This is a genomic window from Amycolatopsis sp. WAC 01376, from assembly GCF_003947415.1.
In the GTDB taxonomy this organism is placed as follows: Bacteria; Actinomycetota; Actinomycetes; order Mycobacteriales; family Pseudonocardiaceae; genus Amycolatopsis.
On record NZ_QHKL01000009.1, the window covers coordinates 1 to 112,204 of the forward strand.

Here is a 112,204-nt window from a genome sequence, read left to right on the forward strand (position 1 = left end):
ACTGCGTTCATTACGACCTCGCCAACCCCGAAGAACTCAGCGCCCGCCTGGACGATCTCACCCGCAGGCTGACCGAGCAGACCTGACCACCTCCCCGGTTGACAACAACCATAGGGACACCCCCCCGTGGCCCCACCGCAACTCCGTGGCGCACGGCAAGGCCATGCTCTCGGACCTGCGCGAGTCCGGCGGCATCGAGCAGGACGCCGACGCCGTGCTCCTTGCACGCGGGTACGACGAAATCGGCGACCCAACGGGATGCTCAACCTCAACATCGGGAAGAACCGCTTCGGCCGCATGGGCGAACTCGAACTCGCCTGGCTGCTTTATCTGTCACGGATCGGCTGACCGAAATTGTGAAGAGCGCGAGATTTACCATTCAATCTCTGTTGCTTGCGGTCTACTTCTCTTCGGGTTTCCACCGTTCGGCGGTAGTTGGGGGTGGGCAGCTCTGACTTACTTGGCTATGTCGTTGATTGATAATGTATCAATTCTTAGGGGGAATGATGCAGAACTCACGTTTCGGATTTCGTAGGCGAGTGCTGGTTGGAGTGTTTGCCGCTGGCGCCATGTTCTCGCTCGCTCCGGCCGCGCTTGCCGCACCAAGCGAGGTAAACGCACCGGTCGATGTCAGCGAGGCTCCGGTGAGCGCTGGTGGCCTGCGTATCGCTCAAGAATGCAGCCCTATTCCGGCCCTGAACAACTCACTGGTCTGTGTTAGCACGGGCCCTGGGGTCCCGACTACGGTGTGGTTCGATAATCGTAGTGGTTCGAGGTTCGGACCGTCGCAACTCAAGGTTCACGGGCTCAATACGGGCCTGGTTCGTTTCTCGGAGACCTTCACTGCAGAGCCGGGGACAATCAAAGGAGCCCAATGGTCCGGGTTCGCGAATGATTGTTACTACGGTGCGGTCAAGGTGCCCGGTCGTGACACCTTTTGGCGCACCGCCAAGCCCGCCTGTGTCTAGGGGGCGTGGTTGTCAAGTACGGTGAAGCCATGGAAACCCTGCGGTCAGGTGACTCTGAAGAGGAACCGGGAAGCTCGCATGAGGTGAACGGGATCGACATCGCCGTGGATGGTGGGGCGATGCGACCCGTTGCCTGCCCTCAATGCGGCGCGACGGCTCCGCTGACCGTTTTGGCGGACGCGACACTCGTGTGCTCGGACCAGCACATTTTCACACACGCCGCGATCGTGCCTGAGACGACACCGGCCGCCCTGCGCAGGCTCGGCGCTGTCGGTCCCCCGGCAGTAGAGGAAGAAGGCACTGCGCCATAGGCGGGGCTCCGAGCGCTCGCGAGCGCTGGTGTGGAACTACGAAGAGGCCAGGCAGTCCCGGCATAGTCGGGGCTGCCTGGCTTTACTTATGCCGGGGTCTTCGACGTGGGATCGGCCGGCATCTGCGCGGGCTCCGCGAGGAGACCGGCCTGCCGCAGACCGAAACCGCGCACCGGTCCGGCCTGTCCCTCGAAGCGCCATGCCATACGCCGACCACCCGGAGTATCACGAGAGGTGGCGCTTGTAGCTGCTGCCGAAGCTCGCGTAACGGTCCGCTCATCGGGCACCCCTCGGGGCCTCTCGGAGCAGGTGCTCCGTCCCACGCTTGTCCCATGATCATGGTCGGCCAGCTGGTCTAGAGGAACGTCCCTGAGGTTTCCCCCAGCGGGAAGAGTCAGGGGTTTCCCCGATGGATCAGTGCGGCACTCCGTGTGACCATGGAGTACGTGCAGGAATCCGCCCCCAACGACCTCGCCGGACAGGTGAAGCCGACGATCATCGAGCGCCCGCTGGTGCCCGTCGCCGGCAGCCTGTCCCCGGCACCGTTCGAGCCGCCCAAGATGTACCGCCGCCGCTCCGGCCGCGCCATCGCGGGTGTCGCCGGCGGTCTCGCCGACCACCTCGGCGTCAAGGTGCTCTGGGTCCGGACCGCGTTCGCGTTGCTCGCCGCGCTGAACGGCGTCGGTCTTCTCGCGTACGGCCTGCTGTGGGTTTTCGTCCAGCAGCAATCCGGTGAGGTCGAGCCGGAGAAATCCGCGCCGAAGGACAAGCAGCAGGCTTTCGGCCTGATGGCGCTGGGTGTCGGCCTCGCCGTCGCCAGCGGCACGCTGACCGGCTTCATCAGCGGCTGGGTCGCCATTCCGCTGGCGCTCGCGATGATCGGCGCGGCCGTCGTCTGGCGGGAGGCCGACGAGTCGCAACGACGGCGCTGGCGCCTCGGCGCCAAGGGCGGTGTCGCCACGGCGTTCCTCGGCGGCGGAGGCTGGTCGGCCGCGATCCGCGTGGTCGCCGGCGTCGCGCTGGTGATGGCGGGCATCGGCGTCGTCGTCCTGCAGAGCGGCAGCATCGACCAGGTCAAGTTCGCGCTGGTCGCGGTGATCGCGACGCTGTTCGGGGTGGCCGTGCTGACCGTCCCGTTCTGGCTGCGCCTGGTTCGCGATCTGTCCGACGAGCGCACCGCCCGCATCCGCACCGACGAACGCGCCGAGATCGCCGCGCATCTGCACGACTCGGTCCTCCAGACCCTCGCGCTGATCCAGAAGCAGGCGGATTCGCCGCGTGAGGTCGCCCGGCTCGCGCGCGGTCAGGAACGCGAGCTGCGCGGCTGGCTGTACGGGCCGTCGGGGTACGGCAAGAACAAGAAGACCGAGGAAGAGGCCATCAGCGGTCAGCTGTCCGAAGTACTCGCGGCCGCATGCGGCGAGGTCGAGGACGCGTTCGCGATCTCGGTGCAGCAGGTAGTCGTGGGGGAGGCCACCCTGAACGAGCCGCTGACCGCGCTGGTCCAGGCGGCGCGCGAAGCGATCGTCAACGCCGCCAAGCACGCGGGCGTCGACGAGGTCAGTGTGTACGCCGAGGTCGAGCCGACGGCGGTGACGGTTTTCGTGCGGGACAGGGGCAAGGGGTTCGACCCCGATGTCGTGCCGGGCGATCGGCACGGTCTCGCCGATTCCATCCGGGGGCGGATGGAACGGCACGGGGGCAAGTGCAAACTTCGTACCGCACCGGGTGAAGGAACCGAGGTCCAGCTGGAGATGCCGGTCAAGGCGGGGAAGGGTGCGGCGTGAGGTCGCTATGCTCACGGGACAGGGCGAGCGAGGGAGCATCGTGACGGAGAACCAGCAAACGCGGGAGCCGGTCAAGGTCTTCCTCGTCGACGACCACGCGCTCTTCCGTGCCGGAGTGCGCACCGAACTGGATTCGATCACCGACGACGTCCGCGTGGTCGGGGAGGCGGGCTCGGTGGCCGAGGCGGTCGCGGGCATCGCCCGGACCAAACCGCAGGTCGTCCTGCTCGACGTGCACATGCCCGACGGTGGCGGCGCCGAAGTCCTGCGCCGGATCCGGCCGGAACTGCCGGACGTCGTGTTCCTCGCGCTGTCGGTCTCCGACGCCGCGGAGGACGTGATCGCCGTGATCCGCGCGGGGGCGCGGGGCTACGTCACGAAGACGATCTCGTCGAAGGAGCTCGTGCGGGCCGTCGTGCGGGTCTCGGACGGCGACGCGGTGTTCTCGCCGCGGCTGGCGGGATTCGTGCTCGACGCCTTCGCCGACCGGCCGGGTTCCGCGCCGATCAGCGACCCGGACCTCGACCTGCTGACGCCGCGGGAGCGCGACGTGCTGCGGCTGCTCGCACGCGGGTACGCGTACAAGGAGATCGCGTCGGAGCTGTTCATCTCGGTGAAGACCGTCGAGACGCACGTGTCGAGCGTGCTGCGGAAGACGCAGCTTTCGAACCGGTACGAGCTTTCGCGCTGGGCTTCCGACCGGCGTCTCGTCTAGGTGGCGCCTGTCCTCATCGGCCTGGTGGCCGTGTTCTTCCTCGGTATGGGGCTGCTCGGGCTCGCCGCGCCGGGGCGGCTCATCCGGCCGTTCGGCATCACGCTGGAGTCGGCGACGGCGCGGACCGAGGTGCGCGCGGTGTACGGCGGCTTCGGGGTGGCTGTCGCGGTGCTGCTCGGGTTCGCGGCTTTCGACGTCGGCGGGATCCAGCGGGGTGCCGCGATCGCGGTGGCCGTCGCACTCGTCGGGATGGCCTTCGGGCGGCTGGTCGCGCGGTTCGCGGAACGACCGGAGCGGTTCTATCCGAGCTGGCTCTATTTCTGGGTGGAGCTGGGCATGGCCGCCCTGCTCGTCGTCGCGGTCGTGTCGCCTTTAGCGGGCTAAACGCGATCCGGCGAGCCCCCAGGCCCCGCCGCACCGCATCGCGTTTAGCCCGCTAAACGCAGGTCAGCGGAATTCGTGGGTGACGTCGATCTTCCCCACGATGTGCGTGTTGAACTCGGCGAGGTCCTCGGCCGGGACCCACAGCTCGAGGATGGTCTTCCCGCCGGCCTGCTGGACGGGATACCGCTCGACGAACGAGGCCTCGACCTCGAACCGCGTCACGAAGCCCGCGCCGTCGTATCGCACGTTCCAGTCGCGGGCGATCTTGATCGCGTAGTCCTCGTTCAGCACCGGGTAGAAGATCGGCTGCTCCGGCAGCCGCGGTGGCCACTCGCGCCAGCCCGACTCGCGGACGAGGTCGAGCTCGACGGGCCCGGTCGGGCGCCACAGGGTCGTCGTGTCCGTCATGGCGCGACCTTATCGGCGGAGAGAGGGCGCTCGACCTGCGGAGTGATAGCAAAGGTCCCTTGCTCCTTCGGCCGGAGCCGGGTCAGCGCGACCCCGCCCAGCACGACGACCATCCCGGCGATCACCCGGAAGTTCAGCGACTCGGCCAGGAACACCGCCCCCAGCAGCACCGACACCACGGGCAGCAGGTATCCGACGATCGACGCCGCGACGGCACCCTCGCTCGCGAGGAGCTGGTAGTTCAGCGCGAACGCGATCCCCGTCGATCCGATGCCCAGGATCACGACCGCGACGATCGCGCCGGTGCTCAGGTGCATCGGTTCGAAACCGCCCATCGGCATCGCGAACAGCATGAACCCGGTCGCCAGCAGCATCTGCCCGCCGGCCAGCGCGAGCGGCGAGTCGCCGGTGCCGGTGAGGTACTTGCCCTCGTAGACGAACGCGAACCCATAGCTCGCGGCCGCCGCGAGGCACGCCAGCGCGCCCCAGCTGACCAGGCCGGAGGCCTCCCACGGCGCGAAGATCAGCAGGATGCCGGCGAGGCCGACGACCAGCCCGGCGACCCGCAGCGCGGTCATCTTCGTCCGCGCGCCCATCATCGGCGCGGCCAGCAGCACCCACAGGGGCGTCGTCGAGTTCAGCACCCCGGTGATCCCGGAGTCGACGGTCAGCTCACCCCACGCGAACAGCAGGAACGGCAGCGCGTTGTGGAAGAACGCCGCGACGGCCAGATGTCCCCAGATCCGCCGTCCCGACGGCAGCCGGTCCCGGCCGAGGTAGCAGAGCCCGATCAGCACCGCCGCGCCGAGCGCCACCCGCGCCAGCACGAGCTGCACCGGCGAGAACGCGCCGAGCCCCAGTTTGATCCAGAAGAAACTCGATCCCCACATGAGCGCCAGCGCGCCGATTCTCAGCAGGGTCTTCGTCTCGCCCACCCCAGTCCTCCTTAGTGCCTGGCTCAGCTTCGCCGCGCCGACGCGTAAGGACAAGCGAAAATAACTGCAGGGAGCCTTAAGAAGAACTGTAAGATCGGACCATGCTGGACGTCCGCCGCATGCAGGTCCTCCGAGCCGTGATCAGCAGTGGTTCGATCACCGCCGCCGCCAGGAACCTCGGCTACACACCATCCGCGATCAGCCAGCAGTTGTCCACCCTGGAACGGGAAGCGGGGGTCGAGCTGCTCGAACGCGTCGGCCGCGGCGTGCGCCCGACGCCCGCCGGTTCGCTGCTGTCCGAACACGCGGAAACGCTGAGCACGCAGCTCGCCAAGGCCGAAGCCGCGCTCAGCGAACTGAAGGAAGGCCGCACGGGCAGGCTCGCGATCCGCTACTTCGCCACGGCGGGCGCGTCACTGGTGCCGTTGGCCGTCGCCGCGCTGCGCCGGGACTTCCCGGGCGTGCGCCTGGACCTGAAACTGGTCGAGCCCGACGATTCGATGCCCGAGATCGAGTCGGGCAAGGCCGACGTCGCGATGATCGTGCTCCCCAGCAGCACTCCCCGGGTCAAGGGTGTCGAGTACATCCATCTCCTCGACGACCCGTATCGCGCGATCCTGCCGAAGAACCACCGGCTCGCCCGGAAACGCGTCCTCGATCTCGGCGAACTCGCGGAGGATCCGTGGGTCGGCGTCGACGGTCTCCCCGGCGCCTGCCGAGACATCCTGCTCGACGCCTGCGGCGCGGCCGGATTCGCCCCGAACCACGTCGTCGAATCCGAGGATTACCAGACGGCACAAGGGTTCGTGGCCGCCGGGCTCGGTGTCGCGCTGATCCCGGAGCTCGGCCTCGGCGCCCCGCACCCCGGCGTCGCCATCCGCAAGGTCCGCCGTCCGGATCCGGTCCGGTCCATCCACGCGGCCGTGGCCGCGCACGCCAGGGAACACCCCGCGGTGCGACGGTTCCTCAGCGCGATCCGCGAAGGGGCCGGACAGGTAACCGTGACTGGTCGAGTGGGCACGAAAACCGGCTGAGCTTGAACAGCCGCGTCGGCGGTCGACAACCTGGCAGGGAACCCGCCAGCGAAAGGATCCCGGTGCGCCCCCTGATCGTCCTGCACGGCTCTTGGCACCAGCCCGCCCATTTCGACGACGTCGTCGAACGCCTGCGCCGGGAAGGCGCCGACGTCACCGTCCCCGACCTCGGCGGGCGTCCGATCACCGAAACCACCCGGACCGTCCAGGAACTCGTCGACCGGGCGGCCGAGCCGCCGGTGGTGCTCGCGCACTCCTTCGGCGCGCTCACCGCGAGCGGGCTTCAGGGGGTCTCACACCTGATCTTCCTGGCCGCGATCGTCAGCGAGCCGGGGGAAACCGCTCGGTACTGGGACGAGCGGCTCAAGGAGGAGACCGGCCGCGAACCCGGCCAGGTGCCCTTGACCTTCGACGACGCGGGCCTGACCCACCTCGACCTCGCGGCCGTCCGCGAGGCCATGTACGCCGACTGCACGGACGCGGTCGCCGAGCGCGCCACGGCGTTGCTGCGTCCCGAGCCCGTCACGATCTTCGACGAGTCGCCGGAGGGCGCGGCGTGGAAGGACACCCCGAGCACGTACATCGCCTGCACCGAAGACCGGTCGCTCGCGCCGGAACTGGTGGCTCACTGCGCCGCGCGCTGCGAAACGACGGTGACCTGGCGGGCGAGTCACAGCCCGTATCTCAGCCGTCCGGTGGAATTGGCGACGCTGGTCCGAGAGCGGCTCTAGATCAGGAACAGTTCCGCGAACAGCACACCGATGAGGATCGCCGCCACGACGGCACCCGCGACGATCAGCCACTTCCGGGTGTCGGGCGACTTCGCCGCGGCCGACGCGGCGGGTGCGTACTGCTGCGCCGGCGGCGCGTACTGCGGCTGCGGCGGCTGATACTGCTGCGGCTGGTGCTGGGGGAACTGCGGAACCGGCTGCTGCTGCGGGGTCTGGTTCATCGGCATCGGCATCGAGGCCGGAACCGTCGGCATGGCCGGCGCGGTCGGCGGGATGAACGCCGTCTGCCTGCCCTCGGTGATCGCGCTCAGCGAGCGGACCGTGTCGGCCATCGTCGGCCGCGAATCCGGCTCGGGCCGCAGCATCTTGCGCAGCGCGCCTGCCAGCGGGCCGGCGGTCTGGGGCGGCCGTTCCGAGGATTCGCCGTCCTCACCGAACGGCGGCACCCCCTCGACGGCCGTGTACAGCGTCGCGCCCAGCGAGAACACGTCGGACGCCGAAGTCGCCGGTTCGCCGCGCGCCACCTCGGGCGCCCGGTACGCCGGGCTCGGCCCGCCACCGGTGATCCCGATGTCCGTGAGCTTCACGCCGCCGTCGTCGGCCAGCAGGACCGTGCCCGGTTCGACGGTCCGGTGCACCACCCCGGCCTCGTGCATCGCGCCCAGCGCGCGGCCGAGCACGATGCCGAGCCCGGCGGCCTGTTCCGCGGTCAGCCTGCCGTGCTCGGCGAGGAAGGTCGCCATCCCGCGCGACGGAATGTACTCCATCACCAGCCACACGTCCGCCCCGTCGGGCAGCACGTCGTACACCTTGATGGCGGTCGCGTGCTCGAACTTGGCCGCGTCCTTGCCTTCTTGGATGACGACGGCCTTCGCCTGCTCCGCCCGGTCCGGCGGCAGGCCGACGGGCAGGTACATGCGCTTCATCGCGACCGTGCGCAGCAGACGCGTGTCGAACGCCAGCCACACGATGCCCGCCCGGCCACGCCCGATGGGCTGGTCCAGGCGGTACCGGCCGCCGACGATGGAACCTTCAGAACTCAATGGATCACGTTCCGGCTGGAGGCGGGGTGGTTGTCTGGCTCTGCTGACTGCTCGGAGGAGGCTCCTCGGAAGAAGTCGGCGGCTTCGGTGTGGTCTTCGGGCTCGACTTCGTGCTGGTCGGCCGATCCGGCTCGTCCGTCTGGCTCGCCTTGCTCGACGTCTTCTTCGAGGAGGTCGGCGTCTCCTTGGGCGGCTCGGCCGATTGCGTCTCCGAAGGCGTTTCCGTCGTCTCGGGAGCCGATGACGTCGCCGAAGGGGTCGGTTTCGTCGACGAGTTCCCCACCTGGGCGGGCGTCTCCGGGTTGTTCGGGCTCAGCAGCCAGAAGCCCAGCGCGGCCAGCGCCACGACCACGACACCGCCGATGATCGCGGGTTTCTTCCACGCGCCCGGCTTCTCGTCGTCCTCGTCCACCGGGCTGGTCTGCGCGCGGGTGGGCGGCGGCGGCGGAGGCGGGGTGTCGTAGTCGTCGTCGTAGGGATCGTCGTCGTATTCGCCCGCGGGGATCGGGACGGCGCGGGTGGGCGCCGGGCCGCCGCCGGGGTGGCCGCGTTCGGCGAGCAGCGCCGTCTCGTCGTAGTTGTCGTACCCGTCGTAGTCGCTTTCCGGGTAACCCGACGCGGGCGGCTGGTGATAGTCGTCTTCGTCGTAGTACGAACCCGCCGCGGCCTGCTCGTCGAGGAGCGAGCCCGAGTGACCGGCCGCTTCGCTGTCGAGCGCCTGGGTCGCGCCCGCGCCGGCGAGTGCCCCCGCGACCGGGGCGGCGAGCACGGTCTCGTCCGCGGGACCGCCCAGCGGCGTTTCACCCCGCGCGACAGCATCGAGGAGTTCTTCGCACTCTTCGGCGGTGGGCCGGTGCCGCACCTCCGGGTGCAGCAGCACGGCGAGCACGCTGGCGAGCGGGCCGGACTGACGCGGCGGGATGATCTGCCCGGCCGCGACCGCGTGCAGCAGGCTCAGCGTGTTCTCGCTGAGGCCGAACGGCGGCTGGCCTTCGCAGGCCGCGTAGAGCGTCGAGCCGAGGGAGAAGACGTCGGACTCCGGGCCGGGGTCGCCGCCGATGGCCACCTCGGGCGCCAGGTAGGCGGGGGTTCCGGCGATCATCCCGGTCTTCGTGACCGTGACGTCGTCCTTGGCCCGCGAGATGCCGAAGTCGGTGATCTTCACGGTGCCGTTGGGCGCCAGCAGGATGTTGCCGGGCTTGATGTCCCGGTGCACGATGCCGACCGCGTGCGCCTCGGTCAGCGCCGCCGCGACCTGCGCGCCGATCCGGGCCACCTCCGTCGGCGGCAGCGTCCGCTCCTCCTGCAGCACCTGGGCGAGGCTGGTGGAGTTCAGGTACTCCATGATCAGGCACGGCTGGCCGTTGTCGTCGGTGACGACGTCGAACACCGAGATGGCGTTCGGGTGGTGCAGCCTGGCGGCGATCCGTCCCTCGCGCATCGTCCGCTGGCGGGCGTCTTCGGCGTCGTGAGCCTCAAGACCGGGTTGCAGCAGCAACTGCTTGATCGCCACCGTGCGGCCGAGTACCTCGTCGTGCGCTTGCCACACGGCCCCCATAGCGCCCGTGCCAATCCGCCCGGCGATGCGATATCGACCGGCGACCAGGCGACCCTCGTCGCTCACGCGACCTCCCTTTGGGCTCCGTCTTCACGTCGCGGAGTCGTCCGCGCACGCGGTGCGGCCTTCAGCACGCCACAGCGTTGGAGCGTATGCACATGTAGTGGTCTGTGTGCCGGCTTTTCCGAGACCGACTCGTGACAAGGCTAGGCGCTCACTCTGCGCACACACACGCGGCACACTCTGATCGCACTGGGTGGAGAGCCGTTACACGCGGGGTGTCCGTCACATGTGCTGCGCGGACAACAGCCGCGCGTCGGTGATCAGACCGGTCGTTTCGTCGGCGAATTCCAGCACCTGCGTGACCCGGACCATGCCGCCGTCCGCGTTCCGCATGGTCACCACGGCGAGGATGGTGCCGTCGGCCTGCTCGCGGAGATCCTGGATCTGGATGGCGTCCATGGCGCTCCACGCCTCGACCAGCCTGCCCATTTCGGACTCGGCCAATACCGGCGTGAGCAGCGACATCGCACCGTAGGGATCGGCGTCGACGGTCTGGTAGAACTTCCGGACCGCGTCGAGCTTGCCCTCGGCCGTGGTGACCGCGGCCGGTTTGGAGACCGGCTGCGAACTGGCGCTGCTGGACGTCGAACCCTGCTGCGTGAGCGAACCCGAGGCGGTACCCGAAGACGGCTGCGGCGTCGTGCTGGTGCCCGCGGACGTCGGCGTGTCCTGCTTCCGCTGCGGCTCCGTGGAGTCCGGCACGGCGAGCCCGCCGAGCGCGGCGGCCCCGCTCATCACCTCCGGTGCGGCGGCGCCCGGCGCCGTGCCTTGAGGCTGGCCGCCCGCGAGCACGCCCGCGGTGACGACGGCGCCCGCGACCAGCAGTCCGGCGGCCACCAGCCCGGCCAGCTTTGCCCGCCGGGCGGCGCGGCTTTCCGGCTCGTCCTCTTCGGGCTCGGGCCGCGGCGACGGCTCTTCCCGGGTGCGCGCGGGAACGAACTTCTGCGGCTCGCGGAAGACCTGCTCGAGGTACTCGCGGTCCACACGGGTGTCGTTCAGGATCTCTTCCGGGATGACGTCCTCGACACGTACGGCGTCCTCACGCCGTATGCGCTGTCGATCAAGCACGAAATTCCTCGCTCTGGTCCGGGGCAGGCGCTGGGCCGTTCGGCCGACGCCTCTGGTCCGCGCGGCCGTCTTCTGAACGGTGCGGACCCTGCAGTCGCCAGGTAACCCTGTGCGGACGGTTCGCGGCCAGGCTCTATCGCCGGAATGCCGTCGCCATACGACGAACGGCAGCTTAGGTCACCCACCCGGACCAGGGACGACCGCTCGCCGCACCGCACGTGCAGAGGAACAGGACACCTGCACGTGCGCGGACGATTACATGCCGTCGTCGACGATCTTGTCGTCGTCACCGAAGGTCAGTGTGCGCTGCTCCATGGTCTTCGTGCCGTCTTTGTGGGTGACCTCGACGGTGTTGACCGTGACGCCGCGGCGCTGGTCGATGCTGACCTTCTTCACCTCGAAGTAGGCGACGTCCGCGTAGCGCTCACGGAGGCCCTGCGCGCCTTCTTCGCTCAGGCTTCCCGAGGTCACCGAAGAGGCCTCGTGGGGATCGGTGGTGACGTTGTTGAGGAAGATTTCGGTGTTGTCGCCCATCGTCTCCGCGTCCGGCTGCGACGCGTACCAGGGGGATGTCGTGGTGGTGCGGTCCGCGGGCGTGACCGGCGGCTTCTGCGGCCGGTCGCTCGACGACGGCGCGGGCCGCCCGGACGTGACCGGCCCGCCCGAATCCGGCTGGGATTCGCTGCTGCCGGAGCCGTCGTTGTCCGACGAGGTGCCGGAGTTGGCGGAACTGCGGTCGTCCCTGGTGGAGGAATCGGTCTCCGAGCTCGACGGGTTGCCCGCCGCACCGCCCTGCGGCGGCGTGGCCGGGTTGCCGGCGAGACCTTCCTGCGTCAGCGGGCTGCCGCCGCGGTATCCGGGCCAGCCGCCTTGGCTCTGCTGCTCCGGAAGGGGTTTGCCGACCAGGAACGAACCGGCGAAGAGCAGGCCGACGACGACCAGCGCGGACGCCGCCGCCGCGAACCAGGCGGCCTTGCGCCAGGTCTTGGGCGGGGTCGCCGAGGCGGGCACCGAGCCGAGGTCGAAGGTGCTGAGGCCGTCGACGGGCGGGGCGGGATAGACGCGGACGTCATCGGCGTCACCGTCGATCTCCACCGGTTCGGGACGGCGGGGAGCGGGGGCGGTCAGCGTCACCTTCGTGCGCTGGGCGGCCTTCGCGCGCCGTTCCTCGGCGGAGGGCCGGACCGGTTCGGTGAACGAGACCTCGACGCGGGCCGGGCGTTCCACGGGTACCTCGCGAGCGGGCTGGGGGAGCGGCAGACGGCCGCTCGATGGGGCGTAGCCGGGACTCGGCGCCCTCCTGTTCCGCGGTGGCGGCAGCGGCAGGGAACCGATGGAGGGCGGGGCGAACTCACGCTGGGCGTGATGGCCGTGCCCGCCTGCGCGCTGCCGCCTCGGCGGCACGGGCGGGGTCCAGCTCTCGGTACCGCCCGCCCGGTGGCGGCCCGCGTGCGTGGCGCCGTCCCGTCCTTGGTGTTCCGCCCAGCCGTTCATGTCCGAGCGACCCCCTCGCGGGCCGTCCCTGACGGCGATGTGACACCGGTTAAGCCGAACGGACCAGTGCTTTCACGGGATCCCTCGCTTGCAGACTCCCGGGCACTCTCGTGAGCAAATGCACGCGCATGCGACTGTGGACGCGCGGGGCCATCGCCCCCGCGCGTCATACGGGCATCGCCCGATCCAGACGCAAGGGTCCTCACGGGATCCACACTAAAAGTTCGACACGCGCAAGTCTTCACCCACTCTGCAAGTTGCAGATGTTTCACTCGGTCGGGCGCGGCCGAACGGGCCTTGGTGACGTTACGCAGTGCTATCGGTGCTGGTGGAGCCGCTCAGTTGCCGCTGCGGTACTTCTGCTGGGTCGATTGCAGGGCTTTGGTGGCGGTGATCCCGCTACCCGCTGCAAGCAAAATGGCGATGATGTCGAGCGTCGTTCCCCCACTGGTGAGCAACCAGGCGAAAAGCGAGGCCGCGGTGGTACCCGCTGCGATCGGCCAGCGTGTCTTGACGTACTGGGCGATGGGCGTGCCGCCCGCGCGCTTACCCGCCGCGTTGTTCAGCATGGCGAGGTAACCGAGATGGCCCAATGTCGCCAGGACACCGGCGATCGCGATGATCACGGCGATGAGGTTAATCATGTGTCCAGTTTGCCCTGTCCCGCGTCGTCGTGGCTCGGGGAACACCCTGAGTTTCGCCTCACGGCACGAGATCGTGACGTGAGGCCGTGGTCACGTGCGCGAAACAGACCGTTCCGAGGTTCGTATCACTCACGACCACCTGGACTGAACCGGCGGTTTCGCGTGGCTGGATGGACGACACGCGTGATCAGGCGGACGACGCGTGTGACTGGATGGACGGCACGCGTGCGGGGGCCGGGTTCCGCGCCGAGTCGTCCATCCAGTCACGTGTGTCGTCCATCCAGTCACACGCAACCGACACTCGCGCAGGGCGTTCACAGCCTGCCCTCACCGACTGCCCCGCGAAGGACGCCTTCGCGGCGTGCCATGCGGCGAAGGGCGCTTTCACCACGTGAGACGCGGGGAAAGTCCCCTTCAGCGCCCCAGCCTGCCCCGGCCCAGATTCAGCAGCGCCATCGCCAGCTGCCGTCCCTCCGGCCCGAGTTCCCGGTAGCGCGCCAGCACGTCCATTTCACGGTTGTAGACGATCCTGGTGCCGCCTGCGGCCATCCTGGCCGCACCGATCGTCTTGGAGACTTCGACGCGGCGTTTGACCAGCCGCAGGATCTCGCCGTCGAGCCAGTCGATCTCCTTGCGGAGCTCACCGATCTCTTCGGCCGTGGCGGTGGGTTCTTCGGCGTCCGGCTTCTGTGTGGTGTTCATCGGGACCTTTCTTCGGTCCGGATTCCCTGCTGGCCCCCGGAACAGCGTAAAGCCCCGGGGTCCGTGGACTCCGGGGCTTCGGGTGATGGCATTTCGGCACTATGCGATCACGGGAGCCGGAGTCCGGGTCCCGTAAAAAAATCGCGTCGCGTGCCGCATACCGATCATTATGCCACAGCGAAACCGTCCTCCGGCTTGACGCGGCGGCGTGCTCCGCGGACGCGGGCGTGCACGAGGACGCTCATGGCCAGCCAGAACATCGGCATCGCCGGCCAGAAGAACGGCACCCCCGAAGCCGTCCAGCGGACGATCAAGAGCACCGAAAGCACGACGGCGACCGCGAGGTGGACTCGCACCGCCGGATGCCCGAAGGCGACAGGCCGCCGCTTCGGCACGGGTTTCGGCAGATCGGCCGTGAGCGCGGAGAGTTCGTCTGTGTACTTGGTGGAATACACAGTGCCGAGCCGCTCTTCTACTTCTTCGAGGGTGAGACGGCCTTCGCCGCCGGCGGCCTGGATGAGCGAGACGACCCGCTCCCGGTCGGTGTCGGCGGCCCTGAGCCGGGAGGGAATTCCGTTGGTGTCCATGGCATCCGATCCTCCGCCGCGAACACCGTCCGCGCGTCGGACGGCAGGCGGCAACACCGCCTACGCCCGGCGCTGTAGCGTGGACCGGCGATGAACACCCTCTTCGATCTCCCAGCGGACGGTCCGGCCAAGCCCCGGCACGCGGACCTGCTCGACGACCTGAACCCGGCACAGCGCGAAGCCGTGACCCACGCGGGCTCGCCGCTGCTGGTCGTCGCGGGCGCGGGTTCCGGCAAGACCCGGGTGCTGACCCGCCGGATCGCGTACCTCCTGGCCGAACGGGACGTGCACCCCGGCCAGGTCATGGCGATCACGTTCACCAACAAGGCGGCCGCGGAGATGCGGGAGCGCGTGAGCGACCTCGTCGGCCGCCGCGCGAACGCCATGTGGGTGTCGACGTTCCACTCCATGTGCGTGCGGATCCTGCGGCGTGAGGCCAAAACGCTGGAGATGTCGTCGAGTTTCTCGATCTACGACTCGGACGACACGAAGCGGCTCATCACCCTTGTCGCCCGCGATCTCGACATCGACCCGAAGCGGTACGCGGCGCGCACGCTGGCCGTGCACATCTCGAACCTGAAGAACGAACTGATCGTTCCGGAGACGGCGGTCGCCGACGCGGGCAACGACCTCGAACGCCGCGTCGCCGAGGTCTACGTCGAGTACCAGCGGCGGCTGAACCAGGCCAACGCCTTCGACTTCGACGACCTCATCATGCGGACGGTCGAACTCCTGCAGACGTATCCGGACGTCGCCGAGTACTACCGGCGGCGGTTCCGGCACGTGCTGGTCGACGAGTACCAGGACACGAACCACGCGCAGTACACGCTGATCCGCGAACTGGTCGGCACCGAGGCGAACGAGGCCGGGATCGAGCCCGCCGAACTGTGCGTCGTGGGTGACGCGGACCAGTCGATCTACGCCTTCCGCGGGGCGACGATCCGCAACATCGAGGAATTCGAACGTGACTTCCCGAACGCGCGGACGGTGTTGCTGGAGCAGAACTACCGCTCGACCCAGACGATCCTGAACGCGGCGAACGCGGTCATCGCGCGAAACCCGAACAGGCGCGCGAAGCGGCTGTGGACCGATTCCGGTGACGGCGAGAAGATCGTCGGCTACGTCGCGGACAACGAGCACGACGAAGCGGCGTTCGTCGCGGGCGAGATCGACGCGCTGGCGGACAAGGGCGAAGCGGACTACTCCGACGTCGCGGTCTTCTATCGCACCAACAACCAGTCGCGGGTCTTCGAAGAGATCTTCATCCGCCTCGGCCTGCCGTACAAGGTCGTCGGCGGCGTGCGGTTCTACGAACGGCGCGAGGTCCGCGACATGCTCGCGTACCTGAGGGTGCTGGCGAATCCGGAGGACACGGTCAGCCTGCGGCGGATCCTCAACGTCCCCAAACGCGGCATCGGCGACCGCGCCGAAGCGGTCATCGCGACGTACGCCGAGCGCGAGCGCATCTCGTTCGCGCAGGCGTTGCGCGGCGCCGTCAACGGCGAGGTGCCGACGCTGAACCCGCGCTCCGCCAAGGCGATCACCGGTTTCGTCGAGTTGATGGACGAACTCGGCGAGGTCGTCGAGAGCGGCGCCGAAGTCGCCGACATCCTCGAAGCGGTCCTGGAACGCACGGGCTACCGCGCGGAACTCGAGGAGTCCGACGACCCGCAGGACGCCTCGCGGGTGGAGAACCTGACGGAACTCGTCACCGTCGCGCGGGAATTCACCGAATTCACCGCCGAGGTCGCCGGTCCGGACGGTGAACTCCCCGAACTCGAGGCCGTGGACCCCGGAGTGCCGGAGCCGGGCTCGCTGCCCGCGTTCCTGGAGCGCGTTTCGCTGGTGGCCGACGCGGACTCGATCCCCGCGGCCGACGGTGGCGATGACGGTGACGGGCACGACGCGGGCGTGGTCACGCTGATGACCGTGCACACCGCGAAGGGGCTTGAGTACCCCGTCGTCTTCGGCACGGGCTGGGAAGACGGGATCTTCCCGCATATGCGTGCGCTCGGTGACCCGACGGAACTGGCCGAGGAACGCCGGCTCGCGTACGTCGCGATCACGCGGGCGAGGAAGAGGCTGTACGTCTCCCGTTCGATGGTGCGCTCCGCGTGGGGCCAGCCGCAGATGAACCCGGCTTCGCGGTTCCTCGACGAGCTTCCCGCCGAGCTGGTCGATTGGCGCAGGCTCGCGCCTTCCTCGTCCTCCGGTGGTTTCGGTTCGTCGGGCGGTTCGCCGCGTGCCGCGACGACCTGGGGCAGCCGCGGTGGCGGTGGCGCCTCGCCGTCGAGGTCGGCGGGCACGAGTCCGTTCGGCAAGGGCTGGAAGGAAACCGTCGCGCTCAAACTCGACATCGGCGACCGGGTCAGTCACGACAAGTACGGACTCGGGACCGTCATCGCCTGTGACGGTGTGGGCCCGCGTGCCACGGCGACGATCGACTTCGGCGCCGCGGGCAAGGTCCGGCTGATGCTCATCGGCAGCGTCCCGATGGTCAAACTCTAGCCCCGACCTGCGGTTTCTCCGCCGCGCTCCAAAACTGTCGGACCCCTCCCGTATACCTGTGCCATCGAACACGAGTTCGATGCGCTGGGGTAGGCTGGACGAGCCGGTGTGCCCCGATCAGGAGGAGGGGGCGCACGGTGTGGACGGGGTCTTGTTTGGGGTTCTCTCGAGTGGGGTACTCGAATACCTGCGGGGTGTTGAAGAAGGGGCGGGGCCGGATCGGGGTCCGGAACCGCCGGAAGTGCTCAGGCTGGTCGCGGCCTGGCGCGCGTTACTGCGGACGCACGAACCGGACGGGGCCGGACGGTGTGTCGTATGCGGGCACGCGCGGCGATGGCTGTTCGGGCCGCGGCCAGCCGGGTGCCGAATTCGTTCCCGGGGACTTTTCGCCGGATGGCGGCCGAGCGCACGGCGCCCGGCCGGTCTCTGCACGGTATGGCAGATCGCCGTGGGGTATTTCGTCCGCAAGCTGCCCGACGGCGTCGTGTGAGGGCTTTGAGAGCCCGAAAGACCACATACGCTCCGGGCCGGATGGCCTGCGACGCTTCCCAGTGTCCTTGAAGCCGGCGTTCTTGAAGCCGGTGTCCTCGAAGGGGGAAGCGGAGACCCTGAAGGCGCGCCAGAGCGTCGTTGCCCGGCGCGCCCTTGTCGCGGGCGGTGTCACCGGTGTGGTGAAGGGGAAAGAATTCCGATCAGCCGACGCTCACGCCACGGGCGGCGAGCCACGGGCGCGGGTCGATCTTCTTCGTGCCGTTCTGCCAGACCTCGAAGTGCAGGTGCGGGCCGGTGCTCTGGCCACGGTTGCCGACCTCGGCGATCTCCTCGCCGCACTTGACCTTCTGGCCTTCGCGGACGGAGAACGAGTTCATGTGGCCGTAGACGTGGACGGTGCCGTCGGCGAGCTGGACCTTGACCCAGAGGCCGAAACCGCTGGCGGGGCCCGCTTCGATGACCGTGCCGTCGGAGGCCGCGACGATCGGCGTGCCGATCGGGGCCGCGAGGTCGATGCCGAGGTGGCTCGTACCCCACCGGGCACCGAAGCCCGAGGTGAAGGTGCCCTTGGTCGGCATGCAGGTCTTGGGCCGCTTGGCCTCTTCTTCGGCCTTGCGGGCCGCTTCGGCCTCACGCTTGACGCGGGCCTGGGTGATGCTGTTGTTCTCCGAGAGCTTCTGGGCTTCGGCGGAGGCGTTCGTCGACTGGCTCGTCGGCAGCAGCTCGGGAGCGCCACCACCGGCTCCGCCGCCGAGCGCGAACGAGGCGCTCGCGTCCTGGGTGCTGGCCAGGGGGGTGACGGCGGCGTCGGAGGATTCCGAAACGGACTTCAGGGTCTGCCCGGCAGCGGCGGCCGCGAAGGCGCCGGCAGCGACGGCTGCGACCACGACACGACCGCGAAGGGCCGAGGACGGGGGCGACAGGCGGTGCGAGCCCCGGACGCGAACGACCGCACCATCGAGTGCGTTCTCGAGCGCCGGGGAAGGAGCTTGGCCGCCGGGGGAGCGGTGTGAAGCCAAGACGGGGCCTTCCGTGTTCGGGGAGTCGGATCAAGAGCCCGGGCGGGGGAACCCGGTGAACGACCTCGGGGGTGGTTCGTTCGGTGCTCTCATTCGTGATCTGACTGTAATGGGGACCCCGGGACAGTAACGAAGCGGCACCCCGAACAGCAAGATCTGACGGCGCTCTCGGCCGATCGGGCGACGGCGATGTGGCCGTTGTCCAGTGGGGATTACCCAAAGTTAAACCAGGTTTACTCACAACCGTGTGACTTGCGTTACAAGATCAGAGGGCCGTTCGGGGGTACCGAAGGGCCGGAAAGGGGACAAATGAGGGAAATAAGCGGTTGCCCGACGGTGTTGAAGGAGGTTTACCCGGACTAGGCCGCTTCCACGCCTAGCTCGCGCCTGGTCAGCTCGTCTTCAGCTGTCTTCCGTGGGCTGGCTGAGCGCCGGTGAGACGTGCGGTGCCCCTGCTGCCGGGCCCGGCCGGCCCCGGCTTGCTAGCGTCGCCGTCGATGACTTCGCGCTCACGGCACCCTGGCGGCGACTCCGCCGGGCAAGCCGTCCCCGGTACCGCGTCCGCCGAACTTCTCCGGAGCGAACCGGGCTCCCGCCCGCGAGCGCTCCTGCTGTCGGCGGGGCTGGTGTCGGCCGGTGCGGTCGCGCTGGCCGCCGGCGCGCTGCTGCCCGTCATCCAGGGTGGTTCGCCCGGTTTCACCGCCGGTCCGCTGCTGGTCGTGCTGGCTTTGGCGCCCGCGGTGGCCGTGCTCTACGCGCTGTTCACCGGGCGCGCCGGGCTCGCGGCCGGGCTGGTGCTCGGGCTCACCGCGCTCGCGCCCGGGCGGCTGCTGCTGGACCTGCAGCTGCTCGCGGACGGATCCCTCGCCGCGCGTCCGGAACTGTTCCTCGCGGACAGGCTGACCGCGCCGCGACCGACCGGGCCGGGGCTGTGGCCGCTGGTGGTGGGCCACCTGCTCACGCTCGCCGCCGGGGCGTTCGCCGCCGGGACCGCACGTGACGAGGCGGAACTGGCGGGTGAACTCGACGGACGGCGTCGCTGGCGGCTGCTCGGGCCCGTGCTCGGTGTGGCCGGCGGGATCGGCCTGCTGCTCGCGCCCCTCGGTTCGGGCAACGCGTATCTGCTGGCCAAGAACGCCTTCGAGGGTCCGACGGTCGCGATGGCCGGGTACCTGCTGCTCGCGGCGATGCTTCCGTTGACCGTGCTCGTGGCCGTGAGTTCGCCTTCGGCCGGAGTCGGCAAGGGCGGGTTCGCCGGAGCCGGGCTGGCGTCGCTCGCGGTCGGGGTCCCGGCGGTGGTCGCGGGGCTGGTCGTGGACCGGCTCTCGGTCGCGCCGGGTTCGGTGGTGGTGACCGTCGCGGGGCTGGCGCTGGCCGGGCTGGCCTTTACTCGGTTCGACGTCGCGGAAGCAGGCGATGCCGCCACCGGTGACCTCGCCGGCGAGGCAAGGCTGCCTGGGCTGTTCTGGTGGCGGCTGGCCACCGGCGGCCTGGCACTGCTCGCCGCCGCCGCGGCGGTCGCGGGTGCGCTGGCCCCGGTTCTGAAGGCCAACGGTCCGGCGCCCGTCCCCGAGACGCCGGCGCGCTGGCTGCTGCTCGGCGCCGCCGTCGTGCTCGCCGTACCCGCGCTGTTCGTCTTCGTGCCCCGGCTCTCGGCGTTCGCCAGGGGAGTCGTCGCGGCGACGTGGACGGGGGTCGTCCTCGCGGGCGCGGCCGTGCTGAGCGCGGCCTTGTCCGTGACCGAGGACAAGGCGGTGGACCCGGCGCTGTTCGGGGTCGACCTCCCGGTGCCGTCGCCGGACGAGGTCGGCTTCTCGGCGGGCCCCGGCGTCACGTGGACGTTCGTCGCGCTCGTGCTGGCGGCCGTGGCCGCGCTCGCCGCGGTGGTCACCGGCGTCGTGGAACGCGATGTCGCCGATGACGCCGATGACGCCGCCGATGCCTCGACCGACAGCGGGCTGGACGGTTCGCGGGCGAACGGCGCCGTGCTGACCCCGGTCGTCGCGGCGGCGATCCTGGCGATCGCCGCGTTCGGCACCCCGGTGTTCACCGCGCCGGGCTACACCGCCCCCGGTCTGTGGTCGAACTTCGGCGCGGCGTCGTGGGGTCTGCTCGGCGCGCTCGCGGTCTTGCTCGGCCTGTACGCGCTCGTCGTGCGCTCACGGCCGGTCGCGGCGGCGTCCGCCCTGGCCGGTGCCGCGCTGCTACTCGGGCTGCGCGCGGCGGAACTGCCGCTCGTCGGCTCGGAGTACGACGGTTCGTCGGCGGGGGTCGGGTTCTGGCTCGCCCTGGGCGGCGCGCTCGTCTCCCTCGTCGCGGCCGGGATGGCCGTCGCGGGTGCGCGGCGGACCGGATGACGCGCCGCCTCCTCCGGGTCGTGCTGGCCGAGTTCGATGTCCCGGACGGTTCGGCGGCCGAGGCCGAGCGGGCGCTGCGCGACGACGGGGTGGAGGTCGTCTACGCCGGGCGTCTCGACACCGTCGAACAAATGGTCCGGACGGTCGAACAGGAGGATCCGGACATCCTCGGCGTCCTGCGCGGCGAGAGTGAACCGGAAGGACTCGCCGAAACGCTTCCCGGCGTTCTCCTCTTCGCGGTCGGTAACGGCCCGAGCGGGTTCGACAACGCCTTCGAAAGCCTGGAAGAGGCGGCGATCTGGGTCTCCGGTGTGCGGTCTCACACCGTGGAAACACCGTCTGACCGCGTACGGTGACCGACTTCACCAGGTGCGGAGTGCCCTGCTTCTGCGCAGGTCGCTAACCTCGACTGGTCCGACAGCGCGGTCCGGGAACGGACCACCACAGTGGCGTGTCGTCAGGAGACTGGAGTAGTGGACCTCTACGAATACCAGGCGAGGGATCTCTTCGCCGCCCACGGAGTACCGGTTCTGCCGGGTGCCGTGGCAAACACCCCCGAAGAAGCCAAGGCCACCGCCGAGAAGATCGGCAACCAGGTCGTCATCAAGGCGCAGGTCAAGACCGGCGGCCGCGGCAAGGCCGGCGGCGTCAAGCTGGCCCAGACGCCGGACGAGGCCGCGGAAAAGGCCGAGGCGATCCTCGGTCTCGACATCAAGGGCCACATCACGCGTCGCGTGCTGGTGGCCGAAGCCTCGGACATCGCCGAGGAGTACTACTTCTCCTTCCTGCTGGACCGTGCGAACCGCACCTTCCTCGCGATGGCTTCGGCCGAAGGCGGCGTGGAGATCGAGCAGCTGGCCGTCGAGCGTCCCGAAGCGCTCGCGAAGATCCCGGTCGACGCGATCATCGGTGTCGACAAGGCGAAGGCCGTCGAGATCCTGACCGCGGGCAAGTTCCCGGAGAAGGTCGTCGACGAAGCCGCCGACGTCGTCGTGAAGCTCTGGGAGACCTTCGTCTCCGAGGACGCGACGCTGGTCGAGGTCAACCCGCTGGTCCGTGACCCGCAGGACAAGATCATCGCCCTCGACGGCAAGGTCACCCTCGACGAGAACGCCTCCTTCCGTCAGCCGGGCCACGAGGCACTGGTCGACAAGGACGCGGAGAACCCGCTCGAGGCGAAGGCCAAGGCCAAGGACCTCAACTACGTCAAGCTCGACGGCGAGGTCGGCATCATCGGCAACGGCGCGGGCCTCGTGATGTCCACGCTGGACGTCGTGGCGTACGCGGGCGAGAAGCACGGCGGCGTCAAGCCCGCCAACTTCCTCGACATCGGCGGCGGCGCGTCGGCCGAGGTCATGGCGGCCGGTCTGGACGTCATCCTCAACGACACCGACGTGAAGAGCGTCTTCGTCAACGTCTTCGGTGGCATCACCGCTTGCGACGCGGTCGCGAACGGCATCGTCGAGGCGCTGAAGATCCTGGGTGACGAGGCCACCAAGCCGCTCGTCGTGCGGCTGGACGGCAACAACGTCGTCGAGGGTCGCCAGATCCTCGCCGACGCGAACCACCCGCTGGTCACCGTGGTGGACACAATGGACAACGCGGCCGACAAGGCCGCCGAGCTCGCCGCGGCAGGTGCGTGAGATGTCGATCTTCATCAACGAGAACAGCAAGGTCATCGTCCAGGGGCTCACCGGCTCCGAGGGCATGAAGCACGCGACCAAGATGCTGAAGTCCGGCACGAACATCGTGGGTGGCGTCAACTCCCGCAAGGCCGGTCAGACCGTCTCCATCGAGGGCAAGGACCTCACCGTGTTCGGCACGGTCGAGGAAGCCATCAAGGAGACCGGCGCCGACGTGTCGGTCATCTTCGTGCCGCCGAAGTTCGCCAAGGACGCGGTCATCGAGGCGATCGACGCCGAGATCCCGCTCGCCGTGGTGATCACCGAGGGCATCCCGGTGCACGACTCGGCCTACTTCTGGGCGCACGCGGTCGCGACGGGCAACAAGACCCGCATCATCGGGCCGAACTGCCCCGGCGTGATCAGCCCCGGCAAGTCGAACGCGGGCATCATCCCGGCCGACATCACCGGTGCCGGCCCGATCGGCCTGGTGTCGAAGTCCGGCACGCTGACCTACCAGATGATGTACGAGCTGCGTGACATCGGTTTCTCGACCGGTGTCGGCATCGGCGGCGACCCGATCATCGGAACGACGCACATCGACGCCCTCGAGGCGTTCGAGGCCGACCCCGAGACCAAGGTCATCGTGATGATCGGCGAGATCGGCGGCGACGCCGAAGAGCGTGCCGCGGCCTACATCAAGGACAACGTGACGAAGCCGGTCGTCGGCTACGTCGCGGGCTTCACCGCGCCCGAGGGCAAGACCATGGGCCACGCCGGCGCCATCGTCTCCGGCTCCTCCGGCACGGCCGCCGCCAAGAAGGAGGCCCTCGAGGCCGCCGGTGTCAAGGTCGGGAAGACCCCGAGCGAGACCGCCGTCCTGGCGCGCGAGCTGTACAACAGCCTCTGATTCCTTCGGAGACTGACGCTTTCCCCGGCGGGCCGGGCACCTCACCGGTGCCCGGCCCGCCTCTTTGCGCGCGGATCGCGTTTAGCCCGCTAAAGGCGCTCCGGGCGCGCGTCGCCTTTAGCGGGCTAATCGCGATCCGGCGGCGGGGTCGCCTTTAGCGGGCTAATCGCGATCCGGCGGCCGGGTCGCCTTTAGCCCCCTAATCGCGATCCGGTCGTCGCGGAGGGGTTCCGCACGGAACCTGATCGGGTGTACAGACGTCTCAGAGCCCGAGGCGTGGGGTGACCGCGTGTGCGCTAGCGTTCGAGCATCACAGCCGCCTCGTTTGTCCCGGGAGTCCCGTGCGCCCCGGGGTGCCGGTCGAACGACAGGAGAGCATTCGGATGTCCTATCCCAGCGGTGGGCCCGGCTACCCCCAGCAGGGTGGCGGCCAGCAACCCCCTCAGTCCCACCCCGGCTCGGGAGCCTTTCCGCAGCAGCAGGCGCCGTCACAGGCTCCCCCGCTGAACCTGGCGCTGCTGCTCGCGCTCGCCGTCGCCGTCCTCGGCCTGGTGCAGTTCTTCATCGGTTTCTCCGACGAGGCCGACGCCGCCGGACAGGTCTCGGTCTTCCTCCTGGTCAGCGGTCTGCTCGCGGGTTTGCACGCGTTGCCGCGTGGCCCGAAGACGCTGCCGTTCGCCGCGTTGTTCAGCGTCCTCGGCGCGTTCGGCGCGCTGGACCTGATCATCGGCTACGGGAGCGGTCGCGAGGAGGTCTCGGTCCCCGGCATCCTCACCGTGGTGCTGATCCTCGGCATCCTGCAGATGCTGGTCGCGGTCGCCGCGCTGCTGTTCGAGCACGACGTCATCAAGCTGCCCGCCGCGAAGCCGCAGCAGCAGGCGCAGCAGGCCCCGTACAGCCAGCAGTTCCCGCAGCAGGGCCCGCAGGGTCCGTTCGGCCAGCAGGGTCAGCAGGGCCCGGCCGCCACCCAGGTCCAGCCGTTCCCCGGCGCGGGCCAGCAGGGGCAGCAGCAGGGCGAGCCGTCCGGCCCGTTCTCGCAGCCGGGCGGGTTCCAGCCGCCGGTCACGCAGCCGCCGGGGCAGCAGGCCACGACGTACGCGCCGCAGCAGGGCCAGTTCTTCCAGCAGCCGCCGTCCTCCTCGTCGTCGGAGTCGGGCCAGAACCCGGGCACGCCGCCCGGTGGTTTCGGCAAGCAGAGCTGACCTTCCGAACGCGAAACACCCGCTGTGACTCTCCGTGTCACAGCGGGTGTTTTCGTTTTTCCGGGTTACCCGACCGGGTGGGTTGGGCCACGTGCGCTGTCCGGTGGCGGCGTGCCTCACCCGGACGGCCCAGTCCGGATGTCATGGTGCGGATCATGAAGCTGCTCACCCGCGACGAACGCCCGCCGGGCGAAGAGCCGGTGAGCGACCTCGTCCCCGAGCCGGAGGTGTCCAGGGCGAAGCGGGTTCGTGTGTTGCTCGCCGCGGCCTGCGCACCCCTGCTTTCCTCCTATACCGCCGTCGCGGCCGTCCTCGCCGTGGTGTCGTTCGCCGCCGACCGGTCCCGGTTCTCCGCCACCGGAGCACTGCTCGCCGCCGGCCCGGGCTGGCTCGCTTCGTGGCAGGTGGAACTCGAACTCGGCGGTCATCCGCTCGGCGTGCTGCCGCTGCTGCCGACGCTCGTCGTCGGATGGCTCGCGGCCAGGACGGCCAAGCGCGCCGCCCGTCGCCTCGGCGGACGGACTCCGGCGGACGCCGTCCCGGTGGTGACGGTGATAGCCGGGGCGCACGCGTTGTTCGGTGTGCTCATCGCCCTGATGGCGGGCGGATCGCCGATCGGGGTGAACCCGCTGACCGCGTTCTGCGTGCCGGGGCTCCTCGCCGGACTCGCCGCCGTCGCGGGAATCGCCAGGGTCTGCGGGCTTCCGGCCTCGGTGCGGGACCGGTTCGACCCGGTCGCCGTCCACGGCCTGCGGGCGGGTGCGCTCGGCCTCGCCGCGCTGATCGCCTGTGGCGCGGTGGTGTTCACCGCGGCCACCGCGCTTTCTTGGTCCACTGTGGACAGTCTGTTCGAGCCGGGCTTCGGCGTGAGCCTCGGCATGTTCGTGCTCTCCGCGGCCTATCTGCCGAACGCGGTCGTCGCCGCGCTGTCGTTCACCACCGGACCGGGCTTCTCGATCGGCTCGGTGACCGTCGGCATGTTCGGCTACCAGGAAGGCAAGCTGCCAGGGGTGCCGGTGCTGGCGGGGATCCCGTCGCATCACGCGGTCTGGTGGCCGGCGTTGCTGCTCCTGCCCGCGCTGGTCGGTGCGCTGGTCGGCTGGCGGATCCGCGCGATCGACGAAGACCCGATGCTGCGGATGCGGGCGATCGCCGTCGCGGGCGCACTCGTCGCGTTCGGCTGCGTCATCCTCGGGACCCTGTCCGGCGGAAGGCTCGGCGACGGGCCGTTCGATCCGGTCAGCGTGCCGGTCGGGGTCGCGTCGGTGATCGCGTTCTGCTGGATCGTCGTCCCCGGCGGGTTCGTCGCGTTCTTCGCCGGACCGCACGAGGCTCCCGAACCACCGGGTGAACCCGAAGACATCGCCGAAGTCGAAGAAGAAGCCGTCGAGCCCGAAGACGACGAACTCGCAGAGGAAGCCGAAGCCGAAGAGGCCGAAGAAGCGGCGGAGGACGTCGACGAGACCCCGGCGGAACCCGAGCCCGAAACCGAGCCTGAACCAGAGCCCGAAACCGAGCCCGAGCAGGACGGTGCCGTCGACGACGCTGTGACCGAGTCCACCGACGGGTCCGGCGGCGAAAGCGCCCCCGGCGACGACCGTTAGGGTTGTCGCGACCAGGTGAAGCGCCGTACGCCCGAGTGCGTACCGCCGTGGCAAGGAGCCCGTTCTGGCTAGTCGGTTGGACCTGCCCACTCCGGTGAAGCTCGTCGTCCTCGCGTCCGGTTCCGGCACGCTGCTGCAGGCCGTGCTCGACGCGGTCGAAAAACCGAACTTCCCGGCGAAGGTGGTCGCCGTCGGAGCGGACCGCGCCGGGATCGCGGCGCTCACCCGGGCCGAACACGCGGGCGTGCCGTCGTTCACCGTGCGGATGGCCGACCATCCGGACCGCGCGGCGTGGGACAAGGCGATCACCGAAGCCGTCGCCGCCTACCGGCCGGACCTGGTCGTCTCGGCGGGGTTCATGAAGATCCTCGGCGCCGAATTCCTCGCGCGGTTCCCCGGCCGCGTGATCAACACGCATCCGGCGTTGCTGCCGTCGTTCCCCGGCGCGCACGCCGTGGCCGACGCGCTGGCGATGGCCGTCAAGGTCACCGGGTCGACGGTGCATTTCGTCGACGCCGGAGTCGACACCGGGCCGATCATCGCGCAGGAGCCGGTGATCGTGGAGCCCGACGACGACGAAGACGTCCTGCACGAGCGGATCAAGGCCGTGGAACGCAGGCTCCTGGTGGAAACGATCGAAAAGCTCGGCCGGAGCGGGTGCGCGGTCGAGGGACGAAAGGTGAGGTTTTCGTGAGTACCGCACAGGGACAGCGTCCCGTCCGGCGCGCGCTGATCGGCGTCTCCGACAAGGCAGGCCTGCTCGAACTCGCCACCGGGCTGCACGCGGCCGGTGTCGAGATCGTGTCGACCGGCGGAACGGCGAAGGTCATCGCGAACGCCGGGGTGCCGGTGACGCCGGTCGAGCAGGTCACCGGGTTCCCGGAGTCCCTCGACGGCCGGGTCAAGACGCTGCACCCGCGCGTGCACGCGGGCCTGCTCGCCGACCGCGACCGCCCGGAGCACGTCGAGCAGCTCAAGCAGCTCGACATCGCGCCGTTCGACCTGCTCGTGGTCAACCTGTACCCGTTCACGCAGACCGTCGCCTCGGGCGCGAGCCCGGAGGACTGTGTCGAGAACATCGACATCGGCGGCCCGGCGATGGTGCGTGCCGCGGCGAAGAACCACAACAGCGTCGCCGTCGTGGTCGACCCTTCACGCTACGAGTGGGTGCTGGACCGCGTCGCCGCCGGTGGTTTCGAGCTGGCCGATCGCAAGCGGCTCGCCGCGCAGGCCTACGCGCACACCGCGGCGTATGACACCGCCGTCGCCTCGTGGTTCGCCAACGTCTACGCGCCCGCGGACGACTCCGGCTTCCCGGACTTCACCGGCGCTTCGTGGGAACGCGGCGACGTGCTGCGCTACGGCGAGAACCCGCACCAGAAGGCCGCGCTGTACAAGCACTGGCGGCCGGGCCTCGCGCACGCGGAACAGCTGCACGGCAAGGCCATGTCGTACAACAACTACGTCGACACCGACGCCGCGCGCCGCGCCGCCTACGACTTCGAAGCCCCGGCCGTCGCGATCATCAAGCACGCCAACCCGTGCGGGATCGCCGTCGGTGAGGACATCGCCGAGGCCCACCGGAAGGCGCACGCGTGCGACCCGGTTTCGGCCTACGGCGGGGTGATCGCGACCAACCGGCCGGTGAGCCGCGAGGCCGCCGAGCAGATCTCCGAGGTGTTCACCGAGGTCGTCCTGGCGCCGGACTTCGACGCCGAGGCGCTGGAGATCCTGCAGCGCAAGAAGAACGTGCGGCTGCTGAAGCTGCCCGCGATCACGTCGCCGGATCCGATCGAGTTCCGGCCGATCTCCGGCGGCATGCTGGTGCAGACCGTCGACACGATCGCCGCCGAGGGCGATGACCCGGCGAACTGGACGCTGGCCACCGGCGCGCCCGCCGACGAGCGGACGCTGGCCGACCTCGAGTTCGCGTGGCGTTCGCTGCGCGCGGTGAAGTCGAACGCGATCCTGCTGGCGAACGACGGCGCGACCGTCGGCGTCGGCATGGGCCAGGTCAACCGGGTCGACTCATCGAGGCTCGCGGTCTCGCGTGCGGGCGACCGGGCGAAGGGCTCCGTCGCCGCTTCGGACGCCTTCTTCCCGTTCCCGGACGGGCTCGAAGTCCTGCTCGAGGCCGGCGTCCGCGCCGTCGTCCAGCCGGGCGGCTCGATCCGCGACGCCGAGGTCATCGCCGCCGCCGAGGCCGCCGGGGTCACCCTGTACCTGACCGGCACGCGCCACTTCGCCCACTGACGCCGACTCGCCTTTAGCGGGCTAAACGCGATCCGGTCCCGGACTTGCGTTTAGCCCCCTAATCGCGATCCGCGGGCGTTCCCGGTGCCCGGCCGCGGCCGTCGTGCCATGCTGGCCGCGGATCGCGATTAGCCCGCTAAACGCGATCCGGACGTACGTGAATCGGGAGGGGGAGGATCGGTGCACCAGCCACCGCAGGGGTACGGCCAGGGGCCGGGTTTCGGCCCGCCACCTGGGCAGGGCTACGGACAGCAGCCGGGTTACGGCCCGCCCCAGCCCGGCTACGGCCCGCCTCCCGGTTACGGCCCGCCCGGCTACGGGCAGCCGCCCAAGAAGAAAAAGACCGGGCTGATCGTCGGCCTGATCGTGGGCGGCGTCGTCCTGCTCGGGCTCGGCATCCCCGGCGGGATCTTCGCGTCGGAGTACTACTCGTCGGTCGGCAAGGCGCCGGTCTCGCAGCAGCCGCCCGCCGAGTGCCAGGTCTCCCCGGAGCTCCTGAACAAGACGTTCACCACCAGCTACCAAGGCGTCCGCGAGAACGAGATCAAAGCGGGCAAGACCGTCATCAAGCAGTACGGCTGCTCCTGGCTGCCGCCGGAGAGCGACAACGTCCACGACCGGTCCCTCCAGATCACGGTGTACCGCCACGAGGGGCCGGACGCCGAGAAACGCGCGGCGGAGTCTTCCGTCGGATCGGCCGCGCCGTCCGAACGTCAGCAGCAGGTGCAGGGCATCGGGAAGAAGGCGGTCCTCGTCACCCTGGACACCGACAGCGCCTTCAGTGGCGCCGAGCTGCGGTACTCCCAGGGTGTGTACGTCGTCATCGTCACCTACAAGGGCTGGGACAAGGGGTTCTTCACGAACTCGCCGATCCCGCCGGCGGAGTCCGCCGAAGCGGCGAAGTCCGTCGGCACCGAGATCGCGAAGAAACTGCCCCGTTAGCCGTACAGGCCGTTCAGCCAGGCTGTCCACGCCTTCTCGGCCTTGTCCGCGTCGGCGTCTTCGGCGAACAGGTGGTGCCCGATGCCGACAGGCCAGCCCCAGACGTTCCGGCCGTAGAAGCGGTACAGCGCGTCTTCGGTCCGGACACCGATGAAGGCCGGCGTCAGGTAGTCGACGACGCCTTCGACGCCAGGGACTTCCAGGTACACCCGGTCGCCGACGGCCGTCGCGCCGAGGGCCGCCCGCACGGCCTCGAACGCTTCCGGAGCCTTGGACGCTTCGGGCGCGTCGGTCTTGAAGTACTTCGCCTGGCGTCGGTTGAAGTGCGTCAGGTACTCGCCCAGCGAGTGGTAGTAGAACGACGTGTGCTGCTCGCACGCGTCGTATTCGACGTCCCAGTCGTCGAGGACCGTGGTGTGCTCGTAGCGCAGGTACGTGCCGCCGTCCTTCGGTTCGAGGACGTACTCGAGCGTGTTGAACCAGCCGTTCTCGTCTTCGGCGTAGGTGACGAAGTGCTGTGACGGCTTCCAGACGGTCACCATGCCGCCGTTCGGGGTGAGGCCGGATTCGGCGCCGCCGTCGCGGGGTTCGTACCGGATCGGCCAGAGCCAGCCGCCGCTGCCCGTGGTGATCGCGGCCCAGGTGTCGGCGGGCGTGGTGGGCAGGAAACCCTCGAAGCGGACCTTGGATTCCTTCGTCATGGCTGTTCCTCTCTCGTATGCCTCAAGAGAGCGACGCCTGGCCGGGGGCCGTTTCGACAAACGGATCGCGATTAGCCCGCTAAAGTCGACGTGACTCAGGTCACATTCGAGAGGTGTCGAGGTCTGGGGGGTGGCGGCGTCCCTGGGGGTGTCCGCGAAGGCAGCGACCCGAGGAGAGCGACATGCAGCAGAGCACGATCGACGAGATCCTGAACCGCCCGCTCAGCCAGGAGCTCCTGGCCCGCGACCTGGCCCGGCTGGCCTACACCGCGCTCGACGGCACGCCGCGGTCGATTCCGATCGGCATCCACTGGAACGGTAAGGAGATCGTCCTGTGCACCCCGACGAACGCGCAGAAGTTGCCGGCGCTTCGCCGTAATCCCGCTGTCGCGCTGACGATCGACACCGAATCCCACCCGCCGAAGATCCTGCTCATCCGCGGCACCGTCGAACTGGACTACGTCGACGGCATCCCCGACGAGTACATGCAGTGGAACGGCACCTACGAGATGACGCCCGAGCAGCGGGTCGAGTGGGAGGCGAACGTGCGGTCGCTCTACGACGGCATGGTCCGCGTCGTGGTGACGCCGACCTGGGTCAAGCTCATCGACTTCGAGACCACTCTTCCCTCCGCCGTCGAAGAGCTCCTGCGCCGGCAGACAGCGCGTCAGAGCGCATGAAAGGAACTGTCATGGCCCTCAAGAAACTGGAACACGTCGGCGTCGTCGTCCACGATCTCGAAGCGGCGAAGGCGTTCTTCATCGCACTCGGTCTCGAACTGGAAGGCGAAGCGTCGCTCAAGGGTGACACGGTCGATCGCCTCACCGGGCTGAACGGCGTGCGGACGGACATCGCGGTGCTGCGGCCGCCGGACGGTCACGGAGGGCTGGAGCTGATCAAGTATCGGACGCCTGAGGGCCAGGCCGATTCGCGCCTGCCGATGAACACGCCGGGTATCCGCCATTTCGTGTTCTCGGTGGAGGACATCGACGACGTCCTCGGGCGGCTGCGGCGGCACGGCGGCGAACTGGCGGAGGAGCTTGTACGCCAGGAAGCGTAGGCGAGAAGCCGCGTCTCGACGGATTCCCGCGAAGCCTCGCACTGTCAGCATTTCGCCATGACGTTGACAGGAATCCTGGCCGCCGCGCTGACCGTCACCGGCGCGCCCGCCATCGCCGCGGACGACGTCCGTGTGCACACCGGAGTGCTCGAGGGCGCCCGGTACCGGGTCGAGGTGCCGCCGAACTGGAACGGCAAGTTGTTGCTGTACAACCACGGGATCTATCCGCCGGGCCATGTTCCCGAGGAGATCGAACTCGCCAACCGGGCGGAGGCGAAACCCGTTCTCCTCGGCGAGGGGTACGCGCTGGCCGCGTCGCTCTACAGCAAGCCGATCGGCTTTTCGGCCCGCGAAGCCGTGCACGATCAGACCGCGCTGCTGTCCTGGTTCGACCGCACCATCGGCCGCCCGGCGCAGGTGCTCACCTGGGGCGCCTCCGGCGGCGGGCTCAACTCGGTCCTGCTGGCCGAGCGGCTCCCGCACCGGATCGACGGCACGCTGGCGATGTGCGGTCCCCTCGCGGGCGGTTCCGCGTTGTTCGCCCAGGCACTCGATCTGGGGTTCACGGTCCGGACGCTGCTGGCGCCGGAACTGGAGGTCGTCCGCATCGCCGACCCGGGAGCGAACCTCTCGAAAGCTCGTCAAGTGGTCGCGAAGGCGTTGGAATCACCCGATGGACGGGCGCGGCTCGCCCTCGCCAACGCGTTCGCCGACGTCCCCGGCTGGTCGACGGCACACCGTCCCCGCTCTACCGACGTCGCCGCGCAGATCCGTCAGCAGACGGAGTTCGTCTTGGCGGTCTACGACCAGTTCTCCTGGGGTGCTCACCGGGCCGATGTGGAGACGCAGGCCGGCGGGAACCCGACCGGGAACACCGGAGTGGATTACCGCGACCTGCTCGCCCGGTCCAGTGAACGTGACCTCGTCACCAAGGCCTACCGCGACGCAGGCCTGGATCTCGGCGCCGATCTGGCCGCGCTCGCCACCGCGTCCCGCGTGAAGGCGGACAACGCCGCCGCCCGGTGGCTCGACCGCGTCGGCACGCCGACCGGGCACGGTCACCGGCCCGTCGTCACACTGCACCCGATCGGCGACGGCGTCGCCCCCGAACACGAGCGGACCTATGGCGACCGCGTCGATTCCGGGCGGATCCGGCAGCTGTTCGTGAACCGGGGCGGTCACTGCCAGCACACCGCCGCGGAGGAACTGACGGCGTTGCGTGTGCTGCGGGACCGCGTCGAGAGCGGCCGCTGGCCGTCGACGTCGCCGGAACGGCTGAACGCCGAGGCGAACCGGTTCGGCCCGGAGTTCCGTTTCCTCTATGACTGGCTGCACGGTGAAGGCGGCACCGCCGCGCCTGGTTTCCGGCGGTACCACCCGGCGCCGCTTCCTCGCGTGGCCTGACGGTCCGGTGTCGTGAGTGGCGTTTGGGGTCGTTGAGCCGAAAGTCAAAGGTGTCGTGTCAGGTGGTCGGTCCGTGAAGGCCTCCTTGAGGGACCCTGGATCCCTCAAGGAGGCCTTCACGGACTGGTGAGCGTCTCCACGGCCGACCCGACGCACGTTCTCCTTACCCCTCAAACACCACTCACGAGGCTCTCACTCCCCGTGGTAGCGCAGACCGGTGCGCTTCAGGACGACCCAGCGCTCGCCGGGCCGGTCCGCGACGACCGGATACCACCGCGGAGCGACCGCGGCGGTCAGTTCGTCCCCTCGTTCGATGAGGGAGCTCACCGCGGGTTCCCCCACCACGATGAGCGCGGACCAGTCGACATGCGCCAGCAGGTTGTCCTCGGTGACCCCGAACCGGTCATCCAGCAGGGTGACCAGGTCGTGCCCGGTGTCCGGGCCGGAGTGGACTTCGCCGACCTCGGGCACCTCTTCGACAACGGGCTCGTCGTCATCGAAGTCCTCGTCGTCAAAGTCGTCCTCGTCTTCATCTTCTTCGTCGTCTTCGCGTTCTTCGGACCACACGTAGTGGTCGAGCCTCGAGATGGCGTTGCTCAGGTCGAAGGCCTGCTCGTCGGTCATGCACAGGGTCACGGTGTGCCCTTCGGTCAGCGTGAACGTCAGTTCCGCTTCCGGGTATCCGCTGGTGCCGGGTTCCGCTTCGACCATGCCTGCCACGGTCCCGGCCAGCGCCGTGTCCGCCGGGCTCGTGCCCCAGCCCAGCGACGGCAGGTTCGCGGCCATCTCCAGCACGCAGGTCGCGGCGGTCCAGAACGCGTCCTTGTCCCGGAAGTCCTTGCGGCTGCTGGTCAGGGTCCGTCCGCCGCCCAGCGGCTCGGTGCGGGCGTCGATCTGGCCCCGCCTGGTCCCGTTCTCCCAGATCGCGGTGACCGTGACCTGGTTGGCCAGGCGTTTGCGGTAGTTCTCGATATGGCCCTCCCTGGCGAGTTCCCAGCCGTTCACCGTCTCGGGCCAAGCGTCGTCCACTGCGGGTTTCCTTTCCTGACAAGGGGATTCCCGGTATCGGACGTGACAGGTCCGGTGATCGTTCCCGGTTCGCTTGACAACCGCTGCGCCACCCGGTCTACTGGAGTCATCGAACAAGCGTTCGAAGTGCTGCCTTCCCCGCGGCGTGTCCAGTGCCGTCCACAAAGGACGGTTCAGATGTCGTGGGGAGGCGGGTCCGTTGACAGCGGAGGTGGTCGAGGCACGGGCCTTGCCGTTGGCGAGGCTGGCGGCTTTGCCAGGAGTGAGCACGGCCAGTGGCGTGGCTTCCGCGGCCGAACACGCGAGGACGACGGGAAGGGTGCTCCCGGTGTCCCCGGCGTTGTCCGGTCTGCTGCCCGCCGCGGGGCTCCGGCGCGGGAGCACCGTTTCGGTGCTGGGGTCCACGTCACTGATGCTCACCCTGCTGGCCGCCGCGACCGCCGGCGGTGCGTGGGCGGTCGCGGTCGGCCTGCCCGCGCTCGGGGTGGTCGCCGCCGCGGAACTCGGGGTCGAGGTGGGCAGGCTGGCGCTGGTCCCCCGCCCCGGTGCCGAGTTCCCGGCGGTGACCGCGGCCCTGCTCGACGGCTTCGATCTCGTGGTCGTCGGTCCGGGGCTGGCCCGGCCCGACGTGGCGAGGCGGCTGTCCGCCCGCGCGCGCAACCGTGGTTCGGTCCTGCTTTCGCTGGGGTCCTGGCCCGGTGCGGAGGTCGAGCTGAGCTGCCGTCGTTCGAGCTGGACGGGCTTCGACGGCGGGGGTGCGGGTCATCTGCGCGCCCGTGAGGTCGAGGTGCGGGCCGGTGGCCGGGGTGCGGCCGCCCGGCCGATGTCGGCCTTGCTGCGGTTCACCGGCGAGGGCGAAGTCGAGCGCGCCGACTTCCCCGCGACCAGGTGGGGGACGGCATGAACCCGCCTGTGCGCATGCTGGTGCTGTGGTGCCCGGACTGGCCGGCGGTCGCCGCCGCGGCCGTCGCCGGTGAACCTGTCGGCCGCCCGGCCGCGGTCTTCTCGGCGAACCGCGTGGTCGCGTGCACCGCGGTGGCCAGGGGATACGGGGTCCGCCGCGGGATGCGGCGGCGCGAGGCCCAGTCCTGCTGCCCGGAGCTGGCGGTCTTCGGTGAGGACGACGGCCGTGACGCCCGGCTCTTCGAGTCCGTCGCACGGGCGGTGGAGGAGCTGGCCGTCGGTGTCGAGGTGGTGCGCCCCGGGATCGTCGCGGTTCCGGTCGACGGCGCGGCCGGGTACTTCGGCGGTGAGCACGGCCTCCTGGAACGGCTGGTGGACGAGGTGTCCGTGGCGGCGGGGGTGGAAAGCCAGGTCGGCGTCGCCGACGGCCTGTTCGCCGCGACGCTCGCCGCCCGTCGGTCGACGCTGGTCGAGCCCGGTGGGACGGCGGAGTTCCTGGCTCCGCTGCCCATCCGCGAACTCGACCAGCCCGAGGCCGGCCGGACCGAGCTGGTCACCTTGCTCAAGCAGCTCGGCCTTCGCACGCTGGGCGCCTTCGCGGCGCTCGAAGAAAGCGACGTCTCCGCGCGCTTCGGGACAGAGGGCGTGCTCGCGCACCGGCTGGCACGAGGACGGTCCGAACGTCCGCCGTCGCGCCGCCGTCCGCCGCCGGAGCTCTCGCTGGCGAAGGCGTTCGACCCGCCGATCGACCGGGTCGACGCCGCCGCGTTCGTGGCGAAAGGGCTCGGCGAACGGTTCCACGCCGGGCTCGCCGCGCACGGGCTGGCCTGCACCAGGCTCGGCATCTACGCGACCACCGAGACCGGTGAGCAACTCGGCCGGGTGTGGCGGTGCGCCGAACCGCTGACCCCGCTCGGGGTCGCGGACAGGGTGCGCTGGCAGTTCGAAGGCTGGCTGAAAGCCAAGGACCGCCCCCATTCCGGCATCGTGCGGCTGCGGCTGGAGCCGGAGGAGACCGTCGAAGGACGGTCGCTGCAGCTCGGGTTGTGGCAGGCCGGCGCGTCGGGCGTGCTGCGTCCGTCCACAGAGGACGAAGGCGTGTCCGGTGAGCGGGCAGGCCGGGCGCTGGTGCGGGTGCAGGGCCTGCTCGGCCCGGAGAGCGTCTTCACCGCGGTGCTCGACGGCGGCCGCGATCCCGCCGAGCGGGTCCGGCTGGTGCCGTGGGGCGACAGGCGGGAGAAATCGGCGCAGGCGGAGGCGAACTGGGCCGGGAGGCTCCCGTCGCCTTCCCCGGCCACGGTGTTCGTACCGCCGGTTCCCGCTCAGGTGCTGGACGAGAACGGGCACGCCGTGGAGATCACCGCGCGGCGCCGGGTCAGCGCCGCGCCGTTCCTCGTGAGCTTCGAGGGCGGTGAGCCGCGCGAGGTCCTCGCCTGGGCGGGGCCGTGGTTCGTCGGCGTCCGGGCCGGGGCGGGGCACGCGCGGTCGGGGACCCGGATGCGATTGCAGGTGCTGCTGGCCGACGGGGCCGACGCCGAGGAAGCGGTGCTGCTCCGCTTCGAACATCACAAGAATCCGATGTGGACACTGGAAGGGAAGTACGACTGAACATGGACGAGGAGTACACGCGGCTGGTGCGACGCTGGCTGGAGGAACCGGCCATTCCGGTACAGCGTGCCGAGTTGGACACCGCATGGGCGGCGTGCGTTCCGCGCGCGGAAGTGTTCGTGCCCGCGCCGAGAAGCTCGACCGAGAACCGGTGACCGATGGGCTGGAACAACCCTCCGCGGCCGTGGAAGGACCTCGCCCGCGAGCTCGCCGGCGAGGTCCCGCCCGGTGACGGCGGCGACAGCCCCGCGTGGAGTGCCAAACGTGAGGGCTATCAGCCGCCCGCGGATCTGTCCGGGCTGATCGGTGACGACGACGGGGCCACCGCGCGCCGGGTGCCGTACGCCGAACTGCACTGCCATTCGAACTTCAGCTTCCTCGACGGGGCGAGCCATCCCGAGGAACTGGTGGAGGAGGCCGCGCGGCTGGGCCTGGACGCGATCGCGCTCACCGATCACGACGGCATGTACGGCGTGGTGCGGTTCGCCGAAGCGGCTCGGGAGCTGGGTGTGCACACCGTCTTCGGCACGGAGCTCAGTTTCGGCCTGTCCGGGCCGCAGAACGGGTTCGCCGATCCCGAGGGCGAGCACCTGCTCTTGCTGGCCAAACAACAGGACGGCTACCTGAGCCTGAACCGGGCGATCACCGCCGGTCAGCTGTACGGCTTCGACAGGCAGTCGTTGTCCCCGAAGGAAAGGGCGGAGAAGGGCAGGCCGGTCTACGACCTGCGCGCGGTCGCCGAAGAGGTGCGCGGGAAGTGCGTCGTGCTCACCGGGTGCCGCAAGGGCGCGGTGCGCAAGGCGCTCGTCACCGAAGGTCCCGCGGCGGCCGTCGTGCGGCTGAAGGAACTCATCGACTGCTTCGGCCGCGAAAACGTCTATGTCGAGCTCATCGACCACAGTCTTCCCTTGGACAGCACGCACAACGACCTGTTGAGCGAAATGGCCAAGGAGTTCGGGCTCCCGACGGTGGCGACCACGGCCGCGCATTACGCCCGGCCGGAGCGGGCCCCGCTCGCCGACGCGCTCAGCGCCATCCGCGCCCGGCGGGGCCTGGAGGACATGGAGGGCTGGCTGCCCGCCGCGGGGACGGCGTTCCTGCGCTCGGGGGAGGAGATGGCCGAGATCTTCGCACGGTATCCGGGCGCGGTGCAGGCGGTGCTGCTGCTCGGCCGGGAGTGCGCGTTCGAACTCCACCACATCGAGCCGAAGCTGCCGCCGTTCGTCGTGCCGAAGGGACACACCGAAGCTTCCTACCTTCGGGAGCTCACGTACGAGGGTGCGAAGGAACATGAGAAGAACAAAGACGCCGAGTACCGCGAGAAAGCCCGGAAGCTGATCGAGCACGAACTGGAGGTCATCGAAGAACTGGGTTTTCCCGGCTACTTCCTGATCGTCTGGGACATCGTGCGGTTCTGCCGGGAGAAGGACATCCTCTGCCAGGGCCGGGGATCGGCCGCGAACTCGGCGGTCTGCTACGCGCTCGGCATCACCAAGGTCGACGCCGTGCGCTACGGCCTGCTCTTCGAACGGTTCCTCGCCCCGGATCGCGACGGTTACCCGGATATCGACCTCGACATCGAATCCGACCGCCGTGAGGAGGCGATCCAGTACGTCTACGAGAAATACGGGCGGCTGAACACCGCGCAGGTGGCGAACGTGATCACCTACCGGGCCCGGTCCGCGGTCCGCGACGCGGCGCGGGCGCTGGGGTACTCGCCCGGCCAGCAGGACGCGTGGAGCAAGCAGATCGACCGCTGGGGTGCGTTGCGCGCCACGGAAAAGGACCACGATCACGATATTCCCGAGGAGGTCGTGGAACTCGCCAGCGCGCTCGAAGACTTCCCGCGGCATCTGGGTATCCATTCCGGCGGGATGGTGATCTGCGAGCAGCCGGTGAGCGAGGTCGTCCCGATCGAATGGGCCCGGATGGAGAATCGCAGTGTCGTGCAGTGGGAGAAGGAGGACTGCGCCGCGGCGGGGCTGGTCAAATTCGATCTGCTCGGCCTCGGAATGTTGTCGGCCCTGCATTATATGATCGACCTTGTCCATGACCACAAAGGGGAAGAGGTCGACATCTCCGAATTGGATCTCAAGGATCAGAACGTCTACGAAATGCTCTGCCGCGCCGACGCGATCGGCGTCTTCCAGGTGGAGAGCCGCGCGCAGCTGGCCACCCTGCCTCGCTTGCGTCCCAAGAAGTTCTACGATCTTGCCGTCGAGGTCGCGCTCATCCGGCCCGGCCCGATCCAGGGTGGTTCGGTGCATCCCTACATCCGGCGCAAGAACGGCCAGGAGAAATGGGATTTCGACCATCCGAAGCTGGTCAACGCGCTGGAAAAGACCCTCGGCGTGCCGTTGTTCCAGGAACAGATGATGCAGATCGCCCTCGACGTCGCCGATTTCACCCCGGCGGAGGCGGATCGGCTGCGGCACGCCATGGGGTCCAAACGTTCCGAGCAGAAGATGGAACGGCTCAAACGGCGTTTCCTCGAAGGTGCCGCGAAGAACGACATCGGGGGAGAGCTCGCCGAGAAGATCTTCGGCAAGCTCAAGGCGTTCGCGAACTTCGGTTTCCCCGAGAGTCACGCGCTGAGTTTCGCCTTGCTGGTGTTCGCTAGCGCGTACTTCAAGTACTACCACCCGGACGCGTTCCTGGCGGGTTTGCTGCGCGCGCAGCCGATGGGGTTCTATTCCCCGCAGTCGCTGGTCGCCGACGCGCGGCGGCACGGGGTGCGGGTGCTCGGCCCGGACATCAACGCGAGCCTCCCGCACGCGACGCTGGAACCCTTGCCGGAAGGGGAAAAGCTGCTCGCCGTGCGGGGTGGCCTGTCCACCGTGCGGATGATCGGCGAGAAGCTGGCGAAGAAGATCGTCGAGGAACGGGAACGCGACGGCCCGTTCGCGGACCTGGCCGAGGTCGCCCGGCGGGTACGGCTGACCAAACCGCAGGTCGAGGCGCTGGCGGCGGCAGGCGCGTTCGGTTGTTTCGGCGAGACCAGGCGAAGCGCGCTCTGGGCGGCGGGTGCGGTCGCCGACGAAAGCCTGGAGAAACTGCCTGGGCTCACCACCGGGGTCAAGGCGCCGATGTTGCCCGGCATGGACGAAATCGACGTCGCGGCCGCGGACGTCTGGGCCACCGGGGTGTCGCCGGACAGCTTCCCGACCCAGTTCATCCGGGAGCACCTCGACGAGCTCGGCGTCGTCACGGCGGCGGGCCTGCGCGAGGTCCCGCACGGCACCCGGGTGCTGACCGGGGGCGCGGTGACCCATCGCCAGCGGCCGGCGACCGCGGGCGGCGTCACCTTCCTGAACCTCGAAGACGAGACGGGGATGATCAACATCATCTGCACGATGGGGGTGTGGCAGCGCTATCACCGGGTCGCCCGCGGCAGTCCCGCGCTGCTGATCCGGGGCGTGGTCGAGCGCACCGGCGAGGTGGTGAACGTCCTCGCCGAACAGATCCGGCATCTGCCGCTGCGGATCACCGCCAAGTCCCGTGACTTCCACTGAACCCTCTTGACGATCATCGGAGGGTCATGCTGAAGTTGATCCAGCGTCGCAGTGCACCCGGCAAAGAGACCGTCGCGGGCATGGAGGCGCCGGACCATGGGAAATCATGGAAACCCCTTCTCGGAAGAACGGCCGGTTGACGGCGTTCGGAAATCAACTTGTTCAGGTTCACGACTGGCTGCGTAAAGAGCTGGCCGCGTTGCACGACGACCTCGGGTCGGTCGCGGAGGGGCGTGCCGAGCGGCTGCGCGATCTCCGGGCGCATTGCCTCACCTTCTGCTCGGCACTGACCAGGCATCACACCGGGGAAGACGGCGGCGCTTTCCTTGTACTGGCGGAGAAATTTCCCGAATTGCGGCCGTCGCTCGAAGAGCTCGCGCACGACCACGAGGTCATGACCGGGATCATCGAACGGCTCGAAGAGCTGGTCGCCGGGGTCGGCCCCGGGTCGAGTCAGGACGAGATCCTGCACGTCCAACGGGAACTGGACGGCCTCACGGCGATCATGGAGACGCATTTCCGCTACGAAGAGAAGCGGATCGTCGAGGTGCTCAACTCGCTGGACATGCCCGCGTGGCAGGAGTCGAAGCCGCCTTTCCTCCTGAAATCCCATTAGGACATGATCTGTCCTATACGGGCTCTAGCGTTCTTCTCATCGCACCACGACGACTGAGGAGAACCCGATGAGCAACCCGATCCCCGATGGCTACCACTCGGTCACCCCGTGGATCATCTCGCGCGACACCGCGGGCGTGATCGACTTCTTGAAGCGGGTCTTCGATGCGGAGCCGATCGGTGAACCGGTGTACGTCGAGGGCGGGAAGATCGGGCACGCCGAGGTCCGGATCGGCGACTCGGTCGTCATGCTGTTCGACTCGCGGGACGACTGGGTCGACACCCCGGCGTACCTGCGGCTCTACGTCGAGGACAGCGTGGAGACGCAGCGCCGGGCCGTCGAGGCGGGCGCCGAAGAGGTGACGAGGCAGACCGAACTCTTCTTCGGCGACCGTGTCGGCCGGGTCCGCGACCCGTTCGGCAACCTGTGGTGGATCCAGACCCGGCTGGTCGACCTCGACTACCCGGAGATGGAGCGCCGGATGAACGACCCGAAGTTCATCGAGGCCATGCGCTACGTCTCCGGAACGGAGATCATTCCCAGTCGCTGAAGTCGGTAGGGTGGCGATAGCGACGCGGAGGTGAGCCGGTGGATCGCCACCCACTCCGGGGCAACCCCGGGGAGTACGAAGACAGCGAGACAAGGCGCCCCGCGCGAGCGCGGCATGCTCCGCGTGCGAGTCCGCGCGGATGACAGGAGAAAGAGTCACCTCCGCGTCGCTCCTCGAACCCATGCCGGTCTGGCGATTCCAGGTGGCCCGTTGGGCGACCTTCGACGACTGCGCCGCAGCCCTCGATCTGACGCCCGGCGAACTCTCGTGGTTCGCCGACGCGAAGGGCTGGAACAGGCGTGCGGACGAGCCGGTCCGGCACTACACCTACCGCTGGATCCCGACCGCTTCGGGCGGTGTGCGGCTCATCGAGCGGCCGAAGCCGCGGATCGCCGAACTGCAACGCCGGATCGTGCGGCACGTCGTCGAGGCGCTGCCGGTGCACGAGGCGGCGCACGGGTTCCGGCGCGGACGTTCGGCGATGTCCTGCGCCGCGCCGCACGCCGGGCGGGAAACCGTGGTCAGGATGGACCTCGAAGGGTTCTTCCCGACGGTGTCCGCGCGCCGGATCTCGGCGCTGCTCGGCCTCGCGGGGTATCCGCCCGCCGTGGCGGAGGCGCTGGCGGGCGTGCTCACCACAGCCGTTCCGCCCGATGTCCTCGCCACCGCGCCCGAGGGGCGGCGGGATCCGGCGCGCCTGCGGCTGCTGAACAACCTCGCGGCCACCCATCTGCCGCAGGGCGCGCCGTCGTCGCCTTCGGTCGCGAACGCGGTCACGCACCATCTCGACCGCCGGCTCGACGGTCTCGCGCGTGCACTGGGCGCCGCCTACACGCGGTACGCCGACGATCTGGCGTTCTCCGGGGATTCCCTGCCGCTGCACCGGTTGCTGCCCGGTGTCCGGCGGATCGTGACCGGCGAGGGCTTCCGGCTGCGAGACGACAAGACCTCGGTCGCCGGAGCGCACCAGCGGCAACGTGTCGCGGGCCTGGTGGTCAACAGCGCGCCCGCCGCGACGCGCGCCGACTACGACGCCCTGCGCGCACTGCTGCACAACTGCGTCCGAACCGGCCCGGAGGAGCAGAACCGGACCGCGCATCCGGACTTCCGCGCCCATCTGCTCGGCCGGATCGGCTGGATCGCCGCGTCGTCCCCGGCGCGGGCGGCGAAGCTGCGCGCGATGTTCGGCGGAATCACCTGGCCCTGAGCGGGTATGCGATCCTGGACGAGTGATCGAGACCGCGGAGGACTACCGAGAAGCCGTTCTTTCCGAGCAGTGGTGGGAAAAACGCAGTTTCGTCGGCTGTGATTTCACCGAAGCCGACCTGCGCGGGCTGCGCACCCAGGGCTGCACCTTCGACCAGTGCGACTTCACCAAGGTCGACTTCGAGGGCTCGCGCCACGAGGCGTCGGCGTTCCGGTCGTGCACCTTCGACCGCAGTGTGCTCGCGAGCACGCGGTGGAGCTCCTGTTCGATGCTCGGATCGTCCTTTGTGGACTGCCGATTCCAGAAGGTCGCCTTCACCGAATGCGATCTCTCGCTGGTCTCGCTCAGCAAGGCCCGTCTGTCCAAAGTGGACCTGGGCGGCCTGCGCCTGCGTGAGGCGAACCTGCTCGAAGCGGATCTGACCGGTGCCGACCTGCGAGGTGCGGATCTCACCGGTGCCCGGCTGGCCGGCGCGAAACTCGAAGGCGCCGACCTGCGTGGCGCGCGGCTCGACGCCAACGGGCTGGTGCAGGCGAACCTCGCCGGTGTCCACGTGGACACCGAGACCGCGGTCGCCTACGCCGCCGCACACGGCCTCGTCATCCACTGACCCCGCGTGCTATGAACGGACCGTTCCTTGCAAATTTTGCAAGGAACGGTCCGTTCATAGCGCTTGCGGACTAGTCGATCGGCGGTTCGCCCGGGTCCAGCTCGATGAGGTCACCCTCGGCGAGCAGCTCCTCGATGGACGCCGGCAGCAGATACGCCGAACCGCCACCGGGCTGGTTGAACCACGGGATCGCGACCCCGGCGAGCGCTTCGAGCGGCCGCTGCACGCGGTACACGTGGTACGGCCGGTTCACCCACTCCGGCACGAGCGAGCGCTCCTCGAACGGCGTCCCGGCCGCGTAGGTCAGGTTGCCGTTCGGGCCACCGAAGCGGTCCAGCTCGCTGCCCGCGGGCAGCTCGCGCAGCTCCTTGCCGCGGAACAGCGTCAGCGGCGGCTCGCCGTTGAGCGGCGAGATCGGCCAGTTCTGCTTGGCGTCGGGCGCCCCGGCGGCGTTCGCCGCGACCGGCGGACGGGCCGGTTCCTCGCGCCGCATCGGCGGCGGAGGCGGCGTCACCGGTGGTTCACGCCGCGGCGGCGCGGGCGGCGGGCTCGCCAGCACCGGGTTCGGCCGCGCCGGGGGCGCGGGCGGGACCGGCGCGGGGGCGGGCTCGTCGTCCATGTCGTCGCCGAGCAGCTCCTCGGCCGTCGTGAACGCCGTCTGTTCCTGTGCCGGGATCGACTCCCGCGGCGGCACCGGATGCGAACCGGTCGCGATCTCGGGGGACAGCGTCGCCAGCACGGGCGGCGGCGGAGCCTGCTCCTCGACCGGCCGCTCTTCGACAGCGGGCTGTTCCTCGGGCGGCGGAGCGCCGTTCGGGTTCAGCAGGACCTTGCCGAGCATGAACGCGGCGGCGTCCTCGGCGTCGCCGAACACCGCCGGATTGGCCAGCTTCCCGTCGTACCAGCCGACCCGCCAGCCGCCGCCGTCGACCTGCTCGACACTCCAGCCGTGGTCGGTGGGGGAGCCGATGCGGTAGACGTCCTCGGGCACGTCGAGGTCGTCGAACTTCGCCTGCAGCTCGTTCAGCACCGGCACGGGGTGCTCGGCGCGACGCGGTCGCTCCGGTGCCGCGCGGCGCGGGGCGTCCTCGCGCCGCGGCTCGGGCTCGGGGCGGGACACGGGCACGGGGACCGGCGGCGAGGCGTCGACCTGCGTGACCTCGTTGTCCGACGGCGGGGGTAGGTCCGGCTCCGCGTCGTGCGTGAGGAGGGGCAGTTCAGGACCGGCGTCGGCCTGCTCGACCGGCGTGTAACCGGTGGTCGTCTCCTCCTCGGGCGGCGCGTACGGCTGGTCCTCTTCCTGCCGGGCGTACGCGTCCTGCTCTTCCACGAGGGGCGGCGGCTCGTAGGCGTCGACCTGCGCGGGCCGCGCGTACGTGGTGGCCTCCGGGTCGGCGACCTGCGGTTCCGGCGCGGGTTCGGCACGCTGATGCGACGCCTCGTCCTGCCGTTCCTCGTCGGCGTACGCGTCCTGTTCGGACTCGTGGAACTGCGCCTCGTCGTGCGCGTACGGGTCTTCGTAGCGGCCTTCGTACTGCTGCTCGGCGGCGGCCTCGTGGAAGTCCTGTGCCTGGTAGTCCTGGGTGTCGTAGTCCTCTTCGTACCGCTGGGCCTGCTCGGCCTGATCGGGAACGGTGGACTCGGCGGCGGGGACGGCCGCGGCAGCCGCGACCGGTGCCGCGGCAGCCGCAGCGGCGGCCGACTGGTCCGGGCCCTGCTGATGCGGCGGGACGGGCGGCTGAGCGGGCTGGTTCGGGCCGGGCTGCCCGGGAGCGCCCTGGTTGGCCTGCTGAGGCGGCACGGGGCCGTTCTGCGGCGGTCCCTGCGGAGGCGGGCCCGCGGGCATGCCGTTGGGGCCACCCGGTCCACCCGGGCCGTTGGGGCGCTGTTGCGGGGGCTGATTCCCCCGGGTGAGGTACCCCGCGGCGGCCTGCAGCGTCGGGGCGTCGACCTCGGGCAGCGTGAAATCGTTCTGCCGGACGTGGTCGATCAGGTCGAGTTCCGGTGAGACGCCGTACTCGCGCAGGTAGAAGTTCACGGCGGCGGGCCAGATCCACTGCCCGTCACTGTGGAAGGCGACCGGGACGGTGGCCTCGGGGGTCTGCGCGAGCCTGTCGATGTCGTAGCCGCGTTCGGTGACCACCAGCGGTGCGCGGTCGAGGTACTCGAGCAGCCTGTCCTGCTCCTCGATCTCCAGGTCGGGCCGGTTGATCACCGGACGCCCGGCCGGGCCGATGGTGTCGAAGATGCGGGCGATGCGGAAATGCGGCCCTGGCTGCTCGGGGCCGAGGCCGGACATACGCCGGATCAGCCATTCGGGCACGTTCTCCTCGGAGCGGGGGAACATGCGCAGTTCGTCGGACAGCGCCTGCGGAGGCGGCGCGAGGCGCCACTGGGGCTCGTCGCGGTTGTACTCGAGGTTGTAGCTGGACGGGTGATCCAGCTGGTAACGGGCGTTGAACCAGGTGCCGCGGCCGTCGCGATACATCCCGGCGCGGAGCCTGCCGAACAGCGTCGCGATGTCATGCGTCGCGACCCACTCGTGCGCGGTGCCGTCCTCGGTGATGATCTCGCCGGTCATCTCGTGGTACCTGCCGACGGCTCGGTACTCGGCGGTCACCTTTCGCCAATCGCGCGGCGCGGCCCGCAGCAGGGCGAGGCCGATCTGTTTGACCAGGGTGTCCTGCTCGGTCGCGTTCAGCTGAGTCGTCGGTTGTGCCACGGTCACATTTTGACCGTATCCGCGCTCGCGTGCACCCCGCATGTGGGTTTTGCCGCTATTGACAGTCCAGAAGACGCCCTGACCTGGTGTCGGCTCACTCACCCGGGATACTGACGGCGTGAACCGATCTGCCCGCGAGACCCTGAAGGACGAGGACTGATGGCGGTGGCCGGACAGCGGCGTGACCGTGGGGCACTGCTCCATCACCTGCCGTTCCTGGTGGTGATGCTGGTGGTGGCCGTCGCCGCCCTGCGGATCGGCCAGTACCACTGGCGGCAGGGTGCCGCGCTGATCGGCGCCGCGCTGCTGCTCGCCGGCCTGCTCCGGGCGGCGCTGCCCGAGGCGAAGGCCGGGCTGCTGGCCATCCGGGGCAAGCCGGTCGACGTCCTGACCTACGGCGCGCTCTCCGTCTTGATCCTGTTCATCGCGTTCACGATCACCGGCGGGCCCCTGTCCTGAGTCGGCTCAGGAGGCCATGGCGGGGCTGAGCCGGGCTTCGCGGCGGTCCAGGCTGCCGGACACCACGGCCAGCGAGAGCCCCAGGACGGCCAGCGACGCGCCGACCCAGTTGGGTGCGACCAGGCCGAGGCCACCCGCGATGACCAGGCCGCCGAGGTAGGCGCCGATGGAGTTCGCGATGTTGAACGCCGACTGCACGGCCGCGGAGACCAGCGACGGCGTCCCGCCCGCCTTCTCCATGATCCTGGCCTGCATCATCGGGCCGATCATGAACCCGGCGAGGCCGACGAAGAAGATCGTCACCGCCGCGCCGACCTTGCCGTTCGCGGTGAAGGTGAAGATCGCCAGTACCGAAGCGAGCGCGATCAGCGAGACGTAGAGGCTCGGCATCAGCGCCTTGTCGGCGAGCCTGCCGCCGAGGTAGTTGCCGATCGTCATGCCGACCCCGGCCAGCGAGAGCAGCAGGGTGACGTGCGATGGCGAATAGCCGGTGACGTCGGTCAGCATCGGCGCGATGTAGGACAGGCAGGCGAACACGCCGCCGAGACCGAAGGTGACGATCGCGAGCGCGAGCCACACCTGCGGGCGGCGGAAGGCGCCGAGTTCGCCGCGCAGCGACGGCTCGACCGGTTTGCCCTGGTGGGGGACCAGTTTCGCGATCGCGGCCATGGCGAACAGGCCGATCACGGCCACGACACCGAAGGTCGCGCGCCAGCCGACCTTCTGGCCGAGCAGCGTCCCGAGCGGCACGCCGACGACGTTGGCCAGCGTCAGGCCCATGAACATCATCGAGACGGCCTTCGCGCGTTCGCCCTGCTTGGCCAGGCTGGACGCGACGACCGCGCCGGCGCCGAAGAACGCGCCGTGCGGCAGGCCGGCGAGGAAGCGGAAGGCGACACCGAACTCCTGGTTCGGCGAGAGCGCGAAGAGGGCGTTGCCGAGTGTGAACAGGCCCATCATCGCCAGCAGCATCGTCTTGCGCGGCAGCCGGACCGCGGCGGCGGTGAGCAGCGGGGCGCCGACGACGACACCGAGGGCGTAGCCGGAGATGAGGTAGCCGGCGGACGGGATCGACACGCCGAAATCGGCGGCGGCTTCGGGCAGCACGCCCATCATCACGAATTCGGTGGTCCCGATGCCGAAGGCACCGATGGCGAGCGCGAGCAGCGCGACGGGCACGGCTCTCCTTCCGGGGGTCGTACTTGAGGTAAACGATTACTCGCCCAGCGTCGCGAAGGGAGAGCTGAATCGATTTAGGTCTCGGACACAAAAGAAGACAGCGAGTGCGGCACCGCTGTCCTTCGTCCAGTTCAACCGATCGAGGGGGCCTTTGTCATCCCGGTTTCGGGTGAGGCTGCCCACCCTCAGCGGCGCGCGGCGAGCACTCCCTGGAGCAGTCCGGGGAAGAGCTCGTCGAGATCGTTGCGGCGCAAGGAGTTGTAGCGGGCGGTGCCCTGCTGGCGGCCCATGATGATGCCCGCTTCGCGGAGGGTGCGCAGGTGATGGGTGAGTGTGGACTTGGTCACGGCGACGTCGAAACCGCTGCACGAGATCTCGGTGCCGGATTCGGCCAGCTGGCGGACCATGTCGAGCCGGACCGGGTCCGCGAGCGCGGCGAGGACCGCCTCGATCCGGATCTCGTCCTGTCCGGGATAGACGTACTGGTTGGTCGTCGTGGCCATCCGTCCATAGTACGACGCCTCTCGAACTTTCGGCGAGTTCGTAGTACGGTCACCATCGAACTACGACAACCATCGAACAACGACCCCAAGTCGACTTTCGCGGGCTAACCGCGATCTGGCACCGGCCAGGCGCCCCCGGGTCCGGATCGCCTTTAGCGGGCTAAACGCGATCCGGTGCCGGAGCGGGAGGCGACGGAAAAAGGGGTCTGGAGCTGGGGAGTCATGACCTTCGCACCACCCAGGACCGCGGTGCTGGCGCTCGGCACCTTCGCGGTCGGCACCAGTGGCTACGTAGTCGCCGGGCTGCTGCCCGCGCTGACCGGCGAGCTCGGGGTCTCCGAGACGGCCGCCGCGCAGCTGGTCACCGCCTTCGCCATCGCGTACGCGGTCGGCTCGCCGCTGTTCGCCGCGGTCACGGGCCGCTGGGAACGGCGCACGCTCCTGGTCGCCGCGCTCGTCGTCACGGCCATCGGCAACGCGCTCGCCGCCCTCGCGCCCGGCTACGTGACCCTGCTCCTCGCGCGCGTGGTCACCGCGATCGGCGCGGCGGTCTTCACGCCGGCCGCGAGTGCCGTCGCCGCCGACCTCACCTGGCCGGAACGCCGGGGCCGCGCGGTCGCGCTCGTCTTCGGCGGGCTGACCGTCGCGACGATCCTGGGTGTTCCGCTCGGCAGTGTCCTTTCGCAGAGCGTCGGCTACCAGGCAGTCTTCGCGCTTGTCGCGGTCTTCTCGCTCCTCGGCGCCTTCGCGGTCCGGCTGGTCTTACCCGCGGTCCCGGCGCCGCCACCGGTCCGGCTGGCCGAACGGTTCACCGTCGCGAAGGACCCGCGCGTCCTCGCCATGCTCGGCGCGACCGTGCTCGGCTGCCTCGCCGCGTTCTCCGTCTACACCTTCATCTCGCCGGTCCTGTCCGCCACGGCGGGCGTCCACGGCACGACGGTCAGCCTGCTGCTGTTCGTCTACGGCGCGGGCGGCGCGCTCGGCAACGTCCTCGGCGGCCGCGCGGCCGACCGGTGGGGCGCCAGGGGACCGCTACTGGTCGTGTTCGGCGGGATCACCGTCGTGCTCGCGCTGTTGCCGCTGGTGGCGACCACCGTCGCGGGCGCGGCCGTCGTCCTCTTCCTCTGGGGACTGGCCACCTGGTCGGTCAACCCGCCGATCCAGCACCGGCTGATCGAGCTCTCCCGCCAGAACGCCGGGCTCGTCCTCTCGCTCAACGCGTCCGCGATCTATCTCGGCGTCGGCCTCTCCGGCCTGGTCGGGGGAGCCGTGCTCAGCGGCGGCGGACCCCTCCTGCTGCCCGAGATCGCGGCGATACTGACCGCGATCGGCGCGGTCGTGGTCGTGGCGGGCTGGCGGAGCCGCGTGAAGCAGCCCGCGCTGGCCGAGTGACGCCTATTCGGCGCGAGTCTGGACTTCGCAGTCGGGGCCGGGGAAGACCAGCCCTTCGTGCCCGTCCGCGAACCGGACGAGATACGGCGGAGCACCGTGTTCTCCGCGTACCTCGAGGATTTCACCGTGTCGCTCGGCCGAGCCGACCGTGCGTCCGTGCACGTGGATCTCGTCTCCGACGGTCGCCTGCATGAGAAATCACCTCCGACACTTCAAGGTTAGGAGTGTCGGCGGGGTTCGTACAGGTGCCCGCCACGATCGGTCGAGTGCGAAAGGGAAATCCGCGGGTCCGCCGTGATCGTCGTCGATAGGCTGGCCGGATGACCGACGTACTCGACAAGGTGGCCGGGAAGAGCGGCGAGCTGGTGCTCCGCCGGGCCGGAGAAGATTTCGAGGTCATCGCCAACGGCGTCTTCCTGATGGACACCCGGAACGGTGAATCCGAACGGTTGCTCGTCTCGGTGGCGGCCGATCTGGTGCCGGGCAAGGCACGGATGCTGATCGGCGGCCTCGGTGTCGGCTATTCGCTGCGCGCCGCGCTCGACCACCCCGGTGTCGGCGAGATCGTGGTCGTCGAGCGCGAGCCTGCCGTGATCAAGTGGAACCGCGAGGGCCCGCTCAAAGACGTCCATGGCGACGCGCTGTCCGACGGACGGGTCACCGTCGTCGAGGCCGATCTGGTGAAGTGGTTGCGCCGCACGGAAGAGCGGTTCGACGCGCTGTGCCTCGACATCGACAACGGTCCTGAGTGGACGGTCACCGACGGCAACGCGAAGCTGTATCTGGACGACGGACTCGACATGCTCGCCGCGCGGCTGCGGCCTGGCGGCGTGCTCGGGGTGTGGAGCGCCGAGTCGGTGCCGTCGTTCGCGAAGCGGCTGCGGGCGCGGTTCGGCGAGGTGCGGGAGCTGAAGATCCCGGTGCCGCAAGGAGAACCGGACGTGCTGTGGTTCGCGCGGGTATAGCGGACGCGGTGCGACGTGGTGTGCCGAACGGGTATTTTCACGGCCCACGTCTGGAAGTCGGCACACCGGACGCCGCCGCTGTACCCGGACGCGGTGACCTTGACGCCGGAGGCGACCGTGTCGGAGGTGCTGGCCGGGATCGACACCTCGCCGGGCTGTTCGGTCAAGGACAGCTTCGCCTGCCTGGATCTTTCGCAAGCGGGTTTCGAGGTGCTCTTCGAGGCCACGTGGATCACCCGTACGGCTCAGGTGCCGCTCGAGCCGGGCTGGTCCCGCGTCGACGACCGGTTCGACGATCCGTCCGTCGCGGTGTGGTCCGACGGCGTCTCCGGCGTGACCGCCAACCGGGACGGCGACTTCGCCGGACTGTCCAATTTGTACACTCAAGGCGACCCCGACGACGCGTGGCGCGGCGCGACCGCGGCCGTCGCGGCGAGCTTCCCCGGGTTGCCGATCACCGGCTACGAACGCGGTGACGATCTCGACGCCGCTCTCCGCAACGGCTACACGGCACTAGGGCCGCTGCGCATCTGGCTGAAATGATCGCCGCATGGAGATCACCACCTGGCACCTCGAACAGACCTCGCCGGACGACCTGAGCGCGGCGAAACCGCCTGCCGTCCCGGTGACGGTCACCCGCTCCGAGCTGGTCAGCCCGGAGCTGAACCGCTATCTCTACACCGCCGTCGGCGGCGACTGGTTCTGGATCGACAGGCTCGGCTGGACGTGGACGCGGTGGGCCGAGTGGCTGGACAGGCCGGGCGTCGAGACCTGGGTGGCGTACGCGCAGGGGACGCCGTGCGGCTACTTCGAACTCGACGGCAGCGCAGACGACGAAGTGGAACTCGCGTACTTCGGCCTGACGTCGTCCTTCGTCGGGAAGGGCATCGGCGGGCACTTGCTGACCGTCGCGCTGCGGGAGGCATGGGCGCTCGCGGAGCGCTGGCCGGGCAAGACGGCGACACGCCGCGTCACGGTCCACACCTGCACGACGGACGGCCCGGCCGCGCTCAAGAACTACCAGGCACGCGGCTTCCGGCTGTTCCGCACCGAAGTCGAGCAGGCCGAACCCCCGACCGAGACGCCGGGACCGTGGCCGGGAGCCGCGAAGGGGTCGTGAGTGGCGATTCGGGTTAGAGCCAAGGGTGTCTTAGGTACCTACGTGGTTGAGGCTGCGGTTGATACCAGGTCGCGGTCGTGGGGACATAGGAGTTCGACGCCGGGCCGTTGGAAGCGCTGAAGAGTAGGGAGGGGGCCTTCATGTACTTCAACCCGGCATCACGCAAGAAGCGCCACAGGTCACGCAGTAGGTACCCAAGGGGAAGCTCGCCAGAACGACCATTGCCACTCGCGACCCCCGGCACCGCCATGCCACCTTTGCCTCACCCCTCGCTACTTCGCGGGAGCCTTGGCAGCGGCCTTCGCCGCCTTCTTGAACGCTCGCACCTCGCCGAGGGTTTTGGCGTCCACGACGTCGGCGATCGAACGCCGTGAGCCGCGGTCGCCGTACGAGCCGGTGGCCGCGCGCCAGCCCTTGGGCTGCACGCCGAGCTGCTTACCGAGCAACGCGAGGAAGATCGAGGCCTTCTGGTCGCCGAAGCCGGGCAACGCCTTGAGTCGCTTGAGGACCTCGGGGCCGTCCGGCTTGGGGCGGCCGGCGGTCCAGATCCCGGCGGCGTCGCCGTCGTAGTGTTCGACGACGTGCTCCGCGAGGTCCTTCACCCGCCGGGCCATCGAACCGCCGTAGCGGTGGATCGCGGGCGGGACGACACAGAGCTCGACGAAGGTTTCGGTGTCCATCGCGTGGATCTTCTTGATGTCGAAACCGTCCATCCGGTCCGCGATCTTCTGCGGGCCCCGGAACGCGTGTTCCATCGGGAACTGCTGGTCGAGGAGCATCCCGACGAGCAGGGCGAACGGGTCTTCGGTCAGCAGCCGGTCCGCTTCCTCGTCCCCGACCAGGTGCAATGCGCGCGTCATGCGCCCAGGATCTCACGACCGGGCCGTCGCCCGCGCCCGCATCCGTGCGGATCGACCAGCAGGTCCGCGGCCGCGGTGGTGATGGCGGCCGACACCGCCGCCAGCGCGGGCGAGTCGAGTTTCCACTGCTGCCAGAACAGCGGCACGTCGATCGGGTGATCCGGGTCGAGGCAGGCGAACGTGCCGTCCCGCAGCCGGTCGCCGATCTGCGCGAGCGGCACCATGCCCCAGCCCATCCCGGCCGCGACGGCGTCGAAGAATCCTTCGGACGAGGGAACGTAGTGCCGCAGCGGGCTCGCGATCGTGCCGCGCTCGCGGGCGAAGCGGTCCTGGAGGTCGTCACGACGGTCGAAGACGACGACAGGTGCTTCGGCGAGGTCGAGGTCCGTGCCGAGGGCCGGGCTCACCACGGCCAGATAGCGCATGTGCCCGAGCCGGTGCACCGAACACCCGGCGACCGGATCGGGTGACGACGTCACCGCGGCCATCACCAGTCCCTCCCGCAGCAGGGTCGTGGTGTGGTCCTGATCCTCGCGGTGCAGTTCGAAGCAGATCTTCTGCTCGGGCGGCACCCGGGTGAGCGCCGGCAGGAACCACGTCGCCAGCGAATCGGCGTTCACCGCGATCGGCAGCCGGACCGGTTCGTCGCCCGCGGTCAGGCCGAGTTCGGCCCGGGTGTCGGCCTCCAGCAGCGCCAGCTGACGGCCGAACCGCACCACCGCCTGCCCGGATTCGGTCAGGCGAACCGGTTTCGTGCGGATCAACAGGACCCGGCCGGTGCGCTGTTCGAGGGCCTTGACGCGCTGGCTGATCGCCGACGGCGTCACGTGCAGTGCCGAGGCCGCCGCGTCGAACGTGCCTTCGTCGGCGACGGCCAGCAGCGTGCGGACCAGGTCGAGGGGCAGATCTGTCATCATGAGCGCTAATGTTACGTAAGAATCTTTAGCTGTACTGTTGACGCTGGGATTTCTACTGTGGTCGGCATGGGAGACGTTCTGTTCAGCGCGGTCGCCGGGTTCGGCGCGACCATGGCCCTCATCGTCGCGATCGGCGCGCAGAACGCCTTTGTGCTGCGTCAGGGCATCCGGCGCGAAGCAGTACTCGTCGTGGTGCTGATCTGCATCTTCTCGGACGCCATCCTGGTGAGTCTCGGCGTCGGTGGGGTCGGCGCGCTGGTGGGGACGTCACCTGAAGCGTTGACGATCGTCGCCCTGGTCGGCGGCGCCTTCCTGCTTTGTTACGGCGCTCTCGCGGCCCGTCGCGCGTTCAAGCCGGCGGCGCTGGAAACCGGTGGTCCGGAGACCGGCGGATCGCTGCGCCGCATCGTGCTGACCACGCTGGCGATCACCTGGCTGAATCCGCATGTCTACCTCGACACGCTCCTCCTGCTCGGCGCGATCGCGGCCGGGCACGGCAGCGACCGGTGGGCGTTCGGCGTGGGTGCGGTGTCGGCCAGCGTGCTCTGGTTCCTCGCGCTCGGTTTCGGCGCGCGGCTGCTCAGCGGGTTCTTCCGCAAGCCGTCGTCGTGGCGGGTGCTGGATGGCCTGGTCGCCGCGACGATGATCGCCCTCGGCGTGACGCTGATGGTCAGCGCCTGATCACGGCAGCCGGGCGAGATCTTCGGCGGTCAGCACGAGATCGGCCGCGGCCGCCGAGTCGCGGATCGTCGCCGGCCTGGTCGAGCCGGGGATCGCGACCATCGACGGCGACTTCGCGAGCAGCCAGGCGAGGCACACCTGTTGCGGGCTGACCCCGAGCTCTTCGGCCACGGAAAGGAACTCTCCGCCGATCCCGCGGAGCGGGCCCCACGGCAGATAGGCGAGTCCGAGTTCGGTGCACAGGGCCAGTTCCGGTTCATGCGACAGCTGCGCGGGCGCATGCTCGTTCTGCACCGAAACCAGTGTCTCGCCGAGGATTTCCCGCGCTTCCAGTATCTGCGCACTGGACACATTGGACAGTCCGGCGAGCCGGATCTTGCCTTCGTCGGCCAGCTCCTTGAGCGCGCCGACGGATTCCGCCCATGGCACGTTCTCGTCGGGTTTGTGCAGCTGGTAGAGCCCGATCGCGTCGACGCCGAGCCGTTTCAGCGAGCCTTCGCAGGCGTTCTTGAGGTGCGTGGGGGTCCCGGTGACGGTCCACGAGCCGTCACCGGGACGGCCGCGGCCGCCCTTGGTCGCGACGAGCACCGCGTCCGAGCCGCTGCGGGCTGCCAGCGCTTCGGCGATGAGCACCTCGTTGTGCCCGGTTTCGCTCGCGCGCCAGTGGTAGGAGTCGGCCGTGTCGATCAGCGTGACACCGGCGTCGAGCGCGGCGTGGATCGTGGCGATCGCGCGGTCGCGGTCCGGCCGGCCCTCGATCGACAGCGGCATCGCGCCCAGCCCGATCGCGCTCACCTCGACGTCTCCGATGCCGCGGTAGCGCATGCTCAAGCCGCCTTTCGGGTTTCTTCGACGGCTTCGCCGAGCCAATCGGTGGTGGTGGAGAAGGAGAAACCGAGACCGGTCGCGCGCGAGGTGTCCAGGACGGCGTACCGGTCGAAGGAGAACGGCGAAGCGTCCCGCTCGACGGTCCGGAACCGGGGCTCGGCCGAAATCGCACGGGCGATGTCCACGGCGGAAAGCTCGCCGTGCGAACCGGCGTTGATCGGTCCGGTGAAGTCCGCACACGTGGCCCAGGCCAGGAAGTCCGCGATCTCGCTCTCGTGGATGAACGTCGACGGACGCGGCTCCGCGTGGATTTCGACGGCCTGTCCCGCGTCCAGCAGCTCGACGTAATGCCGGAGCCGCCCGGTGAAATCGCCGCCGCCGAGGACGTGCGCGACCCGCACCGAAGCGAACGACGCGTCCCCGGCCGCGAAGACCGCTTCGGCCTGACGCTTGCCTTCGCCGTACTGCGTTTCGAGGAAATCCGTGTTGTGCCATGGAAGACCGAAGTCGGCAGGGGACCGGGTCACCAGCGATTCGGCCATCGGCGCGTTCGCCCGGATCTGGTCGTAGACCTCGATCGTGGACGTCATCACGTACCGGTCCGCGCGGAGGACACGACGCGAGATGTCCGCCTGGACCGGGGTGTAGCAGACCTGGTCGAGCACGACGTCGAAGGAACGGGAGCCCAATACGGCCTTCAGGCCGGCTTCGTCGTCTCGGTCGGCGATCAGATGGGCGACGCCGGACGGCGCCGGCGCGGAGCCGCGGTTGAGCACGGTGACGTCCAATCCGGCGTCGCGCAGCCGCTCGACCACCCCCCGGCCGAAGTACCGGCTTCCGCCCAGAACGAGCACTCTCTTCATGACGACCAGTGTTACGGTGGCGATCCTGGTGAATGAAGGGGAGAACATGGGCGTATCGGCGGAATCGCTGAAAGATTCACGGCCAAATCGTGATTTCACTGAAAGCTCACTGGACGTGATCGACCGGCGACTCCTTGAACTCCTTCAGGAGGAAGGCCGCATCACCCTGAGCGAACTCGGACGCCGGGTTTCACTGAGCCCCGCCGCCGTCGGCGAACGCGTCAAACGGCTCGAAGCCGACGGCACGATCACGGGCTACGCGGCGCTCGTCTCGCCCGCCGGGATCGGCCTCGGGCTGCGGGCGTTCGTCCGGGTGGCGCCGCACAGCGGGTTCACCGTGCGGCATTCGCGCACCCGGAAGATCATGGACCGCCCGGAGATCCTCGAACTGCACCACGTGGTCGGCGAGGACTGCTGGATCCTCAAGATCGCCGTCCGCGACACCACCCACCTGGAAGACCTCCTCGAAGACCTCTCCACGCTGGGCGCCACGACGACGTCGATCGTCATGTCCAGCCCGATCGAGCGGCGCGTCCTGCTGCCCTTGTGACCCGTCACAAGAGGCGGCGCGTAAGTCTGGTCGTTCTCCCGGTTCGGCTCGCCGGTTTGTGACGCATGATGACTCGCATCACACATACTGACGAGTAACCGGAGGCAGGGATGCGGGCCAGAAGGATCCTCACCACGCTTGTCGCGGCCTTGACGTTCACAATCGCCGTCCCGGCGGTGGCGAGCGCGGCGCCGTCGAGCGGCTGGAACGACTGGTCGTGCAAGCCCAGCGCGAGCCATCCCGAGCCCGTCGTGCTGGCGCACGGCCTCGGCGGCAACGCGACGACCAACTGGTTCCATCACGCGCCGAAACTCAAGGACGCCGGCTATTGCGTCTATTCGCTGACCTACGGCGCCACCGTTCTGGGCGGACAGTTGTTCGGCGGACTCGGCTCCATGCGGAAGAGCGCCGTCGAATTCGGCGCGTTCGTGGACCGGGTGCGAGCGAGCACCGGCGCCGACAAGGTCGACATCGTCGGGCATTCCGAGGGTACGACGATGCCCGCGTACTACCTCAAATTCGAGGGCGGCGCGGAGAAGGTGAAGCATTTCGTCGGGTTCGGCTCGAACTTCAAGGGCACGACGCTGAACGGCCTTTCCGGACTGGCCAGGACCGTCCTTTCGCTGCCCGGCCTCGATCTGCTCGCCGACGGCGTCTGCGGGGCGTGCCGTGAATACCTCGCGCCGTCGGACTTCCTCGACGACCTCGCCCGCGGCGGCGTGAGCGTGCCGGGGCCGACGTACACGAGCATCGTGAGCCGACACGATCGAGTGGTCACGCCGTACACCAGCGGGGTGCTCGGCGAGCCGGGCACGACCGACATCGTGCTGCAGGACCACTGCGGCGCGGACGTTTCCGGGCATCTGAGCCAGGCGATCGACCCGAACGTGACGAGCCTGATCCTCAAGGCGCTCGACCCGGAAGGCGCCCCCGCGCCGAAGTGCGTGCCGTTCTTCGCGCCGCTGTAGGTATCAGGGCCTGGTCGCGTGCACCACGAACACCGACCGGATCCGGTCCGGCGTTGCGACGTCGACGCGTTTCACGGTCACCGCGGTGAAACCCGCTTCAGAGGCCAGTTCCGCCGCCTCGTCCTCGGTTTCCGGCAGCTTCAGGTCGGTGGGGACGATGGCGGCGAACGCCTCCGACGGCCGGAACGCCGACGCGAGCGGCAGGCTGAAAGCCACTCTGCCGCCCGGGCGCAGCACCCGCAGCCAGTCGCGGAGCGCGGCCGCGCCGAGGAAATGCAGCGAAGACGCGCACAGGACGGCGTCCGCGCCTTCGTCCTCCACCGGCGACGGAACCGCCGAGGCGACCTGCCAGGTGATGAGCCTGCCGGGATCGTGCGTCGCCGCCTTCTTCTCGGCCTGGGCGATCATGCCCGGCGAGATGTCGATCGCGAGCACTTCGCCCGGCTCCAGGCGCAGCGCGGCGAACGCGGCCACACCCGTACCGGTCGCGACGTCGAGAACGCGTCCGGGCGCCCTGAGGCCGAGGCCGTCGACGAGCGCGTCGGCGACCAGGCCGTGAAAAGTGTCTTCGTCGTAGTGCGCGGCGATGCCGTCGAACAGCCCGGCCGCGATCTCCTCGCTCACGACGGCGACCTTATCCGGGAGGCGGCGCCTGCCGGCGAAACCCAGGTCGACGCGGTGATACCAGCACAACTCCGAGTCGCCTTCGAGCCAGCACAGCAGGACGTCGACGCCGTCGAGATCGGCCGGGAAGTCGATCAGGAGCGGGGCGAACCCCTTCAGCTCCGCACCCGTCCGCTGGACGGTCGTCATCAGGTCGTCCAACCGGGCCTGCGCGGCCTTCCACTCCGGCATCCCGCCGAGCGTGGTCGCCCGGCCGCCGGGGCGCAGGGACGCGGCGAGTTCGGCCGCGTCGGCGCGAAGACGGACAAGCTCGTCGAGCACGGGACGTAGCCGGGCGAGCTCGGCGCGGGCTTCGGGAACGGTGAACAAACCCATACGCCGATGGTCCCAGCCCGCTCAGCGGCGCCGCCGGGCGACTCTCGACGCGAGGCCCGCGCCGATCAGGAGGAAGCCCGTCGCGAGCAGACCGCCGATGAAGAGCCAGCTCGTGACGCCGTAGGTGACGTCGTTCTGCGGCAGGTACTTCACCAGGCGGAAGCCCCATTCCGGGACGGCGATGGTCGCCACGCCCGGCGCGACGCCCCAGACGAGACCGCCGAGGATCGGGCCGGTCGCCGAGAGCGCGCCGAGCAGCCCGACCGCCAGCAACAGGAGTCCGCCGCCCACGAGCAGGCCGATGCTCAAGACGTCACGCTGGGTGCTGAGCGTGGCCTGGACGAGCATCTGCTGCCGCAGGCCGCCCCAAGACAACAGGCCGAGGGCGACCGGCGTCAGGATCAGACCGCCCGCGCCACTGAGAACGCGACGCACGCCTCGGCCCGCGCGCGGGTCTTCGACGCCCAGGTCGTCGTCGAAGGGCGGCTCGTACGGTTCATACGACTCGACGTCCTCGTACGGCCTCCGCGGGTCTTTCGGTTCCTGCTCGTACTCGCCGTACTCCTGGTAGTCCTCGTCGTCGTACTCCGCGACGTACCGGTGCGATGACATGGGCGGGTCACCTCCCTTAACCGGACTACGGACGTCAGCCCCCTTCGGTTCACTTCGATCTCCGCGGATCGCGTTTAGCCCGCTAAACGCGATTCGGGCGGCGCCGCGCGAGGGTGCCGGCCAGGCCTGCCCCGACGAGCAGGAATCCGCTCGCGAACAGGGCGCCCATCACCAGCCAGGTCACCAGGCCGACGCCGAGTTCGCGGCCGCCGAGGTCGTACATGGTGCTCATGACGCTCGGCCCGCCCAGGAAGGTGGTCAGTCCTGGCACCACTCCCCAGACCAGACCGCCGATCACCGGCCCCAGTCCGGACAGCGCGCCGAGAAGTGCGACGCCGAGCAGCAGAAGGCCGCCGACGATAAGCATGACCAAGCCGAGCGGGTCTTCGCCGACGGTGTAGGCCTGGGCGTACATCCGCTGCAGTCGTGAGCCGCCGTAGATCACCAGGCCGAGAGCGACAGGTGTCAGCAGCACTCCGCCGAGCGCGCTGAGCACGCGCGGCACGGCCCGGCTCGTTTGCCTAGGCTGGGCGCCGTAAGGCTCCGGGGCCTGAGGCTGCTCGTACGGCGGCACAGCGTAGGGGTTGTTCGTCATGGGAGCGCCCTTTCCGGTGGGCCGGCAGAGGAGTTTTGTTCGATGATGTCGCGGCCCGCGCGGTTCCGTGACGGCCGGATGGCCGTCGTCCGACCGGGTGACGTCGGTCACAACGGCCTCGTGGAGACTTGATACCGACCACTACTGGAACCATCCAGGACCGTTAAGCAGTACGCTTGTACCGCTACCGGAGAGACTGAAGAAGAACGCGAAGATCCGCGGAAGGAGCACCGCTGCTCATGGCCAAGATCAAGGTCCAGGGCACCGTCGTCGAGCTCGACGGCGATGAGATGACCCGCATCATTTGGCAGTTCATCAAGGACAGGCTGATCCACCCGTACCTTGACGTGAACCTGGAGTACTACGACCTGGGTATCGAGGAGCGGGATCGCACCGACGACCAGGTCACCGTCGACTCGGCCAACGCGATCAAGAAGCACGGCGTCGGCGTCAAGTGCGCCACGATCACGCCGGACGAGGCGCGCGTCGAAGAGTTCGGCCTCAAGAAGATGTGGCTCTCGCCCAACGGCACGATCCGCAACATCCTCGGCGGCGTGATCTTCCGCGAGCCGATCGTCATCCAGAACATCCCGCGCCTGGTGCCCGGCTGGACCAAGCCGATCATCATCGGCCGTCACGCGCACGGTGACCAGTACAAGGCGACCAACTTCAAGGTCCCCGGTCCCGGCACGCTGACCATCAGCTACACCCCGGACGACGGCTCCGAGCCGATGGAGTTCGAGGTCGCGAAGTTCCCCGAGGGCGGCGGCGTCGCCATGGGCATGTACAACTACCGCAAGTCCATCGAGGACTTCGCGCGCGCCTCGCTGCAGTACGGCCTCGACCGTGAGTACCCGGTCTACATGTCGACCAAGAACACCATCCTGAAGGCCTACGACGGCATGTTCAAGGACGTGTTCGAGGAGATCTACCAGGCCGAGTTCAAGGCCGACTTCGACGCCAAGGGCATCTCCTACGAGCACCGCCTGATCGACGACATGGTCGCCGCGGCGATGAAGTGGGAGGGCGGCTACGTCTGGGCCTGCAAGAACTACGACGGTGACGTCCAGTCCGACACGGTCGCGCAGGGCTTCGGCTCGCTGGGCCTGATGACGTCGGTGCTGCGCACCCCGGACGGCAAGACCGTCGAGGCCGAGGCAGCGCACGGCACGGTGACCCGGCACTACCGCCAGCACCAGCAGGGCAAGCCGACCTCGACCAACCCGATCGCGTCCATCTACGCGTGGACCCGGGGCCTCGAGCACCGCGGCAAGCTGGACTCGAACCCGGAACTGATCGGGTTCGCGAACAAGCTGGAGCAGGTCGTCGTCGAGACCGTCGAGAGCGGCAAGATGACCAAGGACCTCGCGCTGCTGATCAGCAAGGACCAGGCCTTCCAGACCACCGAGGAGTTCCTCGCGACGCTGGACGCCAACCTGGCCAAGAAGATCGCCCAGGGCTGAGTTCTTCAGCCAAGTACGTGAAGGCCCCCTTCCCTCGCCGGAAGGGGGCCTTCGCGCACTTGTGACGGTGGGTAGCACGCCCGCCGACCGGTTGGCGCCTCCGGGTGGTTGGCAATCCGGGATCTGGGCGACCGCCCCGGCTTCTGCCACTCTGGACCGGACAGAAAACGATTCCCTTGTTCGAGGAGTGACCATCATGGCCATCTCGAAACCGGTCTTGTTCATCGGCGGCGGACTGGCGCTCATCGTCGTCGTCGCCATCTCGGGACAGGACAGGGAGTCCAGCGCGTCCAGCCCGACCGGATGCCAGGTCGTGGTGACGGCCGACGTGCTCAACGCACGCGACGCCCCCGGCGGGCAGAAGATCGTCGGCAAGTACGTCAAGGACGCGAAGATCGACGCGCAGCCGGTGGTCGAGAACGGCTTCCGCAAGATCGCCGAGGGCAAATGGGTCTCCGCCGAGTTCGCGCCCCCGGTCGACGCCGCCAAATGCGGCCCGTGACCTGGGGCTTCGCGTTTAGCCCGCTAAAGGCGACAGGTCGGTGACCTGCGGCTTCGCGTTTAGCCCGCTAAAGGCGACAGGCCGGTGACCTGCGGCTTCGCGTTTAGCCCGCTAAAGGCGACTGGGCGCCCTGACCTGGGGGATCGCGATTAGCCCGCTAAACGCAAGTGGGCGCCTTCCTCGGCCGCCAGTACCTCGCCGCTGAACTCCTTCCGCGCTTCGGCGACCGAGACGTCGCGGTCGGAACCCGGCCAGAAGTGGGTCAGCAGCAGTCGCCGGGCACCCGCGCGCTCGGCCCAGTACCCGGCCTCGCCCGCCGTCGACACAAGGCGCGGCGTCTCGTCGGGAGAAGGGCCCTGCAGCGTGGCGTCCGCGATGAGCAGGTCGGCGTCGCGCGCCAGTTCCGCCAGGATCGGGCTCGGCCCGCTGTCCCCGGTGTAGGCGACGGTGAGCCCGGGCGCGGTCAGCCGGACGCCGTGGTTCGGCACATGGTGCGGCAGCAGGAACGTGGTCATCCGGAACGGCCCGACCTCGCGTGGCCGGCCGAGTTCGAACACGTCGAAGATCGTCGTCGGATGCGGTCGCGGTTCCATCGCTTCGAGCCGCCGCACCGTGCCCGGCGTGCAGTGCAGCGGGATCCTCGGTTCGTCCGGCAGCCCATAGGCGCGGGCACGTCCGAGCGCGCTCACGTCGGCGCAGTGATCGGGATGTTCGTGCGTCACCACCACCGCGTCGACCCGGCCGCCAGGGCAGTGTTCGAACAGCCGTGACGCGGCGCCGTAACCGAGGTCGAGTACGACCTTGAAACCCTCGTGGACCAGGAGGAAGCCGGCGCAGGCCCGACCCGGTTCCGGCCAGGCGCCGCAGCTGCCCAGCACGGTCAGCTCGCTCATGCGGGCAGTCTCGCAGAGCGCACGCCGTGCCGGTTCTGTCGGACCCCCCGGGTAGCGTGCGACGAGTGCTGACCGTCTCCACTGTGAATGTCAACGGCCTCCGTGCCGCCGCTAAAAAGGGCTTCGTCGAGTGGCTGGGCTCGACGAAGGCCGACGTCGTCGCCTGCCAGGAGGTCCGGGCCGAGCTCAAGGAGCTTCCGGCCGGTGCCGCCGCGCCCGAAGGCTGGCACGTGGTGCACGCGCCGTCGGTGCAGAAGGGGCGCAACGGCGTCATGCTCTTCAGCCGGGCCGAGCCGGAAGAGGTCCGCATCGGGTTCGGCGAGCCTGAATTCGAGGACAGCGGCCGGTACGCCGAGATCCACCTGCCGAACGTCGTGGTCGCGAGCCTGTACCTGCCCAGCGGCGACGTCGGAACCCCGCGCCAGGACGAGAAGGAACGCTTCATGGCGGCGTTCCTGCCGTACCTCGTCGACCTGCGCGCCAAGGCGGCGGCAGGCGGCCGTGAGGTCGTCGTCGTGGGCGACTGGAACATCGCCTACGACAAGACCGACCTGAAGAACTGGCGCGGCAACCAGAAGAGCTCGGGCTTCCTGCCGGAGGAGCGGGAGTGGCTCGGCCGCGTGTTCACCGAGGCCGGGTATGTCGACGTGCAGCGCAAGCTCGATCCGGAAGGCCCCGGCCCGTACACCTGGTGGTCGTACCGCGGGAAGGCGTTCGACAACGACTCGGGCTGGCGCATCGACTGCCAGATCGCCACCCCCGGCCTTGCCGAGCGGTGTACTTCCGTCGTGGTCGAACGCGCCGAGTCCTACGACCAGCGCTGGTCCGACCACGCGCCGGTGACGGCGACGTACAGGGACTGAGCGGACGGCCGGATCCGTACTTCAAACAGCAGGTGCTGGAGACACGGGAGCTTCTCTATGCAGCGTGACGCTCACGCTTACCTCGGATAATCTGCGCGCGGGAGATCCGGGGGTTGCGATGGAAACGAACGAGGCCAGGCGTATCGAGGCGACGAACGCCGAGCGCTACGCCATGTCCGGCCAGTACGGGTGGGAGTTCAGCCCGGACGCGCCGAACCTCCTGGAGCGGTGGACGGTGCTGCCGTTCAACCAGCGCGGGGACAAGCGGATGGCGTTCGGCGCGCTGAGCGGCGCGTATCAAGGGCTGCGGTTCAGCGTCTTCGACTACCATCGCCGCCCGACGGTCACGAGCGTGCACACGCGGTGGACCAACAAGAAGGTCAACGAGCTCGACACGCTCTCGATCGACACGGTCTGGGTGGTCACGCTTCCCGCGCCGATGCCGAACTTCCAGATCGTGTCGAGTATCGAGTCCGCCTGGGACGTCGAGCAGTACCCCGAGCCCGCCACGGCGGACCGGAAGTTCAACCGCTGGTACAAGCTGATCGACACCGACCCGAACGTCGCGATCGGTGTGCTGACGCCGCAAGTGGCCGCCACGATGCGGTCCTCGAAGTTGCACACCTGGTCGCTCGTCGGCGCGGAATTGGTCTACGTCGAGAATCCGACGTTCGGCCGGACCAAGCCGGACGAGATCCTCGCGACGCTCGGCAAGCTCGCGCAACTGGTGTCGCTGCTGCCGTTCCACCTCGGCGGCGGACAGGCCGCCGCCCCGCCGCCACCACAACCCCAATACCCACCACTACCCCAGTACCCGCAACAGCCGTATCCGCCGCAGAATCCCGGGTATCCGCAGCAGTATCCGCCCCCGCAGCAGTACGGCCAGCCGCCGTATCCGCCGCAGCATCCGGGATATCCGCCGCCGCAATACCCGCCGCCGCAGTACCCGCAACCCGGGTATCCGCCGCCGGGTTATCCGCCGCGCGGCTACTGACGGGCCTTCGCGCTCTCCGTCCACACTGGACTTTCGACGAAGTGGTTGTCGAACTTTTCCTGACTGTCCAAGAGATCCTGGACGGTCGCTTCGCCGTGCCCGACTTTTTCCAGTAGACGGAAGTAGCCGAACCGTTCCACGCCGGGGATGAACACGATCAGTACGTCCGCCGACGAGTCCGCGGCCGCACGGAAAGCGTGTGTGGTCAGTGGTGGGACGACGAGCATGTCGCCCTCGGCAACGGTGACGATCTCTTCTCCCACAAGGACTTCGAGCTTTCCGCCGAGCATGAAGAACATCTCGGAGGAGCCGGTGTGATAGTGCGGCGCCGCTCCATCGGCGCCGACACCCAGCTGTGTTCTCGCGCTGCTCATGACTCCGCCTGTGGTCGAGACATCGGCGAGCAGGGTGACGAGAGTGGGGGCCGCGCCGACGGTCTCGGCTTCGGCGGCGCGGACGAGGACGGGTTCACGGGTTTCCACGCGTTGAGTCATGCCAATGATAGTTCCACCGCTGATAGTTCGCTGTCAAACTATCTCCCGTCGAATAGACTGCGTCCGTGAGTGAAGAGCGAAACGCGGACGCGATCGACGCGGTGGTCGGCGCATGGCGGCGCGAGCGGCCGGAACTGGATTTGACCGCGATCGGGGTCGCCGGGCGCCTCGGCCGGGTGGCGATGCTGACCACGCCGATGGTGGAAGCCGTGTTCGCGAAACACGGCCTGAAGCAGGGGGAGTTCGACGTGCTCGCGGCGCTCAGGCGGTCCGGGAAGCCGTACACGCTGATCCCGTCCGAGCTGTCCGCGACGCTGATGATGTCCAGGGCCGGGATGACCAGCCGCATCGACCGGCTAGAGGCGGCGGGGCTGGTCGAACGGGCGCTGGACCCCGAAGACCGGCGCAGCTTCCGGGTCACGCTCACCGAGCGCGGATTCGAAGTCGTCGACGCCGCGATGACCGAGCACACGGCGAACGTCGCGAAGCTCCTGTCGCCGCTGGGTGAGGACCTCGATGTCCTGGACGCCGCGCTGCGCCGCCTGCTGGTGTCCCTCGACGAGAACTGAAGGGGCCCTTCGCCGCGTCAGATGCGGCGAAAGGCCCCTTCGGTTCCCTGGACGGATCAGCAGTACAGGTTGCTCCCGGGAGTGACGCCGAGGATGCCGGTGAACTGCTGGTACTTGTTCACGCGGCTCTGCACCTGGGCCGGGTTGCCGCCGTTGCACTCGATGCTTCCGTTGATGCTGCGGATGGTCTCACCGAAACCGCGGCTGTTGACCATCGCGTTGTGCGGGGTCATCGTGCCAGGGCCGTTCTGGGTCATCCAGTACCAGATGCCGGTCTTCCAGGCGACCGCCGCGTCGTTCTGCACCAGCCACGGGTTGGTCAGCAACGGCAGGCCCAGCGCGTCGCCGGCGGCCTTGTAGTTGAAGTTCCAGCTCAGCTGGATCGGGCCGCGGCCGTAGTACGCGGCGTTGCCCGCGGGGCAGCCATAGGACTGGCTCGTGTCGCAGTAGTGCGGGTAGTTGGCCTCGTTCTGTTCGACGATGTGGACGAGGCCGCCGGTCTCGTGGCTGACGTTCGCCAGGAAGGCGGCCGCTTCCTGCTTCTTCACGGTGTCGCTGCCCGTGCCGGCGAAGGCCGGGTACGCGCTGAGGGCGGTGACCAAGCCGTTGTAGGTGTAGAAGGGGTTCCGGCTCGGGAACATCTGGTTGAACTGGGCCTCGCTGACCACGAAGCCGGACGGGTTCGGCGGGTTGGTCGTGCCGCCGCCGCAGGCGCCTTGATCGGCCCAGACCTGCGCGCTGCCAGGCGTTTCGTTCTGTGTCCACCACTTCGCGGACCAGTTGTGCCCGTTGTGGGAGGCGGTGTTGCCGCCCCAGTAGACCGAGCTCGCGTTCCACGGCGCCACGCAGTCCGCGGCGGAGGCGGACTGGGCCGGGACGACCACGGCGACCGTGGTGGCGGCGAAGGTGCCGGCGACCGCCGCGAGGATACGTCGAAGAGACATCGGTGGCTCCTTCGTACGAGGGGACCATGCAGGGGAGATTGGTCTATACCTTTTAAGGGGTATGGCCAACAGGTATAGACCATTGCGCACAAGAAACCAACCGGGGAAAGTCGGATCGTGCCTGTTCGGCCCCGTCGCGACAGCCGAATGGCGTAACGCTGTCCGTTTTTGTCAGAAACCGGCTCCGGCGGTGACAACTCTGAGAAGAGGGGTGCTCGAAAGATCCCCCCTGTGAGGGGCTAGTCTCGTGCCCCGAGTTGATCAGAACCCACAGGTCTTGACACGCTCGGTAGTTTTTTGACCAGCAGCCTGGAAATGCGCACTCGTTCGGGTTAGCGTTCCGGTCCGGCAAAGTCACGTCACGGGAGGCACTCCGGTGCGGAACCCAGTTCATCTCCTGATGCGATCGGCCCTGCCCGCGGCCAGGGCCGCGGCGGTCATCGCGATCCCGGTCGCCCTGCTCGTCGCGGGCGCCGGTCCGGCGTCGGCCGCGGAGTCGGCGTCGCGCTCGGAGATGGCGTTCGGTCTTCTCGGCCCGGTCGGCTTGATCGCCGTCGCGCTCGGCATCGTCGGTATGGCCTTCGGTGTGTTCCGTCAGCGCCGGAAGGCGCGCGCGGCCGCCGTCGCCCCCGCTCCCGTCGCCCCGGCCCAGCCCGCCGCCCCGCACGTCTCCGCGATGGCCGAGGCCGTGCTCGCGGACGACGGCCTCACCCGCCAACAGCGCCCCTGACCTGCGCCTTCCCGGTCCAGATCGCGATTAGCCCGCTAAAGGCGACACGCCCCCGGATCGCGTTTAGCCCGCTAAAGGCGCCAGGGCGTCAGGTCGGCCCGGATCGCGATTAGCCCGCTAAACGCAGGTCGGCGGCGGGGCCGGGCGGATCGCGTTTAGCCCGCTAAAGGCGACGCGGCGGATTTCTTGGGTAGGTACACCTAGTCCCGCCCGGATTGTTTAGCCGCCCGCTGATCGCCACCCTCAGGTCCATGACGGTGACGCGGCGTCGCAGCCGGCCCGGTGACCCCTTCCCGCTCGCTCTGGACCGGGCGATCACGGACAGCGGTCTCGGCCTCGACCGGATCCGGCATCGGCTCGCCCGGCAGGGCGTCCGGGTCAGTGTCGCGACCTTGAGCTACTGGCGGACCGGAAGAAGCCGCCCCGAGCGGTGCGACTCCCTGAAGGCGGTCGCGCTGCTGGAGCGGCTGTTCGAACTTCCGCACGGTTCGTTGCTGAACCGGCTGGGCCCGCGTCGCCCCCGGGGACGGTGGGGCGACGCGGGAACCGGATCAGACTCCGGAGTTGGTGCGGATCCAGCTGCGGAAGTAGGGGACGTCCACGTAGATCGACGGCCCGGTCGCGCAGGTGCTGCTGTTGTTCCCGGCGCGGCTGGTGGCGCCGACCAGCTGCCAGACACCGCTGACCTGCTTCACCTGCGGGCCGCCGGAGTCGCCGTAGCAGGCGCCCGAGTTGCCGTTGGGGTTGTTGGTGCAGATCTCGCTGGCGGCCCTGATGCCACTGCACCGGGTGTCGGCGACGATCGAGGTGTTCAGCTCCTGGAGGTTGATCGGAGCGCCACAGCCGCCGCGGACGGGGCAGGTCTGGCCCCAGCCGATGATCCGCGTCGCGGTGCCAACGGCCCCGGACGCGTCGGCGATCGTGACCGGCGCCTGCGACACCGCCGTCGAGAGACGCAGCAGCGCCAGGTCGGCGGTCGGGTGGGCGATGCGCTGGGCCACGCGGGCGACGGTGCCGCCGCTGGTGCGGTTCGTGGTGCCGACGCGTACCTGGTACGGCGTGCCACAGTGGGCCGCGGTGACCACCCAGGTCGAGCTGATCAGTGAGCCACCGCACTGGTGGCCACCGGAGCTCGACTGCTGGGACACCATGAACGAGTAGACCTGCGTCGCGTTTCCGCCGCCGACGATGTTCGGCTGGAAGCCTCCGGTGGGCTCGGCGGCCGCCGCGACGCCGGAAAGCGAGAAGACGGCCGCAGCCGCCATGGCCAAGCCCATCAGTAGGGATCGTGCCTTCATCTGGGTTCTCCTTCGGTGTGGCCGGAAGATCCGGTGCCATGAACGCTAGGAATCGGGCACCGCGCTCAGAACCGTCGGAAGTATGTGGCGTTTAACCGTTTAGACCGTTCGGCCGGGGCGAGGCCGGATGACCCGCCGGGAGGTGGCCTGAGAGAATCCGGGCGTGTCCGACGAACTGAAGCGCCCGCGGGTGCTCTCCGGGATCCAGCCGACCGCCGACTCGTTCCACCTTGGCAACTACCTGGGTGCGCTGCGGCAATGGGTGCGGCTGCAGGACACCCACGACACCTTCTACATGGTCGTCGATCTGCACGCGATCACCGTCGAGCAGGATCCGAAGGTGCTGCGCGACCGCACGCGCCGCTCGGCCGCGCAGCTGCTCGCGCTCGGCGTCGACCCGGCGCGCAGCGCGCTGTTCGTCCAGAGCCAGGTGCCGGAGCACGCCCAGCTGGGGTGGGTGCTGGAGTGCCAGACCGGGTTCGGCGAAGCGAGCCGGATGACGCAGTTCAAGGACAAGGCAGCGAAGCAGGGCACGGATCGCGCCAGCGTCGGCCTGTTCACGTACCCGGTTCTGCAGGCCGCGGACATCCTGCTGTACCAGGCGAACGAGGTCCCCGTCGGCGAGGACCAGCGGCAGCACCTGGAGCTGACGCGCAACCTCGCGCAGCGGTTCAACAACCGCTACGGCAAGACGTTCACCGTGCCGGAGCCGCATATCGTCAAGGACACGGCGAAGATCTACGACCTGCAGGACCCGACCGCGAAGATGAGCAAGTCCTCGTCGACCGGCAACGGCCTCATCGAGTTGCTCGAAGACCCGAAGAAGTCGGCGAAGAAGGTGCGTTCGGCGGTCACCGACACCGGGCGCGAGATCGTCTTCGACACCGAGAACAAGCCGGGCGTCTCGAACCTGCTGACGATCCTTTCCGCGCTGACCGACCAGCCGGTCGCCGAACTCCAGAACTCCTACGAGGGCAAGGGGTACGGCGATCTGAAGAAGGGCGTCGCGGAGGCGTTCGTCGAGTGGGTGACGCCGGTGCAGGAGCGCGTCCAGTCCTACTTGGACGACGTCACCGAGCTCGACAAGGCGTTGGCCCTCGGCGCGCAACGGGCACGGGAAGTCGCTTCGGTGACTTTGCGGAACGTCTACGAGAACATCGGTTTCCTTCCCCCGGCGGGCTAGTTCGCGTTGCGGGCCGCCCTGGGCGTGGTTAGCGTCTACTGGTGGCGAAAGATGACGGCGCGAAGCCGGAAGAGGACAAGCTGTTACCGCGCTTGAGGCGGAAGTACGGCTGGCTCGATCACCTCATCCGGGCGAACGACGCGTTCACCGAGCGCTACGGCAACCACTACGCCGCCGCCATCACCTACTTCAGCGTGCTTTCGGTGATCCCGATCTTGATGGTCGCGTTCGCGATCATCAAGATCGTGCTCGCGGGCGATCAGGTGGTGACGAACCAGCTCGTCGACGGCATCAAGAAGTCGGTCCCGGAGGGGCTCAGCGATCTGGTCGGCAGCATCATCAAGGCGGCGCTGGACTCCGGCGGCGGTATCGGCGTGTTCGGTCTGCTGCTCGCGCTGTACTCCGGCGTCGGCTGGATGTCGAACCTGCGTGACGCGCTGACCGCTCAGTGGGGCCAGGAAAAGCAGAAGCTCCCGCTGGTTTCGACCACCATCAAGGATCTGCTGTCCCTCGTCGGCCTCGGCCTCGCGCTGGTGGTCTCGTTCGGTCTCACCGCGGCCGGCAGCGGCGTCGGGCGGTTCCTGCTCGAACTGGTCGGTCTCGAGAACCAGGGCTGGGCCGTGTTCCTGTTGAAGGTCGCGACGATCGTGCTCGGCCTGCTCGCGAACACCCTGGTCTTCCTGTGGGTCATCGCGAGGCTGCCTCGTGAGCACGTCGCGCTGCGCAGCGCGGTCAAGGGTGCGATCTTCGCCGCGGTCGGGTTCGTCGTGCTCCAGCAGGCCGCGACCCTTTACCTCGGCAGTGTCACGAAATCACCGGCGTTCACGTTGTTCGGCCCGGTGATCGGTCTGCTCGTGTTCGCGAACCTCGTCTCGCGGTTCCTGCTGTTCGTCACCGCGTGGACGGCGACGGCGAAGGAGAACTTGAAGACGGTCATCGAGCCGCCGGCCCCGGTGCTGATCCACCCGCGGGTGACCGTTCAGCAGGGGCCGGGGCTCGGCGCCGTCGGCGGGGCTTTCGCGACCGGCGCGCTCTTGGGCTGGTTCGGCCGCCGAAAGTCCTGAAGTTCCGGCTACTCGCCCGCCATGGCCTTCCGGCGCTGGTGACCGACGACGAACGACGCCACGATGATCAGGAAGACGACCAGCGTGATGATCCAGCCCGTCACCCCGAACGGGTCTTCGGCCGCGGCCGCGGCGCCACTGTTCGAAGCGCCGTCGGCGTTCGGCACGGCGTTGGCCGGATCCGCTTCCACCGCGGCCGCCGGCCGGTATTCGATGCGCCCCACCGATTCGGCCTTGGCCTCGCGCAGCGCGATGCCGTAATCGAGGAGCTTCGCGGCCTGTTCGGTGACCCGCGTCGGGCGTTGCTCGGCGCGAAGCATCACGACCCCGACCCGGTGACCGTTCCGGACCGCGCTGCCGGCGTAGGTGTGGCGCGCGTCGTCGGTGAATCCGGTCTTTCCGCCGGTGAATCCGGGATAGCTACCGAGGAGTTTGTTGTCGTTGTAAATCGTGATGACCGGTTTTCCCGCGGTGGGCGGGATTTCGAAACTCTTCGTCTTGACCACCTTGGCGAATTCGGGGTTCTTCATCGCGTGGTGGAAGATCAGGCTCATGTCGTAGGCGGAGGTCGACATGCCGGGGCCGTCGAGTCCGGACGGTGTCGCGGCCCGGGTGTCCGTGGCGCCGATGCGGGTGGCCAGCGCGTTCATCTTCGCGAGGGTCGCGTCCACGCCGCCGAGCACGGTGGAGAGCGCGTGCGCCGCGTCGTTCCCCGAGTGCATCAGCAGTCCGTGCAGCAGCTGGTCCACTGTGTACTGACCGGCCGCGGCGATGCCCATGCAGGTGCACTCCTGCTCGGCGTCCTCCTTGGTCGGCACGACGACCTTGTTCGGCGGCAGTTCGGTGACCACCACGAGCCCGAGCAGGACCTTGATCAGCGACGCCGGCCGCTGACGGGCGTGCGGGTCCTTCGCGGCGATGACGTCGCCGGTTTCGAGGTCCTGCAGCACCCAGGACGCGGCGGTGCTTCCCTCGGGCGGGTTCAGCGCGCGCTTCGGCAGCACGACCCCGCATTCGGCCATCCGGTCGCCCCCCACCGGGACCGGCGGGACCGGCAACGGCTCCGGCGCGGCCTCCCCGGGGCGCGGTTTCTCGGAGGTGTCGATCGGCGCGGGAGGCGTCGTCTTGTTCGCGCACGGCTGCGCCTGGGCTGGTGGCTTCGGAGCCGCAGTGGCCACCGGCGTCACCGCGAGGGCGAGCACACCGGAAACGAGGACCATGAGCGACCGGGAGATAGCGCTGTGCACCCGAGCAATGTAGCGTCGCCGGGCTCGCTGCATACTCAGGGGCATGCGCATTTCGCGAGGTACTTCGATGTTCCTGCTGGGTTTCGGCGTGTGGTCGTGGATCATCTGGATCACGTTCGCCAAGAATCTCTGGGACAGCGACCGCGCCTGGGCCGCAGACGGCTCGCCGACCGCCTACTTCATCGTGCACGCGGTGCTGACGGTCGTCTCGTTCGTGCTCGGCACCATCATCGGCCTGATCGGTCTGCGCACGCTTCGTGGCGCCAAGTCACGGGACGCGGAAAAGGCTGACGCCTGATCGGGTTTGTCGTCCTTTTGACGGTGGTGGGCCCGGCGTCGGCTCCCTAACGTTCACCTCACCGAATCATGGAGGCTGAATGTCCCGGATCAGACGTCTGCTCGTCCCCGCGCTCGTCGCGGCGGCGGCCGGAAGCGTGTTCGCGGCCCCGTCGGCGAGTGCCGCGCCCGCGCCGCAGTGCGACACCGCGAGCGCGCCGTTCAACTACGTGGTGCTCTACGACCCGCGCACCCCGGAGCGCAAGGTCGACGCCGAGCTGCGCGCCAAATGTGGCGAGAAGGTCGCGTACTACCCGGAGATCGGGGTCGCGGTCGCGACCTCGCGCAACGCCGACTTCCAGGCGAAGATCGGCGTCTTCCGCGCCTACTCGGGCGGCCGTGACGTGGCGTTCCCGCCGGCGGCCTCGGCCAGGTCGACCCGCTCCGCCGTGGTCGACACCAAGGAGAACGAAGAGACCACCAGCGTCGCCGTCGAAGAGGACCTGTCGGCCCAGCAGTGGGACATGCGGGCGATCCAGGCTCCCGAAGCGAACAAGGTCTCCGGTGGCAGCCGCTCGGTGACCGTCGGCGTGCTGGACTCGGGCATCGAGCCCACCCACCCCGGGCTGAAGGACGCTCTGGACCCGAAGACGTCCGCGGGTTGCAACTCCGGCGCGCCCGACACCACTCCCGCCGCCTGGGCCCCGACGAACTCCGACCACGGCACGCACGTCGCCGGGACGATCGCGGGCAAGGACACCGCGCGCGGCTTCACGGGCGTCGCGCCCGGCGTCAAGCTGGCGTCGGTGAAGGTCGTGAACGACGACGGCCTGATCCTTCCCGAGGCCGCGGTGTGCGGGTTCATGTGGGCCGCGAAGCACCGCTTCCCGGTGACGAACAACAGCTACTACATCGACCCGGGCATGTTCTACTGCACGAAGGAGCCGGGCGACGCGGCCGCGTTCGAGGCCGTCCGCCGCGCGGTGACCTACTCGACCGGTCGTGGCGTGCTGAACGTCGCCGCCGCCGGAAACAGCGGCTTCGACCCGGACAAGCAGACCACCGACCCGAACCGCCCCCACCCGATCGACGAGAGCTGCGGCATCCTGCCCAAGGCCATCGACGGCGTCGTCAACGTCTCGGCCATCGGCTACGCGGGCACGAAGTCGTCGTACAGCAACTACGGTGACGACGTTTCGGTCACCGCCCCCGCCGCCGGGCTCGCCCTGCTGCCGCCCGCCGGCCAGGGTGTGGGCTGCCCGCTGTCGACGATCTTCAACGGTGCCTACGGCGCCAAGTGCGGCACGTCGATGGCGTCTCCGCACGCCGCCGGTGTCGCCGCGCTGCTGGCGTCCCGCTACCGCCACGCTCCGCCGCGGCTGCTGACCTGGCTGCTGGAGCACCAGGCCGACGCGGTCGAGTGCGGCACCGCCGCACCGGTCTGTGAAGGCCCGGCGAAGGACAACTCGTACTACGGGCACGGCCGCGTCAACGCTCTGGACGCGGTGAAGTAGATCTTTTCGTTCGCCGGGGCCCGTCCGCGTTTCGCGGGCGGGCCCCGGTCATTCAGTCCCTCGTACGTCAGCGACGAATCCGAAGCGCTGGCCGTTCTGTGGTGCCGTTCCCTTCAACCGCAGGACGGTGTCTCTGCCTTCACGCGAGCGTTCTATCTCTGTCGTGGGCAGAGGCTTCACCTTCAGCGCCGCATCGTCTTTGAAGTTGCGGAAAGTCACCTTGAATTCGAACTCGGCGACCGTAGTGGTGAACGAGGTGTCGAAAGCCTCGGGCCGGAGCCCCTTCATGAGGTCGGCCGAGTATTTCGGCCAATGCCATTCCGCGGTGACCATGTCCCCTTCCTCGACGGTGCGGCCGAGATGGACGTAGACCGTTAGTTTCGGTTCACCTAGTTCGGTGTCCGACCACCTCGAAGTCGTGGGAACGCGTATTCCCGATTGCGGGTCGGAAGCGGTGGCGTGGACGAAGTCATACGTCACCCTTCGCTTCTCGCGGTTGGTGTACTTGGTGGCGCCGTAACAAACCGAGGTGAAGGTGAGGTACCGGAGGTGATGACCAGCCGACTTGGCCATCGTCACTTCTCGGCGAATCCAGGTGTCGCCGTTTTCGTCGATCCATGTGTCCTGCTCCCAGCGGCGAATGCCCACCGGCGTCGTTTTGGGTAAGTCCGGCAGGTAGGAATGAAGAAGCTGCTCAGTTCTGGTCAAGCGATCGCGCAGATTGCGGGTGGCGGAGAACGAAACCAGCGCGGCCGTAACGAACAGGACGGCGGCCGCTGTAGCGAAGGTCGTGCGCAACCAGGCGAGCCCAAGGACCTGGCCGAGTATCCCGATCGTGCTCAAGGCCGCGACCGCGCCTGCGACGACACGGAGGTAGCCGTGGCGGTAGACGAGATCTTCGAGATCTGACAGCAGTGGCAGGAGCCGACGAGACAGGGTTCTGCGCAGTTCGGTCGTCGCTTCCATGGGATCCCCTCGGATGGACCAGCCGATGACCTCTCAGGCTAGCTCGGTCAGGCATTCACCGGGGTTCGGCACTTTCGCAGGATTCGCGATCGGGTCCCACTGGTTACGTTGTGAACACCTTCGACAGTGGGGAGTTCACGATGTCGGTGTTCGGTCGGTTGGTTCCCGTGGTGGTGGGGCTGGCGATGCTCCCGCTTGTCAGTGCGCCCGCGGCGGTCGCGGCTCCGGTGGCGCCCTGCAGCGACGAGCCACGGGAGCTGCCCATCAACGAGTTCACCGACTATCGCGAGATGGTCCGCGAACTCGGCAGGCTCGAGCGCGTGAGCAAGGGGCGGGTGGCCGTCAAGGAGGTCGGGCGGTCCAACCGCGGGCGGGTGATCCACCAGGCGACCGTCGGGACCGGCCCGAAGGTCTTCGTGGTCTCCAGTGAGATCCACGGGAACGAGAAGACCGGCACCGACGCGCTGTTGCGCATCCTCGACTACCTCGGCACGTCGGAATCGCGGGACGCCGAGCGGCTGAGGAAGACCATCACCTTCGTCGCGGTCCCGAAACTGAACCCGGACGGCGCCGAACTCGACCGGCGTGGCAACGACCTGTCGTGGGCAGAAGTCCAGCGGAAGTTCCCGCAACTCAAGGACCGGCCGCCCGCCTGGAACTACCTCAACGACGTCCTCCAGGGCGACGACTACCGGAAACGGCCGGGATTCGACGTCAACCGCGACTTCAACCCGGACCTGAACTACGTCCCGCGCGCGGAGGACTTCCCCGGCGCGCCGGATCAGCCTGGCTGGTTCATCACGCCCGAGGCGCGGGCGCTGCGTTCGGTGTACACCGGGTTGACCGCTCAGCGGGGGAAGGTCCCCGACGTCTACGTCGACCTGCACCACCAGGGCGCGTGCGTCCGGCAGGAAGGCAGCAACCGGCTCCTCGACGTCGGCATCGACTACCCGCCGCTGCCCGACAAGTTCTTCGAGCCTGGCCAGAAGTACGCGAAGTACCGCAATGTGTACACAAAGGACGAATCGCGGCAGCTGGCGATCAGCGCGTTCAACGGGATGACGTCGCGCGGGTTCGTCGGGGCGCGGTATCCGCACGGCGCCGACCGCGACCTGCCGGGGCAGGCACGGTGCTCGTTCGCCTTGAACGGGACTGGAACGGTGCTGTTCGAGGTGCGCGGGCAGACGCAGACGCTGGGGCAGCAGCACCGGGAGCACTTCACGCGTGCCGTGATGGCGGGGCTGTACAACATGTTGCGGGACGTGAGCACGGGCGCTGTCGACTACATCGACCCGGAGGCTTTCGACCTGCTGCCCGGGACCGCAGACTCCTCCGCCGGCCACTCGCTGGACGCGCGCGTGCTTGAGTAGCTCGCTTTCTGTGAAGTACATGATGGCCCCCTTCCTGTACCTAGGCGCAAGGAAGGGGGCCTTCATGTACTTCAGGCTGCTGTCGCCAGGTGGATGTCGGGTCCGGGTCTGGCCACGGCCACGTCGTGCGCGGCAGTGAGGGAAGCGAGGACACCGTCGGGGTCGTCTCGAAGCCGGGAGGGCAGAGTTTGCACGACGACGAGGCCCGCCGCCGCATACCGCGTATTGCGCTCGACGGTTCGTGCATAGTCCGACTTGCGGAAATGAAACTCGAAGGAGTCGATCTCCCAAACGAGACCGACGTCCTTCCACAACGCGTCGGGACGTCCGATGTAGTTGCCTTGCCGGTCATAGATCGCCGCATTCCAGTGGCTCGGTGGTATCGGCATGCGCCGGCTGAGGATCCTGGCGCGCGATTCCGCCATGGACCGGAGATCTACCCAGTTCGCGAGCAGGCGCCTCGGTACAGCGGTACCTCGAAGTGAGCCGTGATCGAGTTCGCGAAGCAGGACCTTCGGAAGGCATCCGCCTTTCTGGACCGCTTCGATCAAAATCGCCTCGACCTGCTCGGCGTCCCCGAGCCGCCGCGCCGCGTCCGTTGTGGCCCGGATCAGCGGGGCAAGGGGAACGCCGTTTCGGACGACAGGGGACGGCAAGTGGATCGTCCGTTCCATCGTCACGAAACCGGTGCTGCGGATCTTCCGATCATGCGGGATCAGCAGATGCAGACCGGTGTCCGAGGGCAACGCGGATGTACGCAGTCCGTGCCGCCGACAGGCTTCGATTCCGGTGAGAACCGCGTCCGCTCCGCCGTGCAGTAGCCCCGCGATCACGAGCTGCTTGCTCGTGGGTTCGTTGTTGTGCAGCAGGATGATGCCCGGCAGTAAGCGTTGCCAGGGGCCGCCGGGCAGGCAGCGGGTGTAGATCGTCCGGCTGCTCATCTCGAGGCTTTCCAGATCGGAGGCCCGGACGACGCCGTTGCGACTCCGTTCGTGCAGCAGTTCGGGATGCTGAGCCCATTTCCCCCTCTTGGTCATGAAGCTCAGCGTGGGCCGGAGCAGCCTGTCCCGCCAGAGCCGATTTGCCGACCTGTGGATAACTGCACCGTTGTGGATAACTCAGCTCCAAGTACATGAAGGCCCCCTTCCTTGCGCCTAGCGCAAGGAAGGGGGCCTTCATGTACTTGGAGCCAGAAGCGTCAGACGCGCTTGAAGAGCAAAGCGCGCTTCACTTCCTGAATGGCCTTCGTCACCTGGATGCCGCGCGGGCAAGCGTCGGTGCAGTTGAACGTCGTCCGGCAGCGCCAGACACCCTCGGAGTCGTTCAGGATGTCGAGCCGCTCTTCGGCGCCTTCGTCACGCGAGTCGAAGATGAACCGGTGCGCGTTGACGATCGCGGCCGGGCCGAAGTACGAGCCGTCGTTCCAGTACACCGGGCACGAGGACGTGCAGCAGGCGCACAGGATGCACTTGGTCGTGTCGTCGAACCGGTCGCGGTCGGCCTGCGACTGGATCCGCTCGCGCGTGGGCTCGTTCCCGTAGGCGATGAGGTACGGCTTCACGGCCTTGTACGCCTCGAAGAACGGGTCCATGTCGACGTAAAGGTCCTTGAGCGTGGTCAGACCCTTGATCGGCGCGATGGTGATGGTGGTCTTCTTGCCACCGGTCTCCAGCAGGTCCTTCATCAGGACCTTGCACGCCAGCCGGTTGATGCCGTTGATCTGCATCGCGTCGGAACCGCAGACGCCGTGCGCGCACGAGCGCCGGAACGAGAACGTCCCGTCGATGTAGTCCTTCACGTAGAAGAGCAGGTTCAGCAGCCGGTCGGTGCGCTGCGCGGGGACGTCGTAGGACTCCCAGTGCGGCTCGGTGTCGACTTCGGGGTTGAACCGGAGGATCTTCAGTGTGACGGTGATCGGCGTGTGGTCGGAGGACACGGCCTCCGACTTCTCGGGGGTGGCCGTGGTCATCAGTACTTCCGCTCCATCGGTTCGTAGCGGGTGAAGGTCACCGGCTTGTAGTCCAGTCGGATGTCCGCGGTCAGCTCGGAACCCTGCTTGTAGGCCATGGTGTGCCGCATGAAGTTCGTGTCGTCACGGTTCGGGTAGTCCTCGCGGGCGTGTCCGCCGCGGGATTCCTTGCGCGCCAGGGCGCCGACGACCAGGACTTCGGCGAGTTCGAGCAGGAAGCCCAGCTCGACGGCCTCGAGGACGTCGGTGTTGTACCGCTTCCCCTTGTCCGACACGGTGATCCGGTTGTACCGCTCCTTCAGCGCCTGCACGTCGGTCAGCGCCTGCTTGAGCGTGTCCTCCGTGCGGTACACCGAGGCGTGCGAGTCCATCGTCCGCTGCAGCTCGGTGCGGATGTCGGCGACGCGCTCGTCACCGTGCTCCGACAGCAGCAGCGACAGCTGGTCCTCGACGACCTTTGTCGGGTTCTCCGGCAGCTCGATGTGCTCGTGCGCCAGCGCGTACTCGGCGGCGGCGATGCCGGCGCGACGGCCGAAGACGTTGATGTCCAGCAGCGAGTTGGTGCCCAGCCGGTTCGAGCCGTGCACGGAAACGCACGCGACCTCGCCCGCGGCGTACAGGCCGGGGATGACGTTCTCGTTGTCCCGCAACGCCTCGCCGTGGATGTTGGTCGGGATGCCGCCCATCACGTAGTGGCAGGTCGGGAACACCGGCACCGGCTCGGTGACCGGGTCGACACCCAGGTACGTCCGCGAGAATTCCATGATGTCCGGGAGTTTCGCGTTCAGCGTCTCTTCCGGGATGTGCGTGACGTCGAGGACGACGTAGTCCTTGTTCGGCCCGCAGCCGCGGCCCTGCAGCACTTCCTGCACCATCGACCGGGCGACGATGTCACGCGGTGCGAGGTCCTTGATGGTGGGGGCGTAGCGCTCCATGAACCGCTCGCCGTCGGCGTTGCGGAGGATGCCGCCCTCACCGCGCACGGCCTCGGAGATGAGGATGCCGAGCCCGGCGAGACCTGTCGGGTGGAACTGGAAGAACTCCATGTCCTCCAGCGGCAGGCCCTTGCGGAAGATGATGCCGAGGCCGTCACCGGTGAGGGTGTGCGCGTTCGACGTCGTCTTGAAGATCTTGCCCGCGCCGCCGGTGGCGAACACGATCGACTTCGCCTGGAAGACGTGCAGCTCGCCGGTCGCCAGCTCGTAGGCGACGACGCCGGAAGCGGCCGGGTTGCCGTCCTCGTCCGGCGTCAGCACCAGGTCGAGCACGTAGAACTCGTTGAAGAACTCGGTGCCGTGCTTGACGCAGTTTTGGTACAGCGTCTGCAGGATCATGTGCCCGGTGCGGTCCGCGGCGTAGCAGGCGCGGCGCACCGCGGCCTTGCCGTGGTCACGGGTGTGCCCGCCGAAGCGGCGCTGGTCGATCTTGCCTTCGGGCGTCCGGTTGAACGGCAGGCCCATCTTCTCGAGGTCGAGGACCGCGTCGATGGCTTCCTTCGCCATGATCTCGGCGGCGTCCTGGTCGACCAGGTAGTCGCCACCCTTGATCGTGTCGAAGGTGTGCCACTCCCAGTTGTCCTCTTCGACGTTCGCCAGCGCGGCGCACATGCCACCCTGGGCGGCGCCGGTGTGCGAACGCGTCGGGTAGAGCTTGGTGAGGACCGCGGTGCGGGCACGCTGGCCGGATTCGATGGCCGCGCGCATGCCGGCGCCACCGGCGCCGACGATCACCACGTCGTACTTGTGGAACTGCATGAGGACTCCGCTTACCTGTGGTGGGGCGTCAGTTGGCCGAGATGCCGGGATCGAAGGTGAAGATCACCATCGTGCCGACGGCGAGGATCAGCACCATCGAGACGTAGAGCACGATCTTCAGCCAGAACCGGGTGCTGTCCTTGCGGGCGTAGTCGTCGATGATCGTGCGCAGCCCGTTGCCGCCGTGGATCTCGGCGAGCCACAGCATCGACAGGTCCCAGAACTGCCAGAACGGCGAGGCCCAGCGGCCGGCGACGAAACCCCAGTTGATGCGGTGCACGCCGCCGTCGAGGATGTTCATGATGAACAGGTGGCCGAGCACCAGCACGACCAGGGCGAGGCCCGAGATGCGCATGAACAGCCAGCTGTAGAGCTCGAAGTTGCTGCGGCGGGCAGCGGGGCGCTTCGGCGATCGCGGCTTGTCGAGTGCGAGAACTTCGGATGCCATGGTCAGTGCCCCCCGAACATAACTTCGACGGTGCGCTTCATCATGAAGAAGGCACCGGGAATCATCACCACGACCCAGATGGCCAGGATGGTCCAGAGCATCGGCTTCTGGAACTTCGGTCCCTTCTCCCAGAAGTCGACCAGCATGACCCGGATGCCGTTGAGCGCGTGGAACAGGACCGCGCCGACGAGGCCGACCTCGAGGAGGTTGACCAGCGGGGTCTTGTAGGTCTCGATGACTTCGTTGTACGTGTCGGGCGACACGCGCACGAGCGCGGTGTCGAGCACGTGCACGAAGAGGAAGAAGAATGTCAGCACGCCGGTGATGCGGTGCAGCACCCAGGACCACATACCGGGGTCGCCCCGGTAGAAGGTCCCTTGCCGGCGTGAGGCACCCGCCCGATCGCTCGCTGCCGCCTCGGTGGCGGTGCTAGCCGTGGTGGACATCGGTGAACGGCCTCCAACGTCATGGCTTGGGCCCGCTGACCGCTGGTTTCCGCGCCTGCCGCCGGGACGTCCACCTGGGGACGGCTCCGGCGACGGTGCCGAGATCATGGTCATCGAGCGTGGATGAAAAGGATGCTAGACCCGCACCTCACGGTGGGCTCACCTCCGGGTTCCTCTGTGTGATGGACCAGACATCGAGGCCCCTGCCCGATCGGGTGACGCGGGCCGGTAACTCACCGGTTCGTCCACTGTGGACGGGAGGGGGTGTCGCGGGGCGCTCTGAACGGTGCGTGACGATCTTGGGTCGTTCTCGCGGCCAGTGGGCCGGGTGCTGCCTGCGATTACTCCGTTGTGGTCACCGTGCGTACTCCGTTCGTCGCGCGTACGACTCATGAGTAAACGTTTGTGTTACGTAGCGTGCCTTTCCTATGGCGGCTAAGCAGCCGTTAGGTACCGTCTCTCGGTCGAACCCGGCACTGTCGCCGGGTCGTTTCTTCGGACCATCCGCTGGATCAGCGGGGAGGGAGACACACGTTGCGTCGCATGCGTGGAACCGCGCTGGCCGCCGCCGCCATGGCCGGTGCTCTGGTACTGGCCGGATGCGCGAAGGATTCAGGTGCGGGGAACAACAACAACGCGGGCTCTGGGGATCAGTCCGCCAGCTGCGTGACGGCGCCGAAGCCGCCCGCCGCGGCGGCCGCCTCGACCAGCACCAGCCAGTCCAGTGAGAAGGTCGACGGCAGCAAGCTGAAGGTCGCGCTGGCCTTCGACGTCGGCGGTCGTGGCGACGCGTCCTTCAACGACTCCGCCGCCGCCGGTACGGACAAGGCGAAGGCCGAACTCGGCGTCACCACGGTCACCGAGAGCACCGCCGCGGCGACCGAAGACGAGGCCGCCAAGTCGCAGCGTCTCGACCAGCTCGCTTCGCAGGGCTTCAGCCCGATCATCGCGGTCGGCTTCGCCTACGCCAACGCTGTCAAGGCTGTCGCGCCGAAGTACCCGAACACGAAGTTCGCGATCGTCGACGAGTCCGTCGAGGCTCCGAACGTCACCTCGCTCGTCTTCGCCGAGGAGCAGGGCTCGTTCCTGGCCGGTGTCGCCGCCGCCTACAAGTCGAAGAAGTGCCACGTCGGCTTCGTCGGTGGCGTGAACACGCCGCTGATCCAGAAGTTCGAGGCCGGCTTCCTCCAGGGTGTGAAGGCCGCTTCGTCCAAGGCCAAGATCGAGGACGAGTACCTCACCCCGGCCGGTGACTTCTCCGGGTTCCAGGACCCGGCGAAGGGCAACGTGAAGGCCGCCGCGCAGATCGCCAAGGGCGCGGATGTGCTCTACCACGCCGCCGGTGCCTCCGGTAAGGGCGTTTTCGAGGCCGCGAAGTCGAACAACGCGCTCGCCATCGGCGTCGACTCCGACCAGTACAACCAGAAGACGGTCGAGGCGTCGAAGGACGTCATCATCACCTCGATGCTCAAGCGCGTCGACGTGGCGGTGTTCGACTACCTGCGCGCGCTCGCGAAGGGCGACCTGACGTCGCTGCCGAAGCGGTTCGACCTCAAGGTCGACGGCATCGGCTACGCCACCTCCGGTGGCAAGGTCGACGACATCAAGGACGTCCTCGAGGGCTACAAGGCGCAGATCGTCTCCGGGGCGATCACCGTCTCGGACAAGCCGCAGAAGTAAGCTCCACCAGGCAGCGGGGCTCGGGAGGGTGACCCCTTCCGAGCCCCAACCTGTTTACCCAGAACTGGATGGCTTTTCCATGAGCGCTCCCCAGGCCGAGGTCACCGACGCCCCCGACCGGGGTGAACCGGCCGTGCAGCTGACCGGGATCACGAAGCGGTTCCCCGGTGTCGTTGCCAACTCCGACGTCAACCTCACCGTCACCAAGGGCGAGGTGCACGCTGTCTGCGGCGAGAACGGCGCGGGCAAATCGACCCTGATGAAGATCCTCTACGGCATGCAGCAGCCGGACGAGGGCGACATCGCGATCAACGGCGAACCGGTGCGGCTGCGCAACCCGCAGGACGCCATCAAGGCCGGGATCGGGATGGTCCACCAGCACTTCATGCTGGCCGACAACCTGACCGTGGGGGAGAACGTCTTCCTCGGCGCGGAGAACCTGCACGGCATCGGCCGCGCGGCCAGGGCGAAACTGGCGGAGCTGGCCGAACGGGTCGGCCTGCACGCCCGGCCGGACGCGCTGCTCGAAGAACTCGGCGTCGCCGACCGCCAGCGCGTGGAGATCGTGAAGGTGCTCTACCGCGGCGCCCGGATCATCATCCTCGACGAGCCCACCGCGGTGCTCGTGCCGCAGGAGGTCGACGCGCTGTTCGAGACCGTCCGCGCGATGAAGGAGGACGGCTTCACCTTCCTCTTCATCTCGCACAAGCTTGACGAGGTGCGCGCGATCGCCGACACGGTCACCGTGATCCGCCGCGGCACCACCGTCGGCACGGCCGATCCGAAGACGATCACCTCACGTCAGCTGGCCGAGATGATGGTCGGCTCAGAGCTCCCCAGCCCGGAGACCCGTGAGTCCACCGTGACCGATCGGCCCGTCCTCCGCCTGGACGACGTCTGCTTGAGCGTCGAGGGTTCCGAGCGGAACGTTCTCGACCACATCTCCTTCACGGTGCACGCGGGCGAGGTGCTCGGGATCGCCGGCGTCGAGGGCAACGGCCAGACCGAACTCGTCGAGACGATCATGGGCATGCGCAAGGGCGGCGGCCGGATCGAACTGACCGAGGTCGACGGCCAGGTCGTCGAACTGCACAAACTGGGGACGCTCGCCCGCCGCGAGGCCGGGATCGGCTACATCGCCGAAGACCGTACGCGGCACAGCCTCCTGCTCACGCAACCCTTGTGGGTCAACCGGATCCTCGGCTACCAGACCCGCGAGCCGGTCGCGAAAGGACAGTTGCTCGACATCGCCGGCGCGCGTGAGGACACCCGCCGCATCGTCGAGCAGTACGACGTCCGCACGCCGGGCATCGACGTCCCGGCCGCCGCGCTTTCCGGTGGTAACCAGCAGAAGCTGATCGTCGGGCGTGAGCTTTCCGGCGATCCGGTGCTGCTGATCGCGTCGCATCCGACGCGTGGTGTCGACGTCGGCGCGCAGGCGCTGATCTGGGAGCAGATCCGCCAGGCCCGTGCGGCCGGGCTCGCCGTGCTCCTGGTTTCGGCCGACCTCGACGAGCTGATCGGGCTTTCCGACACCATTCAGGTCATGCTGCGCGGACGACTGGTCGGCGAGGCCGACCCCGCGACCGTGACCCCGCAGCAACTGGGCTCCGCGATGACGGGTGCCTCCGAAGACTCCGAAGAGGGTGCATCGTGAGTTCCTGGCGTACGAGGCTGCTGCCGCCTCTGCTCGCGATCGTGTTCGCCGTCATCCTGACGGCCATCGCGCTGATCATCTCGGGCGCCGACCCACTCCAGGCCTACGGCACGATGATCGGCCAGCTCTTCAAGGGCTCGACCGCCGTCGACACGGTGAACCTCGCGACGGTCTACTACCTGTCCGGGCTCGCGGTGGCCATCGGCTTCCAGATGAACCTCTTCAACATCGGTGTCGAGGGCCAGTACCGGTTCGCCGCCATCGTCACCGCCATCATCGGCGGGGCACTGCAGCTGCCGCCGGTGATCCACGTGCTGGCGATCCTGGTCGTCGCGGTGGCCAGCGGCATGCTGTACGCGGCCATCCCGGCCGTGCTGAAGGTGACCCGAGGCGTTTCCGAGGTCATCTCGACGATCATGCTGAACGCGATCGTCGGCGGCATCGTGGCGTTCCTGGTCAACGCGGACCAGTTCGGCGTGCAGACCGGCAACAACATCGCCACCCGGCAGATCGACGGCACCGGCCGGATCCCGGGTATCCCGATCCTTTCCGGTGAGCTGTTCGGCTTCGTGTTCATCGCGGCGCTGATCGGCGCGGCCTACTGGTTCATGCTCAACCGGACCCGGTTCGGGTTCGAGCTCAAGGCCTCCGGTGAGTCGACGACGGCGGCGGCCGCCGGTGGTGTCAACGCCAAGAAGATGACGCTGATCGCGATGCTGCTTTCCGGTGGCGTCGCCGGTCTGGTCGCGATGCCGGAACTGCTCGGCCGCGACTTCAGCTACGGCATCACCTCGACCCAGATGTACGGCTTCACCGGTATCGCGGTCGCTCTGCTCGGCCGCAACCACCCGGCGGGCATCGCGCTGGGCGCCCTGCTGTGGGCGTTCCTCGACCGGTCCGCGGTGTCGCTCGAACAGATCAACGTGTCCAAAGAGATCGCCACGATCATGCAGGGCGTGATCGTGCTGTCGGTCGTCATCGCGTACGAGATCGTGCGCCGCGCGGACCTGGCCGCCGAACAGCGTCGCGTCGGTCGCGCGCTGGCGGGCAACGGCCGCAAGGGGTCGAGCGTTTCCGAGGGAGGTGCGGTGTGACCACCGCGGACGTTCTGTCGCCCAACACGGGCGGGACCACCATGCCGGTGAAGCCGCCGAAGCGCCGCGTTCCCGGCTGGCTCAAGGGCGCGATCTGGGGGCTGCTGGCCGTCGGCGTGCTCGCGATCGCGTCGTACGCCACCGGCGTCAACACGCTGACCTCGACCAACACCGCGCACACCGCGCTGAGGCTGGCGCTGCCGATCCTGCTCTGCGCGCTCGGCGGCCTCTGGGCCGAACGCGCGGGCGTGATCAACATCGGCCTCGAAGGCATGATGATCCTCGGCACTTGGGGTGCCGCCTGGGGCGCGTTCTACGGCGGTGTCTGGGCCGGATTGCTCGCGGCGGTGGTGTTCGGCGCGCTCGGCGGATTGCTGCACGCCGTCGCGACCGTGACCTTCAACGTCAACCACATCGTCTCCGGTGTGGCGATCAACCTGCTCGGCCTCGGGGTCGCGAAGTACCTGGCGAACCTGGTGTTCACCCCGCTTTCGGGGAACCCGCGCCAGTCGCCGCCGGTCCCGAAGTTCGACACCTATTCGGCGACGTTCCTCTCCGACTGGCTTTCGGATCTGGAGAAGATGCAGCGTGTCTTCATCTCCGACCTCGCCGGCATCCTCAACGGCCTGGTCACCGAGGTCGCGCCGCTGACGATGATCGCGATCGCGCTGGTCCCGATCAGCTACCTCGTGCTGTGGCGGACGCGATTCGGCCTGCGGCTGCGGTCCTGTGGCGAGAACCCGGTCGCGGCCGAGTCCCTCGGCGTGAAGGTCTACCTGCACAAGTACGTCGCCATGATCATCTCCGGCGGGCTCGCCGGAATGGGTGGCGCGTCGCTCGTGCTGCTCGCCGGCGGTGCGGACTACCTGGAGAACCAGACCAACAACCGCGGGTACATCGGCCTCGCGGCGATGATCTTCGGCAACTGGCGGCCGGGCGGCCTGCTCGGCGGCGCGGCGCTGTTCGGTTACGCGGACGGACTCCAGCTCGCCGGTGGCGGCACCGCGGTGCTCGCGCTGCTGTACGGCGCGGTGATCCTGCTGGCCGTGATCGTGGCGGTGCAGTTGTTCCGCCGCCAGTGGATCGCTTCCGCGCTCGGTGTCGTCGGCGCTGTCGCGCTGTACGCGATCTACTGGACCAACGACGACCTGCCCAGCGACCTCATCCCGTACACCGCGCACTTCGTGACGCTGATCGTGCTGGCGGTGGCTTCGCAGCGGCTGCGGCCGCCCAAGGCGATCGGCGCCACCTATCGGCGAGGTGAGGACTGACATGGCGGAGTACGACTGGGAAGCCTTGCGGGCGCAGGCCGTCGAGGCGGCGAAGTCGGCGTACGCGCCGTACTCGGGCCTGCATGTCGGCGTCGCGGGTGTGGTGGACGACGGCCGGATCGTCGTCGGCTGCAACGTCGAAAACGCTTCGTACGGCTTGGGAATGTGCGCGGAATGCACGATGGCGGGGCAGCTGCGGCTGACCGGCGGCGGCAAACTCGTCGCCGTCGCCTGCCGCAGCGGTGACGGTGACCTCCTGATGCCGTGCGGGCGCTGCCGTCAGATCCTGTTCGAGCACGGCGGCGCGGAGTGCCTTGTGGACACTCCGAGCGGCATCTTGCCGATGTCCGCGGTGCTGCCGGACGCGTTCGGACCGGACGACCTGCCATGAGCGCGTTCGCCGCCGTCGACGTCATCCGCGCGAAGCGGGACGGCGAACGGCTCACCGACGAGCAGATCGACTGGACGATCGACGCGTACACACGCGGCGACATCGCCGAGGAGCAGATGGCCGCGCTCGCGATGGCCATCTTCCTGCGGGGCATGGATTCCGGCGAGATCGCGCGCTGGACCGGCGCGATGATCTCGTCGGGGGAGCGGCTCGACCTGAAGGTCAGCCGTCCGACCATCGACAAGCATTCGACGGGCGGGGTCGGCGACAAGATCACGCTTCCGCTGGCGCCACTCGTCGCGGCCTGCGGGGCGGCCGTGCCGCAGCTGTCCGGACGCGGGCTCGGGCACACCGGCGGGACACTCGACAAACTGGAGTCGATCCCCGGCTGGCGTGCCGCTTTGTCGACATCGGAGATCATCCGGCAGCTCGAGGAGGTCGGCGCGGTGGTCTGCGCGGCCACGTCCGGGCTGGCTCCGGCCGACAAGAAGCTGTACGCGCTGCGGGACGTGACTTCGACGGTGGAGTCGATCCCGCTGATCGCGAGCTCGATCATGAGCAAGAAGATCGCGGAAGGTGCGGCCGGGCTCGTCCTCGATGTGAAGACCGGTTCGGGCGCGTTCATGAAGACGCTTCCGCAGGCGCGTGAACTCGCGCGGACCCTGGTGGAGATCGGGACCGCGCACGGCGTCGCGACGACGGCGCTGATCACGGACATGAACGTGCCGTTGGGCTACGCCGTCGGCAACGCGAGCGTGGTCGCGGAGTCGGTCGAGGTGCTGCGTGGCGGCGGCCCGGCCGACGTCGTCGAGCTGACCGTGGCGTTGGCCAGGGAGATGCTGGCGCTGGCAGGTCTGTCCGATGTGGACCCGGCCGCGGTGCTCGCGTCAGGGAAGGCCTACGAGACTTGGTGCCGGATGATCGCCGCGCAGGGCGGGGATCCGGACGCTCCTTTGCCACGACCTGAGCACGTCCACGTCGTCTCGGCGCCCGCTGATGGGGTTTTGTCGCGTTTGGACGCTTATTCGGTCGGGGTCGCCGCTTGGCGGCTCGGGGCCGGGCGGGCGCGCAAGGAGGATCCGGTGCAGGCCGCGGCCGGCGTGCTGTGCCTGGCGAAGCCGGGCGACAAGGTTTCGGCAGGGCAGCCGCTACTGGAGCTGCACACCGACACGCCGGATGCTGTTCCTTCGGCTCTCGCTGCGCTCGAAGACGCCTACGCCGTCTCCTCGGAGGCCCCGGCCTCCGCTCCGCTCGTCCTGGAGACCGTGTGGCCCTGACCCATCGTTCAGCCCCCTAATCGCGATCCGTGGTCGCCCGCGTTTCGTCCTCTGGTTGCGGTACTTGCACGCGCAAGTACCGCAACCAGAGGACGAAACGCGTAGGCGCGAGCCGGCGGCTTGGGTCCTTGCCAGGAGCGACGCGTCCCCAATGTGGCATTGGAGACGCTCAGCGTCTCCAATGCCACATTGGGGACATCGAGGCCGCTCCACGCCCGGGCCTCGGCGGACGCGCACCCTCGCCGGGTCGGCCCTACCGCAACCAGAGGACGAAATGCGTCAGGCCCCGGCGGATCGCGATTAGGGGGCTAAACGCAGGTCGGCGGCGGATCGCGTTTAGCCCGCTGAACGCAGGTCGGCGGTGCGGGGCGGGCGGATCGCGTTTAGCCCGCTAAACGCAGGTCGGAGCGGAGGCGCGAGCCCGGAGAAGCGTGAAGGCCCCTTCCCTCGGCGGAGCCGGAGGAAGGGGCCTTCACGCGTTAACAGAGCGTCAGTCGGTGGTCTCGTCGGTGCCGTCGGCCTTGGCCTTGGCGTCGGCCGCCTTGGGTGCGCGGCCGTTGCGCGAGCTGCGACGCGGCTGACGCGGGGCGGGCGGCGGCGGGGAGATCTGCTGCACGGCCGGGCCACCGCCGAGCATCAGCTCCGCGAAGGTCGCCATGGCCTCGTCCAGCTGGCCGCCGATGCGGCGCACGGACTCGTCGTTGCTCTTGCGCACCAGCGTGTCGACCGAGTCGGTGTCCGGCTGCTTCGACAGCGTGCTCTCGACCTTCGACAGGCCGGAGCGGATCGAGCCGTCGAGGTCGCCGAGGCGGCCGGTGAAGCCGTCTTCGACCTTGTCGAGGCGCTCGGCCAGGTGGTCGAGGTGCGAGGTGACCTTTTCGAGGCGGTCGCCGAGGCCGTCGAGACGGTCCGAAGCGTCGATCATCTCGCCGGTCTCGGTCAGCGCGGTCTTCAGCGCCTCGGTGTTCGCGGTGAGGCTTTCCTTGGTCGCCTTGTCGAGGTTCTCGACGCGGGTGCGCAGTTCGCGGTCCACGGTGTCGACACGGTCCCGCAGGGTCGACTCGGCCTGCTCGACGCGCTCGCGCACCGGGCCGATCACCGACTGCGGCAGCGCGTCGGTCTTCACGTCCTGCTTGTCGAGGTGCGCGCCGAGTTCGTCGAGACGGCGGTGGATGTTCTGGAGCTTGTCCTCGAGCCCGTCCATTCGGCCCCCGACGCCTTCGAGGCGCGCGGCCATGCCGTCGAGGCGGCCGTCGAGCTGAGCGAACGGCTTCGCCAGCTTGTCGACGATGCTTTCGACGGCGCGGGTCAGTGCGGCGATCGCGGTGTCCTGCGCTTCGAGCCGCGACATGGTCTCGTCGAGACGTTCGGCGAGCACGCTCGTCTCGGTGCGGTCGGGCATCTCCGAGAGCCGCTTGCGCACCGCGCCGAGCGAGTCGACCGGGGCCAGCCGTGCGTAGATGTCGTCGAGCGCGTCGAAGATCTGCTGCTGTTCGCTCTCACGCACTTCGGCCGCGCGCACCAGCATGTTGCGCATCCGGTCGAAGGACGGGGCGGCAATGTGGTTGTCAGTGGTCACTGCGGTGTCCTTCGTGGGCGGGGAAATGGGAGGGACGTGACGTCAAGCTTATCCATTGCGAAATTGCTCTGCGTATGGCCCCCGGGTATCGGACAATGTCGAGCTCTGACCCTGATGGCCGATTCAGCCCGTGATCGACAAAGCCGAGGGTTAACCAGAGCGTACGAGTTACCACCATGTAGGGGAATGACAGGCTGGTTACCGTTACGTATGTCCTCTGAAAGCAGCAGACCAAGCATCCCGGAGGCGGTACTGGCCCGCGCTCCGAAGGTTCTCCTCCACGACCACCTGGACGGCGGATTGCGTCCCGCCACGGTCGCCGAACTCGCCGAACAGACCGGGTACACGGCCTTGCCGACCAGCGATCCCGTCGAACTCGGCCGATGGTTCCGCGACGCCGCCGATTCCGGCTCCCTCGTCTCGTACCTTGAGACGTTCGCGCATACCTGCGGTGTCATGCAGACCGAGGAAGCGCTGGTCAGAGTGGCCGCCGAGGCGGTGGAAGACCTCGCGGCCGACGGCGTCGTCTACGCCGAGGTGCGGTATGCCCCCGAACTCTTCGTCGAACGCGGACTGTCACTCGATGCGGTGGTCGAGGCCATTCAGTCCGGATTCGCCGAAGGTGAACGGAGAGTGGCGGACCGCGGCGGCCGGATCCGCGTCGGGACGTTGCTCTGCGCGATGCGCCAGCACGCCAGGGCGCTCGAGATCGCCGGTCTCGCCGTCCGCTACCGCGACGCGGGCGTGGTCGGGTTCGACATCGCCGGACCGGAAGACGGATTTCCGCCTACCAGAAATCTCGACGCATTCGAGTTTCTGCGGACGAATAATGCGCATTTCACCATTCATGCCGGGGAGGCGTTCGGGCTGCCGTCCATTTGGGAGGCGATTCAGCATTGCGGCGCCGAGCGGCTCGGCCACGGGGTCCGCATCGTCGAGGACATCAAGACCGACAGTGACGGCACGGTCCATTTGGGACGGTTGGCCGCCTACGTCCGCGACCGCCGGATCCCGCTGGAGATCTGCCCCACGTCCAATGTCCAGACTGGAGCGGCGCGCTCGATCGGCGAGCATCCGATCGGCCTGCTCGCCAGGCTGCGGTTCCGGGTCACCGTCAACACCGACAACCGGCTGATGAGCGGCTGCTCGATGACCAGCGAATTCGCGGCGCTGGCCGAGGCGTTCGGCTTCGGGCTCGCCGATCTCGAGTGGTTCACCATCAATGCGATGAAATCCGCGTTCCTCGATTTCGATCAGCGCCTCGACACCATCAACACGGTCATCAAGCCGGGGTATGCCGCCTTGCGGTCGTTAGCATAGACAACTATCGTTCACTATGTAGGAGTTCTTTCCCAAATAGTGAAACGGTGGTCGTGATGACGCAGGTCGTGGACGTGGGGGTCGGCGGAAAACGACGCTGGCTCATCCTCGCGCTCGGCCTCGCCGCGCAGACCGCGAGCTGTTCGTTCCTCTACGGGATCCCGTTCCTGGTGCCGTCCATGCAGCGTGCGGAGGGGTTGACGCTCGCCGAAGCGGGAACCGTGGTCGCGGCGCCGAGTCTTGGCCTGCTGTTCACCTTGATCCTCTGGGGTGCGGCCGCGGACCGTTACGGAGAGCGTTTGGTAATGGCCCTCGGACTCGGCGTCTCGGGGTTACTCCTCGTGTACGCGGCCGTCGGTGACCACTCGCTCGGGATCCTCTTTGGGGTGTTCCTGCTCGCCGGTGCGAGCACCGCGTCAGTGAACGCCGCGAGCGGCCGGGCCGTCCTCGGCTGGTTCGGCCCGGCCGAGCGGGGCCTCGCGATGGGCATCCGCCAGATGGCCCAGCCGCTCGGGGTGGGCGTCGCCGCCTTCGGTCTCCCGCCGCTCGCGGACCGCTGGGGATTCCAGGTCTCGCTCCTGCTGCCCGCGCTGACCGCGATCGCCGTCGCGCTCCTCGTCGCCTGGCTGCTGGTCGATCCGCCGCGTCCGAAGGCCGAAGCGGGCAAACGGGAGAAGCCGCCGTCGCCGTACCGGAAGCCGGCGTTGTGGCGGGTCCACGGCGCGAGCGCGTTGCTCGTCGTCCCGCAGTTCACGGTTTCCGCCTTCACGCCCGTGTACCTGGTGACCATGCACGGCTGGACGGCCGCGTCCGCGGGCTGGTTCGTCGGCGCCGTCCAGATCCTCGGCGCGCTGGGCAGGATCGCGTCGGGCTACTGGTCCGACCGTGCCGGCAGCAGGCTGCGGCCGATGCGGCAGCTGGCGGTCGCGAGTGCCGGGGTGATGCTGCTGGTCGCGCTCGGGGACGCGACGTGGCCGTGGCTGGTGCTGCTCGCGCTCGTGCTGGCCGCGGTGATCACCGTGTCGGACAACGGGCTCGGGTTCACCGCGTCGGCGGAGATGGCCGGGCTCGCGTGGGCCGGGCGGGCGATGGGCACGCAGAACACCGGCCAGAACATCGCCGCGGCACTCACGCCGCCGCTGCTGGGTCTCGTGATCGGTGATTCGCGGTACGCCCTGGCGTTCTGCGTGGCCGCGGTCTTCCCGGTGCTGGCCATCGCGCTGGTGCCCGTCAAAGACGAGAGCCCCCAAACGCAATGAAAGGCCCCTTCATTGCAAAATTTGCAATGAAGGGGCCTTTCATAGCGTCCCGTAGGTGGATCAGACGACCGTGAGCCGGTTCTCGAAGGTCTCGACCAGCTTGCGCCACTCGGACTGCTCGGCGTCGAACGGAGCGCTCGGCTCGAGCCGCGAGGGGTCCGGCCGCAGCACGAACGACACCAGCCAGCCGAGGCTTTCGTTGGAGGCCAGCGCGGTGTCGACGCTGTCGTCTTCGGCCCATTCGGCGGCGTCGGTGATCAGCTCGACCGCCAGCTCCAGCTGGATCGGGTCGATCGCCTCGGGGCCTTCGGCGATGTCGTCGGCGATGCCGTTCAACACGTAGGTGTTCTCGGTGTCGACGTCGATCTCGAGCTCGCCAGCGGTGGCCTTCGTGGCCACCTCGTCCCAAGTGGACACTTGGGAGAGGTCGTTGTCCGCCAGGTCCTTGCCGTCCGCGATCGCGCGGATGAGGGCCTTCTCGGAGGTGAAGACGTCGATCTCGCCTTCGCTGCCGAGGAAGATCGGCTTGTCGTCGAGGTAGCAGCGCAGCGTGTAGTACTCGGCGCCGGAGGTGATGATCTTGATCGGGTCGATGCCGACCTCGCCCCAGAAACCGACGGGCTCGTCGTCTTCCTCGTCCTCGTCGTCAACGTCCACGAGGTCCTCGTCGGCGGCGGCCGCTTCGGCTTCGGCGGACTCCGCGAGGAAGGTCGCGAGCTCCTCCGCCGTCTGCTCCAGCACCTTCTCGTCGACGTCGGGAGCGGTCACCAGACCGTCGATCGCGTCGAGGACGGTGTCCCACTTCTCGGAGACCGCCTGCGACAGGTCCGCCCAGAGACGCTCGCCGTCGCGGCCGGAGAAGGGCAGCGTGCCCTGATCCAGCAGCGAGAAGCTCTCGTGCGCGTCGAGGACTTCGTGGACCTCGTCGAGCTCGCACACGTCCGCGAGCGAACGCACGATGCCGATGATCTCGGCCAGCTCGCCGAGCGTCCACTGGTCCGGCTTCTCGGCGACCAGCTCGGGGACGCCCACCAGGTCGTAGGTGTGGTCGTCGTCGGGGATCAGCTCGGGCACGTTCAGCGCGGGCACGACCTCCCACGCCGGGTGGTCGAGCAGGTCGTGCTGCTCGGAGGTCCGCACGAAGGCCGCGAGATGCGCCGCGTCCGGGAAGGCGTACAGGTCTTCCTCGTCGCCGAGGAAGGCTTCCCACTCCTCGCCGTCTTCCCGCCAGCGCGGCGCCCAGAGGGTGACGACGTCACCCTGAGGCAGGCCGAGTTCGATCGGGATGATGTCCTGTGCCATTCCTAAGCCCTCTCGGATTACCGCCTGTGTGCGCGCGACCGGGTGATGCTTGCCCGATAGGTGCGCGGTAACGCGAAGCCTACGGGTTTCCGGCGGAGGGCGCGATCACCCCTGGGCAAGAAGCGACCAACGGATGGCACGATAGGTCCTCTGATGACACTTACAGACCTCCTGCCTGCGCGTCCCGACCCCGACTCGCTGTTCGAAGCCTTCTCCACCTGGACGGCCGAGCGCGGGCTCGAGCTGTACCCGGCACAGGAAGAGGCCATCATCGAAGTGGTCTCCGGGGCGAACCTGATCCTGTCGACGCCGACGGGCTCGGGAAAGAGCCTGGTCGCCGTCGGGGCGCACTTCACCGCGCTCGCGCACGGCCGCCGCAGCTACTACACGGCGCCGATCAAGGCGCTCGTCTCGGAGAAGTTCTTCCAGCTCATCGAGATCTTCGGCGCGGAGAACGTCGGCATGATGACCGGCGATTCGGCGGTGAACGCCGACGCGCCGATCATCTGCTGCACGGCGGAAATCCTGGCGAACATGGCGTTGCGGTTCGGCGCCGACGCGCCGGTCGGGCAGGTCATCGCGGACGAGTTCCACTTCTATTCGGAGCCGGATCGCGGCTGGGCCTGGCAGGTGCCACTGCTGGAACTGGGAGGCGCGCAGTTCGTGCTGATGTCGGCGACGCTGGGCGACGTCTCGTTCTTCGAGAAGGACCTCACCCGCCGGACGGGCCGTCCGACCGCGGTGGTCACCTCGGTGGAGCGGCCGGTGCCGCTGACCTTCCGCTACGCGCTGACGCCGTTGCACGAGACGATGTCCGAGCTGCTCCACGGCGGTCAGTCCCCGGTGTATGTCGTGCACTTCTCGCAGGCCGCGGCGATCGAACGCGCGCAGACGCTGATGAGCATCAACGTCACCTCGAAGGCGGAGAAGGAGGCCATCGCCGAGATGCTCGGCGGCTTCCGGTTCTCGGCCGGGTTCGGGAAGACGCTGTCGCGGCTGGTCCGGCACGGTATCGGCGTGCACCACGCCGGCATGCTGCCGAAGTACCGGCGCCTGGTCGAGCAGCTCGCGCAAGCCGGGCTGCTGAAGGTGATCTGCGGGACCGACACCCTCGGCGTCGGCATCAACGTACCAATCCGCACAGTGGTCTTCTCGGCCCTGACGAAGTACGACGGCGTGCGGCAGCGGCATCTCAAGGCGCGTGAGTTCCACCAGATCGCCGGACGCGCCGGCCGTGCCGGGTACGACACCGACGGCTACGTCGTCGTACAGGCACCGGACCACGTCGTCGAAAACGCCAAGGCGCTGGAGAAGGCGGGCGACGATCCCAAGAAGAAAAAGAAGATCGTCCGCAAGAAGGCGCCAGAAGGGTTCGTCAACTGGACGGAGAGCACCTTCGACCGGCTGATCGCGGCCGAGCCGGAGCCGCTGACGTCGAGTTTCCAGGTCAGCCACTCGATGCTGCTGAACGTCGTCTCCCGGCCGGGCAACGCGTTCGACTCGATGCGGCATCTGCTGGAGGACAACCATTCCGACCGTCCCGCTCAGCGGAAACTGATCCTGCGCGCGATCGCGATCTACCGCGCGCTGCTCGCGGCGGGCGTCGTCGAACGGCTCGACGAGCCCGACGAGCAGGGCCGCATCGTGCGGCTCACCGTGGACCTGCAGTTCGACTTCGCGCTGAACCAGCCGCTTTCGCCGTTCGCGCTGGCCGCGATCGAACTCCTCGACGTCGAGTCGCCGTCCTATCCGCTCGACGTCGTGTCCATTGTGGAATCCACTGTGGACAATCCGCGTCCGGTGCTGTCGCAGCAGCAGTTCAAGGCGCGCGGCGAGGCCGTCCAGGCGATGAAGGCCGAGGGCATCGAATACGACGAGCGGATGGAACTGCTCGAGAACGTCACGTACCCGAAGCCGCTGGAGGAACTGCTGGAGGCGGCGTATTCCCGCTACCGGCAAGGGCATCCGTGGGTCGAGGACTACGAGCTCAAGCCGAAGTCCGTCGTGCGCGACATGTACGAGCGCGCGATGAACTTCGTGGAGTACATCGGTTTCTACCAGCTCGCCCGGTCGGAAGGGCTGGTGCTGCGGTACCTCACCGACACCTACGACTCGCTGCGCCACACGGTCCCCGACGAGGCCAAGACCGAGGGGTTGCAGGACCTCATCGAATGGCTCGGCGAACTGGTGCGCCAGGTCGACTCCAGCCTCCTGGACGAATGGGAAGCCTTGCGGCACCCCGAAGAGGAGGGCCCCGTTTCGCTGCGGCCGCCGTCCGAGCCGCCCGCGGTCACGCGGAACGAGCGGGCCTTCCGGGTGCTCGTGCGGAACGAGCTGTTCCGCCGTGTGGAGCTGGCGTCGCGGCGGGCCTACGGGACACTCGGCGATCTGGACGCCGCTTCGGGCTGGGACGCCGACGCGTGGGAAGACGCCATCGAGGACTACTTCGACGAGCACGAAACCCTCGGCATCGGGCCGGACGCGCGCGGCCCCAAGCTGCTGATCATCGAGCAGGAGAAGGAGATCTGGCGGGTGCGGCAGATCTTCGACGATCCGGCGGGCGACCACGACTGGGGCATCAGCGCCGAGGTCGACCTGGCGGCTTCGGACGAGGCGGGCTCGGCGGTCATCCGGATCACGGCGGTGGACCAGCTCTGACGCCGACTCGCTCACCCCGTGCTAGGAAAGGACCGTTCCTTGCAAAATTTGCAAGGAACGGTCCTTTCCTAGCACGCGGGTGCGTGAAACGAGGCTTTCACGACCTCGGTGCGGCGAGCAGCCGACGCCGACGCACCAGTTGCACGATCAGCACGATCAGCGACAGCGCGGGCAACGGATAGCCGAGCATCAAGCCCACCGTGATGTCGGCGAGCGGCGCGAGGACAGCGGCGACGAACACCCAGGTCGGCGCCGTCGGCAGCTTCGCGCCGGAGCGGGCCTTGCCCCACGGTTTCGCCACCGAAAGCCACGCCTGGAACGCGAGCGCGCTCGCCATCAGCGCGGTCCCGGCCACCAGCGCCACCGGCGCCGGAGCACCGGTTCGCGCCGCCACCACGGAATCCTGCAAAGCGCCGGACAGCAGGAAGATCCCGGCGTAGAGCTGGACGAGCGTGATCGCGAACTTCGCCAGCACCCACCAATGCCGGGTGAAACCCCAGGCCGTCGCCGCGGCGAGCATGAAGCCGGTGAAGGCCGACGCGTTGGCGAGCGGCGCCAGCAGGAACGAGTCGATCTCGTGCGCCATGGACGTCGCGGCGACGCGGATCGCGCCGTCCTCGCTCGTGCGGCTGATCATCAGGAGGGTGAACAGCGCCAAGGCCTGCCCCATCCAACCCACCGACGTGATGACGTGCAGCCACACGGTCAGCTGCCGCCAAGTCTTCGTCCCCATGCCGCACAGGCTCGCGCGCCCGTCCGGGCCGGCACATCGGGGACGACCCTGAAATCACACCGGAAGGGGCGGGAAGCAGGCCTGGGCGTCGTGGCCGTCGAACCAGAGCCCGACCATGAACGCCATCGTCGCCTCCATGAGCGCCGCCCGGTCGAGGCCGCCGGCGACCAGCGGCGTGCACCCGAGGTCGCGGACCAGTTCGCTCACTTCGCCGACCTTGTCGCCGCAGATCGGTACCGCCAGCGGACGGCCGCCGAACACCGGCGGAGTCATCCGCCAGACGTCCACGTGGCACAGGTTGAACGCCTTGACCACGTGCGCGTCCGGTGCGGCGGCCGCGATCCGGGCGGCCTGGTCGGGGACCGTGAGCGCGGCGCCCGGGCCGACGGCGTTGGTGCAGTCGATCAGCACCTTCCCGGCGAGATCCCCTGCGGTGGCAAGGACTTCCGTCACCGACGCGGCGGGAACGGCGAGCAGGATCACGTCACTGGCGCGCGCGGTCTCCTCCCAGGTTCCCACTCGCGGGGAGATCTTGGTGGCCTTGCCCAGGTCGCGGGCGGCGACCATCACCTCGTGCCCGGCCTTGGCCCACTGGCCGCCGAGCGCCTCCGCCATCCCGCCCGCGCCGAAGATACCGATACGCATTGTGCCGCTCCCTAAGATCGAGTTACCCCATGACCGTAGAAAGCCGTGCGGGTACCGATTGGTTACCGGAGGTCCGATGAACGACGTCTTCCTCGCCGATTGCCGTGCCAGGCTGGCCTTCGACCTGATGGCGAACACGTGGAACCCGGTCGTGCTGTGGGCCCTGCGCGACGGGCCGCTGCGGTCGGCCGAACTGCGGCGACGGCTCGGCGGGATCAGCACGAAGGTGCTCACGGAAACCGTCCGGCGGCTGGAGTTCAACGGTCTGGTCAGCAGGCGCGACTGCGGCCGGACGGCGAAGGTCGAGTATTCGCTGACGGAGCTCGGGGCCACGCTGCTCGCGCCCATCGAAGCCTTCGGGGAGTGGGCGTTCAGGCACGGCGACGAAGTGATGGCGGCTCAGGACGAGGCGACCCGTTTACGCGAACTCGCGTGATTGAGGGCGTAACTCGCGGCTAGGCGGGCGGGCGGGCCGCGGCCAGCTTGAGGAGCGGGACGGCCGCGGCGGCGTCGGTGATCAGCGTCGAGACCATGCCGGAGCGCAGGACGGCGTCGATCGCTTCGGCCTTGGGTTCCGTGTAGCCCAGCGCGATCACTTCGGGGACGGCGAGCAGTTCCTCGGCGCTGATGGCGAGCACGTGGTGGGCAAGCCCGGTGGACATCGGGGTGCCGTCGGCGTCGAACAGGCGCGCGGAAACTTCGGCTGTGGCACCGCGTTTCGCTATGGCGCTGCGCTCGGCTTCGTCGAGAGCGTCGTAGACGGTCGACTCCTCGGGCTTCCACGCGCCGATGCTGACGACGGCCTTGGTCAGGTTTTTGAACTGCCCGAACGTCTCCGCGATCCCGGGCTGCCTGCGCAGCGTCTCGGTGGTGCGGCGGTCGGGGAGGACGAGCGGGCCGAAGATCGGGTACGCCTGCCCGCCGGAGACGGCGGCGACGCGGCTGACCGTCTCCACCGATCGGTCCCGCATGTCCATGCCCGCCTGCACCCCGCACAGTTGCACGACCGGGCACTTCGGCAGCGACTGGATCGCGTCGGTCATCGCGTTCACGGAACGTGCCCAGGAGAGGCCGAGAACGTCGCCGGGAGTGACGATTTCGGACAGGAGCTGAGCCGTGAGCGTGCCGATCTTCCGCCGGGCGACTTCACGGGATTCCGGCTCCGGCGCTCGTTCGAGCACGAGGACGCGGTCCAGTCGGTACGCGGTGCGGATCTCCTCGGACAGCACGAGGTCGACCGGCGCGGGCAGGTGGAACTCGACCTTGACGATGCCGCTTTCCCTGGCTGTGCCGAGCATTCGCGCGACCTTGAACCGGCTGATGCCGAACTCGTCGGCGATTTCGAGCTTCGAGGCCCCCTGCTCGTAGAACCGCCGGGCCACCGCGGCCAGGCGTAGCGACTCCACCAGGCCGAGAGTCTGCTTCTTTGCGCTCATATGAGCACTATAACTCGAAATCCGCACGAAAGGTTGACGTAACTCCAGGGAAAAGTTCACCATGCCTGGACATGCAGTCCGAAGCATAAGCCCGCCCCGCTCCTTTGAGCGGAGAGAAGAGGAGCTGGCATGCGTGCCGCGATCGTGGACAAGCCCGGCGAGATCAGGGTCGGCGAGGTACCCGACCCCAAACCGGGGGATCGCCAGGTCGTCGTCAAGGTGGGTGCCTGCGGGATCTGCGGGACCGACCTCCACATCGCCGACGGGCACTTCCCGCCGACGCCGTATCCGATCGTCCCCGGTCACGAATTCGCCGGCGAGATCGTCGAACTCGGCGCCGACGTGCCGGGCGGCTGGAAGATCGGCGACCGGGTGGCCGTCGACCCGTCGCTGTTCTGCGGCTACTGCAAGCCTTGCCGGTCCGGCCGCGGCAACCTCTGCGAGAACTGGAACGCGACCGGCGACACCGTGAACGGCGCTTTCGCCGAGTACGTCGCCGTTCCCTCCGCGAACTGCTACCGCATGCCGGACACGATGACCTGGGAACAGGGCGCCCTCGTCGAGCCGGTTTCCTGTGCCGTGCACGGTGTGCGCCGGATCGGCGTCGAGGCGGGGGAGCGGTTCCTCGTCGTCGGCGCGGGCACGATGGGGCTGATCATGCAGCAGCTGCTGCAGCGCGCGGGTGCTCACGTCACGGTGGTCGACCGCAACACCTCCCGGCTCGGCCGTGCCATGGACCTCGGCGCGGCCGCGGTCGCGGGTGACGTGAAGGACCTCGACGACGAGAAGTTCGACGCCGCCGCGGACTGCACCGGCGCCGCACCCGCGATCGAAGCCGCTTTCGACTCGCTTCAACGCGGAGGCCGCCTTCTGGTTTTCGGGGTCGCGCCCGCCGAAGCACGCGTCGCGCTTTCGCCGTTCCGGATCTACAACGACGAGATCACCGTCGTCGGCTCGATGGCCGTCATGAACAGCTACGGCGCCGCGCTCGACCTGGTCGCCGACGGCGCCATCGACACCGCCGCACTGCTCACCGACACCTTGCCGCTGGAGCAGTACCCCGACGCGCTCGCCCTCATGCGCAGCGGCGCCGGACTGAAGGTGCAGGTCATACCGGGAGGCGAAAGTGCGTAAAGCAGCCGCTCTGCTCGCGGTTCTCCTGCTCACCCTCACCGGTTGCGCCGGTGCGGGCGCGCTCGGGACCGGCGACCGGACGCTCGTCGTCGCGATCGTCGCGAACCCGCAGATGAAGGACGCCATCGAGCTTTCCGGCGAGTTCGAGAAGGCGAACCCCGGGGTCACCCTCAAATTCGTGTCCCTGCCGGAAAACCAGGCACGCGCGAAGATCACCGCGTCGACGGCCACCGAAGGCGGCGAATTCGACGTCGTCATGATCAGCAACTACGAGGCGCCGCAGTGGGCCGCGAACGGCTGGCTGGAGAACCTCGAACCGCATATCGCGGCGAATCCGTCCTACGACGCGGACGACTTCATCCCGAGCATCAAGGAATCCTTGTCGCACAACGGGTCGCTCTACGCGGTGCCGTTTTACGGCGAGTCGTCCTTCCTGGCCTACCGGAAGGATCTGTTCGAGCAGGCCGGACTCACCATGCCGGCCAAGCCGACCTGGACGCAGATCGCCGGGTTCGCCGCGAAACTCGACGACAAGGCCAAGGGCGTCGCCGGGATCTGCTTGCGCGGCAAACCTGGCTGGGGCGAGAGTCTCGCGCCGTTCACCACGGTCGCCAACACCTTCGGTGCCCAGTGGTTCGACAAGGACTGGAACGCCAAGCTGACCAGCCCCGAATTCAAGGCGGCCGCCGACTTCTACGTGAACCTCGTGCGGAACCACGGCGAGGTCGGCGCGTCGAGCGCGGGCTTCTCCGAATGCGGCACGCGGTACACGCAAGGCCAGGCCGCGATGTGGTACGACGCCACGGTCATGGCGGGTACGAACGAGGACCCGTCGGCGAGCAAGGTGGTCGGGAAATCCGGCTACGCTCCGGCGCCGGTGGAGAAGACGCAGGCGAGCGGCTGGCTCTACACCTGGGCGCTGGCGATCCCGAAGGTGGCGAAAGACAAGGATGCCGCCTTCAAGTTCATGTCCTGGATGACCGACAAGGCCTACGTGCAGCGGGTTGCCCAGGAATACGGCGACTGGAACCGCGTCCCGCCGGGCGTGCGCAAGTCGACCTACGACATTCCCCAGTATCGCGAGGCCGCCAAGGCCTACGCGCAGCCGACACTGGACGGCATCGCGGACGCCGACCAGCGGAAGGCGATGGCGAATCCGGTGCCCTACCCCGGAATCCAGTTCGTCGGCATCCCCGAGTTCCAAGATCTCGGCACCCGCGTGAGCCAGCAACTTTCGGCGGCGATCGCGGGCCAGATCACCGTGGAGGAAGCACTCAAGCAATCGCAGGAGTACGCGCAGACCGTCGGCAAGTCGTATCAGGAGGCGCAGTGATGTCCACGATCTCCGCTCCTGCCCGCCCCGAGCCCGCCCACGCCAAGAAGGCGACGGCTCCGAAGCGCGGCACCGATACGCCGTTCAAACGACGGCTGCCGTTGTTGCCCGCCTTGCTGTTCGTCGTCGCGGTGACGCAGTTGCCGTTCGTGCTGACGGTGTTCTACTCGTTCCAGTCGTGGAACCTGGTGCGGCCGGGCTCGCGGCATTTCGTCGGGCTGCAGAACTACATCGACGTCTTCGCCGATTCGACGTTCCTCGGCGCGCTGCTGAACACCGTGGTGCTGACGGTCGTGTGCGTGTTCTTCTCGCTGCTGCTCGGCCTGGGGCTGGCGATCCTGCTGGACCGCAAGTTCCTCGGCCGAGGCGTGGTCCGCACCTTGTTGATCACGCCGTTCCTGATCCTGCCCGCGGCGGGCGCGCTGCTGTGGAAGACGACGATGTTCGACCCGACCTACGGGTTGCTGCACTTCGTCTTCGGCACCGACGTCGACTGGCTTTCGGAGTTCCCGCTGGCCGCCGTGATGGCGCAGGTCGTCTGGCAGTGGACGCCGTTCATGATGCTGTTGATCCTGGCCGGGTTGCAGAGCCAGCCCAAAGACGTGCTGGAGGCCGCGTCGGTCGACGGCGCCGGCCGCTGGCGGACGTTCACCGCCATCACACTGCCGCATCTGAGCCGGTTCCTGCAGCTGGCGACGCTGCTGGGCGCGATCTACATCGTGAACAGCTTCGACGCGATCTTCCTGATGACACAAGGAGGGCCGGGGACGGCCAGCACGAACCTGCCGTTCTACATCTACCAGCGGGCGTTCCAAGGCTTCGACATCGGGCAGTCGTCCGCGATGGGCGTCATCGTCGTGATCCTGACGATGATCGTCGCGACCTTCGCGCTGCGGCTGATGTTCCGCACGTTCTCGGTACAGGGAGGCGCGAAATGAAAAGCCGTTTCGGGCCGGGCGCGCTGACGGCCGCGACCTGGGTGATCGCGATCCTGTTCGTGTTCCCGCTGCTGTGGATGATCCTCACGGCCTTCAAACAGGAGGCCGACGCCTACACCGATCCGCCGCGACTGTTCTTCACCCCGACGCTCGACCAGTTCGCCGGCGTACTCGAACGCGGTTTCCTGCCGTACCTGTCGAATTCGGCGTTCGTGACCGTCGTTTCGACGCTTTTCGTGCTGCTGCTGGGAATCCCGGCGGCGTACGCGCTGTCGCTGGCGCCGGTGAAGGGGACGAGCAACGCGCTCGGCTTCTTCCTGTCGACGAAGATGCTGCCGATCGTGGCGGCGATCATCCCGCTGTACGTGATCTCGCAGAACACCCGGCTGCTGGACAACGTGTGGGCGCTGATCATCCTCTACACCTCGATGAACCTGCCACTGGCCATCTGGATGATGCGATCGTTCTTCCTGGAGGTGCCGCACGAGATGATCGAGGCGGCCCGGATCGACGGCGCGACGCTGCCGATCCTGCTCCGGAAGGTGATCATGCCGGTGGTCGCGCCCGGGGTGGCCGCGACCGCGCTGATCTGCGTGATCTTCTCGTGGACCGAGTTCTTCTACTCGGTCAACCTCACCGCCGCGCGGGCCGGGACGGTGCCGGTGTTCCTCGTCGGGTTCATCACCAGCGAGGGCCTGTACTGGGCGCAGCTGTCCGCGGCCGCGCTGCTCGCGTCACTGCCGGTGATGATCGTCGGCTGGATCGCGCAGAACCACCTGGTGCGGGGACTGTCGATGGGCGCGGTCAAGTAAGGCCTGGGCCGGGGTGGTCGTGAGTGGTAAGTGACGTTCTAACGACACTTACCACTCACGACGCCCCGCGCCTCATGTACTTCCGCAAGGTGCGAAGGTCGAGTTTCCTCGGCTGAGCCGAGGGAAGGGGGCCTTCACGCGCAGCCGCTGTGACCACTGGTGCGTGGCGATTATCGAGTCCGTGAAGGCCTCCTTGAGGGACCCAGAGTCCCTCAAGGAGGCCTTCACGGAACGAGCCCGGCACCAGCCGCAGCCGGAACCCACGTAGATACCTAAGACACCCTTGGTTCTAACGACACTTACCACTCACGACGCCCCGCGCCTCACGCGAGTGACAGGGCCTGCCCAGGACAAATGTGCACGGCGGTGCGAGCGTTCTCCTCGGCCTCATCGCCTTCGGGCTCGGCGTTCAGCACGATGACGGTCCCGTCGTCCTCGCTCTGGTCGAACAGATCGGGGTCGGTGAGTACGCACTGGCCAGCGCCCACACACTTCCCGGTGTCCGCGATGATCTTCATGGATCCTCCTACCAGGTGACCGGAAGGGCGTGGAGGCCGTAGATCGACGAGTCGTGCTTGAACGGCAGCTCGTCGACCGGAACGGCGATCCGGATGCCCGGAATACGCTTGAACAGCGTATCGAACACGATCTGGAGTTCCATCCGCGCGAGATTCTGGCCGAGGCACTGGTGCACGCCGAACCCGAACGCGACATGGTGCCGCGCGCCGCGTTCGATGTCGAAGGTGTCGGGGTTCTCGAACCCGTCGGGGTCGTGGTTGCCCGCGTTGCTCAGGCCGACGACGCCCTCACCCGCGCGGATGAGCGTGCCGCCGATCTCGACGTCCGCCGTGGCGACCCGTGAAGTGGCCATCTCCGCGATGGTGAAGACCCGCAGGAGTTCTTCGATCGCGGGGAGGGTCTTGTCCGGGTCCGCCTTGACCTTCGCCAGCTGATCCGGGTTCTCCAGCAGGGTCACCGTGCCGAGCGAGATCATGTTCGCCGTGGTTTCGTGCCCGGCGATGAGCAGCAGGAACGCCAGGCTGACGAGTTCGGCGTGGTCGGCCTCGCCCGTTTCCTGCTGCTTCAGGATCTGGCGGCCGAGGAGGTCGTCCTCGGTGGCGTTCGCTTCCTTCTTGGTGACGAGTTCGTCGAGGTAGCTTTCGAGCTGCTCGAAAGCCGACTGCCGTTCTTCGGGTGTGACTTCCCGGTTGAGCATCTTGGAACTGCAGGTCTGGAAGAAATCGTGGTCCGCATAGGGGACACCGAGCAGTTCGCAGATCACCAGCGACGGCACCGGTAAGGAAAGTGCCTGGACGAGATCGGCGGGTTTGGGGCCCGCGAGCAGGGCGTCGATGTGGTCGTCGACGATTTGCTGGATTCGCGGCTGGAGCGCCTTCATCCGTTTGACGGTGAATTCCCCGACCACGTCACGCCGGGCCTGGCTGTGCTCCGGCGGGTCCATCGCGATGAGCGACGGCCGGAACGGCTTGTCCGGCCGCGGGGCTGGCCGCGCGACCATCATCGGGAACGAGGGATTCTGCCGGTCGGAGCTGAAATGCGGGCTGCTCAGCATTTCGCGGATGTCTTCGAGCCGGGTGAGTGCCCAAGCCGTTTGGCCGGACGGCAGACCGACCCGGGAAATCGGGCTTTCCGTGCGAAGCGTTTCGTATTCGGGAGGCGGCGAAAACGGGCATTTCCGGGCCAGCGGCAGGGTCGCGGTGGTTTCCTCGACGTCAGTCATCGGGTTGTCCTTCCCCAGGTGTCGGGTGGGCTCGGGCGATATCGGACAGGGGACCCCAAAACGTATGCGGATGGTTTCATTCCGCTTATGTCACCAAGGTACTCAAGTGGAGACTGGTCGTCCACTCGCGAAGGGGTGGTTTCCCGGGAAGCGTGAAGGGAACGCCCTTACGTGCGAGAATCACGGCCCTGAAGGACCCTTCGAGAGGCGAGGATCATGACTGCCGACCCCGAGACCCGCTTGCGCGCCGACGCGCGCCGGAACCGGGATCAGATCCTGGCCGCCGCGAGAGCCATCTTCGCCGCACAGGGCGCCGAGGTCCCGATGGAGGAGATCGCGCGCTCGGCGGGCGTCGGCGTCGGCACCCTCTATCGGCGATTCCCGGACCGGGACGCGTTGATCCGGGCGGTCGCCGTCGACAACTTCGACAGGGTCCTGAGAGACGCGAAAGCCGCGCGGGATCAGGAATCCTCCGACTGGGACGCTCTGATCCGGCTCCTGCACCAGTCGATGGAGCTTCAGCTGAGCATCCAGCTCGCGATGGTGTCGCCACGCGCGCTGGTGATCCTGAAGAGTGACCCCGCGATCAAGGCCCTGCGTGACGAACTGGTCCTGGTGATGGACGCTTTCGTCCGGGGCGCGCAGGCGGAGGGCAGGCTCCGGACGGACGTCGCCACCGGTGACGTCGCGATCCTGTTCGCGACGTTGCTGCGGCAGATGCCGGGCAAGGGCGAGGAGGTCGCGCGGATGGCGACCCGGCGCTGCATCGGGATCATGATCGACGGCTTACGGGCCGTCGGCGGGAACGAGCCGTTGCCGGGACGGCCGCTGACCGGCGCAGACCTGGACGCGTGAGGCTTCGGGGCGCGGTGCGACCTGTCCCGGATGTCATGAAAGGGTCGTTCAGGACGAAAAACGTCCTGAACGACCCTTTCATGACATTTGCGGGCCGCCCGAACTGCCGCAAACAGGTGCCCAACTGTCCGAACCGGCTGGGCTAGACGCCCAGCGGGTGCCAGACGGTCTTCGCTTCCAGGTACCGCCGCAGCCGCGCGATGTCGGCGTCGGCGGTCCAGTCCGGCTCGACGTCCGGGACGGTCAGGACACGCTTCACGGTGCCCGCGGCATCGCGCGCCAGGTCCGCCCGCGCGGACGGCTCCGCGCCCGTCGGGTCGAGGGCGTTGACGTCCCCGTGCGAGGCCAGCCACGAACCCAGCTCCGACGCGCGGCCGGTCAGGATGTTCGCCACGCCACCAGGCAGGTCGGATGTCGCCAGGACCTCCGAAAGGGTGATCGCGGGCAGCGGCCGGTCCGCGCTGGAGACCACCACGGCCGTCGAACCCGTCGCCAGGACCGGCGCGAGCACGCTCACCAGGCCGAGCAACGACGACTGCTGCGGCGCCAGCACACCCACGACACCCGTCGGTTCCGGGACGGTGAAGGAGAAGTACGGGCCGGCGACGGGGTTGGCCCCGCCGAGCACGGTCGCGATCTTGTCGGTCCAGCCCGCGTACCAGACCCAGCGGTCGATCGAAGCGTCCACAAGGGACTGTGCCTTCTTGGCCGCGATGCCTTCGGACGCGGCGACCTCCGCGACGAACTGCTCGCGGCGCCCTTCCAGCATCTCCGCGACCCGGTACAGCACCTGGCCGCGGTTGTACGCGGTCGCCGCCGACCAGCCGCCGAAAGCCTTGCGGGCGGCGGAAACCGCGTCGCGGACGTCCTTGCGGGACGCGTGCGAGGCGTTCGCCAGGAACTTGCCCTTGCTGTCGGTGACCGGATACACCCGGCCCGACTCCGAACGCGGGAACTTGCCGCCGATGTAGAGCTTGTAGGTCTTCGCCACCGAAATACGGTCAGACATCGAGGTAGGCCTCCAGTCCGGTGCGTCCGCCTTCGCGGCCGAAACCCGACTCCTGGTAGCCGCCGAACGGCGCGGCGGGATCGAAGCGGTTGAACGTGTTGGCCCAGACGACACCGGCGCGGAGCTGGTTCGCCATCCACAGGATGCGCGAGCCCTTCTCGGTCCAGATCCCGGCGGAGAGTCCGTACGGCGTGTTGTTCGCCTTGGTGACGGCCTCGTCCGGCGTGCGGAAGGTCAGCACCGAAAGCACCGGCCCGAAGATCTCCTCGCGGGCGATGCGCATCGACTGCTGCACGTCGGAGAACACCGTGGGAGCGAAGAAGAAACCGCGTTCCGGCACCGGGCACGGGCTGGTCCAGCGCTGCGCGCCCTCGGCGTCGCCGGACTCCACGAGGCCCTTGATCTTCGCGAGCTGCTCGGCGGAGTTGATCGCGCCGATGTCGGTGTTCTTGTCCAGCGGGTCGCCCAGCCGCAGCGTCGAGACGCGGTAGCGGAGCTTTTCGAGCACCTCTTCCGCGATGGACTCCTGCACCAGCAGACGCGAGCCCGCACAGCAGACGTGGCCCTGGTTGAAGAAGATCCCGTTGACGATCCCCTCGACGGCCTGGTCCAGCGGAGCGTCATCGAAGACGACGTTCGCCGCCTTGCCGCCCAGTTCCAGCGTCAGCTTCTTCGCGGTGCCCGCGACCTGGCGCTGGATGGCCTTGCCGACGTCGGTCGATCCGGTGAACGCGACCTTGTCGACGTCGTCGTGGCCCACCAGCGCGGCGCCGATGTCCCCGGCTCCGGGCAGGATGTTGACCACACCCGGCGGGAGTTCGGCCTGCTGGCAGATCTCCGCGAACACCAGCGCGGTCAGCGGCGTGGTCTCCGCCGGCTTGAGCACCACGGTGTTGCCGGTGGCCAGCGCGGGCGCGATCTTCCACGCCAGCATCAGCAGCGGGAAGTTCCACGGGATGACCTGACCCGCGACACCGAGCGGCTTCGGGTTCGGACCGTAGCCCGCGTAGTCGAGCTTGTCGGCCCAGCCCGCGTGGTAGAAGAAGTGCGCGGCGGCCGTCGGCACGTCGGAATCGCGCGATTCCTTGATCGGCTTGCCGTTGTCGAGGCTTTCCAGCACGGCCAGTTCCCGCGACCGCTCCTGGATCAGGCGCGCGATGCGGAACAGGTACTTGGCGCGTTCGGAGCCCGGCATCTTGGACCAGACATTGTTGTACGCCTTGCGTGCGGCCTTCACCGCTGTGTCTACATCGGACACAGACGCGGTGCCGACCTCGGCGAGCACCTCTTCGGTGGCCGGGTTGATCGTCTTGAGCGGCTCACCCGAGCCGTCGACGAATTCGCCGTTCACGAACGGCCGGTAGTGCGGTTTGAGGTTCGCGAGGTCGCGCGATTCGGGCGCGGGCGCGTACTCGAAGATGCCCATGGATCAGTCCACCGTCACGTAGTCGGGACCGCTGTAGTGGCCGTCGGCCTGGGTGCGGCGCTGCAGCAGGAGGTCGTTGAGCAGGCTGGACGCGCCGAACCGGAACAGGTCCGGGGTCAGCCACTGCTCGCCGGCGACCTCGTGCACCGCGACCAGGTACTTGATCGCGTCCTTGGTCGTCCGGATGCCACCGGCGGGTTTGACGCCGCGCAGTTCACCGGTCTGGACGAACCAGTCGCGGACGGCCTGCAGCATCACGTGGGTGACCGGCAGCGTCGCGGCGGGCGAGACCTTGCCGGTGGAGGTCTTGATGAAATCGCCGCCGGCCAGCAGCGCGAGCCAGGACGCGCGGCGGACGTTGTCGTAGGTGGCCAGCTCACCGGTTTCGAGGATGACCTTCAGGTGAGCGCCGCCACAGGCGGCCTTGATGGCCTGGATCTCCTCGAAGACCTCCAGATAGCGGCCTTCCAGGAAGGCGCCGCGATCGATCACCATGTCGATCTCGGCGGCTCCGGCGTCGACGGCGATCTTGGTGTCGGCCAGCTTGATCTCACGGCTCGTGCGGCCGGCCGGGAAGCCGGTGGCGACACTCGCGACGTGGATGCCGGTGCCGCGAAGCGCCTCGACAGCCGTCTCGACCATGTCCGGGTACACGCACACGGCCGCGACCCGCGGGGTGTCCTGGCGTTCCGGATCCGGCCGCATGGCCTTCGCGGCGAGCGCGCGGACCTTGCCCCGGGTGTCGGCGCCTTCGAGGGTCGTCAGGTCGACCATCGAAATGGCGGTGTCGATCGCCCAGAGCTTGGCGGCCTTCTTGATGCTGCGCGTGCCGAGTCCCGCCGCCCGCTGCTCCCCGCCGACCTGGTCGACACCAGGCAGCCCGTGCAGGAACCGGCGCAGGCTCGCCTCGTCGCGAGTCGCGTCCGCCAGCGGCGACGGGGTGGCCGTCGCCGCTGACGAGCTGGTCGTAGCTGTCATACGGGTGAGTGTAGGCGGCCTACAAGCTGGGCACCGGGGCCTGGGCGGCGGCCTTGGCCGGGATCACTGGTGCGCAGAACTCGGAGATCATCGGCAGCTGACGCTTGAGCGCGGCCTCCGGCGACGCGGTGAGGTCGACGGTGGCCAGCGTGGAGATGTTCTTGCCGGATTCGTCACGGAAGCTGAGGGTGGCGAAACCGGGCAGATCGCCGCCGTGGCCCCAGACGGTGACGTCTTCGGCGCAGATACCCGCGCTCTTCAGATTGACCTTCATCAGGCCGAGGCCGTACTCCATGCCGCCGGCGGGGACCGTCTTCTTCATCTGCGCGAGCAGGTCCGCGGGCAGTAGGCGGCCGCCGAGCAGGGCCTCGAAGAAGCGGTTGAGGTCCTTGCCCGAAGACACCATGCCGCCCGCGCCGTAGTAGCGCGAGTAGTTGTAAGTGGTGACGTCGGTGAGGCCGCGCGGCGCGTCGTACAGCTGCTCGTAGCCGCGGGCGGCCGCGCCGATCAGGAACGGGAAGTCGCGGGGGAGCGAGGTGTCGCGCAGGTGCAGCGGCCCGGTGATGCGCTCGGCGAGCGCGCGTTCCAGCGGCTTCCGGGTGGTCTTCTCGACCAGCAGGGCGAGCACGTTGTAGCCGGTGTTGGAGTACGCCCAGCTCGTTCCGGGCTTGAACTGCAATGGCTGCTTCGTCACGCTCAGGTGGATCTGGTCGTCGCTGTCGAAGTGCTCGAAGCGTTCGGTGTCGATCTCCGGCCCCGTCGCCCAGGAATCCTCGGGAGCCAGATCGCGCGGGAGGCCGCTGGTGTGCTGAAGCACCTGGCGGACGGTGATCGGCTCCGGATACGGCAGCAGCCCTGGCAGGTAGCGCTGCACGGGCTCGTCCAGCCCGACGCGCTTTTCGGCCACCAGTTGCAGGACCAAGGTCGCGACGAAGACCTTCGACACACTCGCGATCCGCCAGCGGCCCGACGCGTCCGGCTTGCCCGGCCGCTCGATGTTCGCGACACCGCTGACGCCGCGGAATCCGTCGGAGACGGCGACCATGCCCGGGATGCCCGCGGCGACCGCCGCGTCCATCGCGGCTTGGCGAGGATCGGTCTTCTCAGCGGCCACCGCCGGGAATGCGGTGACGGAAAGCAGTGCGGCACAAGCGATCGCGACGAAACTTCGGCGCATGTGGTGAACCCCCCAGTTCAGGTCAGGCTTCCAGTTCGGGTACGTCCTTTTTACGTGGTTTCCGCTTCACGACGACGCCACCCCAGAACGCCAGGCCGGTGATCTTCACCGTCGGCGCGGTCGGCGGCGCCGGGGGAGTCCCGGCGCGGTCCTCCAGTTCGAAGGCGCCCATGAAGCCGATTCCGGTGACCTCCACGTTGATGTCGTCGGGCACGATGATGTCGATCCCGCCCATGATCGCGACCGCGGTGATCGTCGTGTTCTTCTCGGCGAAGCGCGCGTATCGCAGGTCGATGTCGGTGCCGCCCCAGAACGCGAAACTGTTGTGCTGCGGCGGGACGACCCAGCTGCCCTTGCGCGAGGCGCCGGACATGACGGCGATCGACGCGCCGGAACCCGGATGCCCGCCGATGCGATCGTCGGGCAGGCCGAGCGCGCGCGACGCCGACGGCTGGATCGCCGAACGGGACTGAGGCAGGTCCGCGGTGACCGGCTTGAGATCGCCGACGGTCTTGGCCGCGTACACGATGGTGAGCCGTTCTTCCAGCTCGTTGATGGTGATGCGCCCTTCGGACATCGCCGCGTGCAGCACCTGCGCGACCTGCTCACGGTCGGCGTCGGAGATGCGCATTTGTTCGGGGCCCGGCAGGGCCGGCTCTTCACTCACCTGGAGGAGCCTAGCGCCGACGGGAGGGCCAAGCGTCCATCTTATGGTCGACAGTGGCATCCTCCGTTGATGGGGAACTCGCTACCCGGCGCCGTGGAGCTGCCGGACGGGGTCGAAGTACGCGGACGGGGCCTGGGTCGCCCCTGGCCAGAGGGGCCTTCGCCGGATTTCGGCCTGTATTTGGGCGGCGCGAAGCTGCGCCGGAAGCACGATCACAAAATGGACTGGGAGCGGGCGTGGATCCGCTGGCCCGACTTCCTGCTGCCGACGGACTGGGCGGACGCGCGGCGCCGGATCGTCGATCTGCACACCCGGGCGGCGGCGGGCGAAGCCGTCGAGGTCGCCTGTTACGGCGGAGTCGGGCGGACCGGCACGGTGCTGTCCTGTCTCGCCACCCTTTCCGGGCTGAGCGCCGAAGAGGCGGTGGCGTGGGCGCGGGCCAACCACGACAAGCGTTCGGTGGAGACGCCGTGGCAGCGCCGCTGGGTCGGCTGGTTCGCGCGGCAGGCCTGACGGGCTAAATTGACCGGCATGGATGTGCACGTCGTTGATCACCCGCTGGCCAAGGCCAGGCTCTCCACCATGCGCGACGCGCGCACCGACAGCGCCGCCTTCCGCGCGGCGCTGCACGAACTGACCGTCATGCTGGTCTACGAAGCCACGCGCGACATGCCCGTGCGGATCGAGCGGATCCACACGCCGGTGGCGCGCACCGAGGGTTACGCGCTGGCGAGCCCGCCGCTGCTGGTGCCGGTCCTGCGCGCCGGGCTCGGGATGGCGGATCAGGCGCACAAACTGATCCCGGACGCCCAAATGGGTTTCGTCGGCCTCGCCCGCGACGAAGAAACGCTCAAGCCGACGCCGTACCTCGAGTCGCTGCCCGAATCGCTCGCCGACCGGCCGGTGATGGTGCTCGACCCGATGCTCGCGACCGGCGGCTCGATGGAGTACACGATCCGGCTGCTCACCGACAGGGGCGCCACCGACGTCACCGCGATCTGCGCGCTCGCCGCGCCCGAGGGCATCGAGCATCTGGAGAAGACCGGGCTGCCGCTGCGGGTGGTGACCGCGAGCATCGACGAGCGGCTGAACGATTCCGGCTTCATCGTGCCGGGCCTCGGTGACGCGGGAGACCGGCAGTACGGGGCCGTCTGACCCGTTTCGCAACAACTCCGCCGTTGCCGGTCACTGACAGATGTGACCAGAACAGTGACCGGAACGGTGGGGGTGCCGGTGGACTCACGCGAACCTCCTCCCGACAGGAGCGACACGGAGCTTTGGCAGGCGGCCGCGGGCGGTGACCACGGGGCGTTCACCGAGTTGTTCGAACGCCACGCCCAAGCGGTGTGGAACCACGGCTACCGGCTGACGGGGTCTTGGGCGTCGGCCGAAGACCTGACCTCGACGACGTTTCTCACCGCCTGGCGGCGCCGGGCGGACATCACACTCATCCGCGACAGCGCGTTGCCCTGGCTGTACACCGTCGCGGGAAACCTCGCACGCGGCGAACACCGCAGCGCCGGGCGGCGGCTCCGGCTCGTCCGGCGGCTGCCGGAACCCCGGTCGGTGTCCGACCACGCCGACACCGTCGTCGACCAGCTCGACGGCGAAGACCGCCTTCGGCAAGTGCTCGCCTTGGTCGCGAAGCTGCCGAAATCGCAACGGCAAGCCGTCGAACTCTGCCTGCTCGGCGATCTCTCCTCCGCCGACGCCGCCGAACTGCTCGGCGTCGCCGAGGTGACCGTTCGCGCCCACATCTCGCGGGCCCGTACGCAGCTGCGGGCCGCCCTGGAGGAGAAATGACCGACGACCTCGGCCTGCCCGGCAGGCGCGAACTCCCCCCGGAAGTGCTCGACAACCTGCGGATGTCCCTGCGGGAGGGAATGGGAAAACCCGTGCGGCGGCGCTGGCCGATCGTCGCCGCGGCGGCCGCCGTCGTGCTGGTCCTCGCGGGCGCTCTGATCACGACCGTGCTCATCCGGAAGCCGGACGGACAGGGGCCCGTCGTCGCGAACCCTGACTTCTCCCTCGACCGGCCGAAGGCGGAGGAGGCGATGAACCGGTGCTGGGCCGTCGTCCAGTCCGAGGGAA

Annotated in this window: 110 protein-coding genes (1 of these 110 cut by a window edge); 64 read left to right on the forward strand and 46 right to left on the reverse strand. The window is 68.5% G+C overall.

Going from position 1 to position 112,204, the window contains the following annotated elements; genetic code table 11:
- Positions 1-1,710: 1,710 nt before the first annotated feature.
- From DMH03_RS35385 to DMH03_RS35395, 3 genes are read left to right on the forward strand one after another with little or no spacing between them, the layout of a single operon-like run.
- The gene (locus tag DMH03_RS35385; protein ID WP_125796385.1) at positions 1,711-3,066 is read left to right on the forward strand and encodes an ATP-binding protein; all 1,356 of its coding nucleotides are present in this window, start codon (positions 1,711-1,713) and stop codon (positions 3,064-3,066) included.
- A gap of 7 nt (positions 3,067-3,073) precedes the next feature.
- Complete coding sequence (locus DMH03_RS35390; RefSeq protein ID WP_125680018.1) at positions 3,074-3,781, forward strand: response regulator transcription factor; 708 nt, start codon at positions 3,074-3,076, stop codon at positions 3,779-3,781.
- Positions 3,782-4,165, forward strand: a complete 384-nt coding sequence (locus tag DMH03_RS35395; protein WP_125796386.1) for a DUF4345 domain-containing protein — start codon at positions 3,782-3,784, stop codon at positions 4,163-4,165. It abuts the gene before it with no gap.
- A 63-nt stretch (positions 4,166-4,228) separates the two neighbouring features.
- Here the strand turns inward: DMH03_RS35395 and DMH03_RS35400 are convergent, their stop codons facing one another.
- Positions 4,229-4,573 (reverse strand): hypothetical protein, encoded by a 345-nt coding sequence (locus DMH03_RS35400; RefSeq protein WP_125796387.1) that lies wholly within the window; start codon positions 4,571-4,573, stop codon positions 4,229-4,231.
- On the reverse strand, positions 4,570-5,508 hold the full coding sequence (locus tag DMH03_RS35405) for a DMT family transporter (RefSeq protein ID WP_125796388.1): 939 nt from the start codon (positions 5,506-5,508) through the stop codon (positions 4,570-4,572). Before DMH03_RS35405 ends, DMH03_RS35400 begins: the two co-directional genes overlap by 4 nt.
- A 101-nt stretch (positions 5,509-5,609) precedes the next feature.
- Between DMH03_RS35405 and DMH03_RS35410 the strand changes: the two genes are divergently transcribed.
- On the forward strand, positions 5,610-6,542 hold the full coding sequence (locus tag DMH03_RS35410; protein ID WP_125796389.1) for a LysR family transcriptional regulator: 933 nt from the start codon (positions 5,610-5,612) through the stop codon (positions 6,540-6,542).
- Between the two features lie 62 nt (positions 6,543-6,604).
- On the forward strand, positions 6,605-7,273 hold the full coding sequence (locus DMH03_RS35415; protein WP_125796390.1) for an alpha/beta fold hydrolase: 669 nt from the start codon (positions 6,605-6,607) through the stop codon (positions 7,271-7,273).
- Here the strand turns inward: DMH03_RS35415 and DMH03_RS35420 are convergent.
- From DMH03_RS35420 to DMH03_RS35450, 7 genes are all read right to left on the reverse strand, one after another.
- Positions 7,270-8,316, reverse strand: coding sequence for a serine/threonine-protein kinase (locus tag DMH03_RS35420; protein ID WP_125796391.1), 1,047 nt, complete (start codon positions 8,314-8,316; stop codon positions 7,270-7,272). The genes DMH03_RS35415 and DMH03_RS35420 overlap by 4 nt on opposite strands.
- 4 nt (positions 8,317-8,320) lie before the next feature.
- A complete protein-coding gene (locus tag DMH03_RS35425) occupies positions 8,321-9,940 on the reverse strand; it encodes a serine/threonine-protein kinase (RefSeq protein ID WP_125796392.1) in 1,620 nt (539 codons plus the stop codon).
- Positions 9,941-10,159: 219 nt separating this feature from the next.
- Entirely contained in the window at positions 10,160-11,005 is an 846-nt protein-coding gene (locus DMH03_RS35430; protein ID WP_125796393.1) for a hypothetical protein, read from the reverse strand.
- Between the two features lie 255 nt (positions 11,006-11,260).
- A complete protein-coding gene (locus DMH03_RS35435; protein WP_233611802.1) occupies positions 11,261-12,499 on the reverse strand; it encodes a hypothetical protein in 1,239 nt (412 codons plus the stop codon).
- A 338-nt stretch (positions 12,500-12,837) separates the two neighbouring features.
- Complete coding sequence (locus tag DMH03_RS35440) at positions 12,838-13,143, reverse strand: hypothetical protein (RefSeq protein ID WP_125788895.1); 306 nt, start codon at positions 13,141-13,143, stop codon at positions 12,838-12,840.
- 414 nt (positions 13,144-13,557) lie between these two features.
- Positions 13,558-13,845, reverse strand: coding sequence for a chorismate mutase (locus DMH03_RS35445; RefSeq protein WP_125796394.1), 288 nt, complete (start codon positions 13,843-13,845; stop codon positions 13,558-13,560).
- A gap of 167 nt (positions 13,846-14,012) precedes the next feature.
- Positions 14,013-14,432 carry a DUF1707 domain-containing protein gene (locus DMH03_RS35450; RefSeq protein ID WP_125796395.1) on the reverse strand — a complete coding sequence of 140 codons (420 nt, stop codon included), beginning with the start codon at positions 14,430-14,432 and terminating at the stop codon, positions 14,013-14,015.
- Positions 14,433-14,522: 90 nt separating this feature from the next.
- Between DMH03_RS35450 and pcrA the strand changes: the two genes are divergently transcribed.
- The gene (gene pcrA / locus DMH03_RS35455; protein ID WP_125796396.1) at positions 14,523-16,940 is read left to right on the forward strand and encodes a DNA helicase PcrA; all 2,418 of its coding nucleotides are present in this window, start codon (positions 14,523-14,525) and stop codon (positions 16,938-16,940) included.
- Between the two features lie 692 nt (positions 16,941-17,632).
- Here pcrA and DMH03_RS35460 read toward each other — a convergent pair.
- Positions 17,633-18,319 (reverse strand): M23 family metallopeptidase, encoded by a 687-nt coding sequence (locus DMH03_RS35460; protein ID WP_125796397.1) that lies wholly within the window; start codon positions 18,317-18,319, stop codon positions 17,633-17,635.
- A 629-nt stretch (positions 18,320-18,948) separates the two neighbouring features.
- On the opposite strand from DMH03_RS35460, the gene DMH03_RS35465 reads away from it, so the two are divergent.
- The 9 genes from DMH03_RS35465 (at position 18,949) to DMH03_RS35505 (ending at position 29,341) form a co-directional block, all read left to right on the forward strand.
- The gene (locus tag DMH03_RS35465; RefSeq protein WP_125796398.1) at positions 18,949-20,808 is read left to right on the forward strand and encodes a hypothetical protein; all 1,860 of its coding nucleotides are present in this window, start codon (positions 18,949-18,951) and stop codon (positions 20,806-20,808) included.
- Positions 20,805-21,164: a hypothetical protein gene (locus tag DMH03_RS35470; RefSeq protein ID WP_125796399.1), complete on the forward strand. Its 360-nt coding sequence runs from the start codon at positions 20,805-20,807 to the stop codon at positions 21,162-21,164. The genes DMH03_RS35465 and DMH03_RS35470 overlap by 4 nt, the downstream gene beginning before the upstream one ends.
- A gap of 117 nt (positions 21,165-21,281) precedes the next feature.
- Positions 21,282-22,451, forward strand: a complete 1,170-nt coding sequence (gene sucC, locus DMH03_RS35475; protein WP_125796400.1) for an ADP-forming succinate--CoA ligase subunit beta — start codon at positions 21,282-21,284, stop codon at positions 22,449-22,451.
- A gap of 1 nt (position 22,452) precedes the next feature.
- Positions 22,453-23,340 carry a succinate--CoA ligase subunit alpha gene (gene sucD / locus DMH03_RS35480; protein ID WP_125788903.1) on the forward strand — a complete coding sequence of 296 codons (888 nt, stop codon included), beginning with the start codon at positions 22,453-22,455 and terminating at the stop codon, positions 23,338-23,340.
- A 383-nt stretch (positions 23,341-23,723) separates the two neighbouring features.
- The gene (locus tag DMH03_RS35485) at positions 23,724-24,542 is read left to right on the forward strand and encodes a DUF5336 domain-containing protein (protein ID WP_125796401.1); all 819 of its coding nucleotides are present in this window, start codon (positions 23,724-23,726) and stop codon (positions 24,540-24,542) included.
- A 143-nt stretch (positions 24,543-24,685) separates the two neighbouring features.
- Positions 24,686-26,146: a DUF6350 family protein gene (locus DMH03_RS35490; protein ID WP_125796402.1), complete on the forward strand. Its 1,461-nt coding sequence runs from the start codon at positions 24,686-24,688 to the stop codon at positions 26,144-26,146.
- 76 nt (positions 26,147-26,222) lie between these two features.
- Positions 26,223-26,840 carry a phosphoribosylglycinamide formyltransferase gene (gene purN, locus DMH03_RS35495; RefSeq protein ID WP_125796403.1) on the forward strand — a complete coding sequence of 206 codons (618 nt, stop codon included), beginning with the start codon at positions 26,223-26,225 and terminating at the stop codon, positions 26,838-26,840.
- Positions 26,837-28,399 carry a bifunctional phosphoribosylaminoimidazolecarboxamide formyltransferase/IMP cyclohydrolase gene (gene purH, locus DMH03_RS35500; RefSeq protein ID WP_125796404.1) on the forward strand — a complete coding sequence of 521 codons (1,563 nt, stop codon included), beginning with the start codon at positions 26,837-26,839 and terminating at the stop codon, positions 28,397-28,399. The genes purN and purH overlap by 4 nt, the downstream gene beginning before the upstream one ends.
- Before the next feature lie 180 nt (positions 28,400-28,579).
- Positions 28,580-29,341, forward strand: coding sequence for a hypothetical protein (locus DMH03_RS35505; RefSeq protein WP_125796405.1), 762 nt, complete (start codon positions 28,580-28,582; stop codon positions 29,339-29,341).
- On the opposite strand, the gene DMH03_RS35510 is transcribed toward DMH03_RS35505, so the two are convergent.
- Positions 29,338-30,042: an SRPBCC domain-containing protein gene (locus DMH03_RS35510; RefSeq protein WP_125796406.1), complete on the reverse strand. Its 705-nt coding sequence runs from the start codon at positions 30,040-30,042 to the stop codon at positions 29,338-29,340. The two genes, DMH03_RS35505 and DMH03_RS35510, sit on opposite strands and share 4 nt — an antisense overlap.
- A gap of 182 nt (positions 30,043-30,224) precedes the next feature.
- Between DMH03_RS35510 and DMH03_RS35515 the strand changes: the two genes are divergently transcribed.
- From DMH03_RS35515 to DMH03_RS35525, 3 genes are read left to right on the forward strand one after another with little or no spacing between them, the layout of a single operon-like run.
- Entirely contained in the window at positions 30,225-30,722 is a 498-nt protein-coding gene (locus DMH03_RS35515) for a pyridoxamine 5'-phosphate oxidase family protein (protein ID WP_125796407.1), read from the forward strand.
- Between the two features lie 11 nt (positions 30,723-30,733).
- Positions 30,734-31,102 (forward strand): VOC family protein, encoded by a 369-nt coding sequence (locus DMH03_RS35520; protein WP_125796408.1) that lies wholly within the window; start codon positions 30,734-30,736, stop codon positions 31,100-31,102.
- Between the two features lie 57 nt (positions 31,103-31,159).
- Positions 31,160-32,506 carry a hypothetical protein gene (locus DMH03_RS35525; RefSeq protein WP_125796409.1) on the forward strand — a complete coding sequence of 449 codons (1,347 nt, stop codon included), beginning with the start codon at positions 31,160-31,162 and terminating at the stop codon, positions 32,504-32,506.
- Positions 32,507-32,698: 192 nt separating this feature from the next.
- Here DMH03_RS35525 and DMH03_RS35530 read toward each other — a convergent pair whose 3' ends face one another.
- Positions 32,699-33,535: a hypothetical protein gene (locus DMH03_RS35530; protein ID WP_125796410.1), complete on the reverse strand. Its 837-nt coding sequence runs from the start codon at positions 33,533-33,535 to the stop codon at positions 32,699-32,701.
- 229 nt (positions 33,536-33,764) lie between these two features.
- On the opposite strand from DMH03_RS35530, the gene DMH03_RS35535 reads away from it, so the two are divergent.
- From DMH03_RS35535 to DMH03_RS35565, 8 genes are all read left to right on the forward strand, one after another.
- Positions 33,765-34,439, forward strand: coding sequence for a hypothetical protein (locus tag DMH03_RS35535; RefSeq protein ID WP_370309048.1), 675 nt, complete (start codon positions 33,765-33,767; stop codon positions 34,437-34,439).
- Positions 34,436-36,046: a DNA polymerase Y family protein gene (locus tag DMH03_RS35540; RefSeq protein ID WP_233611803.1), complete on the forward strand. Its 1,611-nt coding sequence runs from the start codon at positions 34,436-34,438 to the stop codon at positions 36,044-36,046. The genes DMH03_RS35535 and DMH03_RS35540 overlap by 4 nt, the downstream gene beginning before the upstream one ends.
- A gap of 2 nt (positions 36,047-36,048) precedes the next feature.
- On the forward strand, positions 36,049-36,201 hold the full coding sequence (locus DMH03_RS42470; RefSeq protein WP_167373507.1) for a hypothetical protein: 153 nt from the start codon (positions 36,049-36,051) through the stop codon (positions 36,199-36,201).
- Positions 36,202-36,204: 3 nt separating this feature from the next.
- Positions 36,205-39,558 (forward strand): error-prone DNA polymerase, encoded by a 3,354-nt coding sequence (locus DMH03_RS35545; RefSeq protein ID WP_125796411.1) that lies wholly within the window; start codon positions 36,205-36,207, stop codon positions 39,556-39,558.
- Between the two features lie 106 nt (positions 39,559-39,664).
- A complete protein-coding gene (locus DMH03_RS35550; protein ID WP_125796412.1) occupies positions 39,665-40,174 on the forward strand; it encodes a hemerythrin domain-containing protein in 510 nt (169 codons plus the stop codon).
- Between the two features lie 67 nt (positions 40,175-40,241).
- Positions 40,242-40,724: a VOC family protein gene (locus DMH03_RS35555; protein WP_125796413.1), complete on the forward strand. Its 483-nt coding sequence runs from the start codon at positions 40,242-40,244 to the stop codon at positions 40,722-40,724.
- 139 nt (positions 40,725-40,863) lie between these two features.
- Positions 40,864-41,931 carry a reverse transcriptase family protein gene (locus DMH03_RS35560; RefSeq protein WP_255431275.1) on the forward strand — a complete coding sequence of 356 codons (1,068 nt, stop codon included), beginning with the start codon at positions 40,864-40,866 and terminating at the stop codon, positions 41,929-41,931.
- Positions 41,932-41,953: 22 nt separating this feature from the next.
- On the forward strand, positions 41,954-42,541 hold the full coding sequence (locus tag DMH03_RS35565; RefSeq protein ID WP_125796414.1) for a pentapeptide repeat-containing protein: 588 nt from the start codon (positions 41,954-41,956) through the stop codon (positions 42,539-42,541).
- A gap of 70 nt (positions 42,542-42,611) precedes the next feature.
- Here the strand turns inward: DMH03_RS35565 and DMH03_RS35570 are convergent, their stop codons facing one another.
- Entirely contained in the window at positions 42,612-45,305 is a 2,694-nt protein-coding gene (locus DMH03_RS35570) for a glycohydrolase toxin TNT-related protein (protein ID WP_370311020.1), read from the reverse strand.
- Positions 45,306-45,422: 117 nt separating this feature from the next.
- Between DMH03_RS35570 and DMH03_RS35575 the strand changes: the two genes are divergently transcribed.
- Positions 45,423-45,722, forward strand: coding sequence for a DUF3017 domain-containing protein (locus DMH03_RS35575; RefSeq protein WP_125796415.1), 300 nt, complete (start codon positions 45,423-45,425; stop codon positions 45,720-45,722).
- 6 nt (positions 45,723-45,728) lie between these two features.
- Here the strand turns inward: DMH03_RS35575 and DMH03_RS35580 are convergent, their stop codons facing one another.
- On the reverse strand, positions 45,729-46,901 hold the full coding sequence (locus tag DMH03_RS35580) for an MFS transporter (RefSeq protein ID WP_125796416.1): 1,173 nt from the start codon (positions 46,899-46,901) through the stop codon (positions 45,729-45,731).
- 185 nt (positions 46,902-47,086) lie between these two features.
- Positions 47,087-47,404 (reverse strand): helix-turn-helix transcriptional regulator, encoded by a 318-nt coding sequence (locus DMH03_RS35585; RefSeq protein ID WP_125796417.1) that lies wholly within the window; start codon positions 47,402-47,404, stop codon positions 47,087-47,089.
- Between the two features lie 222 nt (positions 47,405-47,626).
- Between DMH03_RS35585 and DMH03_RS35590 the strand changes: the two genes are divergently transcribed.
- On the forward strand, positions 47,627-48,796 hold the full coding sequence (locus tag DMH03_RS35590; protein WP_125796418.1) for an MFS transporter: 1,170 nt from the start codon (positions 47,627-47,629) through the stop codon (positions 48,794-48,796).
- A 3-nt stretch (positions 48,797-48,799) separates the two neighbouring features.
- Here the strand turns inward: DMH03_RS35590 and DMH03_RS35595 are convergent, their stop codons facing one another.
- Complete coding sequence (locus tag DMH03_RS35595; protein ID WP_125788921.1) at positions 48,800-48,988, reverse strand: DUF1918 domain-containing protein; 189 nt, start codon at positions 48,986-48,988, stop codon at positions 48,800-48,802.
- Positions 48,989-49,116: 128 nt separating this feature from the next.
- On the opposite strand from DMH03_RS35595, the gene DMH03_RS35600 reads away from it, so the two are divergent.
- The 3 genes from DMH03_RS35600 to DMH03_RS35610 all read left to right on the forward strand — a co-directional run bounded on the left by DMH03_RS35600 (position 49,117) and on the right by DMH03_RS35610 (position 50,881).
- Entirely contained in the window at positions 49,117-49,761 is a 645-nt protein-coding gene (locus DMH03_RS35600; protein ID WP_125796419.1) for a spermidine synthase, read from the forward strand.
- Positions 49,762-49,854: 93 nt separating this feature from the next.
- Positions 49,855-50,304, forward strand: coding sequence for a hypothetical protein (locus DMH03_RS35605; RefSeq protein ID WP_233611804.1), 450 nt, complete (start codon positions 49,855-49,857; stop codon positions 50,302-50,304).
- A 7-nt stretch (positions 50,305-50,311) separates the two neighbouring features.
- A complete protein-coding gene (locus DMH03_RS35610; RefSeq protein WP_125796421.1) occupies positions 50,312-50,881 on the forward strand; it encodes a GNAT family N-acetyltransferase in 570 nt (189 codons plus the stop codon).
- 272 nt (positions 50,882-51,153) lie between these two features.
- Here the strand turns inward: DMH03_RS35610 and DMH03_RS35615 are convergent, their stop codons facing one another.
- Together DMH03_RS35615 and DMH03_RS35620 are read right to left on the reverse strand one after the other, a co-directional pair.
- Entirely contained in the window at positions 51,154-51,741 is a 588-nt protein-coding gene (locus DMH03_RS35615) for an HhH-GPD-type base excision DNA repair protein (protein WP_125788925.1), read from the reverse strand.
- Entirely contained in the window at positions 51,738-52,658 is a 921-nt protein-coding gene (locus tag DMH03_RS35620; protein WP_125796422.1) for a LysR family transcriptional regulator ArgP, read from the reverse strand. The genes DMH03_RS35615 and DMH03_RS35620 overlap by 4 nt, the downstream gene beginning before the upstream one ends.
- Positions 52,659-52,724: 66 nt before the next feature.
- Here DMH03_RS35620 and DMH03_RS35625 point away from each other — a divergent pair, with 66 nt between their 5' ends.
- The gene (locus DMH03_RS35625; RefSeq protein ID WP_125796423.1) at positions 52,725-53,339 is read left to right on the forward strand and encodes a LysE/ArgO family amino acid transporter; all 615 of its coding nucleotides are present in this window, start codon (positions 52,725-52,727) and stop codon (positions 53,337-53,339) included.
- Here DMH03_RS35625 and DMH03_RS35630 read toward each other — a convergent pair whose 3' ends face one another.
- Entirely contained in the window at positions 53,340-54,164 is an 825-nt protein-coding gene (locus DMH03_RS35630) for an aldo/keto reductase (protein WP_125796424.1), read from the reverse strand.
- 2 nt (positions 54,165-54,166) lie between these two features.
- A complete protein-coding gene (locus DMH03_RS35635) occupies positions 54,167-55,030 on the reverse strand; it encodes an NAD-dependent epimerase/dehydratase family protein (RefSeq protein WP_125796425.1) in 864 nt (287 codons plus the stop codon).
- 115 nt (positions 55,031-55,145) lie between these two features.
- On the opposite strand from DMH03_RS35635, the gene DMH03_RS35640 reads away from it, so the two are divergent.
- Positions 55,146-55,580 carry an Lrp/AsnC family transcriptional regulator gene (locus DMH03_RS35640; RefSeq protein ID WP_199749151.1) on the forward strand — a complete coding sequence of 145 codons (435 nt, stop codon included), beginning with the start codon at positions 55,146-55,148 and terminating at the stop codon, positions 55,578-55,580.
- 110 nt (positions 55,581-55,690) lie between these two features.
- The gene (locus tag DMH03_RS35645) at positions 55,691-56,548 is read left to right on the forward strand and encodes a triacylglycerol lipase (protein ID WP_125796426.1); all 858 of its coding nucleotides are present in this window, start codon (positions 55,691-55,693) and stop codon (positions 56,546-56,548) included.
- A gap of 3 nt (positions 56,549-56,551) precedes the next feature.
- On the opposite strand, the gene DMH03_RS35650 is transcribed toward DMH03_RS35645, so the two are convergent.
- The 3 genes from DMH03_RS35650 to DMH03_RS35660 form a co-directional block, all read right to left on the reverse strand.
- Positions 56,552-57,547: a DUF2203 family protein gene (locus DMH03_RS35650; RefSeq protein WP_125796427.1), complete on the reverse strand. Its 996-nt coding sequence runs from the start codon at positions 57,545-57,547 to the stop codon at positions 56,552-56,554.
- A gap of 21 nt (positions 57,548-57,568) precedes the next feature.
- The gene (locus DMH03_RS35655; protein ID WP_125796428.1) at positions 57,569-58,159 is read right to left on the reverse strand and encodes a hypothetical protein; all 591 of its coding nucleotides are present in this window, start codon (positions 58,157-58,159) and stop codon (positions 57,569-57,571) included.
- A gap of 82 nt (positions 58,160-58,241) precedes the next feature.
- Positions 58,242-58,664: a hypothetical protein gene (locus DMH03_RS35660; protein ID WP_125796429.1), complete on the reverse strand. Its 423-nt coding sequence runs from the start codon at positions 58,662-58,664 to the stop codon at positions 58,242-58,244.
- A gap of 329 nt (positions 58,665-58,993) precedes the next feature.
- Between DMH03_RS35660 and DMH03_RS35665 the strand changes: the two genes are divergently transcribed.
- On the forward strand, positions 58,994-60,217 hold the full coding sequence (locus DMH03_RS35665) for an NADP-dependent isocitrate dehydrogenase (protein ID WP_034304555.1): 1,224 nt from the start codon (positions 58,994-58,996) through the stop codon (positions 60,215-60,217).
- Between the two features lie 196 nt (positions 60,218-60,413).
- Entirely contained in the window at positions 60,414-60,719 is a 306-nt protein-coding gene (locus DMH03_RS35670) for an SH3 domain-containing protein (RefSeq protein WP_125796430.1), read from the forward strand.
- A 149-nt stretch (positions 60,720-60,868) separates the two neighbouring features.
- On the opposite strand, the gene DMH03_RS35675 is transcribed toward DMH03_RS35670, so the two are convergent.
- On the reverse strand, positions 60,869-61,612 hold the full coding sequence (locus DMH03_RS35675; RefSeq protein WP_125796431.1) for an MBL fold metallo-hydrolase: 744 nt from the start codon (positions 61,610-61,612) through the stop codon (positions 60,869-60,871).
- A gap of 56 nt (positions 61,613-61,668) precedes the next feature.
- Between DMH03_RS35675 and DMH03_RS35680 the strand changes: the two genes are divergently transcribed.
- Entirely contained in the window at positions 61,669-62,475 is an 807-nt protein-coding gene (locus DMH03_RS35680; RefSeq protein ID WP_125796432.1) for an exodeoxyribonuclease III, read from the forward strand.
- Positions 62,476-62,593: 118 nt separating this feature from the next.
- Positions 62,594-63,469, forward strand: coding sequence for a hypothetical protein (locus DMH03_RS35685; RefSeq protein WP_125796433.1), 876 nt, complete (start codon positions 62,594-62,596; stop codon positions 63,467-63,469).
- Here the strand turns inward: DMH03_RS35685 and DMH03_RS35690 are convergent.
- On the reverse strand, positions 63,463-63,963 hold the full coding sequence (locus DMH03_RS35690; protein WP_125796434.1) for a cupin domain-containing protein: 501 nt from the start codon (positions 63,961-63,963) through the stop codon (positions 63,463-63,465). The two genes, DMH03_RS35685 and DMH03_RS35690, sit on opposite strands and share 7 nt — an antisense overlap.
- A gap of 65 nt (positions 63,964-64,028) precedes the next feature.
- On the opposite strand from DMH03_RS35690, the gene DMH03_RS35695 reads away from it, so the two are divergent.
- Positions 64,029-64,532 carry a MarR family winged helix-turn-helix transcriptional regulator gene (locus DMH03_RS35695; RefSeq protein ID WP_125796435.1) on the forward strand — a complete coding sequence of 168 codons (504 nt, stop codon included), beginning with the start codon at positions 64,029-64,031 and terminating at the stop codon, positions 64,530-64,532.
- 56 nt (positions 64,533-64,588) lie between these two features.
- Here the strand turns inward: DMH03_RS35695 and DMH03_RS35700 are convergent, their stop codons facing one another.
- On the reverse strand, positions 64,589-65,476 hold the full coding sequence (locus tag DMH03_RS35700; protein ID WP_125796436.1) for a glycoside hydrolase family 19 protein: 888 nt from the start codon (positions 65,474-65,476) through the stop codon (positions 64,589-64,591).
- 400 nt (positions 65,477-65,876) lie between these two features.
- On the opposite strand from DMH03_RS35700, the gene DMH03_RS35705 reads away from it, so the two are divergent.
- Positions 65,877-66,206, forward strand: a complete 330-nt coding sequence (locus DMH03_RS35705) for a hypothetical protein (RefSeq protein WP_125796728.1) — start codon at positions 65,877-65,879, stop codon at positions 66,204-66,206.
- A 551-nt stretch (positions 66,207-66,757) separates the two neighbouring features.
- Here DMH03_RS35705 and DMH03_RS35715 read toward each other — a convergent pair.
- Positions 66,758-67,504 carry a trypsin-like serine protease gene (locus tag DMH03_RS35715; RefSeq protein WP_125796437.1) on the reverse strand — a complete coding sequence of 249 codons (747 nt, stop codon included), beginning with the start codon at positions 67,502-67,504 and terminating at the stop codon, positions 66,758-66,760.
- A gap of 163 nt (positions 67,505-67,667) precedes the next feature.
- Here DMH03_RS35715 and trpS point away from each other — a divergent pair, with 163 nt between their 5' ends.
- Together trpS and DMH03_RS35725 are read left to right on the forward strand one after the other, a co-directional pair.
- On the forward strand, positions 67,668-68,687 hold the full coding sequence (gene trpS, locus DMH03_RS35720) for a tryptophan--tRNA ligase (RefSeq protein WP_125796438.1): 1,020 nt from the start codon (positions 67,668-67,670) through the stop codon (positions 68,685-68,687).
- 41 nt (positions 68,688-68,728) lie between these two features.
- A complete protein-coding gene (locus DMH03_RS35725; protein ID WP_125796439.1) occupies positions 68,729-69,751 on the forward strand; it encodes a YhjD/YihY/BrkB family envelope integrity protein in 1,023 nt (340 codons plus the stop codon).
- An 8-nt stretch (positions 69,752-69,759) separates the two neighbouring features.
- Here the strand turns inward: DMH03_RS35725 and DMH03_RS35730 are convergent, their stop codons facing one another.
- Positions 69,760-70,998 (reverse strand): D-alanyl-D-alanine carboxypeptidase family protein, encoded by a 1,239-nt coding sequence (locus DMH03_RS35730; protein WP_199749152.1) that lies wholly within the window; start codon positions 70,996-70,998, stop codon positions 69,760-69,762.
- Between the two features lie 43 nt (positions 70,999-71,041).
- Here DMH03_RS35730 and DMH03_RS35735 point away from each other — a divergent pair, with 43 nt between their 5' ends.
- Entirely contained in the window at positions 71,042-71,296 is a 255-nt protein-coding gene (locus DMH03_RS35735) for an SCO4848 family membrane protein (RefSeq protein ID WP_026467335.1), read from the forward strand.
- Positions 71,297-71,375: 79 nt separating this feature from the next.
- On the forward strand, positions 71,376-72,788 hold the full coding sequence (locus tag DMH03_RS35740; protein WP_125796440.1) for a S8 family serine peptidase: 1,413 nt from the start codon (positions 71,376-71,378) through the stop codon (positions 72,786-72,788).
- Positions 72,789-72,836: 48 nt separating this feature from the next.
- Here DMH03_RS35740 and DMH03_RS35745 read toward each other — a convergent pair whose 3' ends face one another.
- The gene (locus tag DMH03_RS35745) at positions 72,837-73,754 is read right to left on the reverse strand and encodes a hypothetical protein (RefSeq protein ID WP_125796441.1); all 918 of its coding nucleotides are present in this window, start codon (positions 73,752-73,754) and stop codon (positions 72,837-72,839) included.
- Positions 73,755-73,894: 140 nt separating this feature from the next.
- On the opposite strand from DMH03_RS35745, the gene DMH03_RS35750 reads away from it, so the two are divergent.
- On the forward strand, positions 73,895-75,124 hold the full coding sequence (locus tag DMH03_RS35750; protein ID WP_233611806.1) for a M14 family zinc carboxypeptidase: 1,230 nt from the start codon (positions 73,895-73,897) through the stop codon (positions 75,122-75,124).
- A 71-nt stretch (positions 75,125-75,195) separates the two neighbouring features.
- Here DMH03_RS35750 and DMH03_RS35755 read toward each other — a convergent pair whose 3' ends face one another.
- The 5 genes from DMH03_RS35755 to sdhC form a co-directional block, all read right to left on the reverse strand.
- Positions 75,196-76,161 (reverse strand): hypothetical protein, encoded by a 966-nt coding sequence (locus DMH03_RS35755; RefSeq protein ID WP_125796443.1) that lies wholly within the window; start codon positions 76,159-76,161, stop codon positions 75,196-75,198.
- Between the two features lie 161 nt (positions 76,162-76,322).
- Entirely contained in the window at positions 76,323-77,093 is a 771-nt protein-coding gene (locus DMH03_RS35760; RefSeq protein WP_007032047.1) for a succinate dehydrogenase iron-sulfur subunit, read from the reverse strand.
- Positions 77,093-78,847, reverse strand: a complete 1,755-nt coding sequence (gene sdhA / locus DMH03_RS35765; RefSeq protein ID WP_125796444.1) for a succinate dehydrogenase flavoprotein subunit — start codon at positions 78,845-78,847, stop codon at positions 77,093-77,095. The genes DMH03_RS35760 and sdhA overlap by 1 nt, the downstream gene beginning before the upstream one ends.
- Positions 78,848-78,875: 28 nt before the next feature.
- Positions 78,876-79,295: a succinate dehydrogenase hydrophobic membrane anchor subunit gene (locus DMH03_RS35770; RefSeq protein WP_125796445.1), complete on the reverse strand. Its 420-nt coding sequence runs from the start codon at positions 79,293-79,295 to the stop codon at positions 78,876-78,878.
- Between the two features lie 2 nt (positions 79,296-79,297).
- Positions 79,298-79,741 carry a succinate dehydrogenase, cytochrome b556 subunit gene (sdhC, locus tag DMH03_RS35775; protein WP_081809635.1) on the reverse strand — a complete coding sequence of 148 codons (444 nt, stop codon included), beginning with the start codon at positions 79,739-79,741 and terminating at the stop codon, positions 79,298-79,300.
- A 543-nt stretch (positions 79,742-80,284) separates the two neighbouring features.
- Between sdhC and DMH03_RS35780 the strand changes: the two genes are divergently transcribed.
- The 6 genes from DMH03_RS35780 (at position 80,285) to DMH03_RS35805 (ending at position 87,111) form a co-directional block, all read left to right on the forward strand.
- Positions 80,285-81,421: a BMP family protein gene (locus tag DMH03_RS35780; protein ID WP_125796446.1), complete on the forward strand. Its 1,137-nt coding sequence runs from the start codon at positions 80,285-80,287 to the stop codon at positions 81,419-81,421.
- Between the two features lie 79 nt (positions 81,422-81,500).
- Positions 81,501-83,078, forward strand: a complete 1,578-nt coding sequence (locus DMH03_RS35785; RefSeq protein WP_125796447.1) for an ABC transporter ATP-binding protein — start codon at positions 81,501-81,503, stop codon at positions 83,076-83,078.
- Positions 83,075-84,172 (forward strand): ABC transporter permease, encoded by a 1,098-nt coding sequence (locus DMH03_RS35790; RefSeq protein ID WP_125796448.1) that lies wholly within the window; start codon positions 83,075-83,077, stop codon positions 84,170-84,172. Before DMH03_RS35785 ends, DMH03_RS35790 begins: the two co-directional genes overlap by 4 nt.
- Complete coding sequence (locus tag DMH03_RS35795; RefSeq protein WP_199749153.1) at positions 84,169-85,443, forward strand: ABC transporter permease; 1,275 nt, start codon at positions 84,169-84,171, stop codon at positions 85,441-85,443. The genes DMH03_RS35790 and DMH03_RS35795 overlap by 4 nt, the downstream gene beginning before the upstream one ends.
- A 1-nt stretch (position 85,444) precedes the next feature.
- Complete coding sequence (locus DMH03_RS35800) at positions 85,445-85,834, forward strand: cytidine deaminase (RefSeq protein ID WP_125796449.1); 390 nt, start codon at positions 85,445-85,447, stop codon at positions 85,832-85,834.
- On the forward strand, positions 85,831-87,111 hold the full coding sequence (locus tag DMH03_RS35805; RefSeq protein ID WP_125796450.1) for a thymidine phosphorylase: 1,281 nt from the start codon (positions 85,831-85,833) through the stop codon (positions 87,109-87,111). Before DMH03_RS35800 ends, DMH03_RS35805 begins: the two co-directional genes overlap by 4 nt.
- Before the next feature lie 490 nt (positions 87,112-87,601).
- On the opposite strand, the gene DMH03_RS35810 is transcribed toward DMH03_RS35805, so the two are convergent.
- Positions 87,602-88,690 carry a PA containing protein gene (locus DMH03_RS35810; RefSeq protein ID WP_125796451.1) on the reverse strand — a complete coding sequence of 363 codons (1,089 nt, stop codon included), beginning with the start codon at positions 88,688-88,690 and terminating at the stop codon, positions 87,602-87,604.
- A gap of 210 nt (positions 88,691-88,900) precedes the next feature.
- Between DMH03_RS35810 and DMH03_RS35815 the strand changes: the two genes are divergently transcribed.
- Positions 88,901-90,010: an adenosine deaminase gene (locus tag DMH03_RS35815; protein ID WP_125796452.1), complete on the forward strand. Its 1,110-nt coding sequence runs from the start codon at positions 88,901-88,903 to the stop codon at positions 90,008-90,010.
- A 56-nt stretch (positions 90,011-90,066) separates the two neighbouring features.
- A complete protein-coding gene (locus DMH03_RS35820; protein ID WP_125796453.1) occupies positions 90,067-91,269 on the forward strand; it encodes an MFS transporter in 1,203 nt (400 codons plus the stop codon).
- A 60-nt stretch (positions 91,270-91,329) separates the two neighbouring features.
- Here DMH03_RS35820 and DMH03_RS35825 read toward each other — a convergent pair whose 3' ends face one another.
- Positions 91,330-92,571: a primosomal protein gene (locus DMH03_RS35825; RefSeq protein ID WP_125796454.1), complete on the reverse strand. Its 1,242-nt coding sequence runs from the start codon at positions 92,569-92,571 to the stop codon at positions 91,330-91,332.
- 153 nt (positions 92,572-92,724) lie between these two features.
- Here DMH03_RS35825 and DMH03_RS35830 point away from each other — a divergent pair, with 153 nt between their 5' ends.
- Positions 92,725-95,229 (forward strand): RNA helicase, encoded by a 2,505-nt coding sequence (locus DMH03_RS35830; protein WP_125796455.1) that lies wholly within the window; start codon positions 92,725-92,727, stop codon positions 95,227-95,229.
- Between the two features lie 97 nt (positions 95,230-95,326).
- On the opposite strand, the gene DMH03_RS35835 is transcribed toward DMH03_RS35830, so the two are convergent.
- Both DMH03_RS35835 and DMH03_RS35840 read right to left on the reverse strand, forming a co-directional pair.
- Complete coding sequence (locus DMH03_RS35835; RefSeq protein WP_125796456.1) at positions 95,327-95,962, reverse strand: hypothetical protein; 636 nt, start codon at positions 95,960-95,962, stop codon at positions 95,327-95,329.
- A gap of 54 nt (positions 95,963-96,016) precedes the next feature.
- Positions 96,017-96,607, reverse strand: a complete 591-nt coding sequence (locus DMH03_RS35840; protein ID WP_125796457.1) for an NADPH-dependent F420 reductase — start codon at positions 96,605-96,607, stop codon at positions 96,017-96,019.
- Positions 96,608-96,683: 76 nt separating this feature from the next.
- Between DMH03_RS35840 and DMH03_RS35845 the strand changes: the two genes are divergently transcribed.
- A complete protein-coding gene (locus DMH03_RS35845) occupies positions 96,684-97,043 on the forward strand; it encodes a helix-turn-helix domain-containing protein (protein ID WP_125796458.1) in 360 nt (119 codons plus the stop codon).
- Between the two features lie 19 nt (positions 97,044-97,062).
- On the opposite strand, the gene DMH03_RS35850 is transcribed toward DMH03_RS35845, so the two are convergent.
- Positions 97,063-98,043: a sugar-binding transcriptional regulator gene (locus DMH03_RS35850; protein WP_125796459.1), complete on the reverse strand. Its 981-nt coding sequence runs from the start codon at positions 98,041-98,043 to the stop codon at positions 97,063-97,065.
- Positions 98,044-98,172: 129 nt separating this feature from the next.
- Between DMH03_RS35850 and DMH03_RS35855 the strand changes: the two genes are divergently transcribed.
- From DMH03_RS35855 to DMH03_RS35870, 4 genes are read left to right on the forward strand one after another with little or no spacing between them, the layout of a single operon-like run.
- Complete coding sequence (locus DMH03_RS35855) at positions 98,173-99,177, forward strand: zinc-dependent alcohol dehydrogenase family protein (protein WP_125796460.1); 1,005 nt, start codon at positions 98,173-98,175, stop codon at positions 99,175-99,177.
- Complete coding sequence (locus DMH03_RS35860; protein WP_125796461.1) at positions 99,170-100,510, forward strand: sugar ABC transporter substrate-binding protein; 1,341 nt, start codon at positions 99,170-99,172, stop codon at positions 100,508-100,510. Before DMH03_RS35855 ends, DMH03_RS35860 begins: the two co-directional genes overlap by 8 nt.
- Complete coding sequence (locus DMH03_RS35865) at positions 100,510-101,448, forward strand: carbohydrate ABC transporter permease (RefSeq protein WP_125788967.1); 939 nt, start codon at positions 100,510-100,512, stop codon at positions 101,446-101,448. The genes DMH03_RS35860 and DMH03_RS35865 overlap by 1 nt, the downstream gene beginning before the upstream one ends.
- A complete protein-coding gene (locus tag DMH03_RS35870; RefSeq protein WP_125796462.1) occupies positions 101,445-102,260 on the forward strand; it encodes a carbohydrate ABC transporter permease in 816 nt (271 codons plus the stop codon). Before DMH03_RS35865 ends, DMH03_RS35870 begins: the two co-directional genes overlap by 4 nt.
- Before the next feature lie 323 nt (positions 102,261-102,583).
- On the opposite strand, the gene DMH03_RS35875 is transcribed toward DMH03_RS35870, so the two are convergent.
- Positions 102,584-102,778, reverse strand: a complete 195-nt coding sequence (locus DMH03_RS35875; RefSeq protein ID WP_125788969.1) for a ferredoxin — start codon at positions 102,776-102,778, stop codon at positions 102,584-102,586.
- A gap of 8 nt (positions 102,779-102,786) precedes the next feature.
- Positions 102,787-104,001 carry a cytochrome P450 gene (locus tag DMH03_RS35880; RefSeq protein WP_125796463.1) on the reverse strand — a complete coding sequence of 405 codons (1,215 nt, stop codon included), beginning with the start codon at positions 103,999-104,001 and terminating at the stop codon, positions 102,787-102,789.
- A 216-nt stretch (positions 104,002-104,217) separates the two neighbouring features.
- Between DMH03_RS35880 and DMH03_RS35885 the strand changes: the two genes are divergently transcribed.
- The gene (locus DMH03_RS35885) at positions 104,218-104,856 is read left to right on the forward strand and encodes a TetR/AcrR family transcriptional regulator (RefSeq protein WP_125796464.1); all 639 of its coding nucleotides are present in this window, start codon (positions 104,218-104,220) and stop codon (positions 104,854-104,856) included.
- A gap of 142 nt (positions 104,857-104,998) precedes the next feature.
- Here DMH03_RS35885 and DMH03_RS35890 read toward each other — a convergent pair whose 3' ends face one another.
- From DMH03_RS35890 to DMH03_RS35910, 5 genes are read right to left on the reverse strand one after another with little or no spacing between them, the layout of a single operon-like run.
- Complete coding sequence (locus DMH03_RS35890) at positions 104,999-105,865, reverse strand: aldehyde dehydrogenase family protein (RefSeq protein ID WP_125796465.1); 867 nt, start codon at positions 105,863-105,865, stop codon at positions 104,999-105,001.
- Positions 105,858-107,291: an aldehyde dehydrogenase family protein gene (locus DMH03_RS35895; RefSeq protein ID WP_125796466.1), complete on the reverse strand. Its 1,434-nt coding sequence runs from the start codon at positions 107,289-107,291 to the stop codon at positions 105,858-105,860. The genes DMH03_RS35890 and DMH03_RS35895 overlap by 8 nt, the downstream gene beginning before the upstream one ends.
- A gap of 3 nt (positions 107,292-107,294) precedes the next feature.
- Positions 107,295-108,269, reverse strand: a complete 975-nt coding sequence (gene deoC / locus DMH03_RS35900; RefSeq protein WP_125796467.1) for a deoxyribose-phosphate aldolase — start codon at positions 108,267-108,269, stop codon at positions 107,295-107,297.
- A gap of 19 nt (positions 108,270-108,288) precedes the next feature.
- A complete protein-coding gene (locus DMH03_RS35905; protein WP_125796468.1) occupies positions 108,289-109,446 on the reverse strand; it encodes a serine hydrolase in 1,158 nt (385 codons plus the stop codon).
- A gap of 22 nt (positions 109,447-109,468) precedes the next feature.
- Positions 109,469-110,077: a DUF1707 domain-containing protein gene (locus DMH03_RS35910; protein ID WP_125796731.1), complete on the reverse strand. Its 609-nt coding sequence runs from the start codon at positions 110,075-110,077 to the stop codon at positions 109,469-109,471.
- A gap of 105 nt (positions 110,078-110,182) precedes the next feature.
- Here DMH03_RS35910 and DMH03_RS35915 point away from each other — a divergent pair, with 105 nt between their 5' ends.
- The 4 genes in view from DMH03_RS35915 to DMH03_RS35930 are tightly spaced (at most 54 nt apart) and all read left to right on the forward strand, a layout consistent with a single transcriptional unit that may run on beyond the window.
- The gene (locus DMH03_RS35915; protein WP_199746254.1) at positions 110,183-110,626 is read left to right on the forward strand and encodes a protein-tyrosine phosphatase family protein; all 444 of its coding nucleotides are present in this window, start codon (positions 110,183-110,185) and stop codon (positions 110,624-110,626) included.
- An 18-nt stretch (positions 110,627-110,644) separates the two neighbouring features.
- Entirely contained in the window at positions 110,645-111,268 is a 624-nt protein-coding gene (upp, locus tag DMH03_RS35920) for a uracil phosphoribosyltransferase (protein ID WP_125796469.1), read from the forward strand.
- A gap of 54 nt (positions 111,269-111,322) precedes the next feature.
- Positions 111,323-111,916, forward strand: coding sequence for an RNA polymerase sigma factor (locus tag DMH03_RS35925; protein ID WP_125796732.1), 594 nt, complete (start codon positions 111,323-111,325; stop codon positions 111,914-111,916).
- Positions 111,913-112,204, forward strand: the 5' portion of a protein-coding gene (locus DMH03_RS35930) for a hypothetical protein (RefSeq protein WP_125796470.1). Its footprint extends 989 nt past the window's final position; only the first 292 of its 1,281 coding nucleotides appear in the window; it begins with the start codon at positions 111,913-111,915; its stop codon lies beyond the right edge, outside the window. The genes DMH03_RS35925 and DMH03_RS35930 overlap by 4 nt, the downstream gene beginning before the upstream one ends.

Bases quoted from the DNA above. Each gene is read 5' to 3' on its own strand.
- DMH03_RS35390 (WP_125680018.1), top strand. From the start codon at position 3,074: ATGCTCACGGGACAGGGCGAGCGAGGGAGCATCGTGACGGAGAACCAG.
- DMH03_RS35400 (WP_125796387.1), bottom strand. From the start codon at position 4,573: ATGACGGACACGACGACCCTGTGGCGCCCGACCGGGCCCGTCGAGCTC.
- DMH03_RS35410 (WP_125796389.1), top strand. From the start codon at position 5,610: ATGCTGGACGTCCGCCGCATGCAGGTCCTCCGAGCCGTGATCAGCAGT.
- DMH03_RS35435 (WP_233611802.1), bottom strand. From the start codon at position 12,499: ATGAACGGCTGGGCGGAACACCAAGGACGGGACGGCGCCACGCACGCG.
- DMH03_RS35440 (WP_125788895.1), bottom strand. From the start codon at position 13,143: ATGATTAACCTCATCGCCGTGATCATCGCGATCGCCGGTGTCCTGGCG.
- DMH03_RS35445 (WP_125796394.1), bottom strand. From the start codon at position 13,845: ATGAACACCACACAGAAGCCGGACGCCGAAGAACCCACCGCCACGGCC.
- DMH03_RS35450 (WP_125796395.1), bottom strand. From the start codon at position 14,432: ATGGACACCAACGGAATTCCCTCCCGGCTCAGGGCCGCCGACACCGAC.
- pcrA (WP_125796396.1), top strand. From the start codon at position 14,523: ATGAACACCCTCTTCGATCTCCCAGCGGACGGTCCGGCCAAGCCCCGG.
- DMH03_RS35465 (WP_125796398.1), top strand. From the start codon at position 18,949: ATGACTTCGCGCTCACGGCACCCTGGCGGCGACTCCGCCGGGCAAGCC.
- DMH03_RS35470 (WP_125796399.1), top strand. From the start codon at position 20,805: ATGACGCGCCGCCTCCTCCGGGTCGTGCTGGCCGAGTTCGATGTCCCG.
- sucD (WP_125788903.1), top strand. From the start codon at position 22,453: ATGTCGATCTTCATCAACGAGAACAGCAAGGTCATCGTCCAGGGGCTC.
- DMH03_RS35485 (WP_125796401.1), top strand. From the start codon at position 23,724: ATGTCCTATCCCAGCGGTGGGCCCGGCTACCCCCAGCAGGGTGGCGGC.
- DMH03_RS35490 (WP_125796402.1), top strand. From the start codon at position 24,686: ATGGTGCGGATCATGAAGCTGCTCACCCGCGACGAACGCCCGCCGGGC.
- DMH03_RS35510 (WP_125796406.1), bottom strand. From the start codon at position 30,042: ATGACGAAGGAATCCAAGGTCCGCTTCGAGGGTTTCCTGCCCACCACG.
- DMH03_RS35515 (WP_125796407.1), top strand. From the start codon at position 30,225: ATGCAGCAGAGCACGATCGACGAGATCCTGAACCGCCCGCTCAGCCAG.
- DMH03_RS35520 (WP_125796408.1), top strand. From the start codon at position 30,734: ATGGCCCTCAAGAAACTGGAACACGTCGGCGTCGTCGTCCACGATCTC.
- DMH03_RS35525 (WP_125796409.1), top strand. From the start codon at position 31,160: ATGACGTTGACAGGAATCCTGGCCGCCGCGCTGACCGTCACCGGCGCG.
- DMH03_RS35540 (WP_233611803.1), top strand. From the start codon at position 34,436: ATGAACCCGCCTGTGCGCATGCTGGTGCTGTGGTGCCCGGACTGGCCG.
- DMH03_RS42470 (WP_167373507.1), top strand. From the start codon at position 36,049: ATGGACGAGGAGTACACGCGGCTGGTGCGACGCTGGCTGGAGGAACCG.
- DMH03_RS35545 (WP_125796411.1), top strand. From the start codon at position 36,205: ATGGGCTGGAACAACCCTCCGCGGCCGTGGAAGGACCTCGCCCGCGAG.
- DMH03_RS35550 (WP_125796412.1), top strand. From the start codon at position 39,665: ATGGAAACCCCTTCTCGGAAGAACGGCCGGTTGACGGCGTTCGGAAAT.
- DMH03_RS35555 (WP_125796413.1), top strand. From the start codon at position 40,242: ATGAGCAACCCGATCCCCGATGGCTACCACTCGGTCACCCCGTGGATC.
- DMH03_RS35560 (WP_255431275.1), top strand. From the start codon at position 40,864: ATGACAGGAGAAAGAGTCACCTCCGCGTCGCTCCTCGAACCCATGCCG.
- DMH03_RS35570 (WP_370311020.1), bottom strand. From the start codon at position 45,305: ATGCGGGGTGCACGCGAGCGCGGATACGGTCAAAATGTGACCGTGGCA.
- DMH03_RS35575 (WP_125796415.1), top strand. From the start codon at position 45,423: ATGGCGGTGGCCGGACAGCGGCGTGACCGTGGGGCACTGCTCCATCAC.
- DMH03_RS35585 (WP_125796417.1), bottom strand. From the start codon at position 47,404: ATGGCCACGACGACCAACCAGTACGTCTATCCCGGACAGGACGAGATC.
- DMH03_RS35590 (WP_125796418.1), top strand. From the start codon at position 47,627: ATGACCTTCGCACCACCCAGGACCGCGGTGCTGGCGCTCGGCACCTTC.
- DMH03_RS35595 (WP_125788921.1), bottom strand. From the start codon at position 48,988: ATGCAGGCGACCGTCGGAGACGAGATCCACGTGCACGGACGCACGGTC.
- DMH03_RS35600 (WP_125796419.1), top strand. From the start codon at position 49,117: ATGACCGACGTACTCGACAAGGTGGCCGGGAAGAGCGGCGAGCTGGTG.
- DMH03_RS35610 (WP_125796421.1), top strand. From the start codon at position 50,312: ATGGAGATCACCACCTGGCACCTCGAACAGACCTCGCCGGACGACCTG.
- DMH03_RS35615 (WP_125788925.1), bottom strand. From the start codon at position 51,741: ATGACGCGCGCATTGCACCTGGTCGGGGACGAGGAAGCGGACCGGCTG.
- DMH03_RS35620 (WP_125796422.1), bottom strand. From the start codon at position 52,658: ATGATGACAGATCTGCCCCTCGACCTGGTCCGCACGCTGCTGGCCGTC.
- DMH03_RS35625 (WP_125796423.1), top strand. From the start codon at position 52,725: ATGGGAGACGTTCTGTTCAGCGCGGTCGCCGGGTTCGGCGCGACCATG.
- DMH03_RS35630 (WP_125796424.1), bottom strand. From the start codon at position 54,164: ATGCGCTACCGCGGCATCGGAGACGTCGAGGTGAGCGCGATCGGGCTG.
- DMH03_RS35635 (WP_125796425.1), bottom strand. From the start codon at position 55,030: ATGAAGAGAGTGCTCGTTCTGGGCGGAAGCCGGTACTTCGGCCGGGGG.
- DMH03_RS35645 (WP_125796426.1), top strand. From the start codon at position 55,691: ATGCGGGCCAGAAGGATCCTCACCACGCTTGTCGCGGCCTTGACGTTC.
- DMH03_RS35650 (WP_125796427.1), bottom strand. From the start codon at position 57,547: ATGGGTTTGTTCACCGTTCCCGAAGCCCGCGCCGAGCTCGCCCGGCTA.
- DMH03_RS35655 (WP_125796428.1), bottom strand. From the start codon at position 58,159: ATGTCATCGCACCGGTACGTCGCGGAGTACGACGACGAGGACTACCAG.
- DMH03_RS35665 (WP_034304555.1), top strand. From the start codon at position 58,994: ATGGCCAAGATCAAGGTCCAGGGCACCGTCGTCGAGCTCGACGGCGAT.
- DMH03_RS35670 (WP_125796430.1), top strand. From the start codon at position 60,414: ATGGCCATCTCGAAACCGGTCTTGTTCATCGGCGGCGGACTGGCGCTC.
- DMH03_RS35675 (WP_125796431.1), bottom strand. From the start codon at position 61,612: ATGAGCGAGCTGACCGTGCTGGGCAGCTGCGGCGCCTGGCCGGAACCG.
- DMH03_RS35685 (WP_125796433.1), top strand. From the start codon at position 62,594: ATGGAAACGAACGAGGCCAGGCGTATCGAGGCGACGAACGCCGAGCGC.
- DMH03_RS35690 (WP_125796434.1), bottom strand. From the start codon at position 63,963: ATGACTCAACGCGTGGAAACCCGTGAACCCGTCCTCGTCCGCGCCGCC.
- DMH03_RS35700 (WP_125796436.1), bottom strand. From the start codon at position 65,476: ATGTCTCTTCGACGTATCCTCGCGGCGGTCGCCGGCACCTTCGCCGCC.
- DMH03_RS35705 (WP_125796728.1), top strand. From the start codon at position 65,877: ATGCGATCGGCCCTGCCCGCGGCCAGGGCCGCGGCGGTCATCGCGATC.
- DMH03_RS35715 (WP_125796437.1), bottom strand. From the start codon at position 67,504: ATGAAGGCACGATCCCTACTGATGGGCTTGGCCATGGCGGCTGCGGCC.
- DMH03_RS35735 (WP_026467335.1), top strand. From the start codon at position 71,042: ATGCGCATTTCGCGAGGTACTTCGATGTTCCTGCTGGGTTTCGGCGTG.
- DMH03_RS35740 (WP_125796440.1), top strand. From the start codon at position 71,376: ATGTCCCGGATCAGACGTCTGCTCGTCCCCGCGCTCGTCGCGGCGGCG.
- DMH03_RS35745 (WP_125796441.1), bottom strand. From the start codon at position 73,754: ATGGAAGCGACGACCGAACTGCGCAGAACCCTGTCTCGTCGGCTCCTG.
- DMH03_RS35750 (WP_233611806.1), top strand. From the start codon at position 73,895: ATGTCGGTGTTCGGTCGGTTGGTTCCCGTGGTGGTGGGGCTGGCGATG.
- DMH03_RS35755 (WP_125796443.1), bottom strand. From the start codon at position 76,161: ATGACCAAGAGGGGGAAATGGGCTCAGCATCCCGAACTGCTGCACGAA.
- DMH03_RS35760 (WP_007032047.1), bottom strand. From the start codon at position 77,093: ATGACCACGGCCACCCCCGAGAAGTCGGAGGCCGTGTCCTCCGACCAC.
- sdhA (WP_125796444.1), bottom strand. From the start codon at position 78,847: ATGCAGTTCCACAAGTACGACGTGGTGATCGTCGGCGCCGGTGGCGCC.
- DMH03_RS35770 (WP_125796445.1), bottom strand. From the start codon at position 79,295: ATGGCATCCGAAGTTCTCGCACTCGACAAGCCGCGATCGCCGAAGCGC.
- sdhC (WP_081809635.1), bottom strand. From the start codon at position 79,741: ATGTCCACCACGGCTAGCACCGCCACCGAGGCGGCAGCGAGCGATCGG.
- DMH03_RS35780 (WP_125796446.1), top strand. From the start codon at position 80,285: ATGCGTGGAACCGCGCTGGCCGCCGCCGCCATGGCCGGTGCTCTGGTA.
- DMH03_RS35785 (WP_125796447.1), top strand. From the start codon at position 81,501: ATGAGCGCTCCCCAGGCCGAGGTCACCGACGCCCCCGACCGGGGTGAA.
- DMH03_RS35800 (WP_125796449.1), top strand. From the start codon at position 85,445: ATGGCGGAGTACGACTGGGAAGCCTTGCGGGCGCAGGCCGTCGAGGCG.
- DMH03_RS35805 (WP_125796450.1), top strand. From the start codon at position 85,831: ATGAGCGCGTTCGCCGCCGTCGACGTCATCCGCGCGAAGCGGGACGGC.
- DMH03_RS35815 (WP_125796452.1), top strand. From the start codon at position 88,901: ATGTCCTCTGAAAGCAGCAGACCAAGCATCCCGGAGGCGGTACTGGCC.
- DMH03_RS35820 (WP_125796453.1), top strand. From the start codon at position 90,067: ATGACGCAGGTCGTGGACGTGGGGGTCGGCGGAAAACGACGCTGGCTC.
- DMH03_RS35825 (WP_125796454.1), bottom strand. From the start codon at position 92,571: ATGGCACAGGACATCATCCCGATCGAACTCGGCCTGCCTCAGGGTGAC.
- DMH03_RS35830 (WP_125796455.1), top strand. From the start codon at position 92,725: ATGACACTTACAGACCTCCTGCCTGCGCGTCCCGACCCCGACTCGCTG.
- DMH03_RS35835 (WP_125796456.1), bottom strand. From the start codon at position 95,962: ATGGGGACGAAGACTTGGCGGCAGCTGACCGTGTGGCTGCACGTCATC.
- DMH03_RS35840 (WP_125796457.1), bottom strand. From the start codon at position 96,607: ATGCGTATCGGTATCTTCGGCGCGGGCGGGATGGCGGAGGCGCTCGGC.
- DMH03_RS35845 (WP_125796458.1), top strand. From the start codon at position 96,684: ATGAACGACGTCTTCCTCGCCGATTGCCGTGCCAGGCTGGCCTTCGAC.
- DMH03_RS35850 (WP_125796459.1), bottom strand. From the start codon at position 98,043: ATGAGCGCAAAGAAGCAGACTCTCGGCCTGGTGGAGTCGCTACGCCTG.
- DMH03_RS35855 (WP_125796460.1), top strand. From the start codon at position 98,173: ATGCGTGCCGCGATCGTGGACAAGCCCGGCGAGATCAGGGTCGGCGAG.
- DMH03_RS35865 (WP_125788967.1), top strand. From the start codon at position 100,510: ATGTCCACGATCTCCGCTCCTGCCCGCCCCGAGCCCGCCCACGCCAAG.
- DMH03_RS35870 (WP_125796462.1), top strand. From the start codon at position 101,445: ATGAAAAGCCGTTTCGGGCCGGGCGCGCTGACGGCCGCGACCTGGGTG.
- DMH03_RS35875 (WP_125788969.1), bottom strand. From the start codon at position 102,778: ATGAAGATCATCGCGGACACCGGGAAGTGTGTGGGCGCTGGCCAGTGC.
- DMH03_RS35880 (WP_125796463.1), bottom strand. From the start codon at position 104,001: ATGACTGACGTCGAGGAAACCACCGCGACCCTGCCGCTGGCCCGGAAA.
- DMH03_RS35885 (WP_125796464.1), top strand. From the start codon at position 104,218: ATGACTGCCGACCCCGAGACCCGCTTGCGCGCCGACGCGCGCCGGAAC.
- DMH03_RS35890 (WP_125796465.1), bottom strand. From the start codon at position 105,865: ATGTCTGACCGTATTTCGGTGGCGAAGACCTACAAGCTCTACATCGGC.
- DMH03_RS35895 (WP_125796466.1), bottom strand. From the start codon at position 107,291: ATGGGCATCTTCGAGTACGCGCCCGCGCCCGAATCGCGCGACCTCGCG.
- deoC (WP_125796467.1), bottom strand. From the start codon at position 108,269: ATGACAGCTACGACCAGCTCGTCAGCGGCGACGGCCACCCCGTCGCCG.
- DMH03_RS35905 (WP_125796468.1), bottom strand. From the start codon at position 109,446: ATGCGCCGAAGTTTCGTCGCGATCGCTTGTGCCGCACTGCTTTCCGTC.
- DMH03_RS35910 (WP_125796731.1), bottom strand. From the start codon at position 110,077: ATGCGCATCTCCGACGCCGACCGTGAGCAGGTCGCGCAGGTGCTGCAC.
- DMH03_RS35915 (WP_199746254.1), top strand. From the start codon at position 110,183: ATGGGGAACTCGCTACCCGGCGCCGTGGAGCTGCCGGACGGGGTCGAA.
- upp (WP_125796469.1), top strand. From the start codon at position 110,645: ATGGATGTGCACGTCGTTGATCACCCGCTGGCCAAGGCCAGGCTCTCC.